Origin of the sequence: Paenibacillus sp. UMB4589-SE434 (assembly GCF_030226685.1) — a bacterium.
Taxonomy (GTDB): domain Bacteria; phylum Bacillota; class Bacilli; order Paenibacillales; family Paenibacillaceae; genus Paenibacillus_B.
This window is the reverse complement of record NZ_JASOYK010000008.1, coordinates 115,344-230,686: the sequence shown is the minus strand read 5'-3', so window position 1 is coordinate 230,686 and position 115,343 is coordinate 115,344. Positions and strand designations below refer to the sequence as shown.

General features: G+C 44.3%; 96 protein-coding genes, 1 tRNA gene, 1 other RNA gene, 1 pseudogene and 1 riboswitch (2 of these 100 cut by a window edge). Of the genes and pseudogenes, 81 read left to right on the top strand and 18 right to left on the bottom strand.

Annotated elements, in window-relative coordinates:
- From QP775_RS22385 to QP775_RS22295, 19 genes are all read left to right on the top strand, one after another.
- Nucleotides 1-135, top strand: the 3' end of a protein-coding gene (locus tag QP775_RS22385; protein ID WP_285109026.1) for a polysaccharide deacetylase family protein. The gene continues 1,119 nt to the left of window position 1, outside the view; only the last 135 of its 1,254 coding nucleotides appear in the window; its start codon lies beyond the left edge, outside the window; it ends in the stop codon at nt 133-135.
- 99 nt (nt 136-234) lie between these two features.
- A complete protein-coding gene (locus QP775_RS22380; protein WP_285109025.1) occupies nt 235-1,407 on the top strand; it encodes an acyltransferase in 1,173 nt (390 codons plus the stop codon).
- 126 nt (nt 1,408-1,533) lie between these two features.
- Nucleotides 1,534-2,712 carry an acyltransferase gene (locus QP775_RS22375; RefSeq protein WP_285109024.1) on the top strand — a complete coding sequence of 393 codons (1,179 nt, stop codon included), beginning with the start codon at nt 1,534-1,536 and terminating at the stop codon, nt 2,710-2,712.
- 358 nt (nt 2,713-3,070) lie between these two features.
- Nucleotides 3,071-4,291, top strand: coding sequence for an ATP phosphoribosyltransferase regulatory subunit (locus QP775_RS22370; RefSeq protein ID WP_285109023.1), 1,221 nt, complete (start codon nt 3,071-3,073; stop codon nt 4,289-4,291).
- Nucleotides 4,292-4,307: 16 nt separating this feature from the next.
- The gene (gene hisG, locus QP775_RS22365; protein ID WP_239329860.1) at nt 4,308-4,949 is read left to right on the top strand and encodes an ATP phosphoribosyltransferase; all 642 of its coding nucleotides are present in this window, start codon (nt 4,308-4,310) and stop codon (nt 4,947-4,949) included.
- Nucleotides 4,950-5,015: 66 nt separating this feature from the next.
- Nucleotides 5,016-6,302 carry a histidinol dehydrogenase gene (hisD, locus tag QP775_RS22360; protein WP_285109022.1) on the top strand — a complete coding sequence of 429 codons (1,287 nt, stop codon included), beginning with the start codon at nt 5,016-5,018 and terminating at the stop codon, nt 6,300-6,302.
- 97 nt (nt 6,303-6,399) lie between these two features.
- A complete protein-coding gene (gene hisB / locus QP775_RS22355; RefSeq protein WP_285109021.1) occupies nt 6,400-7,011 on the top strand; it encodes an imidazoleglycerol-phosphate dehydratase HisB in 612 nt (203 codons plus the stop codon).
- Nucleotides 7,012-7,014: 3 nt separating this feature from the next.
- Nucleotides 7,015-7,644 (top strand): imidazole glycerol phosphate synthase subunit HisH, encoded by a 630-nt coding sequence (gene hisH, locus QP775_RS22350; RefSeq protein ID WP_285109020.1) that lies wholly within the window; start codon nt 7,015-7,017, stop codon nt 7,642-7,644.
- 176 nt (nt 7,645-7,820) lie between these two features.
- Nucleotides 7,821-8,561 carry a 1-(5-phosphoribosyl)-5-[(5-phosphoribosylamino)methylideneamino]imidazole-4-carboxamide isomerase gene (hisA, locus tag QP775_RS22345; RefSeq protein ID WP_285109019.1) on the top strand — a complete coding sequence of 247 codons (741 nt, stop codon included), beginning with the start codon at nt 7,821-7,823 and terminating at the stop codon, nt 8,559-8,561.
- Between the two features lie 111 nt (nt 8,562-8,672).
- The gene (gene hisF, locus QP775_RS22340) at nt 8,673-9,431 is read left to right on the top strand and encodes an imidazole glycerol phosphate synthase subunit HisF (protein ID WP_239329791.1); all 759 of its coding nucleotides are present in this window, start codon (nt 8,673-8,675) and stop codon (nt 9,429-9,431) included.
- Nucleotides 9,428-10,150 carry a bifunctional phosphoribosyl-AMP cyclohydrolase/phosphoribosyl-ATP diphosphatase HisIE gene (hisIE, locus tag QP775_RS22335; protein ID WP_285109018.1) on the top strand — a complete coding sequence of 241 codons (723 nt, stop codon included), beginning with the start codon at nt 9,428-9,430 and terminating at the stop codon, nt 10,148-10,150. The genes hisF and hisIE overlap by 4 nt, the downstream gene beginning before the upstream one ends.
- A 426-nt stretch (nt 10,151-10,576) precedes the next feature.
- Nucleotides 10,577-11,527, top strand: coding sequence for a ribose-phosphate diphosphokinase (locus tag QP775_RS22330; protein WP_239329787.1), 951 nt, complete (start codon nt 10,577-10,579; stop codon nt 11,525-11,527).
- 141 nt (nt 11,528-11,668) lie between these two features.
- Nucleotides 11,669-13,702 (top strand): tetratricopeptide repeat protein, encoded by a 2,034-nt coding sequence (locus QP775_RS22325; RefSeq protein WP_285109017.1) that lies wholly within the window; start codon nt 11,669-11,671, stop codon nt 13,700-13,702.
- A gap of 102 nt (nt 13,703-13,804) precedes the next feature.
- Entirely contained in the window at nt 13,805-14,761 is a 957-nt protein-coding gene (gene trxB / locus QP775_RS22320; protein ID WP_239329783.1) for a thioredoxin-disulfide reductase, read from the top strand.
- A 234-nt stretch (nt 14,762-14,995) separates the two neighbouring features.
- On the top strand, nt 14,996-15,949 hold the full coding sequence (locus tag QP775_RS22315) for an ROK family glucokinase (RefSeq protein WP_239329781.1): 954 nt from the start codon (nt 14,996-14,998) through the stop codon (nt 15,947-15,949).
- A 28-nt stretch (nt 15,950-15,977) separates the two neighbouring features.
- On the top strand, nt 15,978-16,874 hold the full coding sequence (gene rapZ, locus QP775_RS22310) for an RNase adapter RapZ (protein WP_239329779.1): 897 nt from the start codon (nt 15,978-15,980) through the stop codon (nt 16,872-16,874).
- Nucleotides 16,875-16,886: 12 nt separating this feature from the next.
- Nucleotides 16,887-17,873 (top strand): gluconeogenesis factor YvcK family protein, encoded by a 987-nt coding sequence (locus tag QP775_RS22305; protein ID WP_239329777.1) that lies wholly within the window; start codon nt 16,887-16,889, stop codon nt 17,871-17,873.
- 7 nt (nt 17,874-17,880) lie between these two features.
- Nucleotides 17,881-18,813, top strand: coding sequence for a DNA-binding protein WhiA (whiA, locus tag QP775_RS22300; protein WP_239329775.1), 933 nt, complete (start codon nt 17,881-17,883; stop codon nt 18,811-18,813).
- Between the two features lie 263 nt (nt 18,814-19,076).
- Nucleotides 19,077-19,343, top strand: coding sequence for an HPr family phosphocarrier protein (locus tag QP775_RS22295; protein WP_239329773.1), 267 nt, complete (start codon nt 19,077-19,079; stop codon nt 19,341-19,343).
- 89 nt (nt 19,344-19,432) lie between these two features.
- Here QP775_RS22295 and cls read toward each other — a convergent pair whose 3' ends face one another.
- Nucleotides 19,433-21,010 carry a cardiolipin synthase gene (cls, locus tag QP775_RS22290; RefSeq protein WP_285109016.1) on the bottom strand — a complete coding sequence of 526 codons (1,578 nt, stop codon included), beginning with the start codon at nt 21,008-21,010 and terminating at the stop codon, nt 19,433-19,435.
- Between the two features lie 640 nt (nt 21,011-21,650).
- Between cls and QP775_RS22285 the strand changes: the two genes are divergently transcribed.
- The 9 genes from QP775_RS22285 to QP775_RS22245 all read left to right on the top strand — a co-directional run bounded on the left by QP775_RS22285 (nt 21,651) and on the right by QP775_RS22245 (nt 33,529).
- Complete coding sequence (locus tag QP775_RS22285; RefSeq protein WP_285109015.1) at nt 21,651-24,482, top strand: endo-beta-N-acetylglucosaminidase; 2,832 nt, start codon at nt 21,651-21,653, stop codon at nt 24,480-24,482.
- A gap of 150 nt (nt 24,483-24,632) precedes the next feature.
- On the top strand, nt 24,633-25,415 hold the full coding sequence (locus tag QP775_RS22280; RefSeq protein WP_285109014.1) for a hypothetical protein: 783 nt from the start codon (nt 24,633-24,635) through the stop codon (nt 25,413-25,415).
- A 729-nt stretch (nt 25,416-26,144) separates the two neighbouring features.
- Nucleotides 26,145-26,888: an SIMPL domain-containing protein gene (locus QP775_RS22275; protein ID WP_285109013.1), complete on the top strand. Its 744-nt coding sequence runs from the start codon at nt 26,145-26,147 to the stop codon at nt 26,886-26,888.
- 414 nt (nt 26,889-27,302) lie between these two features.
- A complete protein-coding gene (locus tag QP775_RS22270; protein WP_285109035.1) occupies nt 27,303-28,274 on the top strand; it encodes an ABC transporter ATP-binding protein in 972 nt (323 codons plus the stop codon).
- Nucleotides 28,271-29,125, top strand: coding sequence for an ABC transporter permease (locus tag QP775_RS22265; protein ID WP_239329762.1), 855 nt, complete (start codon nt 28,271-28,273; stop codon nt 29,123-29,125). The genes QP775_RS22270 and QP775_RS22265 overlap by 4 nt, the downstream gene beginning before the upstream one ends.
- A complete protein-coding gene (locus QP775_RS22260) occupies nt 29,122-29,946 on the top strand; it encodes an ABC transporter permease (RefSeq protein ID WP_239329760.1) in 825 nt (274 codons plus the stop codon). The genes QP775_RS22265 and QP775_RS22260 overlap by 4 nt, the downstream gene beginning before the upstream one ends.
- A gap of 36 nt (nt 29,947-29,982) precedes the next feature.
- The gene (locus tag QP775_RS22255; protein WP_275444652.1) at nt 29,983-31,029 is read left to right on the top strand and encodes an ABC transporter substrate-binding protein; all 1,047 of its coding nucleotides are present in this window, start codon (nt 29,983-29,985) and stop codon (nt 31,027-31,029) included.
- A 358-nt stretch (nt 31,030-31,387) separates the two neighbouring features.
- Nucleotides 31,388-32,782 (top strand): MFS transporter, encoded by a 1,395-nt coding sequence (locus QP775_RS22250; RefSeq protein WP_285109012.1) that lies wholly within the window; start codon nt 31,388-31,390, stop codon nt 32,780-32,782.
- A 210-nt stretch (nt 32,783-32,992) separates the two neighbouring features.
- Complete coding sequence (locus QP775_RS22245; RefSeq protein ID WP_239329756.1) at nt 32,993-33,529, top strand: NADPH-dependent FMN reductase; 537 nt, start codon at nt 32,993-32,995, stop codon at nt 33,527-33,529.
- A gap of 446 nt (nt 33,530-33,975) precedes the next feature.
- Here the strand turns inward: QP775_RS22245 and clpP are convergent, their stop codons facing one another.
- Both clpP and QP775_RS22235 read right to left on the bottom strand, forming a co-directional pair.
- Entirely contained in the window at nt 33,976-34,569 is a 594-nt protein-coding gene (clpP, locus tag QP775_RS22240) for an ATP-dependent Clp endopeptidase proteolytic subunit ClpP (protein WP_285109011.1), read from the bottom strand.
- A gap of 428 nt (nt 34,570-34,997) precedes the next feature.
- Nucleotides 34,998-35,072: transfer RNA gene (locus tag QP775_RS22235), tRNA-Arg, on the bottom strand.
- A gap of 533 nt (nt 35,073-35,605) precedes the next feature.
- Here QP775_RS22235 and QP775_RS22230 point away from each other — a divergent pair.
- The 8 genes from QP775_RS22230 (at nt 35,606) to QP775_RS22195 (ending at nt 46,174) form a co-directional block, all read left to right on the top strand.
- The gene (locus tag QP775_RS22230) at nt 35,606-36,661 is read left to right on the top strand and encodes a sugar-binding transcriptional regulator (RefSeq protein ID WP_285109010.1); all 1,056 of its coding nucleotides are present in this window, start codon (nt 35,606-35,608) and stop codon (nt 36,659-36,661) included.
- A gap of 41 nt (nt 36,662-36,702) precedes the next feature.
- Nucleotides 36,703-37,707: a type I glyceraldehyde-3-phosphate dehydrogenase gene (gene gap / locus QP775_RS22225; protein WP_239329752.1), complete on the top strand. Its 1,005-nt coding sequence runs from the start codon at nt 36,703-36,705 to the stop codon at nt 37,705-37,707.
- Between the two features lie 359 nt (nt 37,708-38,066).
- Nucleotides 38,067-39,248: a phosphoglycerate kinase gene (locus QP775_RS22220; protein ID WP_239329750.1), complete on the top strand. Its 1,182-nt coding sequence runs from the start codon at nt 38,067-38,069 to the stop codon at nt 39,246-39,248.
- Between the two features lie 43 nt (nt 39,249-39,291).
- On the top strand, nt 39,292-40,044 hold the full coding sequence (gene tpiA, locus QP775_RS22215) for a triose-phosphate isomerase (RefSeq protein WP_285109009.1): 753 nt from the start codon (nt 39,292-39,294) through the stop codon (nt 40,042-40,044).
- Nucleotide 40,045: 1 nt separating this feature from the next.
- Nucleotides 40,046-41,584 (top strand): 2,3-bisphosphoglycerate-independent phosphoglycerate mutase, encoded by a 1,539-nt coding sequence (gene gpmI / locus QP775_RS22210; RefSeq protein WP_285109008.1) that lies wholly within the window; start codon nt 40,046-40,048, stop codon nt 41,582-41,584.
- A 64-nt stretch (nt 41,585-41,648) separates the two neighbouring features.
- Nucleotides 41,649-42,935: a phosphopyruvate hydratase gene (gene eno, locus QP775_RS22205; RefSeq protein ID WP_285109007.1), complete on the top strand. Its 1,287-nt coding sequence runs from the start codon at nt 41,649-41,651 to the stop codon at nt 42,933-42,935.
- 254 nt (nt 42,936-43,189) lie between these two features.
- Nucleotides 43,190-43,480, top strand: a complete 291-nt coding sequence (locus QP775_RS22200; RefSeq protein ID WP_285109006.1) for a hypothetical protein — start codon at nt 43,190-43,192, stop codon at nt 43,478-43,480.
- A 408-nt stretch (nt 43,481-43,888) separates the two neighbouring features.
- Nucleotides 43,889-46,174: a bifunctional 2',3'-cyclic-nucleotide 2'-phosphodiesterase/3'-nucleotidase gene (locus QP775_RS22195; RefSeq protein WP_285109005.1), complete on the top strand. Its 2,286-nt coding sequence runs from the start codon at nt 43,889-43,891 to the stop codon at nt 46,172-46,174.
- A 173-nt stretch (nt 46,175-46,347) separates the two neighbouring features.
- Here the strand turns inward: QP775_RS22195 and odhB are convergent, their stop codons facing one another.
- Both odhB and QP775_RS22185 read right to left on the bottom strand, forming a co-directional pair.
- Nucleotides 46,348-47,628, bottom strand: coding sequence for a 2-oxoglutarate dehydrogenase complex dihydrolipoyllysine-residue succinyltransferase (gene odhB, locus QP775_RS22190; protein ID WP_239329738.1), 1,281 nt, complete (start codon nt 47,626-47,628; stop codon nt 46,348-46,350).
- Nucleotides 47,629-47,662: 34 nt separating this feature from the next.
- The gene (locus QP775_RS22185) at nt 47,663-50,524 is read right to left on the bottom strand and encodes a 2-oxoglutarate dehydrogenase E1 component (protein WP_285109004.1); all 2,862 of its coding nucleotides are present in this window, start codon (nt 50,522-50,524) and stop codon (nt 47,663-47,665) included.
- Nucleotides 50,525-51,067: 543 nt separating this feature from the next.
- On the opposite strand from QP775_RS22185, the gene QP775_RS22180 reads away from it, so the two are divergent.
- The 9 genes from QP775_RS22180 (at nt 51,068) to QP775_RS22140 (ending at nt 60,495) form a co-directional block, all read left to right on the top strand.
- Complete coding sequence (locus QP775_RS22180) at nt 51,068-51,439, top strand: PadR family transcriptional regulator (RefSeq protein ID WP_285109003.1); 372 nt, start codon at nt 51,068-51,070, stop codon at nt 51,437-51,439.
- Between the two features lie 93 nt (nt 51,440-51,532).
- Nucleotides 51,533-52,177 carry a DUF1700 domain-containing protein gene (locus tag QP775_RS22175; RefSeq protein WP_239329733.1) on the top strand — a complete coding sequence of 215 codons (645 nt, stop codon included), beginning with the start codon at nt 51,533-51,535 and terminating at the stop codon, nt 52,175-52,177.
- Nucleotides 52,178-53,035 (top strand): DUF4097 family beta strand repeat-containing protein, encoded by an 858-nt coding sequence (locus QP775_RS22170; protein WP_239329732.1) that lies wholly within the window; start codon nt 52,178-52,180, stop codon nt 53,033-53,035.
- Nucleotides 53,036-53,109: 74 nt separating this feature from the next.
- Complete coding sequence (gene pdxK / locus QP775_RS22165) at nt 53,110-53,934, top strand: pyridoxine/pyridoxal/pyridoxamine kinase (RefSeq protein ID WP_285109002.1); 825 nt, start codon at nt 53,110-53,112, stop codon at nt 53,932-53,934.
- A 237-nt stretch (nt 53,935-54,171) separates the two neighbouring features.
- A complete protein-coding gene (secG, locus tag QP775_RS22160) occupies nt 54,172-54,408 on the top strand; it encodes a preprotein translocase subunit SecG (protein WP_239329730.1) in 237 nt (78 codons plus the stop codon).
- Nucleotides 54,409-54,662: 254 nt separating this feature from the next.
- Nucleotides 54,663-57,878 carry a ribonuclease R gene (rnr, locus tag QP775_RS22155; RefSeq protein ID WP_285109001.1) on the top strand — a complete coding sequence of 1,072 codons (3,216 nt, stop codon included), beginning with the start codon at nt 54,663-54,665 and terminating at the stop codon, nt 57,876-57,878.
- Between the two features lie 625 nt (nt 57,879-58,503).
- Nucleotides 58,504-58,977, top strand: coding sequence for an SsrA-binding protein SmpB (smpB, locus tag QP775_RS22150; protein ID WP_028547116.1), 474 nt, complete (start codon nt 58,504-58,506; stop codon nt 58,975-58,977).
- Nucleotides 58,978-59,349: 372 nt separating this feature from the next.
- Nucleotides 59,350-59,714, top strand: a transfer-messenger RNA (tmRNA) gene (ssrA, locus tag QP775_RS22145).
- Nucleotides 59,715-59,931: 217 nt separating this feature from the next.
- Nucleotides 59,932-60,495: a tyrosine-type recombinase/integrase gene (locus QP775_RS22140; protein ID WP_239329728.1), complete on the top strand. Its 564-nt coding sequence runs from the start codon at nt 59,932-59,934 to the stop codon at nt 60,493-60,495.
- A 60-nt stretch (nt 60,496-60,555) separates the two neighbouring features.
- Here QP775_RS22140 and QP775_RS22135 read toward each other — a convergent pair whose 3' ends face one another.
- Complete coding sequence (locus tag QP775_RS22135) at nt 60,556-61,239, bottom strand: universal stress protein (protein ID WP_239329727.1); 684 nt, start codon at nt 61,237-61,239, stop codon at nt 60,556-60,558.
- A 130-nt stretch (nt 61,240-61,369) separates the two neighbouring features.
- On the opposite strand from QP775_RS22135, the gene QP775_RS22130 reads away from it, so the two are divergent.
- The 7 genes from QP775_RS22130 to QP775_RS22100 are packed head-to-tail and all read left to right on the top strand — an operon-like array spanning nt 61,370 to nt 67,147.
- Nucleotides 61,370-63,775 carry a Na+/H+ antiporter subunit A gene (locus QP775_RS22130; RefSeq protein WP_285109034.1) on the top strand — a complete coding sequence of 802 codons (2,406 nt, stop codon included), beginning with the start codon at nt 61,370-61,372 and terminating at the stop codon, nt 63,773-63,775.
- Nucleotides 63,762-64,184 carry a Na(+)/H(+) antiporter subunit B gene (locus QP775_RS22125; RefSeq protein WP_239329726.1) on the top strand — a complete coding sequence of 141 codons (423 nt, stop codon included), beginning with the start codon at nt 63,762-63,764 and terminating at the stop codon, nt 64,182-64,184. The genes QP775_RS22130 and QP775_RS22125 overlap by 14 nt, the downstream gene beginning before the upstream one ends.
- Before the next feature lies 1 nt (nt 64,185).
- On the top strand, nt 64,186-64,521 hold the full coding sequence (locus QP775_RS22120; RefSeq protein WP_285109000.1) for a Na(+)/H(+) antiporter subunit C: 336 nt from the start codon (nt 64,186-64,188) through the stop codon (nt 64,519-64,521).
- A complete protein-coding gene (locus QP775_RS22115) occupies nt 64,518-65,993 on the top strand; it encodes a Na+/H+ antiporter subunit D (RefSeq protein WP_285108999.1) in 1,476 nt (491 codons plus the stop codon). The genes QP775_RS22120 and QP775_RS22115 overlap by 4 nt, the downstream gene beginning before the upstream one ends.
- A gap of 14 nt (nt 65,994-66,007) precedes the next feature.
- Nucleotides 66,008-66,487, top strand: a complete 480-nt coding sequence (locus tag QP775_RS22110) for a Na+/H+ antiporter subunit E (protein WP_239329719.1) — start codon at nt 66,008-66,010, stop codon at nt 66,485-66,487.
- Nucleotides 66,484-66,765, top strand: coding sequence for a Na(+)/H(+) antiporter subunit F1 (locus QP775_RS22105; RefSeq protein WP_239329717.1), 282 nt, complete (start codon nt 66,484-66,486; stop codon nt 66,763-66,765). Before QP775_RS22110 ends, QP775_RS22105 begins: the two co-directional genes overlap by 4 nt.
- The gene (locus QP775_RS22100; protein WP_285108998.1) at nt 66,749-67,147 is read left to right on the top strand and encodes a Na+/H+ antiporter subunit G; all 399 of its coding nucleotides are present in this window, start codon (nt 66,749-66,751) and stop codon (nt 67,145-67,147) included. The genes QP775_RS22105 and QP775_RS22100 overlap by 17 nt, the downstream gene beginning before the upstream one ends.
- 771 nt (nt 67,148-67,918) lie before the next feature.
- Here QP775_RS22100 and QP775_RS22095 read toward each other — a convergent pair.
- Nucleotides 67,919-68,371, bottom strand: a complete 453-nt coding sequence (locus QP775_RS22095) for a hypothetical protein (RefSeq protein ID WP_239329713.1) — start codon at nt 68,369-68,371, stop codon at nt 67,919-67,921.
- Between the two features lie 671 nt (nt 68,372-69,042).
- Between QP775_RS22095 and QP775_RS22090 the strand changes: the two genes are divergently transcribed.
- The 4 genes from QP775_RS22090 (at nt 69,043) to QP775_RS22075 (ending at nt 73,856) form a co-directional block, all read left to right on the top strand.
- The gene (locus QP775_RS22090) at nt 69,043-69,678 is read left to right on the top strand and encodes a TetR/AcrR family transcriptional regulator (RefSeq protein WP_239329711.1); all 636 of its coding nucleotides are present in this window, start codon (nt 69,043-69,045) and stop codon (nt 69,676-69,678) included.
- Between the two features lie 225 nt (nt 69,679-69,903).
- A complete protein-coding gene (locus QP775_RS22085) occupies nt 69,904-72,222 on the top strand; it encodes an ABC transporter permease (protein ID WP_285108997.1) in 2,319 nt (772 codons plus the stop codon).
- A 4-nt stretch (nt 72,223-72,226) separates the two neighbouring features.
- On the top strand, nt 72,227-72,985 hold the full coding sequence (locus QP775_RS22080) for an ABC transporter ATP-binding protein (protein ID WP_239329708.1): 759 nt from the start codon (nt 72,227-72,229) through the stop codon (nt 72,983-72,985).
- 508 nt (nt 72,986-73,493) lie between these two features.
- Entirely contained in the window at nt 73,494-73,856 is a 363-nt protein-coding gene (locus QP775_RS22075) for a hypothetical protein (RefSeq protein ID WP_239329706.1), read from the top strand.
- Nucleotides 73,857-73,990: 134 nt separating this feature from the next.
- Here the strand turns inward: QP775_RS22075 and QP775_RS22070 are convergent, their stop codons facing one another.
- Together QP775_RS22070 and QP775_RS22065 are read right to left on the bottom strand one after the other, a co-directional pair.
- Nucleotides 73,991-74,281 (bottom strand): transporter, encoded by a 291-nt coding sequence (locus QP775_RS22070; protein ID WP_239329703.1) that lies wholly within the window; start codon nt 74,279-74,281, stop codon nt 73,991-73,993.
- Nucleotides 74,282-74,322: 41 nt separating this feature from the next.
- Nucleotides 74,323-74,628, bottom strand: coding sequence for a hypothetical protein (locus tag QP775_RS22065; protein ID WP_239329701.1), 306 nt, complete (start codon nt 74,626-74,628; stop codon nt 74,323-74,325).
- A gap of 516 nt (nt 74,629-75,144) precedes the next feature.
- Between QP775_RS22065 and QP775_RS22060 the strand changes: the two genes are divergently transcribed.
- A complete protein-coding gene (locus QP775_RS22060) occupies nt 75,145-75,591 on the top strand; it encodes a hypothetical protein (protein WP_285108996.1) in 447 nt (148 codons plus the stop codon).
- A gap of 194 nt (nt 75,592-75,785) precedes the next feature.
- On the opposite strand, the gene QP775_RS22055 is transcribed toward QP775_RS22060, so the two are convergent.
- The gene (locus QP775_RS22055) at nt 75,786-76,181 is read right to left on the bottom strand and encodes a VOC family protein (protein WP_239329696.1); all 396 of its coding nucleotides are present in this window, start codon (nt 76,179-76,181) and stop codon (nt 75,786-75,788) included.
- A 216-nt stretch (nt 76,182-76,397) separates the two neighbouring features.
- Between QP775_RS22055 and QP775_RS22050 the strand changes: the two genes are divergently transcribed.
- The 3 genes from QP775_RS22050 (at nt 76,398) to QP775_RS22040 (ending at nt 78,763) form a co-directional block, all read left to right on the top strand.
- Nucleotides 76,398-76,859 (top strand): LytTR family DNA-binding domain-containing protein, encoded by a 462-nt coding sequence (locus QP775_RS22050; protein WP_285108995.1) that lies wholly within the window; start codon nt 76,398-76,400, stop codon nt 76,857-76,859.
- Nucleotides 76,860-76,873: 14 nt separating this feature from the next.
- Nucleotides 76,874-77,302: a DUF3021 family protein gene (locus QP775_RS22045; protein ID WP_285108994.1), complete on the top strand. Its 429-nt coding sequence runs from the start codon at nt 76,874-76,876 to the stop codon at nt 77,300-77,302.
- Nucleotides 77,303-77,443: 141 nt separating this feature from the next.
- Entirely contained in the window at nt 77,444-78,763 is a 1,320-nt protein-coding gene (locus QP775_RS22040; protein WP_285108993.1) for an alpha/beta hydrolase family protein, read from the top strand.
- Between the two features lie 273 nt (nt 78,764-79,036).
- Here the strand turns inward: QP775_RS22040 and QP775_RS22035 are convergent, their stop codons facing one another.
- Together QP775_RS22035 and QP775_RS22030 are read right to left on the bottom strand one after the other, a co-directional pair.
- Nucleotides 79,037-80,227 carry an MFS transporter gene (locus tag QP775_RS22035; RefSeq protein ID WP_285108992.1) on the bottom strand — a complete coding sequence of 397 codons (1,191 nt, stop codon included), beginning with the start codon at nt 80,225-80,227 and terminating at the stop codon, nt 79,037-79,039.
- A 28-nt stretch (nt 80,228-80,255) separates the two neighbouring features.
- Nucleotides 80,256-81,071: a MerR family transcriptional regulator gene (locus QP775_RS22030; RefSeq protein WP_285108991.1), complete on the bottom strand. Its 816-nt coding sequence runs from the start codon at nt 81,069-81,071 to the stop codon at nt 80,256-80,258.
- 509 nt (nt 81,072-81,580) lie between these two features.
- Between QP775_RS22030 and QP775_RS22025 the strand changes: the two genes are divergently transcribed.
- From QP775_RS22025 to QP775_RS22015, 3 genes and pseudogenes are all read left to right on the top strand, one after another.
- Nucleotides 81,581-82,435, top strand: coding sequence for a helix-turn-helix transcriptional regulator (locus QP775_RS22025; RefSeq protein WP_285108990.1), 855 nt, complete (start codon nt 81,581-81,583; stop codon nt 82,433-82,435).
- A gap of 58 nt (nt 82,436-82,493) precedes the next feature.
- The gene (locus QP775_RS22020) at nt 82,494-83,477 is read left to right on the top strand and encodes an ABC transporter substrate-binding protein (protein ID WP_239329681.1); all 984 of its coding nucleotides are present in this window, start codon (nt 82,494-82,496) and stop codon (nt 83,475-83,477) included.
- 20 nt (nt 83,478-83,497) lie between these two features.
- A pseudogene (locus tag QP775_RS22015) lies at nt 83,498-83,835 on the top strand (cupin domain-containing protein).
- Between the two features lie 317 nt (nt 83,836-84,152).
- On the opposite strand, the gene pdxR reads toward QP775_RS22015, so the two are convergent.
- Entirely contained in the window at nt 84,153-85,577 is a 1,425-nt protein-coding gene (gene pdxR, locus QP775_RS22010) for a MocR-like pyridoxine biosynthesis transcription factor PdxR (protein WP_239329679.1), read from the bottom strand.
- 265 nt (nt 85,578-85,842) lie between these two features.
- On the opposite strand from pdxR, the gene QP775_RS22005 reads away from it, so the two are divergent.
- The 5 genes from QP775_RS22005 (at nt 85,843) to QP775_RS21985 (ending at nt 90,140) form a co-directional block, all read left to right on the top strand.
- Entirely contained in the window at nt 85,843-86,298 is a 456-nt protein-coding gene (locus QP775_RS22005) for a GNAT family N-acetyltransferase (protein ID WP_285108989.1), read from the top strand.
- 296 nt (nt 86,299-86,594) lie between these two features.
- Nucleotides 86,595-87,269: a PspA/IM30 family protein gene (locus tag QP775_RS22000; protein WP_285108988.1), complete on the top strand. Its 675-nt coding sequence runs from the start codon at nt 86,595-86,597 to the stop codon at nt 87,267-87,269.
- 27 nt (nt 87,270-87,296) lie between these two features.
- Complete coding sequence (locus QP775_RS21995; protein ID WP_285108987.1) at nt 87,297-88,331, top strand: TFIIB-type zinc ribbon-containing protein; 1,035 nt, start codon at nt 87,297-87,299, stop codon at nt 88,329-88,331.
- Nucleotides 88,331-89,125, top strand: a complete 795-nt coding sequence (locus QP775_RS21990) for a TPM domain-containing protein (RefSeq protein WP_285108986.1) — start codon at nt 88,331-88,333, stop codon at nt 89,123-89,125. Before QP775_RS21995 ends, QP775_RS21990 begins: the two co-directional genes overlap by 1 nt.
- A gap of 25 nt (nt 89,126-89,150) precedes the next feature.
- Nucleotides 89,151-90,140 (top strand): SPFH domain-containing protein, encoded by a 990-nt coding sequence (locus tag QP775_RS21985; protein WP_285108985.1) that lies wholly within the window; start codon nt 89,151-89,153, stop codon nt 90,138-90,140.
- 82 nt (nt 90,141-90,222) lie between these two features.
- Here QP775_RS21985 and QP775_RS21980 read toward each other — a convergent pair whose 3' ends face one another.
- Both QP775_RS21980 and QP775_RS21975 read right to left on the bottom strand, forming a co-directional pair.
- Nucleotides 90,223-92,058 carry an alpha/beta fold hydrolase gene (locus QP775_RS21980; RefSeq protein WP_285108984.1) on the bottom strand — a complete coding sequence of 612 codons (1,836 nt, stop codon included), beginning with the start codon at nt 92,056-92,058 and terminating at the stop codon, nt 90,223-90,225.
- Nucleotides 92,059-92,124: 66 nt separating this feature from the next.
- Complete coding sequence (locus QP775_RS21975; protein ID WP_285108983.1) at nt 92,125-92,706, bottom strand: TetR/AcrR family transcriptional regulator; 582 nt, start codon at nt 92,704-92,706, stop codon at nt 92,125-92,127.
- A 678-nt stretch (nt 92,707-93,384) separates the two neighbouring features.
- Here QP775_RS21975 and rfbF point away from each other — a divergent pair.
- From rfbF to rfbG, 7 genes are all read left to right on the top strand, one after another.
- Entirely contained in the window at nt 93,385-94,167 is a 783-nt protein-coding gene (rfbF, locus tag QP775_RS21970) for a glucose-1-phosphate cytidylyltransferase (RefSeq protein ID WP_285108982.1), read from the top strand.
- A gap of 54 nt (nt 94,168-94,221) precedes the next feature.
- The gene (locus QP775_RS21965) at nt 94,222-94,920 is read left to right on the top strand and encodes an LbetaH domain-containing protein (RefSeq protein WP_285108981.1); all 699 of its coding nucleotides are present in this window, start codon (nt 94,222-94,224) and stop codon (nt 94,918-94,920) included.
- Complete coding sequence (locus tag QP775_RS21960; RefSeq protein WP_285108980.1) at nt 94,917-95,822, top strand: NAD-dependent epimerase/dehydratase family protein; 906 nt, start codon at nt 94,917-94,919, stop codon at nt 95,820-95,822. Before QP775_RS21965 ends, QP775_RS21960 begins: the two co-directional genes overlap by 4 nt.
- A 207-nt stretch (nt 95,823-96,029) precedes the next feature.
- Nucleotides 96,030-96,914 (top strand): class I SAM-dependent methyltransferase, encoded by an 885-nt coding sequence (locus tag QP775_RS21955; RefSeq protein ID WP_285108979.1) that lies wholly within the window; start codon nt 96,030-96,032, stop codon nt 96,912-96,914.
- Nucleotides 96,915-96,973: 59 nt separating this feature from the next.
- Entirely contained in the window at nt 96,974-97,549 is a 576-nt protein-coding gene (gene rfbC / locus QP775_RS21950) for a dTDP-4-dehydrorhamnose 3,5-epimerase (protein ID WP_285108978.1), read from the top strand.
- Nucleotides 97,542-99,356 (top strand): glycosyltransferase family 2 protein, encoded by a 1,815-nt coding sequence (locus QP775_RS21945; RefSeq protein ID WP_285108977.1) that lies wholly within the window; start codon nt 97,542-97,544, stop codon nt 99,354-99,356. The genes rfbC and QP775_RS21945 overlap by 8 nt, the downstream gene beginning before the upstream one ends.
- A 36-nt stretch (nt 99,357-99,392) precedes the next feature.
- Complete coding sequence (gene rfbG / locus QP775_RS21940; protein WP_483312041.1) at nt 99,393-100,481, top strand: CDP-glucose 4,6-dehydratase; 1,089 nt, start codon at nt 99,393-99,395, stop codon at nt 100,479-100,481.
- 486 nt (nt 100,482-100,967) lie between these two features.
- Here rfbG and QP775_RS21935 read toward each other — a convergent pair whose 3' ends face one another.
- Entirely contained in the window at nt 100,968-105,689 is a 4,722-nt protein-coding gene (locus tag QP775_RS21935) for a SpaA isopeptide-forming pilin-related protein (RefSeq protein ID WP_285108976.1), read from the bottom strand.
- A 266-nt stretch (nt 105,690-105,955) separates the two neighbouring features.
- Nucleotides 105,956-106,045: riboswitch (cyclic di-GMP riboswitch) on the top strand.
- A 116-nt stretch (nt 106,046-106,161) separates the two neighbouring features.
- Between QP775_RS21935 and QP775_RS21930 the strand changes: the two genes are divergently transcribed.
- The 3 genes from QP775_RS21930 to QP775_RS21920 all read left to right on the top strand — a co-directional run bounded on the left by QP775_RS21930 (nt 106,162) and on the right by QP775_RS21920 (nt 109,388).
- Complete coding sequence (locus QP775_RS21930; RefSeq protein WP_285108975.1) at nt 106,162-107,145, top strand: CAP domain-containing protein; 984 nt, start codon at nt 106,162-106,164, stop codon at nt 107,143-107,145.
- Between the two features lie 416 nt (nt 107,146-107,561).
- Nucleotides 107,562-108,281, top strand: a complete 720-nt coding sequence (locus QP775_RS21925) for a YebC/PmpR family DNA-binding transcriptional regulator (RefSeq protein ID WP_239329649.1) — start codon at nt 107,562-107,564, stop codon at nt 108,279-108,281.
- A 285-nt stretch (nt 108,282-108,566) separates the two neighbouring features.
- Nucleotides 108,567-109,388, top strand: coding sequence for a protein-glutamine gamma-glutamyltransferase (locus QP775_RS21920; protein ID WP_285108974.1), 822 nt, complete (start codon nt 108,567-108,569; stop codon nt 109,386-109,388).
- A 73-nt stretch (nt 109,389-109,461) separates the two neighbouring features.
- On the opposite strand, the gene udk is transcribed toward QP775_RS21920, so the two are convergent.
- Both udk and QP775_RS21910 read right to left on the bottom strand, forming a co-directional pair.
- Nucleotides 109,462-110,088, bottom strand: coding sequence for a uridine kinase (gene udk, locus QP775_RS21915; RefSeq protein ID WP_239329645.1), 627 nt, complete (start codon nt 110,086-110,088; stop codon nt 109,462-109,464).
- Nucleotides 110,089-110,332: 244 nt separating this feature from the next.
- Nucleotides 110,333-110,926, bottom strand: a complete 594-nt coding sequence (locus tag QP775_RS21910) for a TetR/AcrR family transcriptional regulator (RefSeq protein ID WP_285108973.1) — start codon at nt 110,924-110,926, stop codon at nt 110,333-110,335.
- 353 nt (nt 110,927-111,279) lie between these two features.
- On the opposite strand from QP775_RS21910, the gene QP775_RS21905 reads away from it, so the two are divergent.
- The 3 genes from QP775_RS21905 to QP775_RS21895 all read left to right on the top strand — a co-directional run.
- Entirely contained in the window at nt 111,280-112,488 is a 1,209-nt protein-coding gene (locus QP775_RS21905) for an MFS transporter (RefSeq protein ID WP_285108972.1), read from the top strand.
- A 381-nt stretch (nt 112,489-112,869) separates the two neighbouring features.
- The gene (locus tag QP775_RS21900) at nt 112,870-114,234 is read left to right on the top strand and encodes an MFS transporter (RefSeq protein WP_285108971.1); all 1,365 of its coding nucleotides are present in this window, start codon (nt 112,870-112,872) and stop codon (nt 114,232-114,234) included.
- 32 nt (nt 114,235-114,266) lie between these two features.
- Nucleotides 114,267-115,343, top strand: partial view of a macrolide family glycosyltransferase gene (locus tag QP775_RS21895; protein ID WP_239329637.1) — the 5' portion only. It continues 165 nt past the right edge of the window; only the first 1,077 of its 1,242 coding nucleotides appear in the window; it begins with the start codon at nt 114,267-114,269; its stop codon lies off the right edge, out of view.

The following is a 115,343-nucleotide window of genomic DNA, read 5'->3' as shown; positions in this document are numbered from 1 at the left end:
TCAGGGAGATGGTATTTGCCATTGAGGGATCTGCAACAAACATTTGGTGTGCATTATCAGGTTGATAATGTAAAACGTACCGTCCAACTGTTTCCCGGGAAATATGATACTGCTCATAAAATAGAACCACATTAAACCCATGACCAATGATAGTGATTCCAATCTTATAATCAGATTCCGAGTTTACAGCCTAGAATCGACATCCAGTAGTCCTCGGACCAGGGGGGCTTCACATTGAGTAAGAAAGAGACAATTACATCGTTGTCTATCTATCGCGCACTAGCAATGTTAGCGGTATTGTTTATTCATAGTACATCAGAGGCTGTTGCCAAAGCGCAGCAGTCTGATTTGTATTATGTGTACACCTTCTTCAATATTTTCAGTAAATTTGCCGTCCCTGCCTTTATTGCTCTAACCAGCTTTGTATTGTTCTATAACTATGCTTCTGATCATATCAATTGGGCTAGAATAGGAACCTTCTATCGCAAGCGGCTCAAACTAATTTTGCTCCCTTATTTAGTTAGCTCCATTTGTTACTTTGCTGTTGTGCATATGATGGCTTACCGAGGAAGAGGACTTTGGGATACATTGGAATCTTTTGTCCTGAAGTTAGCGACAGGCTCGGCATATACGCATTTATATTATGTATTCCTACTTCTTCAATTTTATTTGCTGTTTCCGCTGCTGTTAGTTGCATTTCGTTCCAAGCTGGTTGTGAAATATGCCATACTGATTGGTCTACTCCTCCAGTGGGGATTTGTCATTTGGAACAAATACGATTTGATGCTTCCTCAAAAGGGAAGTGTCATGTTCTCTTATATGAGTTATTGGATGCTTGGCGCTTACTTAGGGTTAAAAGCGGAGGTACTTAAAGGGTGGTTTAATTCTCTGGGCAATAAGGGGAATCCAACCTCTCATCATTGGTGGAATCGCTTGTTGTGGTTAAGCTGGTTCCTTATGGCCATGCTGCAAGTTCAGATTTGGTACTGGACCAATCTGGGTGAATGGAGGATGAACACACTGTGGTATGAGGCGATATGGAATGTGCATGCGCTCTTATCATGTTTGGTGCTGATTCAGGCCGCTTCTTATATTGAGCGGAAGTGGAAGTCAGGTGTCGTAACGGTTATTCATCGCTTTGGTGAAGTTACATTTGGTGTGTACCTGCTGCATCCTTTCATTCTATTGTTATATCGAAAGTGGCCCTGGCATCATGGGCAAGCTTGGGCATATCCTCTATATATAGGAGGAGGCTTTGTGCTGGCACTTGGGCTTTCATGGTACATTGTCGCATTTGCTTTTCGCAGGTTCGGTTGGTCATGGATCTTATTTGGATCACTACCGAAGCCATTGACTGCTCAGGTATCTCAGAATAAGAAGTCTTCTTCCCATCCTATACAAGGTTAACATTTTTAAAAGTGTTGGAAGAGAAGACACAGGTTTATAATGTGATGTTATTATTTTAATACTTATGTAGCTGAGGCTGTGCATCTTGTACATGCTGTTGACTTGCCTTGGTGTTAGGAGGCCCCATTGGATACCAAATGGATTGCTGCACTCCCAATTGTAAGGGCTATGGCTATATTAGGGGTTATTTTGGTTCATGCCACTTCCTTTGCATCTATTGAAATGACACAATCGCCTTTCTTTTACGGTTATACGTGGTTTAATATCTTCTTTAAGTTCGGTACTCCTGTTTTTATTATGTTGAGCAGCCTTGTTCTCTTCTATAACTATGGGAAGAAGGAGATGGGGGCAGGCAAGCTTATTGTCTTTTACCGCAATCGATTAAAATATATATTGTTACCCTATGCGGTTGCTTCTGTCTGTTATTTCTTGCTTGTGCAAGTAACGGTCAGACACGACCGTGATTGGACGGAGGCATGGGGGTCTTTTGGCAAAGAGCTGATAACCGGTTCTGCCTATACACATTTGTATTTTGTGTTTATCAGCTTGCAATTTTATGTGTTGTTTCCGCTGCTGCTGAAAATATGTCAAAGGCCAGCTGTAAGCCCTTGGATCATACCAGCAGGTTTCCTGATTCAATGGGTATTTGTACTAGGGAATAAATATGAATTCCATATTGTAGAAAAGGGGAGCATTTCTCTGTCCTACATGGGGATGTATGCGCTCGGGGCTTATATCGGCTTACATTATGGGCGGATCCAGCCGTGGCTAGATTCAGTATGCAACCCTGGTATTGATCGTTATAGAGTCTATCGTCGCTGGAATGCTCTGCTCTGGTCAGGCTGGGTGCTGGCTAGTTTATCCCACGTTCAGATCTGGTACATCACACGCTCAACAGGGTATGAATTTAATTCGCTCGGTTACGAAGCGTTGTGGTGTGTGCACACAGCCTTGTCGGCTGTCGTACTGTTGCAGACTGGACATTTGTTCGTTCGCAAGCTGCCTCAACGAAGTCTCAATGTCTTGAATCGATTAGGACAGTTGTCCTTTGGGATCTATTTGCTCCACCCGTTATGGCTTGCGGGCTATCGTAAGCTGGCATGGCATCAGGGGAATGAGCTTTTGTATGCACTATATATTGCAAGCGGTTACGTATTAGCATTAGCTCTGTCTTGGGTTGTCGTGTCCTGGTCCTTCAAGCACATTTCATGGGCTTGGATAGCACTTGGCTCGCCTCCAACTAATAGCAAGAAGACTGAGAAAGCACACCAGACAGGGTCAAGTAAGCAAACATTGGAACGGTAGAGGATATGGCGGTATACGTTTAACTATGATCGAGCTATAGTCCGTTCATCAAGGGAATAACTCTGTTCATGAGCTAAACATATATGACCCATCTTATAGTGAGGCACGGACAAGAGTATAGAAGCTGTAGACACCTGTGTAAACAGGTGTCTTTTTTACATTAGTTTGGATAGTTATAAGCATACACAGCATGGCAATAAGGGTACTTCATAGGTGAAGCGATAAAGAAAGAATGAGGATTGACGGCAATTGTTGGTCGTGGTAAGATAACTTCTAATTTCTTTCATTTGCTAATAAGGTAATTTGGTAGTACGTTAATATAATAAAGAATGATGGACGTATATAAGGAGAGAGCGGCATGTCTAAACCCAAAATGTTCGAGAAGCCCTCGGGTGTACGAGATTACTTGCCGGAGGCGGTCAGCAAATTGCGATATATCGAGCGGCAAGCGCTGAATTGTATGTCGCGATGGGGCTATGAGCAGATTGTGACACCAACTATGGAGTTTTATGATACCGTCGGAATGGCCAGCTCCACCTCCGATCATAAATTATTCAAGCTGTTGAACCAACGGGGCACCGCGATGGTGCTGCGTTCGGACATGACAGCTCCGATAGCTCGTGTCGTGTCATCACTGCTTTATGAAGAACCGCTTCCGATACGTTTGTCCTACCATGCAAATGTATTTCGTTCGATGGAAGAGGAGGCTGGTCGTGAGGCCGAATTTTATCAGACAGGCGCTGAGCTTGTCGGTGATGCTTCTCCAGAGGCCGATGCTGAAGTGATTGCTTTATCGATAGCTTGTTTACAATCAACGGGCATAGAGCGGTTCAAGGTAGCTGTAGGCCACCATGGCTTTTTGCAAGGCCTTTTTGGATACACGCTGCCGGATCGTGAAGCGGATCAGCAGCGTTTAATGCAGCTGCTCGTAGCACGGGATGTTGTGGGCTACCGTGAGATGATACGTACTCTGCCCATAGAGCAGGAGCAGATCGAACGCCTTGAGGCCGTTCTTCAGCTGCAAGGTGGACGACGTATCGTTGAAGAGGCAAGAGGGATTGTTGATGAGCCGCACGCTCGAATGTCATTGTTCCATTTGGAGCGGGTGTGGGAGGTGCTTGAAGCTTACGGTGTATCCGAGCATTTGATGCTCGACTTGACATTGGTCGGTGATTTTTCTTATTACACAGGGACGATATTTGAAGGGTACTCGGCGGAACTTGGCTTCCCTGTCATGAGTGGCGGCCGATATGATAATCTCCTGCAGCAATTCGGCAGGCCAGCACCAGCGACAGGCTTTGCCTTAAAAACAACAAGGATGCTGGATGCGATTCGCGTGCACGAACAAGTGGGCGTGCAGCCATCCATTCTGATCCAGTATGATGCTGTACGGAGGCGAGAAGCACTGGCAGAGGCTACAAGGCTCCGTGCTGCGGGTGAGCGGGTTGTAACACGGCGGGTGGATGATGTGTCGCAGCTTGTTGAAGTCCATAGGTTGGAGGACGAAATGATGTTAAGGAGCGGTCAAGTGTTCAAAGATGTACTTACATTTGTACAGTTTGTAACGGAACATGGATGAGGAGAAGGTGACATCAATGCAGGATTGGCACAATTATCTGAAAGTAGCCATGCCTAAAGGGCGAATCTATAAGCAGGCGTCGGCGTTGTTCCGCGCGGCGGGTCTTTCTGTTCCTGAAGATGAGGATCAATCCCGAAAGCTGATTATCGATATTCCGGAGGCACGAATGCAGTTTATTATGGCTAAGCCAGTGGATGTACCTACCTATGTGGAGTATGGAGTAGCTGACATTGGCATTGTTGGTAAGGACGTACTAATGGAAGAGAATAAAGATGTATACGAGCTCCTGGATCTTGGCATCGCTCGCTGCCGAATGTCCGTTATTGGCTTGCCTGAATGGAAACCGGCAACGCACCCTCGGGTAGCGACCAAATATCCGAATGTGGCGTCACAATACTTTCGTGAACGTGGTCAGCAGGTAGAGGTAATCAAGCTGAATGGTTCTATTGAGCTTGCTCCACTAATCGGATTAGCTGATCGTATTGTAGATATGGTAGAGACCGGAACGACGCTAAGGGAGAACGGTTTGGTGGAGCTGCAAGAGATGTTTGGTATCACAAGCCGACTTATTGCGAACCGTGTCAGCTATCGGATGAAAAACGATACCATTCAGCAGCTCTGCGATCAACTGCAAACTTATATTGCAATCAAGCAATGAAATTGAAATAAGAGCGGTCCAACCATATATATAGATAACTCAAATGGCGAAGAGGAGGAGAGCATGATGCGAATCGTAAGGGCGGTGGACTTCAAGCTGCATCGTGAAGTGGATTACGGATCACCTGATCAAATTGCAACCGTGAAGCGTATTTTGAATGCTGTACGCAATGAAGGAGACGAAGCCCTGCTTCGTTATACATTGGAATTTGATCGAGTCTCGCTTGCTGCTAACGTTCTGCGGGTAGAAGAGCGTGAAATGACGGCAGCATATGAAGAGGTGGAGCCATCTTTTGTGACCGCGATCCGTGAAGCTGCTGCCAATATTCGCGCTTTCCACGAAAAGCAGAAACGTAGCTCGTGGATGGATGTGCAGCCTGACGGAACCCTGCTTGGTCAGCTTATTCGCCCGTTGAAGCGAGTTGGCGTGTATGTTCCGGGAGGCAAGGCAGCCTACCCTTCTTCGGTGTTAATGAATGTGATTCCGGCGCAGGTGGCGGGCGTGGACGAGATTGTGATGGTAACTCCTCCGGCCACTAGCGGTCGTGCCGGTATTGATCCTTACATACGGGTTGCGGCAGCGGAGGCTGGAGTAAAGGAAATGTACCGTGTCGGGGGAGCACAGGCGATTGCGGCGCTGGCCTACGGGACGGACAGTATAAAGCCGGTGGATAAAATATGCGGGCCGGGCAACATTTACGTGGCGCTAGCAAAACGTGAAGTGTACGGGGTGGTCGATATTGACAGTATAGCCGGACCTTCCGAGATCGTAGTGTTAGCTGATGAGACCGCCAACCCTGCATATGTGGCAGCCGATTTGCTCTCTCAAGCTGAACACGATGAGATGGCTTCAGCTGTACTAATCACCAATTCGAGCGAGCTTGCTTTTCAGGTGCAGGCGGAGGTAGAGCAGCAGCTTGCGAGTCTGCCGCGGCGAGAGATTGCTCAGCAATCTCTCGAGCAATATGGAGCTATTATTATCGTAGAGCACATGGCAGAAGGTATTGCCTTAGTGAATCGTATGGCACCGGAGCATTTGGAGATTGTTACTACGGAGCCAATGAACGAGTTGGCAGGTATTGAAAACGCAGGGGCGATCTTCCTAGGAAGCTACAGTTCAGAACCTGTAGGCGATTATTTTGCGGGACCGAACCATATTATTCCTACAAACGGTACGGCGCGGTTTTCCTCGCCGGTGGATGTCGATATGTTTACGAAGAAATCAAGCCTGATTCGTTACAGCAAGGAGGCGCTGCTGAGGCATGGCGATACGATTATTGCGCTTGCCCGTCATGAGGGGCTTGAGGCCCATGCCAGAGCCATCGAGATAAGATTGGATCAGGAGCGAATGTAGGGGATGAACAGCTTTCACAGCTGCAAGTACTGAGATTTGACATATGAGCACGAACGTAATTGGAATTCAACTGACTAGAACGAGAGGTGGCAGGACGATGGCAGCGACAACCGACGGTAAGATAGTACGCGAGGCAGCAATCACGCGCAAGACAAATGAAACAGATATTCAGCTTTCCTTTGTGGTAGATGGACAAGGAAAGAGCAATTTGGATACAGGAGTTCCTTTCCTGAACCATATGCTGGATCTGTTTACGAAGCACGGTCATTTTAATCTAGCGGTGGAAGCGGATGGAGATATCGATATTGATGACCACCACACCGTTGAGGATATCGGCATTTGTCTTGGGCATGCTTTGCGCGAGGCGCTGGGTGACAAAGCCGGAATTAAGAGATACGCCTCCGTGTTTGTTCCAATGGATGAAGCGCTTGCTCAAGTCGTCATTGATATTAGCAATCGTCCGCATTTTGAGCATAAGGCGCAGTATCCGTCTACGCAGGTTGGTGCTTTTCAAACGGAGCTTGTGCATGAATTTCTATGGAAGCTGGCGTTAGAGGCTAGAATGACGCTGCATGTCATTGTCCATTATGGTCAAAATACGCACCACATGATTGAGGCAGTGTTTAAGGCACTTGGCCGAGCGTTAGATGAGGCCACTTCCATTGATCCACGTGTACAAGGGGTCCCTTCAACGAAGGGAGTGCTGTAACTTATGATAGCGATCGTTGATTACGGAATGGGAAATCTGCATAGCGTGTCCAAGGCGGTAGAACGACTCGGATCAACTGCTGTCATTACAGCCGATCGCGATGTACTGGGTGCGGCGGATGCTATCTTGTTACCAGGTGTCGGAGCTTTTGGCGATGCCATGGATGCGTTGCGTATGACAGGCCTTGATGTTGTATTAAAGGAATTAGTGTCGTCGGGCAAGCCTTTGCTGGGAATATGCTTAGGAATGCAGTTGTTATTTGACCGCAGTGAAGAGCACGGAGATCACGAGGGACTAGGGCTTCTAAAGGGAACGGTAGTACGTTTTGAAGAGGGAATTGCTAAAGTGCCTCATATGGGATGGAATGAGCTGAAATGGAAGCAGTCCCAGCATGCATTGGTTAATAGACTCACAGCAGGACATGTGTATTTTGTTCATTCTTATCATGTACTGCCAAGTGATCCTGCGGACCTCATAGCTGTATGTGACTATGCTGATCGTGAAGTGACAGCTATTGTAGCGCGCGAATCTATATATGGCATGCAGTTTCATCCTGAGAAAAGCGGGGAACTGGGACTTCAATTGCTGCAGCAATTTCTGAGAATGGTAACACATCGTTTATCTAATAGTTAGACAAGAACGTCAATCACAATAGTTCCATATGGCTGCAAACCATGCAAACAGATCGCCAATATACGTTGTATGGAATAGTGGGTTTCACATATACAGAGTCAGGAATCGGGAACGACGAATGAAAAAAGGACAAAATATGAGCTGCAAACTCATCGCTCACAAGGGGGAAGGAAGCAATGACGGCATCATTTATCGTATATCCAGCCATCGATATACGCGGTGGAAAGTGTGTCCGCCTTATTCAAGGTGACTATGATCAGGAGACGGTATACCATGACAGCCCGGTTGAAGCCGCTCAACAATGGGAGGCAGGCGGTGCCGATTGGATCCATTTGGTTGACCTTGACGGAGCAAAAGAAGGTCGTCCTGTAAATGATCAGGTCATTGGTCAAATTGCTGCCAGCGTTAAGGTGCCAGTTCAAGTCGGAGGCGGCTTACGCTCGGAGGCTGATGTAGATAGATTGCTTGAGCTTGGCGTGGCCCGTGTTATTTTGGGGACCGCTGCGATTGAAGATCGTGCCTTCGTAGAGCGTGTGTTGGCTCGCTATGGGTCTAGGATTGCCATAGGCATTGATGCCCGTGATGGTTATGTGGCTACTCGCGGGTGGCTGGAGACGTCAACAGTTCAGGCAGATGTAGTAGTCCGTGAACTGGCGGATAAAGGAGCAGAGACGTTTATATTTACCGATATTTCTCGTGATGGCATGATGAAAGGGCCTAATGTGGAAGCCATTGTACAGCTTGCTGCTGCATCGGGACGTACAGTCATTGCTTCGGGCGGTGTGAGTACTTTGGATGATTTGGCGGCATTGTCTGCTTACGTTAGCTCAGGTGTTGGCGGTGCAATTGTGGGTAAGGCACTTTATACGGGGGCTATTGACTTAGTGGAAGCGCTGCAGTTGGCTGAAAGCATTTAAGACCACACGGTTCACCATATATTATTCGGGGACATTTATGCAGACGACAGAATAGTGTAAGCGGCACGGACGGCAACTCATTTGCAGCGAGCAAGGATTGGGGAGTGACTTATGTTAGCCAAACGGATTATTCCTTGCCTTGATGTCAAGGACGGTCGGGTTGTAAAGGGTGTTAACTTTGTTCAATTGCGGGATGCGGGTGATCCTGTAGAACTCGCGGCGCTATATGATCGTGAAGGCGCAGATGAGCTTGTTTTTCTTGATATATCTGCTTCTATTGAAGGAAGAGCTACAATGGTGGAAGTTGTACGTGAAACAGCAGGAAATATTTCGATTCCCTTTACTGTGGGCGGAGGAATTAGTCATGTTGATGATATGCGTCATTTGCTTCGAGCAGGGGCTGACAAGATTGGTATCAATACAGCAGCTGTCAGACAGCCGGAGTTGATTGTAGAGGGAGCAAGACGATTTGGAAGCCAGTGTATCGTGGTAGCGATTGATGCCAGATACAATGCAGATTGGCAGACATGGGAAGTATACACCCACGGTGGGCGTACATCGACAGGCATAAAGGCAGTGGAGTGGGCTGAACGAGCTGCAGCTTTGGGTGCAGGCGAGATCCTGCTTACAAGTATGGATGCTGATGGAACAAAGGATGGGTTTGATGTAGCTTTAACACGTGCGGTTACAGATGCGGTGTCAATTCCGGTCATTGCATCCGGTGGAGCGGGTAAGGTAGAGCATTTCGCAGAAGCGTTTTTTGAAGGAAATGCAGATGCAGCGCTCGCAGCTTCGATATTCCATTACAAAGAAATATCCATAGATGAGGTGAAGCAAGACCTGCGTTTGAAAGGAGTTGCGATACGATGAGTGAAAGGGCAACACAGTCTGCTCCATGGGGGAATTGGCCAGATACAAAGGTGCAGCAAATAGCAGATTCATTAAATTGGAATAATCAAGGACTTATTCCGACTATAGTGCAGGATGCGTCTAATCAAAAGGTATTGATGATGGCTTATATGAATCGAGAGTCACTGAAGCTCACTTGTGAGTTGGGCGAGACCGTATTCTGGAGCCGCTCTCGTCAGTCGATATGGCATAAAGGAGCGACCTCAGGGCATACGCAGCGTGTCGTTGCAATGACCACGGACTGTGACAAGGATACGCTGCTTGTTCAGGTGGTTCCGAACGGTCCAGCTTGCCATACAGGGAGCGAGACGTGCTTCTTTGAGAACATCGCTGGGGAACAACCAGAGCATGGAGGGCGCTTTGATGTGTTGGCTGCGCTTGAGTTCACGATTGCCGAACGCGAACGGGAGCGACCTGCTGATGCGTATACGACTTATCTATTTGATAAAGGAATAGATAAAATATTAAAAAAAATAGGCGAAGAATCAGCCGAAGTTATCATTGCGGCTAAGAACAATGATCTTCAAGAGCTTACAGGCGAGCTCGGCGATTTGCTGTTCCATATGCTTGTACTGATGCGGGCTAGCGGATTGCCATTTGATCAAGTGCTAGGAGAGCTGCAGCGTCGTCACCAATCAGCTCGTCGCGATAGGTATACAGAGGTTGGAAAAATAAAATAACAGCACAAAAAGAGGCAGGATGCTTTGAAGCTGTTGCGCAGGGTAGAGCAGCGCGCAGCAGCGAAGTACTGCTTTTTTTGCTATAAGTGCCAGCGATAAGATTTATATGTCATATTTGTGCCTTAGGCAGCATTCTATCATTACTTCTGCATATGCTATTTAGGGGCTGGTCCTGCTGTAGTAGCTAATGGGAGGACTGCTTAACTCTTTAATTTTTATGCGAAATCGGGATTTAATAGATGAAAAGGTCTGGAGAATTGCCTGCAAGGATACGTAGTGGCATGCACCTATTCATCAAGATTGAAGGATTGCTAGAATTGAATGCACGAGTTATAATAATATAAGAATTATTATTATTTGAAAACATTTTTCATTGCGTTAAGCTTCACTATCGATTGTCTCATTGATAAGGGGGAACCGTAACGTATGCAGAGCAGTAGATTACGCATGTTCTCGGGTTCATCGAATCCAAGACTGGCTCTTCAGATTTGCCAGGAGTTAGGCGTGCCTCTCGGTCATGTCACACTGTCTAAATTCAAGAGCGGCGAAATTTATGTGCATTACGAGGAGACGCTTCGCAATTGCGACGTCTTTATCGTCCAATCGTTCTCACATCCGATCAACGAGCATTTTGTTGAACTGCTTGTGATGATTGACGCGGCCAAACGAGCCTCAGCCCGCACCGTTAATATCATTGTTCCATATTACGGATACGCCCGCCAAGAACGCAAAGCCGCGCCACGAGAGCCAATCTCGGCTAAAATGGTAGCGGATGTACTCACTACAGCTGGGGCCAGCCGTGTCATTACGATTGATTTGCATGCGCCTGCTATTCAAGGTTTTTTTAATATCCCGGTAGATCACTTGACTGCTTTAGACCTCATTAGCGAGTATTTGAGTGCAAAGCGAATCGTGAACCCTGTTATCGTATCCCCAGACGCTGGAAGGGCCTCAACGGCGGAGAAGCTGGCCAATCAATTGGACTCTCCATTTGCCATTATGATTAAGAAGCGTCCAGCGCACAATGAATCTGTCATTACACACGTTATCGGTGACGTTGAAGGGTGTACGCCAATCATTATTGAGGATTTGATCGATACAGGCACTACCATTGTGAATGTGGTGGACAGTTTAAAGGAACGTGGAACGAAGGATGTGTACGTCTGCGCGACGCATCCCTTGTTCAGTGCGGATGCCTTGATCAAGCTGGATCACGCTCATATCAAAGAAGTGGTCGTAACTGACTCCATTCTTCTTCCAGAGGATTGTCCGCAGCACCTCAGAGTGTTATCCGTTGCGCCAATGCTGGCAGAGGCTACCCGAATTATTACGAATGGCGGGTCTATCAGCACGTTGTTTAAGTATAAAGGTGTATAGGCGAGTGTTCTGAGTGGTCTGCTGCAGAGGGACATTGTCCCTTTAACAGCGCTTTGTGGAAAGGGTTGAGGGATTTGCACGTCATTATGTTATACTTGAGGGTATGTGTATAACGAAGATGTGTAAGGAGGTGCCTTGGCGATGGCAGAACAGAAGTCTGAATCAGCCGGACCTATACTGAATACTCAATCTGCAATCATTGCATTTCCGGTGGATGCTGCAGCCTATGCCGATCGCGCCATGAAGGCTTTGGAGCGGTTGCATTACGACAAGGCATTAAAATATTTCCGGAGAGCGGCAGACAGTGAGCCCGCAAACCCCGTACACCAATGTAATTTGGCCGGTGCGCTTGCCGAGACCGGGCAATTCGAACAATCGAATCGCATTCTGGAGCATGTGATCGAACAACTGGATCCTGACATGACCGAATGCTACTACTATATGGCGAACAACTGGGCCTATCTGGACAACTTTAACACCGCAGAGGTACTGCTGGAGCGATACTTGACGCTTGAGCCTTATGGAATGTATGCGGAAGAAGCAGAAGAGATGCTGGAAATGCTCCGTTTTGAAATGAGAAGTTCTCATTCATTCCCTCGAGGTCGTACCGGCTCTGCGCACAAAGCGGGTATGAATCTCGGAGACAATGCGGAGAGCCCGACAGAGGACCTCAAGCAAGCTGACCCAAGTTCGATAACGCAGGTTGGCAATTGGAATTCACTTCAAGGGAACCAAGCAGAGGGCCTGATGTCGGCATCAGCACATACGACTGAGCAGGAACAGACGGACTTGAATGGGGAGTCCCCTTTGTCAGAAGAAGACAACGATATGGATGAACAAGAACGAGACCACTCTATGGCACGTGTGCTGTTGGAGGAAGGACGGTTTGCAGAGGCTGAGCAGTTGCTGCTTCATATTTTGCAAGGCGACCCGGAGTTCCTTGCGGCACGCAACAACTTGGCATTAGCGTATTATTATATGGGACGTTTTGATGAAGCACGCAGCGAACTTGAAGGGGTACTGGATCGCGACGGCGGCAACCTGCACGCCTTATGTAACTTGGCCATATTCGAACGCCATGCAGGGCATGAAGATAAAGTACAGCTGTTAATAGGTATGCTGACAAAGACAGAGCCTTTCCATCGTGAACATGCGTTTAAGCTGGCGACTACGATGGGAATACTCGGTGAACACGCAGAAGCATACCGTCACTTAAAGCGTATCGTGACGAAGAGCAGTATGCGCGAGCCGAGCGTATATCATTATGCGGCAGTTGCTGCGTGTCATGTGGAACGTTATGATGAGGCTGCGAGATGGTGGGCTTCATGTCGACGATTGGATCCTCAATCTGGAATTGCAACGTATTATCTGGAACAGCTCCAGCAAGCTCGTCCTGGGGAGGCTTGGCAAGTCATGCCAAGCTATCATTATCGACTACCTTACGATGAAGCGAGTCGGAGACACCGGCACGCTGCTCAAGTATCCGACACAACCTCAACATGGAATGAGGATACGGAAGGTGGTACAGAAGCAGGATGGGAACAGCAAGTGAAGACTGATCCGCTTGTTCGTTCTTCCTTGTTCTGGGCGCTGCGCTTCGGAGAACTGGAGATTAAGCTGCAAGCACTGGAAGCCATGAGTCTCCTTGGGGATGATGAGGCAAAGGGCGCACTGCGAGCGCTCTTGACCGATCGCGAACAGGAGACATACGTGAAGCAGTTATGCTTGTATGTATTGCGACGAATGGGTGTGCAGGAAAGTCTAGACGTGCTGATCGGTGATGAAACAATTCATGTGAGCTCAGCTTATCTGTCGCAAGGACCACCAGAATGGCAGCCAGAATGGCAATTAGTCATTAATATGCTGCGAGATCAGATGGGCGATCATTACGAATTATTTATCATACATGATGCTGAAGTGTTATGGGTCCAATTTATTGATGCAATGTATCCCGATACACCTCGAATGTTGAAGCCAGATGCTTGGGCTGCTGCAATTGAATATGTGACAGGCAAGCTTCATGACAAAAAGGTTTCGTTCCAGGATGTGGCGAATCGTTATGGAGTAACGGCCGCTACCGTAAGCAAGTATGTAAAGCGTATTGAAGAGCTGTGCCCTGCACATCATAATTGGAAAAAGATACATTCATTAAGTGGTCACAAGCCATTGCAATAAAGCAGATTAACAGGGGTCATTCTTGGTTATTTAACGCTTAGAATTGAATAGACGAAGCAGTGCATACATCACGGTTACAGGAACCGTCAAGGAGGCGTATATATGGAACATAAAGTTTATAAATCAGTTGTCATCGGAACTGGACCTGCCGGATATACAGCAGCTATTTACTTGGCACGTGCCAATCTGAATCCGCTCGTTATTGAAGGACCACAACCAGGCGGCCAACTGACAACTACAACGGACGTAGAGAACTTCCCAGGCTTCCCAGAGGGCATCACAGGTCCTGAATTGATGGATAGCATGCGTAAGCAAGCGGAACGTTTTGGCACCACATTTAAGACAGGAATGGTGCAAAGCGTGGACTTGTCGGAGCGTCCATTTAAGCTGCAAGTGGATGGTCTTGGTGAAGTGGTTACAGAGACGCTGATTATTGCAACGGGTGCATCTGCCAGATACTTGAACATTCCTGGCGAGCAAGACAACTTGGGCAAAGGAGTAAGTGCTTGCGCAACATGTGACGGCTTCTTCTTCCGCAATAAGAAGATCGTTGTTGTTGGTGGCGGGGATTCGGCCCTTGAAGAAGCTAACTTCTTAACACGCTTTGCTTCTGAGCTGACATTGGTTCACCGTCGCGACGAGCTGCGGGCTTCCAAGATTATGCAGGACCGTGCGAAGTCCAATGAGAAAATCAAGTGGGCGTTGAATCGTACGCCAATTAACGTAGAATCTACAGGTATGGGTGTTACAGGCCTGAAAGTGTTGAATAACGAGACGGGCGAAGAAGAAGTCATCACAACAGACGGCCTGTTTGTAGCTATCGGTCATACGCCTAACACAGGCTTCCTTGGTGGACAAGTGACCTTAACCGATAACGGTTATATTCAAGTGAAGCCAGGAACGACGGAAACGAACGTGCCAGGTGTATTTGCAGCAGGCGATGTACAAGACCAGAAGTACCGCCAAGCCATTACGGCAGCAGGTTCTGGTTGCCAAGCAGCGCTCGATGCGGAGAAATTCCTTGAGGGTAGCGCAGTACATGACTGGAGCGGCAATTAAATTCATATGGAATTGCACTAGCCCCTGTTGGCGTTACCGAATTCATATAAGTTTCACAGTATATTAATAACGTTTAAGACACGTCAGAAACGGAGCCCTGGGGCTCCGTTTCTGCTTAAAGAGTAGGCAAAAACGCTGTATTTAGGCAGTGACCACTTCTCTTGACCTGACTAGTGGGTTCGCGTATAGTGGGTACTGAAGTACCATACGATTATGAATAAAGGTGGATGACGCATGTCTGAGCAAATCTACGTAGGTGTCGATTTGGGAGGTACGGCTATTAAAGTCGGTATAGTGGATGCAGCAGGGAATTTGGTGCAAACCTATGAAGGACCGACAGAAGTGCCCAAAGGTCCCGAAACGGTAATCGATAACATCGAGAAGTACGTTCGTCATATCGTAGAGGAATCTCCTTATGATTGGAGTCAGGTGGCTGGAGTCGGCACTGGTGTAGCTGGATTCACGAATGTAAAGGAAGGCGTTATCGTTCTTGCCCCTAACGTAGGGTTTAAGGATGTGCCGATTCGTTCCATATTAGAAGAACGACTAGGCAAGCCAATCAAAATAGACAATGACGCCAACGTTGCTGCACTAGGAGAAGCTTGGAGCGGAGCAGGTAAAGGAATAGATCATTGTGTATGTTATACGCTCGGTACGGGTGTCGGAGGCGGCATCATTATCGGAGGTAGAATTGTGCAAGGATTCTCGGGATTAGCAGGGGAACTTGGACATATGGCGGTCATTCCTGACCTCGAAGCTATTCAATGTGGCTGCGGCAAAATGGGATGCCTGGAGACGGTGTCTTCGGCAACCGGTATTATCCGCATGGCGAATGATGCGGTAGAACGTGGAGATCGTACATCTCTTTCTTTGCTGGAGAGCGGAATTACGGCAAAAGATGTTATCGATGCAGCTAAGTCTGGTGACGAGGTGGCTATTCGTATCGTCAGCCGTGCCGCTTTTTATTTGGGTAAGTCGATGGCAGCAGTTGCTGTGTCGCTTAATCCAGAACGCTTTATTATCGGAGGCGGCGTATCGAAGGCGGGCGAATTTTTATTTGAGCAAATTCGAGAGACGTTCTTGAAATTAACACCAGAACCGGTTACGCGCGGCGTATCAATTGTTGCGGCGGAACTTGGCAATGATGCCGGCATGATCGGAGCGGCAGGCTTGTTCTTGCGTTCGTAATCGGCTCGTATAAGGAGAGGACGAATCGATGATGGAATCGACGGAAACGGCAGCAGTCTCGAAGCTGGTTATTATTACGGGAATGTCTGGCGCTGGGAAGACGATTGCTGTACAGAGCTTGGAGGACCTTGGGTTTTTCTGTGTAGATAATCTGCCTCCTGTTCTTATCCCTAAGTTTGCGGAATTGATAGAGCAGTCCAAAGGGAAGATCGCTAAAGTTGCACTTGTGATTGACTTGCGCGGCCGTGAATTTTTCACGGCGCTGTCCGAGTCTCTTAATTATATTCGGGAACATTTTACTATTAGTTATGAAATCTTGTTTTTAGATGCAACGGATGGCGTGCTGGTGCAGCGCTATAAGGAAAGCAGACGCCGCCATCCCTTGGCTCCTGACGGAATGCCGCTGGACGGAATCGGAATGGAGCGCAAACTGCTAGAGGACTTAAAGGGATGGGCGACACAAGTGATCGACACGAGCAATTTGAAGCCTGCACAGTTAAAGGAACGTATTATTTCCCGGTTTATGCATGCCAATCAGCATCTGATGTCAGTCAACGTCACTTCCTTTGGTTTTAAATATGGTGTGCCAATTGATGCAGATTTAATCTTTGATGTACGCTTTTTGCCGAACCCACATTATGTGGAACAACTTCGTCCGCGGACGGGGCAGGATGCAGATGTGTACGATTATGTGATGAAGTGGCCGGAGACACAACAATTTCTGACCAAGCTGCTTGATATGCTGAACTTTCTCCTTCCTCAGTATTATAAGGAAGGCAAGAGTCAGGTTGTCATTGGTATCGGATGTACGGGCGGCAAGCATCGATCAGTGGCAGTAGCTGAGTATATAGGTCGTATGATTGGCGCAAGCGATACGGAAAATGTGCGTGTCAGTCACCGCGATGCGGAGAGAGATCGACACTAGCGGGAGGTCGCTATGGGGCATAAGTTAAAAGAGCGGGAGCGTCCGCGTATCGTAGTTATGGGAGGCGGCACCGGGCTGTCTGTCATGCTGCGCGGGCTAAAAGAGAAACCGCTTGATATTACGGCTATTGTGACGGTTGCAGATGATGGCGGTAGCTCAGGTATTCTACGCAGTGAGCTGAATATGCCGCCGCCAGGAGACATCCGCAGTGTACTGACAGCTTTGGCAGATGTAGAACCTTCTCTGTCCGAGATGTTGAAGTATCGTTTTAACGCGGGCACCGGGCTTGCTGGCCATAGTCTAGGTAATCTAATTTTGGCAGCGATGACCGATATTACAGGTGACTTCGTGGCAGGTGTCCGAGAATTAAGTCGAGTACTTGCCGTACGAGGCAAAGTGCTCCCTGCCGCTGAGCAGGCGGTAGTGCTGAAGGCGGAGATGGTGGACGGCACGATTGTAGAGGGTGAGTCCAACATTCCGAAGTACGGTCAACGCATTAAGCGCGTGTTCCTGGAGCCTGAAGATGTAGAGGCCTTGCCAGAAGCGGTGGAAGCACTCCGTGAGGCTGATGCGATTCTGATCGGACCAGGCAGCTTATATACTAGTATTATCCCCAATCTGCTTGTGCCTGATTTAGCCAAGGCAGTTGTAGAGTCGAATGCGGTGAAGCTTTTCGTATGTAATGTAATGACCCAGCCAGGAGAAACAGACGATTATACAGTGGGTGATCACCTTCAGGCTGTTCAAGAGCACGTTGGACATCAGTTATTTGATTATGTCATCGTCAATGATGGTGAGATCCCTCCACAAGTACAGGATAAGTACGCTGAGATGGGGGCCAAAGCGGTCCAACTTGATTTGGACGAAGTAACACGACACGGTTACAAGGTCATTGCGGATTCATTGGTGTTGTTCCGTACCTATTTAAGACACGATGCGGACAAATTAAGCTATCATATTTATCAATTAGTTGAAGATTGGATGTTACGAAAGAGGTGAATGACCCATGTCTTTTGCGGCACAGACCAAGAAGGAATTAACGCTGATTGAATCGGATACGTGCTGTGAAAAGGCAGAATTGTCTGCGCTTATGCGTATGAACGGTTCGGTTCAGATCTCCTCTAATCGCAAAGTCATATTGGATATCTCGACGGAGAACGCGGCTATCGCCCGTCGTATTTATACACTCGTCAAGAAGCATTTTCAGGTGCATACGGAACTGCTTGTACGTAAGAAGATGCGCCTAAAGAAGAATAATGTATATATTGTACGGATTCCAACTCAGGTACAGGAGATGCTCTCGGAGCTTCACATCGTATCTGAGGGCTTTTTGTTCACTGAAGGAATAGATAAAGGCTCAGTAGCAAACAATTGCTGTAAGCGGGCTTATTTGCGTGGTGCTTTTATGGCGGGTGGTTCAGTGAACAACCCTGAGGGGTCCTCTTATCATTTGGAGATTTCCTCGATGTATGAGGAGCATTGCAAGGCGTTAGCGGATCTTGCCAATGAATTTGCCTTAAACGCGCGCTGTATTGAACGCAAAAAAGGCTTTGTGTTCTACATTAAAGAGGGCGAGAAAATTATTGAGTTTCTCAATATTATCGGAGCCCATCAGGCATTATTTAAGTTCGAAGACGTACGAATTATGCGTGATATGCGGAATTCGGTCAACCGAATCGTGAACTGTGAGACGGCTAACTTAAATAAAACGATTGGTGCTGCTGTTCGCCAGATCGATAACATTAGGCTCATTCAGAAGGAGATAGGTCTGGATACACTTCCTGACAAATTAAAGGAGGTTGCCGAGGTCAGACTGGCACATCCAGATATCAATCTGAAAGAAGTTGGCGAGCTCTTAAAGGGTAAAGTGAGCAAGTCTGGTGTTAACCATCGCTTGCGCAAATTGGATGAGATGGCGGAACGAATTCGTAACAGCTAGTACTTTTTTGCTAGTTTAATATCGGTTATAATGCTATAATATGATGAGAAAAAGCTGGATCGAAGTCGTTCGTTGTAGATTAGGCCGGAAGTAGGAAGACAGTTGGGTCTTGTGTAATTTCGGTTAGGATGGTTAGATCTTATTTTTTCATTCATAAGCAGATGAATTTGTTATTCTCATATCGTAAATTGCACTGCACTCACGTAAAATGGATGTAAGCACAACTAATGAAACAAGGATTAAATATAGGGGGTATGATTCGCATGGCTCAACAACCAGTTGTCGTACGTTTGAAGACAGGACTGCATGCACGTCCAGCAGCGCTGTTCGTTCAAGAGGCAAATAAATATTCCTCGGATATCTTCGTGGAGAAGGAAGATAAGAAAGTAAACGCGAAGAGCATCATGGGAATCATGAGTCTCGCAATCAGCTCTGGAACTACAATTAGCATTACGGCTGAAGGCGCAGACGCAGAACAGGCTGTAAGCGCTTTAGTGACGCTTGTCAGCAAAGAAGAGTTAGAGAACTAAGACGCGGTTTATTACCGCGCTACATAGCACTGCATGATGTAAAAAGGAACCGTTCTCCGGTTCCTTTTTTCTATATAGGGGCGTTGGGTCTAGAGCAATGGTGATAATAATCGTGTGAGCGACTCGACGATTCGTTTACTTACTTTGCGATGGACGAATTCACGCGGATTAATCGGGGTTGAGCATTTGAAGTCTTCGTAGAAGCTGTAAAGAATATCGTCTATGACAGGCATGTCGTATAGGATCGCGGTTACTTCATAGTTCAGACGGAAGCTGCGTATATCCATGTTCGCAGTGCCAACGGAGGAAATTTTGCCGTCTATAAGCATCATTTTTGCATGCGTAAAGTTCTCTTTGTATCGATAGATCTGCACACCATGCGCCAACAGCACAGCGAAGTAAGACTGGGATGCCTGGTCGCTGAGCAGGCTGTCGCTCTTGCCTGGGTACAAGATGCGGACATCAATGCCCGAGGAAGCTGCTAATTGCAGGAATGTTAGTGTTTCCTGATCGGGTACGAAGTAAGGCGTCGTGATCCAGATCGACTCTTTGGCACCAGCCATTAAGGACAGAAAGACGTCACGCATTTTGGCGTCTTTATAATTAGGCCCACCAGGAATGATCTGAATGCCTCCTTTGCTTCCCTTGTAATCTGCAAGGTGATTGGGGAAGTAATCTTCATTGTGCATAAACTGCTTCCACGTTTCCTTGTAGGTCCGACTTGCAGCATAGATCCAGTCCTGAAGAAATATGCGATGGAGATCATGCACAGCATAGCCTTCGATACGAAGGTGGCTGTCTCTCCAGAAGCCCATTTTGGACTGCCCCATATATTCATCCCCAACGTTAAGACCACCCGTAAAGGCAACCTGTCCGTCCACAACGACGATTTTGCGGTGATTCCGATAATTGGCCGACTGGGTCAGCGAATACGCAAATATCGGATCAAATGCCGCTACTTTAATACCGGCTTCCTTCATTGGTACTAAAAATCTGTCTCTTAAGGCGTGACTGCCAAGTCCGTCATACATAAAGCGAACTTGAACGCCTTGTTTTGCCTTCTCTATAAGCAAATCGCGTAGTTCTGTTCCGAGACGATCGGAACGATAAATATAATATTGAACATGGATGTGATGAGCAGCTTCAGCGATGGCTGTTCGAATCGCATTAAATGTCTCATCCCCGTTCGTCAGCAAGTCAGCCGAGCTGCCTCCTACACAGTTATCGCCGCCAATTAGACGTATCCGATCAGCTACAACTTCCGAATGCGAAACGAGTTCCGGTTTCTCAGGAGTCTGCGTTCCTATATGATCCATATGTATCAGAGATGCGGCCTTCTTCACTTCAGTGTCCACTCCAGCATCCAGTCTAGCCTGCTTGGCGATGTTGATATAGGTCTGAACATGCTTGCGCTTCCGGCTATTACGCCCGAACAGCAGGTACAGGATAATGCCTAAAGTGGGGTACGAGAATAAAACAAACAACCAAGACAGCGTTGTCTGGGGAGAACGATTCTCCATGAGAACAACAACAACAATTGTGGCCATTATCCCGTATACGCTCCATTTTAGTACGGTGTAGAGTGAGCCTACCGTTGAATTTAAAAGTAACGTGAGTGCTATGGCAATGGCAGTCCCTAGCAGGAATCGTGCAAATTTATTTTTCATATCGTCTCCTCATGCTGCTATTTAACAGCTAGCTGTTATCATGGTTCCCACGATTCCAGCCAGCATCATCATTCATCCCACAACTGTAAATCGAGCTGTAGTTAACCTCGACTCAACAGGATGCCTTTGTACTTCATCATAACGAATGGAAGTGACAGTGAGAAGGCGAACAGCGAAAATTGTGCAAAAGTAATTTCCAAGAATGGCGGGCAGATGAGCCTTCTGCTTGTGGAGTCGGATCGTTGCGTTTCGTTTGATAATCTGTTCATTCCAGTGCTGAATACATACTGTAAATCAGTGTGTCAAATGGACAGGTTGCTTCTTTGGTAATCTGCCCAACAAGTAGGGAGACCATTTAAAAAGAGAAATAAAAAAAGTGTCGAAAGTCACGTTCAATAGGCCTAATGGCATTCAAATCGTATGAACCTTGCTAGTGTAATGTATGAGTCTTAAGGAGGGATGCATGAACATTTCTAAAATGTATGCGGTTACATTTATGTGTTTTATACACCATTTCTTTAATTAGTACACTATGATGTTGATCATAATGGAGTTACGTTAAAGGTATAGACGCGTCTAGCATTAAATTTTTCCAAATTCACGATTATCATTATACGAACCCCACTAGAGAGGTGTTAACATGACCACACACACGTTACAGAAAAAATCCCTCGTTCGTAAAGCATCCAAAGCGGTATCTTTGTGTACAATAACCGCACTATTAGCCACCATGATGATCTGGCCAAATCCTGCTTCAGCGCAGGAGACGCCGCGCGGGCCGCAGCAGCCTTTTTTGCATGGCTACAATGCTAAGCAGATGAAGGAGTGGACACCGGAAAGTGATCCATATGCAAAATATATGCGCTCCCGTGTTCCGTTGGCTCAACGGATTCAGCCATTCCAGCCCACTCAGGCACATCCGGAATTGACGACTACAGCGCAAGTGATGAATTTGTCCGCTGATTATGATAAAGAAGAATGGTTCGAAGGCTATCGCTATAATGACAGCTTCAGCCGCAACGTATTAAAGAATTGGCAGTACCAGGATATATATGCTTCCTGGCATGGTCTTCCGATAGCAGGATCACCTACTGAGGAAGGCAGACGAGACTACGGCGTCGTTAACATCCCGAACCCGGCCTATACGGATGCAGCTCACCGTAACGGTGTCATTAGCCTCGGCGGCTGGTTCTGGCCCCGTAATATTAATTTTGCCGAGCTAGTGGAGAAGACGCCGGACGGCAAGTTCCCTGTCGCCGACAAGATGATCGAGATGGCGAAGTATTTTGGCTTTGACGGTTATTTTATTAACCAAGAGGCAACCATTAGCAAGGCCCATGCGGATTTACTGATGGAGATGCTTAAATATATGCGCGCACAGGGCATGTACTTAAGCTGGTACGACAGCTTGACGATTGACGGCAAAATTTCTTATGTTAATGGATTTAACGAGAAGAATTCGCCGTGGCTAAAGGATGAACGCGATGGCAAGCGCGCCAATGACAGCATCTTTATGAACTATGCTTACACGCCGGAAGGTCTGGAAAGCAGCGCTGATCATGCCCGCAAGCTGGGCATTGACCCTTATGCGTCGGTATTTGCCGGCATTGAGAACGACAAGTTCCGTTTTGACCGCGGACTGGAGCTAGAGGCGATCTTCCGTAATGACGCAGCGCGTAGTGCGCGCACAAGTGTTGCGTTGTTTGGAACGGATATGGTGTGGAACAAAGGCCCGAATCCATTTGACCTGAATACACAGTCTTATGTAGAACAGCGGGAGCAGGCGTACTGGTCTGGGCCTCTTGGCAATCCAGCAGAGAGCGGCAGAGCAGTAGGTACGGAATACGAGAGCTGGCCAGGCATTGCGCACTACATATCGGAACGGTCCGTTGTGGGATCGTATCCTTTTGTGACACGATTTAATAACGGTCATGGTCTTGATTTCTTTATGAACGGTCAGAAGTCGAGTGATGCCGAGTGGAACAACATGGCTGCGCAGGATATACTGCCAACTTGGCAGTGGTGGACGAAATCTGCTGGTAAGGCACTTGCTGCAGGTTATGATTACACGACCGCATGGAACGGAGGATCTTCACTTAAAATTGAAGGTACGTTAAATAAAAATAATGCTACCGACATTCATTTATACAAGACGGATCTGCCTGTCACCAAAGACGTTCAGTTGTCTGTGACGTATAAAGCGAACGGCAATGTGCAGCAAGGTGCTGCTATTCAAGCGCTGTTATCCTTTAAAGATGATCCGAAACATCCAGTGGCAGTGAACCTGAACGGTGGGTTAAGCGAGCAATGGAGCACTGCAACAGCAGATCTGAAGTCGTTCGAGGGCAGAACAATTGCGGCAATCAGCCTTCGTGTATCGTCACAATCAAACGAAGATGCATTGTTTAAGGCTAATATTGGCGAGTTAAAGCTGACGAACAAGAAGACCGCGCAAGCTCCGGCGGCCCCAACAGGATTCCAGGTTGAAAAAGCGATGTTTGATGATCAGCAAGCGGCGATGTATGTGAAATGGGCCTTTAACGATAAGCAGCAGGATGTATGGTATTACGATCTTATGCGTGTTGTGAACGGCAAACGGGAATCGATTGGCCGTATCTATGACGAAGTGTACTACTTGAAATCATTGCCTCGCAGCAACGAGACCGATGTGAAGTTGGAGTTGTCTGCTGTTGGCAAGGATGGTACAGCAAGTGCACCACAAACTATTAGCTGGAAGTGGGGAAGTGGAGAGCGTGTTAACTTCACGCAGGGTCCGATTGCTGCTACTTCCATTGAAGCTATGCATTTGACTGGCGACAAGCTGAATATGGAGACAGGCTGGACGGATACCATTAATATCCGTGTCATGCCTTCGACAGCGGCTAATGTGAATGTAACGTGGACATCAAGCAATGAAGCAGTAGCTAAAGTGGATGCTCGCGGCAAGGTTACTGCCGTTGGCGCGGGTGATGCGATCTTGACCGCTCAGACGGGGGCAGTTAATGGCCAGCCGGGAATTAAGCGTAATATTACGGTCAAAGTCGTAGAGTCTGTTAAGGCGCAGGGCGGTGTTGTGCTAGAAGCTGAGAAGTACAATGATTCTAACGGGCTCTTTAAAAAGAGCGGTTATGTGAATGTTCGCGACTTAAACTTTGCGGATTGGATGTCATTTAAGGACGTTGACTTCGGTGACAAAGGCGCTACGAAATTAACAGTCCGTGCAGCTGTGTTAGCGAAGGACACCCGGATGGAAGTCCGCCTAGGCGGCGCAACGGGCCAACTAGTAGCAGATGTGGCTTTGCCTGTAAGTACACGCCAATTGGCGCCGTTCTACAAAAATTATACGGTTGATCTGTCTGCGGCAGTAAGTGGCCAGCAGCAAGTGCATATTACGTTCAAGAACCCTAACTATCGTAGTTGGACTGTGCGTGATACAGGAATAGTAGATGTAGATTGGTTGCAGTTTCAATAATTAAAATTAAAGACCCTTTACAATTAGAAAGAGTGCCGATCAGTTCTGAGAACTTTTCGGTGCTCTTTTTTTGTTTTTATTTATCAAAGTGGCATTAAAATCGCTACATTTTTTGGTAAATGACGTAATCAAGTAAAGGGGGTTAGGTGAATGAATCAAAAGGGATATCGAATTGCGCTGTTAGCATTTGTATTGCTGCTAACGGGTACAACTGTTAATGCATCAAATGCATGGCAACTCAAGCTATATTCAGGCAAAGTATTTTGGATGGGAAAAGAACTTGAACAAAATCCAAGTATGCCATTTCTGCAAAAAGAAGAGGTTACGTATATACCTGTGCGCTCGCTTGAAAAATCAGGTATCGGCTTCACGAGATATGATGCAAAAACTAAAAATATTTATATCGATCCTTATGATACGTTCAAGCCTACATCTGTTTCTAAGGCATACGCTCAAAAGGAAGATGATTTCTTTAAATTACGAATCAATAGTAGTAAAACAAACTACAAGGGGGGAGAGAATCTTGACATTTGGTCATCATTGGATGTAAAAAGCACAGCAAGTATCACAATAAAGCATGGAAATCCTTTAGTTAGTTATTTTCTTATAGATGAGGATGGCTTGTTTGTTTCGGAAACTAGAGCCGCATCGCTCCATACAAGTACCTTGCATTTTGACGATCAAATGATTTCAGTCTGGCGAGGTATGCTGGCTCACCATTATATAGGGGATAAATATGGATATTTTGACAAGCCAAATGGAGAACAATTATTCCATCAGGAGGTTGCCAGACCTTTGCGCCTGCCAGCTGGTGATTATACGATTGGCGCTTTTGCTGAGTATAGTGTCTCTAATGAAATACAGAAACATATAGAGAACAACGAAGTTAAAAGAAAGCGTTTAGAAGCAACAATTAAAATTAAAATTGAGTAGGGATTCATATTGAAGCTTACAACGATTTCATCTGATCTTGTTTACCCGATAATTATTTGCGGTTATCCTTATCCCGTTCTAAAGCTTCTTTTGCAAGATCACGGGGTGGAATCTTATAGTTAATATTCAATAACAATCCTATAATTATTAATAAAAGAATAATTATCAGTATTGTCACATTACATCAACTCCAGTTTGAATAGCTTCATCTTTTGAGACACTTGCAGATATAGAGAAGCTATTGGATTTATTGAGGTATACTTATCAGTGCTAACTTTAAGATACTCACTATTTTGCACAGGTGTCAAGCTGGTATGATGAGCAACCCCCATAGCATCAGTATAAGTATAGTAAGGTTCTTTTAACCATTTGAAGCTTGATCGCGTCAGCAATGCCCCTTAAGCCATCTGAAATGAAAAAAATAGATCAATATAACAATATATGATTGTATTTTTTTGAATTAAATATAAGCATTATTCCCCGTAATTATTTTAGGAAGCATATCCTATTAACAGAGGTTGAAAGAAGAACAGCCACAATTGCAGAATTAACAAACAATTCTTTTGCTGTGATCAAGATAGTGTTAGTGATAGGTATTATCTTGACGCAATACAAATGGCTTCTGAACTAAAAATAAAAAAGTTATCCCTACCTGCAACAATAATTGTCCAGCTACCGTTTAGAAGAGAAGATAATAACCAAACTATAACTTAAACGGAGGTATGGATGATGCATAATTGGTTAAAACGTACGGGAGTGGCGATGGTAGTTAGTGGCGCTTTAGTATTTGGAGTGTTAGGAGTTGGTAATGTGACACAATCATCTATCGCTTATGCAGCGAGTGAACAACAGCGTGATCTGATTTCGGTAACTGGTGTTGGCAAGCTGGAGGTGGAGCCTGATATTGCTTACGTAAACTTAGGTGTTGTGACGAAAGCGGTAGAAGCTAGCGCGGCGCAAGAACTGAATGCAACTGCATTTGACAAGGTGAAGAAGGCTTTGGAGTCGTACGGTGTGCAGGCTAAAGATCTAAAGACAGTTGAATTTTCTGTTCAGCCGCAATATCAATATAAAGACAACGAAGAACCTAAGATCGTGAGCTATCAAGCTACACATAACGTATTAGTTAATTACCGCGATCTGACAAAGCTTGGAAAGATGGTGGACGCTGCTTCTAAGGCTGGTGCTAACCGAATCAATCAAATTAGCTTTGACGTGGAGAACAAAGATAGTGTTGAAACAACGGTGTTGGAGAAAGCTGTAGCACATGCGAAGAAGAAAGCCGAAGCGCTTGCCAAAGCTTCAGGTCGGACGCTTGATGTTGTCGTAAATATTACGGAGTCAGGTTACGATTATTCACCAATTCGCTATCAGGCAGAGATGATGAAGATGGATTCTGCACCATCATCGGCGCCGCAAGGTGGGCAAGTGAAGCTGCAATCGACAGTACAAGTCGTATATGCTTTAAAATAAAACACTCGTATTGAATACTGAATATGGAAGTGACATAAGAGGTTCCCGGATGTCAAATTCGGGGACCTTTAATTTTGCTGATAATTGCGTTAAAATAGTGGATAGTGATCCTTTACATGGAACAAATGCGTTGATTCCGTGAATTAGCAGGTATGTATCTGTCGAAATTACGCAAAACTAGTTGTATCGCCTCGCAAAACAATGTATATTGAATATGCAAAATTAATCTACGAATGATCAGGCCATACCAATGGATATGGCTTTTTTTAATGACAATATCGGAGGTTCTCTCATATCACTCCGCTAGTCGTCAATAATATGCCTCTATACGCGGTCGCTCTCGTTGATTAACGGACCTCGATAGAGGTTTATCTCATTATAATGACGTTGTCCACGGATAACGGGAAGGGGTTGATGCTTATGATTCGTCTGGAGAATGTAGAAAAGCATTTCGCTGGACAACCCGTAGTGCATCCCTTGTCTCTGACAATCGATGAGGGGGAGTTTCTAACACTGCTCGGACCGAGTGGTTGCGGAAAGACTACCATACTGCGTATGATCGCAGGATTTGAACAACCGACGACCGGAATCATTCGTCTTGATGGCGAAGATGTTACACAATTGCCGCCAAACAAGCGGAATTTGAATCTTGTATTCCAACACTATGCTTTGTTCCCCCATATGACGGTGGAGCAGAACATTCAATTCGGCTTAAAAATGAAAAAAATACCGGTCAAGGAGCAGCGGGAACGCATTGATGAAGCGATCCGACTGACGCAGCTCACGGCACTCGCCAAGCGTTATCCGCATCAATTGTCAGGCGGACAACAGCAGCGTGTCGCAATCGCAAGGGCGATTGCAAATAAACCTAAGGTACTGCTGCTGGACGAGCCGCTTGGTGCATTGGATCTGCAGCTTCGCAAGAACTTGCAGGCTGAGCTGAAGCAGCTTCAACGCAGCCTAGGCATTACATTTGTATATGTTACTCATGATCAGGAAGAAGCTATGATGATGTCTGATCGGATTGTCATTATGAACACGGGTAAAGTCGAACAAATTGGATCTCCGCGGGATGTGTACGAACGCCCGGAGACGTTGTTTGCAGCGACGTTTATCGGCGAAAATAACATTTTCCATGATGAGCGATTGTTTACGGTACGTCCTGAGAAGGTTCGAGTAACACCAGAGCTGGCAGACACACGCAAAACCGGAATTATACAGGATATCGTTTATCTCGGGAATGTGCATAAGCTGATCATTCATCTTGAAGATGAGCCGACGTCAGTTACCAGTGTGCTGGACTTTACAGACCAGAGGGACTGGAGTATCGGGCAAAAGGTTGGTGTTCATTGGAACTTGCAGGATGAGGTGACGGTCGGACGATGAATAAACGTTTCTTCGGTGTCTTGACACCTGTCGTCTTGTGGCTGTCATTCTTTATGGTTATCCCGATGCTTGCGGTTATATTTGTATCCTTTATGCAGCGAGATAACTTGGGTAACATCGTGTGGGCGTTTAGCTTGGACAATTATGCGCGTTTTTTTGAGCCGTTATACTTGGGCATTTATTGGGATACGATCTGGCTATCTGTATTGACTACCGTGTTCTGTCTTTTGTTGAGCTATCCGCTCGCTTATTATATGACGACGTTGGGACCGAAAGCGCAGAAGTTCTGGTTAATCGGGATTACCGTCCCATTCTGGATTAATTTCTTAATTCGGACCTATGCTTGGATTATTTTACTGCGGACGCAAGGTGTAGTGAATTCACTGTTGATGGATATCGGGCTAATCTCAGAGCCGCTTCAAATGCTGTATACGCAGGGAGCTGTATTGCTAGGAATGGTATATACGTTCATCCCGTATATGGTGCTGCCGATCTATGTATCGTTAGAGCAGATGGATAAGCGACTGCTTGAGGCTTCCAGCGATCTTGGTGCTTCTCGTTGGCGTTCATTCTGGCACATTACGCTGCCGCAGACCAAATCAGGCATGATGACGGGAAGCGTGCTTGTATTTGTGACAACGACGGGGATGTTTGTAGTTGCAGATATATTGGGTGGGGCCAAGTCACAGATGATTAGCAACATCATCCAGAATCAGTTTCTGGGAGCAAGGGATTGGCCGTTCGGTTCTGCATTGTCAGTTATTTTTGTTATCAGCTCGCTTGTGATTATCGGATTGTTCAACCGTGCACTTCGCTCGAATTACGATTCATCTAAGGAGGCGAAAGCATGAAGACAGTACAAGCAAGCAAGCGACATCCATGGCTTTCTATACACTCCTTTTTGTTGATGGCGTTTATTTATATCCCGGTACTGCTTATTATCGTGTTCTCGTTTAACGATTCACGAATGAGTACCAGTTGGAGCGGGTTTACATGGAGATGGTATAGCTCCTTATTTGATAATCGTACGGTTATGGAGGCGCTCAGCAACAGCTTAACGATTGCCTTTACTTCTACGATTATTTCTACCGTGCTAGGAACAATGGCTGCACTTGCGATTCGCAAGATGCAGAATCGAGGCAAGCAGGGTGTGATTGGGCTGCTGTATATGCCAATCGTAGTGCCAGACATTATTATGGGCTTGTCCTTACTTATTTTGTTCAGTCAGTTGAAGATTGACTTGGGCAAAATGACGGTAATTATTGCACATATTACGTTTAGTATCTCGTATGTTTACGTTATCGTATCGTCTAGGCTTGCCAACATGGGCAAGCAGTTGGAAGAAGCGGCTAACGATCTGGGAGCGAATCCGTGGCAAACCTTCCGCTTTGTCACGCTGCCATCGATCTGGCCGGGCGTAATTGCAGGTGCCTTGATTGCGTTTACGTTATCGATAGACGACTTTATGATTAGTTTCTTTGTATCGGGTCCGAGCTCGACAACGTTGCCTATCTACATTTACGGGTCTGTCAAACGTGGCATCTCGCCAGAAATTAATGCACTTTGTACCATTATGATCGTGGTCAGCGTTATGCTTATTATCTTGGCACAGTGGCTGCTCGGACGTGGTAAGTCAGACAAGGAAAAGGGCGGCTCGCTGCTGCCATTCTAATATTTTATTGAAGAAGGATCAGAGAGGGGTAGGAAATTGAAAAAAATGAAATGGTACGCGGTCGTATTGGCCGGTTTGTTGGCAGTAACAGCACTTGCAGGTTGTTCTTCTAAGTCACAGGAGACGCTTAACTTATATAGCTGGGCGGATAACTTTGACATGGATGTCATCAAGAAGTTTGAAGATGAGAACAATGTAAAAGTGAACTATGCCATATTTGCCAACAACGAGGAGTTGCTGGCCAAGATTAAAGCTGGCGGTTCGGAATATGATTTGATTCAGCCATCCGACTATATGATTGCAAGTATGATTAAGCAAGACTTATTGGCGGAGTTGGATCTGAAAAATATACCGAATTTCAAAAACGTAGCGGACCGTTTCAAGAACCCTGAGTTTGATCCAGGCAATAAGCATTCTATTATTTATACGTCGGGAGTTACCGGCATTGCTTACAACACGAAGTATGTCAAAGAGCCAATTACAAGCTGGGCAGACTTGTGGAGTGAGAAATATAAAGGCAAGGTCCTATTGCTTGAAGATAACCGTGAAGTAATTGGGATGGCTTTAAAGAAAGCTGGCAAATCCAACAGCACAACCAGTGAAGCGGATATTAAAGCGGCTGTAGACGACTTGCGTAAGCTTGTACCTAATGTGCTTGCATTTGACACGGACAGTATCAAACAGAAAATGATGCAAGAAGAAGGTTGGATCGGTGCATTATGGTCTGGGGATGCAGCTTATGTCAAAGCTGAAAATCCTGACGTGGAGTACGTTGTACCTAAAGAAGGTGGTACGATTTGGTCTGATAACTACGCCATTCCTAAAGATGCGAAGAACAAGGCGCTGGCTGAGAAATTTATTAACTTTATGCTGGACCCTGAGAACAGCGCAAAGAACTATGAATCGATCGGTTACAGCGATCCAAATACGGCTGCTAAATCATTTCACAGTAAAGAGTATAACGATAACAAGATGATTAACTTGTCTGAAGATGAATTAAGCCGCACGGAATGGCTGCTTGACGTAGGTGACAAGATTCAATTATACGACCGTCTCTGGACCGAGTTGAAGAGCGGCCGATAAGCCAATAGATAACATGCACGCATAAGATCCCTTACCAAAGGTCCTCATGTTCATGGAGGATGGGTAAGGGATTTTTGTATAGTTGTAGCATGATGTATTCAGTGCAGGCTGATTAACCACGTATTTCGCCATATTAATGATGTTGAACTGATACCGAATACTTTTTGATAGCGGAAGGGCAAGATTGTAGATAAGGTGTGAGAATGGTGTAGGTTCAGCACGTGGAGGCGGGCTGAGTTGTGTAAGCTTTTGTACAGACGCATAGCTGGCAAACGCGTAAACTGGCAAATAAATATGAGAGCGTGGAATTTGCGCATAATTTTACAGGATTGTCTGGAGAGGAAGTGACTTCAAGAGGATGTATACGTATAAAGGAGACAATCGACTAATATTAGGTATTTGCTTAGCGGTATCAACATTCTGGCTCTTTACAATGTCCATGATGGTCGTGACTCCGGTAATGAATCAGACGTTAGCACTGCCGATGGCGACATTAAATATGGCGGTAAGCATGGCGGCCTTAATTGCAGGTGTATCCATCGTTGTAGCTGGAGGAATAGCCGATAAGATCGGACGCGTAAAAATGACAAAAATCGGTATCATACTGAGCATTGTTGGATGTGTGTGTTGTGCGTTGACTACAACAGATACTTCGTCGCTGCTTATGTTCGGTCGTGTGCTGCAAGGACTGTCGGCAGCTTTTATCATGCCTTCGTCGTTGGCACTTATCAACGAGTACTATGAAGGGGCTGAGCGCCAGCGCGCACTTAGCTTTTGGTCAATTTCCTCATGGGGCGGCGGTGGAATTGCCAGCTTTTTCGGAGGTGCTGTTGCTTCTCTGTTAGGCTGGCAGTGGATTTTCTGGTTGAGCATCCCAGTGGCGATCGCAGCCATATTCCTCATTCAAGGCACACCTGAGAGCAAGGTGGCGGTTAGTAATGGGAAGCAGCGGGTGGATTATGTCGGGCTTGTCATCTTTATAGCAGGCCTGCTGATGTTAAATTTGTTTATTACAAGAGGTGCGGAATGGGGTTGGACAAGCCTGTTAACGTTAGGAATGGCAGCGGGATTTGTTATTCTCTTCATCCTATTTTTATTGGTTGAAAAAAGAGTCAGTCAGCCGCTTATTGATTTGAGCCTTTTTAAAAATTCAGCCTATAACGGTGCGGCAATATCCAATTTTATGTTAAATTTTTGTGCAGTGGGTGCTATTTTTGTCATGTCGTCCTTTGTGCAGGAGTCAAAAGGGATCTCATCTTTTCATGCGGGTCTGCTTACAATGGGGTACTTGGTCACAACGTTGATCATGATTCGTGTAGGTGAGCTTATTCTTAAGAAAAAAGGACCGCGACCACCGATGGCGTTAGGCTGCTTCCTAACGACGATAGGCATTGCGCTGCCGATGTTAACCTTTTTACCGGATGTACTTTATCTTGTGCTGACGGTGGTTGGGTTTGCTATTATGGGCTTGGGGCTTGGTGTTTCAGCCACTCCATCCACAGATACGGCCGTATCCGGTGCACCAAAAGATAAGGTAGGTGTGGCATCAGGCTTGTATAAGATGGCCAGTTCCTTAGGGGGCAGCTTCGGAACAGCAGTGTCGGGTGCTATCTACTCCGCTATATTGTTGGCCGATCCATCAGCATACACGCAAGCTGGGTTCTGGGGCATATTTGCCAATGTGTTAATTGCGTTCTTGGCGCTAATCATCGTGTTGATCTGTGTGCCTCAACAAGTCGCAAGAGCTTCATGAGCAGGCGTGCTCGATCAGAAGTGTGAAGGTACGGCGGCAGGCGCTAGATACAGTACGATAGAGATGGCTGCATCTGAAGTAGATTAGTGTCTGCTGAGGGTGCAGTCTTTTTTATGATCGTTTCAAATTCGTGGTATAATCATCCAAAGCGGGAATGATCCATTTTATATGCTTGCTGTTCATACGAAGCAAATTAAGGAGTGAATTATGATGAATAATATCTTATTAATTTCGGGAAGCCCCCGTGCTAACTCTAATTCCAAACGTGTCATTGCATATTTGAAGCAGCAGTTAGAAGCATCAGGAGCGGATTGTCACGTATTTGATTTGCGAGAAGACTTGCTCCCTCTTTATCTGAATGAAGGCAGTCAATATGAAGATGTAAACGTGAGCAAGCTTGTTCAGCTAGTAGAGCAAGCCGACGGTTACATGGTCTGTACGCCCGAATATCATGGTGCAATGAGCGGTGCTTTGAAAAATGCACTTGATTTCTTGAACAGCAAAAACTTCAATGGCAAACCGTGCGGCATAGCGGCGACTGCTGGAGGCGGAAAAGGAGGCATTAATGCGCTCAACAACTTGCGGACGGTAATGCGCTCCTTGTATGTCAATGTGGTACCTATGCAAGTAATTGCCGATCCGCATATCTTTAACGACGAAGGACAAATTATCGATGAACGTGTGAAGACGAATCTATCCTTGTTAAGTGATAGTTTGCTAGATTCGGTCAAACGACTGAAGAGCTAAACTAAATAACTAGGACATTTTATGTTATTTTAAGGTTGTGCTCAGTTTCGCTTAATGTAGGGGCCTTATTCTGATTATGGACCGAATGACAGATGACTATTTCGAGGAGGGTTGCCACACAACTTCATGACCTTGGACAGCCGGAATCATCCGAATGCACAAGGGATCCGTTTCATCTTTCTCATGGTTTACAGTTTACCCCTAGAACATATATAGACCACATCGTCTCGTGAAACGATGTGGTCCTTTTTTTGTGCTTAGCTCTATGTGCGCTTAGTTGGATTCTAACATACCAACAGGATTGATTACCCCGAATGGTTGTCAGTTCGATCACGTCAGCATCTTCCTAAGGATTATACCAGCTACATTCTGATATAGTGTCAAAATAAAAAAGGCTCTTGATGAGATCAAGAGAGCCTTCTTCTTAGCTAATTTCTTTGCGCTGCTTAAGGGATAAGCGGCGATTTTTCCAATACTTTATCGACAAGTCCGTAAGCTTGTGCTTCATGCGCTGTCATAAAGTTGTCGCGGTCTGTATCTTTCTCGATCTGTTCGAGCGGTTGACCTGTACGTTCTGATAAGATCAGATTCAGCTTGTCGCGCATTTTCAAAATACGACGAGCACGAATCTCGATGTCGCTTGCTTGACCTTCAGCGCCGCCTAGCGGCTGGTGAATCATTACTTCGCTGTTAGGCAGAGCAAATCGTTTTCCCTTTGCTCCTGCGTTCAAGAGGAACGCACCCATCGAAGCTGCCATACCAACACAGATAGTGGATACGTCAGGCTTAATGTGCTGCATCGTATCAAATATAGCCATACCCGCCGTAATCGATCCGCCTGGGCTGTTAATGTATAAATGGATATCTTTGTCCGGGTCATCCGCAGCCAAGAACAGCAGCTGAGCGATAATGGAATTTGCTACAATGTCATTAACTCCTGAACCTAAGAAAATAATTCGATCCTTTAACAGACGAGAATAAATATCATAAGCACGTTCGCCGCGATTCGTCTGCTCGACAACCATAGGTACATAACTCACGTATAACCCCTCCTAATCCTCAATAGCTAAAATATAAACCAAATGATGTATCCTTAAACGTGTAAACGTCATAAGGCGCTTGAAGTTGTAGCCATATCATATCTAATTTTTCGCCAAAAGTCAAAGATGGTCAAACAAGCTGATCAACGCATAATAATGTGCTTGTTTATAGTTGTATATGCGGCATAAATAGTAAAAGGAGTCAAATGTAATATAGAAAATAAATGAACAGCGGGCTGATCGATATCGAGTATATTAGGTACTGAAGTACTGCTGCGCAGGACAGGCAGGGTGGAGATGGGGTGATATAGAAAAAACACCCGTCTTCAACTCCCTATGCGAGAAGGAGAGAACTCGGATGTCTTTGAATTCAAGTAGCCTATTCATATGTACGTAAACTTCATTATCAGGCATCATCAAGGTATTTATGGCGCGCCCGCAAGGAATCGAACCTTGATCTCAGGCTCCGGAGGCCTACGTCATATCCATTGGACCACGGGCGCATTAAAAAAATGATGCAAGATGTATTATAAAGTATTTTGACACAAAGTGCAACAAAAAGTGGGATTTCATTAATGGATTAGAAACGCTAGGCTTGAGACACCACATTGTTAAGATGTTGGTGTCTTTGTTCTATCAATGATGCAAGTTGTTTATGAAGAGGAAAGAAAGGGTAAGTGGTTGGGACTAGTTAGTACTTATTTGTACAACTAATGGGATAACAAAAAATAGGTACACAAACCTTTATGCAGGAGTTTATATGCTGCAAAACAAGTCCTTAACGAATTTTTCAAAAATTTAAAATCTTTTATTTGTTCTAAATAAGAACAATTATATGTACAGAATACGCTTTCATTGTTGATATAGAGCCAAATGAATAAGATATGCGACAATTGCCCATTATAGATGCGGGATACTTGCAACTTTACGGAAATTTCGGTAGAATGATGGTGGGACATAAAATGTGTCATTGGGACACATTGAGTCCAGCGTTATATTCGAATACAGTTTCTGAGGAGTGCAGGAGTGGAGAGAAATGCGTGAATGGCTAGAGATAAATAAGCGTCTTCTGCCCGACCTCTTGGAACTGTTAAAGAAGCGCTATACGATCCTGCATGAGATTATGGTGTCCGATATTATCGGCCGGAGAACGCTGGCATCATCATTACAGATGACAGAGCGTGTACTGAGAGCCGAGACCGATCTGTTGAAAGCACAAGGTCTTATCGAGACAGAAACAGCAGGCATGCGGATCAGTGAAGAGGGACGGAAGCTTGTCACGCAATTGGAACCGCTGATGCGGGAACTGCTCGGCATGCGTCACCTCGAGGATGCAATTCGCGAAGAGTTCAGCTTGAAGCAAGTGATCGTCGTACCTGGCGATTCGGAGCTCTCAAGTGCCGTGAAGCAGGAGTTGGGCAAGGCAGCATGCGAAGTGCTGGATCGCGTGATGGGCAAGGATGACGTCATTGCGGTTACCGGCGGATCTACGTTGGCTGCGGTTGCCGATCAATTAACAAGCTCCGTATCACGCAAGGGCAACTGGTTCGTTCCCGCAAGGGGAGGACTGGGTGAGAGTCTCGAATATCAGGCCAATACGATAGCCTCGATGATGGCGAAGCGCGTTGGCGCCCAGTATCGATTGCTCCATGTGCCTGATCTTATTAGTGAAGATGCGTACCAGTCACTGAAGCAAGAGCCGAACATCAAGGATATTCTGCGAGTGATTCGGCAGGCACGTATTGTCGTGCATGGCATCGGAGATGCACTTGTGATGGCAAGACGTCGTCATGTGGATCAGGCGACCGTGCAGCAGCTTCGGGACGTTGAGGCAATAGCCGAAGCTTACAGTTATTACTTTGACCGCCAGGGTCAAGTCGTACATACGATGCTTACTTTAGGTTTACGTATGGAAGACATCTCCCAAGCGGAGGCTGTCATCGCCGTTGCTGGTGGTAAGGGCAAGGGTGAAGCGATTACGGCAGTACTTCGATTCGGTCATGAGGATATTCTTGTGACGGATGAAGTAGCAGCGTATGAGATCGTACAAATCTGTGGTCTAGATGTGCCTATGGGCCGTCTTGAGCAATAAATTAAAAAAATTCTCTATTTAGGAAATGGGAGGAATCATCAATGGTTAAAGTTGGTATTAACGGTTTTGGACGTATTGGACGTAACGTATTCCGTGCAGCTTTGAGCAACTCTGAGGTTGAAATCGTAGCAATCAACGACTTGACTGACGTTAAAACGCTCGCTCACCTGTTGAAATATGACACAACTCACGGCGTTTTGGACGCTACTGTAGAAGCTAAAGAAGGCGCGCTTATCGTTAACGGCAAAGAAGTTAAAGTATTTGCAGAGCGTAACCCTGAGAACTTGCCATGGGGCGCTAACGGCGTAGAAATCGTTGTTGAGTCCACTGGTATCTTCACAGCTAAAGACAAAGCTGAAATGCACTTGAAAGGCGGCGCGAAGAAAGTTATTATCTCCGCACCAGCTACTAACGAAGACATCACAATCGTTATGGGCGTTAACGAAGATAAGTATGATGCAGCTAGCCATACAATCATCTCCAACGCTTCTTGCACAACGAACTGCTTGGCGCCATTCGCTAAAGTATTGAACGACAAATTCGGTATCGTTAAAGGTATGATGAACACAATTCACTCCTACACTAACGACCAAAACGTTCTTGACTTGCCGCACAAAGACCTTCGTCGTGCTCGTGCAGCAGCTCAAAACATCATTCCTACAACGACTGGTGCTGCTAAAGCAGTATCTCTTGTATTGCCTGAATTGAATGGCAAATTGAATGGTATGTCCATGCGTGTTCCTACTCCTAACGTGTCTGTTACAGACTTGGTAGTAGAACTTGAGAAAAACGTTACTGTTGAAGAAGTTAACGCAGCTTTGAAAGAAGCAGCTGAAGGTCCTTTGAAAGGCATCTTGAACTACTCCGAAGAGCCATTGGTATCCAGTGACTACAACGGCGACCCAGCTTCCTCTACAATCGACGCTTTGACGACGATGGTAATCGGTGGCAACATGGTTAAAGTTGTTTCCTGGTACGATAACGAGTGGGGCTACTCCAACCGTGTTGTTGACTTGGCAGCTTTCATCGCTAAAAAAGGTCTGTAATTATATAGCATGACAATCAAAGAGGAGAAACCGCAAGGGTCTCCTCTTTGCCTGATTGCAGACGATAAATGGACGGATGAGTTATAGATATAGAGAACCATACAACCAATAGAGAACAAGACAATGTTGATTCCATCACCATTTCATATATAGAATATCTATAGAACCTAGAGCGTTATTTTTTGCTATATGAGTCTTATTCGGATTCATATATACAGAGATATAAATAAAGCGGCGCAACAGCGCTGTAGAACCCGACAGAACATCGAACAGACACAGAATGACACAGAATGTTAACCGATTACATCAGAATTCAACGGAACTGAATGGTTTCCATATTCGATAGGAGGAACATGGGGATGAACAAGAAGAGTGTACGAGACATTGAGGTTAACGGAAAACGCGTATTTGTGCGTGTAGATTTTAACGTGCCATTGGAAAATGGTCAAATTACAGATGACACGCGTATTCAAGAAACGCTGCCAACTATCAAGTTTTTGATGGAAAAGGGCGCTAAAGTGATTTTGGCGAGCCATATGGGACGTCCTAAAGGTGAAGTGGTTGATTCCATGCGCCTTACACCAGCTGCGGCACGCCTTGGTGAATTGCTTGGCAAGCCAGTTAAGAAGCTTGACGAGTCCATCGGCGAAAGCGTGCAAGCGGAAATTGCCAACATGAACAACGGTGACGTTGTCGTTTTGGAAAATGTACGTTTCCACAAAGGCGAAGAGAAAAACGATGCAGAACTTGCGAAGCAATTTGCAGCGCTTGCTGACGTATTTGTTAACGACGCATTCGGTGCAGCTCACCGTGCACATGCTTCTACAGAAGGCATCGCTCATCACTTGCCAGCAGTTGCAGGCTTGTTGATGGAGAAAGAGCTGGATGTATTGGGCAGAGCCCTTTCCAACCCAGAGCGTCCATTCACTGCCATCGTTGGTGGCTCCAAAGTTAAGGACAAGATCGATGTTATTAACAAAATGCTTGAGATCGCAGACAACGTAATTATTGGCGGCGGCTTGGCATACACGTTCTTCAAGGCACAAGGCCACGAGATTGGTCAATCTTTGTTGGACGAGAGCAAATTGCAAGAATCCCTTGGCTTTATTGAGAAAGCGAAGGAACTTGGCAAAAATCTTTATCTTCCAGTGGACATCGTAGTATCTGATGATTTCAGTGCTACAGCTAACACACAGAACGTGGATATTGACGGCATTCCTGCTGACTGGGAAGGTATCGACATCGGACCGAAAACACGTGAGATTTATGCTGATGTTATTAAGAACTCGAAGCTTGTTGTATGGAACGGACCTATGGGCGTATTCGAGATCGAGCCTTTCTCCCACGGAACTCGTGCGGTAGCTAATGCTTGTGCGGAAACAGCAGCTTACACGATCATCGGCGGCGGCGACTCTGCAGCAGCAGTTGAGAAGTTTAACTTGAAAGACAAAATGGACCACATCTCTACAGGCGGCGGCGCTTCCCTTGAGTTCATGGAAGGCAAAGTATTGCCAGGCGTAGTGGCATTAAACGATAAGTAAGGTCGACAGCATGAAGCTGTCCCCATGCTAAGGAGTGAATCAGGTGAGACAACCGATCATCGCAGGTAACTGGAAAATGTTCAAAACTGTGCCGGAAGCACTTGAGTTCGCAGCAGCAATCAAAGGTAATGCGGAAGTGGAAGGCGTAGAAAGTGTAATCTGCGCACCTTTCACAAACCTGCCTGCACTTGTTGAAGCGTTCAAAGGCACATCCATTAAAGTTGGCGCACAAAACTTGCACTTTGAAGATAACGGTGCCTTCACTGGTGAGATTAGCGGCGTTATGTTAAAAGACTTGGGCGTTCATTACGTGATCATTGGTCACTCAGAGCGCCGCGCTTACTTCGCAGAGTCGGATGAGATTGTGAACAAGAAAGTTCACGCTGCATTCCGTCACGGCATTACGCCGATCGTCTGCGTAGGCGAATCGCTCGAAGAGCGTGAGTCCGGCAAGACAAATGATGTATGCAAAGTTCAGACAGAAGGCGCATTCCAAGGCGTTTCCGCTGAGCAAGCACGCGAAGTTGTTATTGCTTATGAGCCAATCTGGGCTATCGGAACAGGCAAATCTTCTACAGCTAAGGATGCAAATGAGACCATCAGCTACATCCGCAGCGTAGTAGCTGGCCTTTACAACGAAGAAGTTGCACAAGCTGTTCGCATTCAATACGGCGGCAGTGTTAAACCTGAAAATGTGCGTGAATATATGTCAGAAAGTGATATTGACGGCGCATTGGTAGGCGGCGCAAGCTTGCAACCGGCTTCCTACATCTCCTTGGTGGAAGGAGCGAAGTAAGATGTCCGCACCTAGACCTGTAGCACTTATCATCATGGACGGATTCGGACTTCGCGATACTGTGGTCGGCAATGCTGTTGCACAGGCGAATAAGCCAAACTACGACCGTTATATGAGCACGTTTCCTCATACAACTTTAACTGCTTGCGGTGAAGCAGTAGGTTTGCCGCAAGGGCAAATGGGGAACTCTGAGGTTGGACACTTAAATATTGGTGCCGGCCGCATTGTATACCAAGACTTGACTCGGATTACCAAGTCGATTCGCGAAGGGGATTTCTTCTCTAACGAAACGCTTCTTGGTGCCGTTAAGTATGCAAAAGAAAACAACAAGGCGCTGCACATTTACGGCTTGTTGTCTGATGGCGGGGTTCACAGCCATATTGATCATGCGCTCGCAATGTTGGATCTGTGTGCGCGCGAAGAGCTGAAAGAAGTATACATTCACGCCTTCCTAGATGGCCGTGACGTTGCACCTGATAGCTCCCGCGGTTACATTGAGAAATTGCAAGCGAAGATCGCTGAAGTTGGCGTGGGTCAGATTGCAACGGTTCAAGGCCGTTATTATGCAATGGACCGCGACAAACGATGGGAACGCGTCGAGAAATCTTATCGTGCCATGGTGTACGGTGATGGACCTAAATACCGCGATCCAATCGCAGCGGTAGAAGAATCCTATCAACGCTCGGTATACGATGAATTCGTAATGCCGACTGTTATTGTTGGTGAGGATGATCAACCGGTTGGTTTGGTGCAAGACGGCGACTCCGTCGTGTTCTTGAACTTCCGCCCGGACCGCGCAATTCAATTGGGGCAAGTATTTACGAACGAAGACTTCCGCGGATTCGACCGTGGACCTAAGTTCCCTAGAAACTTGCACTTTGTAGCCTTGACCCTCTTCTCGGAGACAGTTGGCGGATATGTAGCATATTCTCCGAAAGAACTCGATAATACGCTTGGCGAAGTCCTTGTCCAACATGGCAAGAAACAACTGCGTATTGCTGAGACTGAGAAGTACCCGCACGTTACATTCTTCTTCAGCGGCGGTCGTGATGTGGAGCTTCCAGGAGAGAAACGTGTCTTGATTAACTCGCCTAAAGTGGCTACTTATGATCTGCAGCCCGAAATGAGTGCATATGAAGTTGCGGAAGCAGCAGTGAACGAGATCAACTCTGACCAGTTCGATACGATTATCCTGAACTTTGCGAACCCTGATATGGTGGGTCATTCCGGCATGCTGGAACCAACCATTAAGGCGGTTGAAGCGACGGATGAATGTATGGGCAAAGTTGTTGAAGCGGTATTGGCGAAAGGTGGCGTCTGCTTGATTACGGCGGACCACGGCAACGCTGATATGGTATTCGACGAGCAAGGTCGCCCGTTCACGGCACATACGACGAACCCTGTACCATTTATCGTAACTTCGAATGACTTCGAGTTGCGTGAAGATGGCATTCTGGCTGACATTGCACCAACGATTCTAGATCTGATGCAATTGCCGCAGCCAACTGAGATGACAGGTAAGTCGATGTTGAAAAAGTAACAGACATGTCCACCCGACATGTGGGATAATAGATTACATTAGCATAAAAGGAGATGTATCGATCATGACAATGATTATGGACGTATACGCTCGCGAAGTCCTGGACTCTCGCGGCAACCCTACAGTAGAAGTTGAAGTTAAATTGGAATCCGGCGGCTTTGGCCGTGCAATCGTACCTTCCGGCGCATCCACTGGCGCTCATGAAGCTGTAGAGCTTCGTGATGGCGACAAAGGCCGTTACGTGGGCAAAGGTGTTGAGAACGCAGTTAAAAACGTTAACGACATCATTGCACCAGAAGTAATCGGTATGGACGCTTTGGATCAAGTAGCAATTGACCGTCTGATGATCGAATTGGATGGCACACATAACAAAGGCAAATTGGGTGCTAACGCAATTCTTGCGGTATCCATGGCTGTAGCTCGTGCTGCTGCACATGCATTGGATGTACCTTTGTACACTTACCTGGGTGGATTCAACGCAAAACAATTGCCAGTTCCAATGATGAACATCATCAACGGTGGCGAACATGCCGACAACAACATCGACGTACAAGAGTTCATGGTACTTCCTGTAGGTGCTCCTAACTTCAAAGAAGCACTGCGTATGGGCGCTGAAATCTTCCATAACTTGAAATCTGTATTGCAATCCAAAGGCTTGAACACAGCTGTAGGTGACGAAGGCGGCTTCGCTCCGAACTTGAACTCTAACGAAGAAGCGATCACTACGATCATCGAAGCGATCGAAAAAGCTGGTTACAAACCAGGTGTAGACGTATTCTTGGGTATGGACGTTGCGTCCACTGAGTTCTACAAAGACGGTAAATACACACTTGCTGGTGAAGGCAAATCCTACACTTCCGCTGAGTATGTTGACCTTCTTGCTTCTTGGGTTGATAAATATCCAATCATCACAATCGAAGACGGTATGTCCGAAGATGACTGGGATGGTTGGAAATTGCTCACTGAGAAATTGGGCGACAAAGTTCAATTGGTTGGTGACGACTTGTTCGTTACAAACACAGAACGTCTTGCTACAGGTATCGAAAAAGGAATCGGTAACTCCATCTTGGTTAAAGTTAACCAAATCGGTACACTTACTGAAACATTCGATGCTATCGAAATGGCTAAGCGCGCTGGTTACACAGCAGTTATCTCCCACCGCTCTGGTGAGTCCGAAGATAGCACAATTGCTGACATCGCAGTTGCAACAAATGCAGGCCAAATCAAAACAGGTGCTCCGTCCCGTACGGACCGTGTTGCGAAATACAACCAATTGCTTCGTATCGAAGACGAGTTGGGTAAAGTTGCTCGCTATGACGGCTTGAAATCTTTCTACAACTTGAGAAAGTAATTCGCTGAACAAGCGAGTGTTATACACAGCAAGGGATATCCTTAAGTAGTTATTTACTTAGGGGTATCCCTTTTTTTATTTTAAAGGATAAGAATACGATACGAAGATGGATTAGCACAAGGCAGTTTTAGCCTTCAGCTGTTTAATATACACAGTTATCTAAGCAAGCCGATTAAATTAAGCCACATGGTAGTCAGGATACTTTAAAGCGGGTACATACGATTCACATTGAAATAACAGATACAAAAGTTTTTATGGTATACATAACGGGAATCATTTCAAATCATGAAAAAAGAACGATTTGGGAAGGTCAATCCTATACCCAGCAATTTATAGGTTACCAAGACGAAACACAATCTTGGATCGTGTATGAAAAGGATGCTTTTACTTCAGCTATCAAGAACAAAGAGATGCTCTTTCATCCTGTTGTGAAACAAGTAGATAAGCATGGAACCATTAGATACGTAGGTATGATCGACAACAAGCTTTTCTTAGAGAAAACCGAATTTTCAACAGGGCAGCAACAACTGGTATGTTACGTATAAAAAAATTGTGTGGCAGTCGGATTATTTTTGCAAATGATGAGATCGTAATTACGGAAGGCGAGGAAATTTCGTCGGGTACTGCCATAAGAACTACAAAAATCTACGATTATCAGTCCTTAGAGGAGGTATTCACTTTTGTAAATAGGATTTTAATATATGAACCATATTATCGACTTTGTCTATTAGTTTAATGCTTAGTTTTTTAAATGGGATAAAATGGATGATCTATTTCTTTGATGTGTTCTAAAGACTGTAATTTTATAAAAAACATTCTCATTTTTACCCATACATTAGAGAAAAAACCCAAATTTTAGCGCTTTATTCATTTAGTTATCTACCAATTATAAGTTGCAGGTGCTACACTATTTCTGCTTGGCATTTGTATACATATAGGAGGTCAATTCACACATGAAAAAAACACGCAAGCAAATGCTGACTGCTTTTCTGCTCAGTACCTCTTTGGTGATTGGGGCCTTGTCTTTCCCCCTTACATCGGTAAAAGCCGAGGACAGTTCGATCCTGAAGCTCCGTCTGCTTGAAACGACAGATCTTCACACCAACATCGTTAACTATGACTACTACCAGGACAAAGTGACCGACGAATTCGGCCTAGCGAAAACCGCTACATTAATTAAGAAAGCAAGAGATGAAGCAACAAACAGCATCCTTATTGATAACGGAGACTTGCTACAAGGCAACCCACTTGGTGATTATGTTGCCAAGATCGATCCGTTAAAAGATGGTGAGACTCACCCTGTCTATAAAGCGATGAACCTGCTGAACTATGATGTGGGGAATATCGGTAACCACGAATTTAACTTTGGTCTGGACCATCTGAACCGCAGCCTGAAAGGTGCTAAGTTCCCTTATATTAACGCAAACGTCTATGCAGACGATAAGGATAAAAATCCGGACAATGACAAAAACCTGTTTACACCTTATCAAATCCTTGAACGCAAATTTAAAGATGAGAGTGGTAAAGAGGTTACTTTGAAAGTAGGCGTCATCGGCTTTGTTCCTCCGCAAATTATGATGTGGGACAAGTCTAATCTGGAAGGCAAGGTTATAGCTAAAGACATTCTAGAAACCGCTAACAAATTCATTCCTGAAATGAAACAAAAGGGTGCCGATATTATCGTTGCGGTTCCTCACTCCGGTCTAGGCCCTGTAGAGACGGCTGCAAACTTGGAAAATGCTAGTTACCAGTTGAGTAAGATTGATGGCATCGATGCTATCCTGTTTGGACATTCCCATCTTGTGTTCCCGGGACCTGGTTTTGATAGTATCCCAGGTGTTGATGCAAGCAAGGGAACCATTAACGGTAAACCTGCGGTTATGCCTGGTTACTGGGGCAACAATCTGGGCGTAATTGACCTGACATTAACACAAGTGAATGGAAAATGGAAAGTGGCTGAGTCCGCTACCAAAGCAGTTCCTATTTATGATAAAGCGAAGAAAGCGTCGCTTGCTGATGCAGACCCATCTATTTTGGATGCGGTAAAAGATGAACACGATCATACTGTAAAATGGGTGCGTTCTGCGGTAGGGAAAACAACTTCTCCTATTTACAGCTACTTTGCACTTGTTCAAGATGACCCATCTATTCAAATCGTAACCAATGCACAAACATGGTTTGTAGAGAAAAATATTAAAGGTACGGAATATGACGGAATTCCTGTGCTGTCTGCAGGCGCGCCATTCAAAGCAGGCGGTCGTAATGGTGTAAGCTACTACTCCAACATCCCTGCAGGAACGATTGCTATCAAGAACGTGTCTGATCTTTACATTTATCCGAACACGCTCAAAGCGGTGCTGATCAACGGGTCCCAGGTAAAAGAGTGGCTGGAGCGTTCTGCTGGCCAGTTCAACCAGATCGATGTGAAGAAAAAAGAAGAACAGCCGCTTGTAAACGAAATGTTCCCTACTTATAACTTTGACGTGATCGATGGTGTTACTTATCAAATCGATGTTACACAACCGAATAAATATGCCATTGATGGTACAGTAGCCAACAAAAATGCCAATCGTATTAAAAACTTGGCGTATAAAGGCAAGCCTGTTAAAGCGACAGACAAGTATATTGTCGTAACAAATAACTATCGTGCAAGCGGTGGCGGTGCTTTCCCTGGTCTGGATGGCAAAAACATTATCATCGATTCCCCAGATGAAAACCGTCAAGTAGTGATTGATTACATTCTAAGCCAAAAAAATATCAATCCAGCAGCAGATAACAACTGGACATTTGCACCTATAAATGGAAAAGCTAATGTCACCTTTACTTCTGCTCCGGAAGCTAAGCAGTTTGTTAAGAACACATCAAAAATCAAATTTATTAACGTGCTTGAAAGTGGCTTTGCTAAATATTCCATAGATTTGTCCAAGCCAGTACAAGCTGAGAAGCCAGTTAAGCCAACAACGCCTGCTAAACCAGCAATACCAGCTAAGCCAACAACACCAGGTAAATCAGATAAACCAGGCAAACCAGCAACACCAGCTAAGCCAGCAACGCCAGGTAAATCAGATAAATCGGGTAAACCAGCAACACCAGCTAAGCCAGCAGCGCCAGGTAAATCAGATAAATCGGGTAAACCAGCAACACCAGCTAAGCCAGCAGCACCAGGCAAATCAGATAAATCAGATAAATCAGGTAAACCAGCAACACCGGCTAAGCCTGTGAAGCCAGCTACGAAATAAGCTGCTTTAGCATAAGAAGCCATTCTCTATGTCATCGAAGACTAGGGAATGGCTTCTTTTTGCTATACAAAAAAGCTGTCCACTAAGCTATATTTCTGCTTAGTGGACAGCCATTTATGTGCACATAGAGAATGCTCTAAGATCAAGGTTAAGTAATTCTCCTATTATGCTGCCTAGCCTTCCAGCAGCAATGATTCAGGATCTTCAAGCAATTCTTTAACTTTGACTAGGAAGCTGACCGCTTCCGCACCATCTACGATGCGGTGATCGTAAGAGAGTGCAATGTACATCATCGGACGGTTCTCCATACGCTCTTGATCAATAGCAACTGGACGCAATTGGATTTTGTGCATACCCAGAATACCAACTTGAGGAGCGTTTAGGATTGGTGTCGACAGCAGGGAGCCGAATACGCCTCCGTTGGTGATGGTGAACGTGCCGCCTTGCAGATCAGAGATCGCTAGCGTGTTGGCGCGTGCTTTGCCGGCCAGATCGATAATCTGCTTCTCGATATCAGCGAAGCCTAGGCGATCTGCATCACGAACGACAGGGACAACCAAGCCTTCCTTCGCGGATACAGCAATGCCGATATCATAATATTTCTTCACGAGCAGTTCGTCGCCAGCAATCTCGGCATTAAGGAGCGGATATGCCTTTAACGCACCAATTACCGCTTTGGTGAAGAAGGACATAAAGCCTAAGTTCACATCATGTTTTTCTTTGAACTTATCTTTGCGGCGCTTGCGCACATCCATAATTGCTGTCATATCGACTTCGTTAAATGTTGTCAGCATCGCAGCGGACTGCTGCGCTTCTACGAGCCGCTTGGCAATTGTTTGGCGGCGACGCGACATTTTGCGAACTTCGACCGGTTTGCCCGCTTGTGCAGCCGCTTCCGATGCGGAGCTAGCTGCTTGTGGAACTGCAGCCGGACGAGGTGCTGCCACTGCACTTGCAGGTACGCTGTTCAAGCGAGCTTGTGCCTGAACATCCTCCTGCTTGATCCGTCCGAGCGGATCGCGTGTTTGCACTTCTCGCAAGTCAATGCCCTGTTCACGAGCGAGCTTGCGTGCATGCGGAGTCGCGTAAGTGTCACTATTGTCAGCAGCAGGTACCACCGGTGTCGGTACTGCAGCAGGGACAGCAGCACTTGGTGCAGAGGCTTCGGTTGGTTGTGGAGCCACAGCTGCAGCCGCCTCAACTGGTGCGCTTGCACTACCTCCAGCACGGATAACCCCAATGACTTCACCAACTTGAACATTTTCGCCGTCTGGACGAAGAATTTGCTCTAGAACGCCGTCTTCCTCTGCGCTAATCTCCAAATTGACCTTATCGGTTTCAAGTTCGGCAAGTACATCGCCTTGTTTCACGGCCTCACCTTGCTTCACGTGCCATTTATGCAAAGTTCCTTCTGTTATGGACTCGCCTAGTTCAGGTACTTTAATTTCTGCCACGATGGCTACCCCCTTGAGTTCAATGCGCGTATGATTAAGCTTGCTGCAGCTTTAATGCTTTATGGACGATCTGACGTTGTTCGTGGCTGTGCACATCCGCGTAGCCGCTAGCAGGGCTAGAACGCTCGCCTCGTCCGATATAATCAAGTGATGCTGCTTTAGGCAGCAGTGCACGCAGTCTAGATTCCATAAACGTCCAAGCGCCCATGTTTTGAGGCTCCTCTTGTACCCACATCACTTCTTTTAAAGACTTGAGACGGCCAATAACTTCCGTGATTTCTTCTTCTGGGAACGGATAGAGCTGCTCTACACGAATGATATGAAGCCAGCTCCAGTCTTGGTCTGGGTAATTCTCCAATTCAGCTTCAAGATCGAGCGCCACTTTACCTGAGCATAGGAGCAGACGCTGCACCTTAGCAGGCTTGCTGCCGAGCAGCGGTTCTTCCAGAATCGGACGGAAGGTTCCTTCCGTCAAAGCGGCAACAGGTGTCGCGCTGCGAGCGTTACGCAGCAGGCTCTTCGGTGACATGACAACAAGCGGACGTGCTTGCAGGGTTCCACCGATCGCAGCTTGGCGACGAAGCAGGTGGAAGTACTGCGCTGCACTCGTCAAGTTGGCAACCATCCAGTTGCCATTAGCGGACAACTGCAAGTAACGTTCCAGTCTTGCGCTGGAGTGTTCTGGTCCCTGACCCTCATAGCCGTGCGGGAGCAGCATGACCAGATTGGAATACTGGTGCCACTTCGCTTGGCCAGCGGCAATGAATTGATCGAATATGACCTGCGCTACGTTGGCAAAGTCCCCATATTGAGCTTCCCAGATCACAAGTGTCTCAGGTGCAAAGACGTTATAACCATATTCAAAGCCGAGTACTGCCGCTTCAGTCAGCGGGCTGTTGTGTATAGCAAATGAAGCTTTTGTCTGCGGAATGGAGTGCAGCGGGCAATACTTGCTGCCATTCGTTGGATCGTGCAGCATCAGGTGGCGCTGCGCGAATGTTCCGCGTTCCACATCTTGGCCGCTCAGGCGAATTGGCTGGCCTTCTGCAAGGATGGAAGCGAAGGCGAGTGTTTCCGCCAAAGCCCAGTCTACCTTGTCTTCTTCCACAAAGGCTGCCGCGCGGCGCTTCAAGATACGGTCAAGCTTTGGATAAGGCGTAAATGACTCGGGATGCTGAATCAAAGCCTCATTTAGCTCACGTAATTGCTCTACGGCTATGCCCGTATCTGTCGGAATTGGAGCATTTGCACGTGGAAGCTTATCGCTCTGATTGCGATATTCTGTTGCTGTCCGTTCCCGCATCTTCTCATATGCTTGCTGAAATGTAGCTTCAACGTCGTCCTTCATCTGTTGAACGTCTGCTTCTGTTAGAACGCCCGATTGCTTCAGCTTCTCCGCATATATTTGATGAGCGATCAGGTGCTTGTTGACTTTCTCATATACAAGCGGCTGCGTTGAGCTTGGGTCATCCATCTCATTATGACCATGACGGCGATAGCCGATCAGGTCTATCAAGAAGTCTTTCTTAAACGTATCACGATATTCAAATGCCATTCTCACGGCTGCAATACAAGCTTCAGGATCATCTGCGTTCACATGCAGAATCGGAATTTCATATCCTTTGGCTAGGTCGCTTGCATATAGGGTGGAACGTGAATCCGAGCTTTCCGTCGTAAAGCCAATCCGGTTGTTGACAATAAAATGGATGGTGCCTCCATTCTGGAATCCACGCAACTTATCAAAGTTCAGTGTCTCGGCAACGATACCTTCGCCAGGGAATGCTGCATCGCCGTGCATAAGGACAGCTAATGCTCGATCGGTATCTTGAACCGGATATCCTTGGCTGCTGCGTTCTTCCTGTGCAGCACGGGCAAAGCCTTCAACTACCGAGTTTACATATTCGAGATGGCTCGGGTTATTCGCAAGTGTTATGGTAGTTCGCAATTGATCTTGCTCGAAATCGTGATCTGCACCGAGATGATACTTAACGTCGCCCGTCCAGCCGAAGTTAATGCCTGTGGAACCCTCAGATGGGTACAAGTCTTTGTTCGGTGAATGGTGGAATTCCGAGAAGATGGCGCCGTAAGGCTTGCCAAGCACGTGAGCCAGTACGTTCAAGCGTCCGCGGTGCGCCATTCCCATCAAGATGTGCTTTCCGCCGTCTTTAGCGAAGGACAGTACAATCTCGTCAAGCATTGGCACAAGCGCATCGTTTCCTTCAATGGAAAAGCGCTTCTGGCCAACGAAGGTCTTGTGCATATACTTTTCAAACAGATCGACTTGAATCATACGTTTGAGCAGCTTCTTCTTCTCATCAATTGTCAGCTCAATCGAATCGGTTTCCGCTTGTGCACGCAGCCAGCGTTTCTCATTAACGTCATGAACATGGCCAAAATCGTAAGCAATTGTACGCGTGTAGCACTTCTTTAACTGCTCGATGGCGTCCCATGCGGTACGGACGTTTGCCGGAGGCTCATTCCAGACCAATGATGCCGGGAGCGACTGCAGCTGTTCGCGTGTCAGACCGTAGGACTCGGGCTCGAAACGCTGCAGCAACGGCATTGAATCAGCACCAAGTGGATCAATGTCTGCAGCCAAATGGCCAAAATGACGAATATGATCAGCAAGCTTTGAGACGGCTACTGCTTGCTGAAGCTGGGCCTCCCCGATAGGAGACGTGCTGCTATTTACAGCTGCAGTCGATGCAGCTGAATGAGCTGGCTCACTATACGAATCCATTGGAGGCGGACCATACTGTTCAAACAGCTCCCGATATTGTGCGTCTACCGCCTCAGGATTGATTACATACTCTTCGTATTGTTCTTGCACGTATCCAAGGTTCGGGCCATAATACTGCTCCCAAGCCCACCCCCGGTTAGACGTTCCAACCGACATGGATCATGACCTCCTCATGTTATCTATCCTGTTGTTAGGGATAAAATTGTAGTTCCCTATATGTTCATCCATCCAATTATTGTGCTTTCATGTGTTTGTTAGTGAATACTGGAAACGGCTCTATTATACTAAACATTTGAACGAATTTATCAAAAAGTTCGATTTATTTAAGATAGCTTTTTCAGATGATAACCATATCAAAAGGAGATAGGTGTAGAAAGAGACTAGCGCAATATGAGAAGGAATAAGATTATATGGAGTAAAGTGTTCAATTACACTGCGGTAATATGATGTCAGGAACAATAACAAATGACGAGACTGAAGTCGCAAATACACTGGACCTGAGGCTAGTTTTGTGGAAAACCACTTGTTGGAAAAGTGAAGTCCCGATATAATCAATATTAGCTACTGTACAATATACAATACTGAATGATAAATACAACATTCGATTACTTTTTTTGGACGCATATCTTGTTACAACGACAGCTTAACAGGTGCGAAATGTCATTGTCATTGTGCTGAAAGTAAAGGAGGGGAAGCTAATTGAAGGAGATCATTCAATTTAAGAAAGGCGTGCTTGGTCTGTGTGTAATGGTACTAATTAACCAACGAGATCGTTACGGCTTTGAACTAGCCCAACAAATATCCAAACATGTGGAAGTAGCAGAAGGGGCGCTGTATCCGGTTCTGCGGCGGATGGTCGCAGATGGCCATTGTACGACCTATCTGCAAGAATCTACGGAAGGCCCGCCACGTAAATATTATACATTGACTCCTGAGGGCAAGGCCTATATGAATGAGCTTGTGACGGAGTGGCAGAGCTTTGTCAGTGGAGTGACAACTTTGTTAGAGAAATCGGGCAGCGAGAATGAACAAGAACAAGAACGAAGTGAAGAATCCAGTGGAATAGGATAAGGATTTAGATTATGGAAGTACACGAGAATATCGAGCACATATCTGTTCTGAACGTAATGATGTTCAATTTAATAGATTTAGGGGTGAAGTCAGGTGCATAAAGAATACTTTATGTTAAAGCTCAAGCTTGGACTGATATCCATGCCGGAGAAGGATAGAAATGAAATATTGGATGAATACGATGCACACTTTGAATTTGGCAAACAACAAGGCAGAACAGATGAGGAGATTGCCAAGGAACTAGGTGACCCCGAGGAATTGGCCGTTGAGCTTATGGGAGAATCAGATATAAAGCCGTTCAACCAGCAAGCACACAATCAGGCACCACCGTTTTATGGGGATTCTAATTATGGCCCGCCGCATGCTGCGCCTCCGATGCATGAAATGCCTCCTTACTACCCACAGAAAGAACGATCAGGCGTGGTTTCACGTCGAGTGTTTGGCGTAATCGGAGCATTTTTTGTGAGTATTATTGTTATTCCGTTGTTAATCAGCGGTTGGGGTGTATGTATTGGATTGATCGGAGCTTCGTTAGGGTTTTTGCTAGCGCCGTTTGCCTATATATTAAAGCTTAGCTTTGGTGCTACTTTCTTTGGAGCGGAATTAAGCATGTATATAGTTGGATTTGGTATCGGTATTCTATTAGCTCAGGCAATAGCCGCGATATGCCGCTTATATGGAAAGCTGAATCTCGCTTATTTACATTGGATCGCAAACGTGGGAAGGGAGAGAAGATAAGTGAAGAGAGTACTGCTTAATATTTTTGCAATAGGCTGCATCGTGGTTGGCATGGGCGGCATGTTATTTTTCGGCATGGATAAGATATTTAAGTCTCAGCTACCAAGCTATCAGCACAGTATAGAGATCGGAGCTGACCTTAAGCGAATAGAGATTATGGCGAACGAGGGAGCAGTTGACGTCACTTGGAAGCTGGACGGTCAGAACAAGATTGAGTTATCAGGTCAAGCTCCTGAAGAGACGATCAAGAAGATCACTCATACGTCGGTACAGAATCAGACACTTGAACTTAATTATAAGCATAATGATGACTTGCAATGGATACGATTGATGAATCTGGGGACGTATGATCGCAAGCATAGTATTGTGATACATGCTTCTAAGGAGTTTATATTGGAACAAATGAACGGCAAAGTATCGGCTGGAACGTTTACCATGCAGGGCGGGAAAATTAATGACCTTACGGTGAAAAGCGAACTGGGAAGTGTGATTGTTAAAGAAGTGCAGGGTCAACAAGCTACATTAAGCTCAGATGCAGGAAAAGTAGTTGCAGATAACGTAGATGCCAAGCTGGATGCCAGCTCTGCATTTGGGACTATCGATCTGATTGATACGACGCAGCCGGTTACGGTAAAGGCCGATGCGGGCAGCATTTTTATGGAGCAGAAACTGCCACATTCCGCTAAAGTGAGCAGCAATTTCGGAAGTATCGAGATTATAGTTTCACCACAGTATGAAGGTTCTTATATTGCAAGCTCTAATTTTGGCAGCGTGGAAGTCCCCCTTTCGAAAGGGAAAAGCGATCAAGTGATTCAGGTGCGTGCAGATGCGGGAAGCATCAACATTGTAGAAAAATAATTGGTTACTGCAGGAATTGGCATTATAATCGGTTATAATGGGAAGATATGATGCAATAAAGGGGTATCGATCAAATGAAACCGATTAATAAAGTACTCACACTTGCAGGCTCGGATTCCAGCGGCGGCGCAGGTATTCAAGCCGATCTGAAGACTTTTCAGGAGCGCGGCGTATACGGGATGACTGCGCTTACGACCATTGTTGCGATGGATCCAGACGATCAGTGGGCACATCGCGTGTTCCCGATCGCGTTGTCTACTGTGGAAGAGCAATTAAAGACGATCTTGTCTGTTGGCATTCAAGGGATGAAGACGGGGATGCTGGGTTCGATTGACATTATTGAACTGGCAGCACGTACAATTGAGAAGCATAAGATAACAAACGTTGTCGTAGATCCGGTGATGATCTGTAAAGGCGCCGATGAAGCTTTGCACCCAGAGACAAATGAGGCGCTTCGTGACGTGCTTGTGCCAAAGGCAACGGTAGTGACACCGAATCTGTTTGAGGCAGCGCAATTGGCTGGTACTGCTCCGATTCATACGTTAGAGGATATGAAGCAGGCAGCTGTTCGCATTCATGAACAAGGCGCTAAGTATGTGCTTGTGAAAGGCGGTTCCAAGATCGGCCTCCCGACTTCAATTGACGTACTGTACGACGGTCGTGTATTTGAGATTCTGGAAGCGGACCTTATTGATACAACGTATACACATGGGGCAGGCTGCACGTATTCCGCAGCGATTGCGGCAGAACTGGCTAAGGGCTATGATGTGGTAGCAAGCATCCGCACAGCTAAGCGCTTTATTACAGAGGCGATTCGTTATTCGTTCCCTCTGAATCAATACGTAGGCCCATTGCGCCACAATGGACTTCGTCTCGTGGAATCAGGTTCCGAAGAGTAAGCTTCAATCTGAGGATAAAATATAGGGTTACTGCACATAGGTGAAGTTTCATGTTGTGGCTTGGATAAGGACTTGAACAAGCACAGCAATAGGCTGTGGATCATCTAAATTGTGTTCGTTTGCTATCATGTTCAATACTTGTGTGACAGGCGTTCCTATGTTACAATAATAATGCTGTTTTTAAGCTTATAGCTTTTCGTGAACGTTCTTATGAGGCAACCATTAGGAGGTGGAATCGTGGTAATTTTCTTCAAAATATTGCTCATTATTTTTTCGGTCGGCTTGATTAGCGTGGTACTTCTGCAAAAGGGTAAAAGTGCTGGTCTTTCAGGCGCCATCTCCGGCGGTGCGGAACATTTATTTGGAAAGCAAAAAGCACGCGGTATGGATTTGGTATTACAACGATTAACAGTTGGATTGGCATCTGGATTCTTTATCGTAGCTTTGATCGTGGCTTATTTCGTTAAAGCATAGTTGCGAATAGAATAATTATGGATAACAAGAAGCGGGAACCACAGGTTTCCGTTTTTTTTGTGTTTTTAAGATGTGGAATAGCGGATGTTTTTATTTACAGCAATGTGGGGAATTAGACTAAGGGGAATGTGGTATGAGCCCTTTTACGGTAAGCTGTTCATTCGCACGGATGTCAGCAAATAATTTCGTGTATACTAAGATATATATTGGTATACTGTGCAGGTGGGTGAAGAGGCAGGGTGCGAGGTGAAGGAATGATAACAGAACAGCAGATACTGGACTTTATGCGAGAAACGGCTTACAAGCCGATGACTTATCGGGAATTAGAGCAGCATTTTGACATATCGGATGCGGCGGCGTTTAAGGAACTGCTGAAAACATTAACAGGGCTTGAAGAGTCCGGTCATATTATTAGAAACCGTTCAGACCGCTACGGGGTACCTGAACGGATGAATTTATTGCGCGGCAGGCTGCAGGCGCATGCGAAGGGATTTGCCTTCCTAATCCCGGATGAGGAAGGGCATCCTGATGTGTACATTCACGCGAATGATTTGAAGACGGGGATGCATGGGGATATCGTGTTGGTGCGAGTTACAAGCAAGGCAGCCGACAGTAACCGCATGGAGGGCGAAGTGATTCGTGTCGTCAAGCGGGCCATTGAGCAGGTTGTTGGCGTATTTCAAAATCTAGACTCTTATGGATTCGTTATTCCTGATGATCGTCGAATTAATCGGGACGTGTTTATTCCGAAGGATAAATTTCTAGGTGCGGTTACGGGGCAGAAAGTTGTTGTTCGAATCGTCAATTATCCGGAAGGACGTGCAGCGGCAGAAGGGGAAGTAACCGAGATTCTCGGGCATAAGGATGACCCAGGCGTTGATATATTGTCCATTATCCGCAAGCACCAACTCCCGGAAGCGTTTCCCGGTGAAGTGATGGAGGCAGCGGAGTCGGTGCCGGATGCCATTAGTGAAGAAGAAATTATTAGCCAGGGCAGACGCGACCTGCGGGGATTAACAATCGTAACGATTGATGGCGAGGATGCAAAAGATTTAGATGATGCCGTAAACGTTGAGAAGCTTCCTAACGGTAACTACAAGCTAGGGGTTCATATCGCAGATGTCGGCTATTATGTACCGGATGGTTCAGTACTGGATCGAGAGGCTTATGCTCGCGGATGCAGTGTTTATTTGGTTGACAGAGTTATCCCAATGCTGCCGCATCGTCTATCTAATGGGATATGTTCCTTAAATCCGCGAGTGGACCGGTTGACGCTGTCTTGTGAGATGGAATTTGATGAAAAGGCCAAGCTGGTAAAGCACGATATTTTCCCAAGTGTGATTCGTACGGTAGAGCGGATGACATATACCAATGTCCGCAAGATCGTGGAGGACGAAGACCCGGATGTTCGCGCGCAGTACGCTTATTTGGTCGACAACTTTATGTTGATGAAAGAGCTTGCCATAAAGCTGCGTGATAAGCGGATGCACCGCGGTGCAATTGACTTTGACTTCGAAGAATCGAAAGTTATTGTAGATGAAGAGGGCAAAGCTGTTGATATCGTGAAGCGTGAACGTTCAATTGCAGAGAAGATGATTGAGGAATTCATGCTGGCCGCCAATGAAACGGTGGCAGAGCACTTCCATTGGCTGCGCGTACCTTTCATTTATCGTATTCATGAAGAGCCGGACAGCGAGAAGTTGTTTAGCTTTATGACCTTTACTGCCAATTTTGGTTATGTTGTAAAGGGCAAAGGGAATTCGGTTCATCCGCGGGCTCTGCAATCTCTATTGGAAGAGATTGAGGGAACACGGGAGCAGACTGTCATTAGCACGATGATGCTGCGTTCGATGCGACAAGCGAAATATGATGCAGAGAGCACAGGCCATTTCGGATTGGCTGCGGAGTACTATACGCACTTCACATCGCCGATCCGCCGTTACCCTGACTTAGTCATTCACCGAGTCATGCGTGAGGTAATCGACAACGGTGGTGCACTGCCTGAGAAGCGGCATGAGCAGCTGCAGGCACGTATGGCAGATATAGCCAAGCAATCATCGGAGCGTGAACGTGTCGCGGTAGACGCCGAACGTGATGTGGAGCAGATGAAGAAAGCAGAATACATGCTGGATAAAGTCGGAGAAGAATTTGACGGCATTATTAGCAGTGTGACCAGCTTTGGAATGTTTATTGAGCTTGAGAATACGGTAGAGGGTCTAATCCGGTTGAGCGAAATGTCGGATGACTACTATCATTTCCATGAGCAGCATATGATGCTCCTTGGCGAGCGTACGTCCAATATGTTCAGGATTGGCGACGCTGTTCGGATTCGTGTGGCACGTGTAAGCATGGATGACCATACGATTGACTTTGAGCTTGCTGACAGTTCGCCGCGCAATCGGGGCGCAGGACGCGAATTCGGCTTTGAGCGCCGTAAGCGTGGCCGGAGTGAGTCCCGTGACGGTGGTCGAGATGGACGCAATCAAAGCGGCGCAGGTCGTGGACGTGATGGCCACAACAGCGGCGGCCAGTCCGGTCGTGTAGGTCGAGGTGGCGGAAATGGCGGGCCGGGCGGACGACCAGCCCGAGGCGGCAGTGCAGCTGGCCAAGGGGGCCGCGGTGCTCGTGACGGCCAAGGCAGTGCAGGCGGTCGCGGACGTGATAGCCGCGGTCAAGGCAGCGGAGGCCAGTTTGGCCAAGGTAACCGTGGGACCGGCAATGGTGGGCCAGGCGGACGTTCAGGCCGAGGCGGGCAAAGCGATGCTGGATTCCGTCGCGACCACAGCGGACAAGGGCGACAAGCCGAAGGTATACGCGCTGATCGCAGAGGTCGAGATGGCCGTGAGCTTCAGGGTGAGGACGCAAGCCTACCGTCCCAGTTTCCTGCAGATGCATATCCAGAGCGACACCAGGACAATGCAGGCGAGGAATGGTTGAATAGATCCGGTCACCGTGAACGTCAGGGCAGCGGCCGTACAGGCGGCAGACACCGGGATCATCAAGGATCCGTTAATCCTTATGAGAAGCGTTCCGGAGGCCATAAACCTGCTAAGGGCAAGAACGGCATTCAATTTGGCCAAGGTGGAGGTCAACGGGATGAATCATCCCGTTCAGCTTCCCCATCTGATGATGCCAATTGGGTGGATAACTTGATCGACAACGCGGAGCGAGAAGCTAAACGTGCGCAGGGCGCTTTTGATTTTGGTTCCGGTCGCGGAGGTTATGGCCGAAGAGGCGGACCAGGCGGCTTTGGCGGTGCGTCAGATAACAGTCGAGGCGGCGATTATCGCTCAGGTCGTGGTAAGATGACGGGCGGCAAGAAGGGACGCAAGACCACTTCGGAGAGCGGCATCTTTATCGGCGAGCCGAACGCGCAAGCGCGTAAGCAGGCTAAATCCGCAGATAAAGCGGCGCGGAAGAAGGGCAAGTCCAACAGCGGAACGGCTAAATTTGTACGTAAAAATCGCTAAATGCAAGAGACTGTTTCATGAATAAGTGAGTGCCAAAGCTTACTTAGGGGTGTCTTACATTGGTGGATTTACTATAATTCAATTGTTTGTGAGCCTTCAGAGCCGCGTTTTACAGCGGCTTTGGAGGCTCTTTTGCATACGAGAAGACACTGTCTACTTGATTAGCCCAATAGCAAGAAGAACTTTGTCGTGCGTTATACTTTTTTATGAATTAGATGTGATGAAGAGATGAGATACTGGGAAATGTATATTCTTTAAAAAAGGACGAGAGATGGAAAGATGAATCAAGTCACATCACGATCAGTACGAATTGAAATGAAGGTGATGGCAGACAGTATGACATCTTTATAGGCTTGCTGCCTAGTCACTGTTGAAAATGGAAGGTGTACGCGATGTGCATATTGTGGCCTAGATAAGCTGGTTGTTTAAATAACTATGTCCAACTGCGGGAATAGCTTGAGTGAGTAGTGCTTTATTTGGTACAATATAAGTCTAGTCGTTGTTCTGAGGTGTGTAATGTTTAGATGCACTATATGATTCATTTTCATCATATGAAAGAACAATGGTTAGAACGAATTACTTTTTTTAAAAGTATGGATAGGTCGTAACGTTGGAGGGTACAATCATGGGTAAGAAAAGTGAAAATAAAGTGCTGGCCCAGAATAAAAAAGCGTCCCATGATTATTTTATCGAGGACACATATGAAGCGGGTATGGTGCTGACAGGTACGGAGATCAAGTCTTTGCGTCTGGGTAAAGCCAACATTGGAGACTCATTTGCGACGATCCGTAAAGGTGAAGTGTTCATTCACAACATGCATATCAGTCCGTTTGAGCAGGGGAATCGATTTAATCCGACGGACCCGACACGTGCACGCAAGCTGCTGCTTCACAAATCGCAGATTAGCAAGCTGATAGGTCAGACCAAGCAAGAGGGGTACACGCTTGTACCGCTTAAGATATATGTTCGCAATGGCTTTGCTAAGCTGTTGATCGGACTTGGTCGAGGTAAGAAAAATTACGACAAGCGCGAGACGGCTGCGAAACGTGACGCGGATCGCCAGATTCAGCGAGCGCTGCGGGAGAAGCAGAAGTATTAATGTTAGTTCATGGAGCATAAGGCGAGCCAAGTGCGAGCAGTGCAGCTAATAGCTAATACACGGTCTAAGTCATACTTTTAGGGACAGAGAGGCCTCGTGGCATGCTAGAGCATGATGTGGCAGCACTCTCAAATGGTTCCAAGGAAAAGGAATGTAGCGCTGGCAACAAGTTGGCTAACACCATTACCGGATCTGTGTTATAATAAGTTTGTCGGTAACGATAACAAGCTTTACTGTTGAACGCTGCTGACATTCATGATATACACTTTGACAATTGCATAGTGTGGAAGGAAATACACTATCGTGTCTTACTTTTCTCTTTAATTCAAGACCCAACTCCCCAGATGGGCGAGATGTGTCGCTTATCATTATGGGGGCGTTCTTGGATTCGACGGGGATAGTTCGGGCGCGGGTAGCGGGTAGTGGGGCTGCGTCCACTTCAACAACGCGAACGCCTATTTAAACGGCAAACAACAAACAAACTACGCTTTAGCAGCTTAATAACCTGTTAGCGTGCTTCTACTCTCCATCGCCCATGTGGCGGGATAGGGGCTCAACTTTAGTGGGATACGCTGTCACATCTCCGCCTGGGGTGTGCTGAAGAAGACAATCAGGCTGACCCAAAGCATAGCCGGTTACGGGGCGCTGCTCGGGTGACATCAAAACTGTAGCTACACCCGTAGAAGCCTGTGTTGCGTTATCTTCGGACAGGGGTTCGACTCCCCTCGCCTCCACCATGTAAAACCACATCCGCATGAGGATGTGGTTTTTGCTGTTTTCTCTTAATAAAAACGTAGAGAACTCTAGATTATTACATATAGATTTTTGAAAAACAAATAATATCTTATGTGGTGTTTTTATTTTATGACAGACTAACTGTCAGATTTTTTATTTGTTATGTTACTTAATAACTGTTAATATTAAATTAAGTAACATTATTCGGAGGGATTTTCTGTGGAATTTGTTAATCCGATTCGGGACGTCAAAACTATACAAGCGATGAAAGAGGAGTTGAGAAAACACTCTGTAAGGGATCTACTGCTTTTTGTATTAGGAATTAACACCGGGATTAGTCTTCTGGATTTGCTCAATCTAACTGTACAGGACGTTTGGGATGGCGAGCATGCTAAACAGTTTCTTTATATTAAGGATGAAAAGACAGGAGAAGAAAAGGATTATTACTTAAACAACAAGGTCGGGGAGATACTAAGCGAGTATTTATCGAACGCCGATTGGAAATTTGAGGATTACTTGTTTAAATCCAAGAAGGATAGTCGCCCGATTACCCGTCAGCAGGCGTACCGAATTATTAACCACTCAGCAAGGGAGGTAGGAATATCTGAGAAAATCGGGACGCATACGCTTAGAAAGACTTTTGGTTACCATGCGTACTATAGGGGAGTTTCCATCTCCATCTTAAAGTCGATCCTGCATCATCATTCCACCGCAGAAACGTTAAAGTATCTGGGAATCGACAGGACTGAGAAGCGTACAATTAAAGTGGATGTTAATTTATAAATGACCTGTGTTTTGAAAAAAATCTCCGCATGTTCCATGCGGAGAAGGTTAGTTAAACTTTTATTTAACAGAGTCGTCCAGACCCAATGCTGTATTAATATCTACGTTTGTTAGTTCATTGACAATCCCGTCAGTTACGAGGACATGTAAAGTTGAAGCATCTTTCATAAAACGGAAAATTCCGTTATCGAAATCGGTATCCACTTCTTTAAAGAAAATGCCTTCATATACTGTTTCTTTTCCGTGACTGAAGCTTAGCTGGTATCGTTCCCCATCTTTGATCAAATAAGCACGAATTCCCTTTTGATAATTGCCTTCTTCATCCCGAATGTAACGGGCAACGGAAACGATATGCAGGTCGACAAAGGGGATCTCGCGGACCAAAGAATTAATGATAGATCCCTTCGTAATTTGTTCCCAGCGGCTGTGCGCTGTCTGACCAAGAATGATCTGTGTAATGTTGTTATCTCTGGCTACTTCTGCAATGACCTTGTAGACAGGACGGCTTTCATTATCCTTCATGATAAATTGGGCCGTAGCGTGAGCGTGGGCATATTCTTTCCATTGTTCGATATAGAGTAATTTTTCGGCATCCAATTCGTCGAATGGCTTCGGATCAATGGTCAATATATACAGTGGAGCTTTCATTATATTAGCGATTGCACAGCCACGTTTGATTAGTCTTTCGCTATTGGGACCATAATAAACGCAAACAAGAATGCTCTCATTATATACGCTAATCATTTTCAGTATTTCACCTCAATGCTAGTATTAGGACTCGATAAACTATGTAAGACTATAGTTGATGTTGCGACAAGAGTCAACATGTAGATACGGAAGCAGAAGTCATGAATAAGGAGGAGTACGCTTGGCTATGTTCTATACCTGTATTTTTCTCCCGTTGATCAGTGCAATGCTTGTTCCCTTGCTATATAAGTATTTCAATCGCTTAGTGCATACGGGATGGTTCGTTTTACTTGTACCTATGTCTATTTTTGTCTATTTGCTACAGTATATACCTGGTGTAGCGGCGGGTGACACCTATAAATACACATTATCTTGGATTCCGTCCCTTGATGTGAATTTGATCTCCTATGTGGATGGGCTTAGTCTGTTATTTGGTTTGCTTATCAGTGGTGTTGGTAGCTTGGTCATTATTTATTCTATATTTTATATGTCTAAGGCCAGAGAGGCTCTTCATAATTTCTATATTTATTTGCTCATGTTCATGGGTGCTATGCTGGGGGTAGTATTCTCTGATAACCTCTTAGTCCTGTATGGATTCTGGGAGTTAACCAGCGTGTCTTCCTTCTTATTGATCTCCTATTGGTACGAGCGCAAGAGCTCCCGCCAGGGTGCCTTAAAGGCGCTATTGATTACGGTTCTTGGAGGATTCGGCATGTTAGCCGGGTTCATTATGCTGATCATGATGGGAGATACGTACAGCATTCGGGAATTGTTCGCTAACCTGGAAGCCATACAAAGCCATGTATTGTTTATTCCTGCGATGCTATGCATTTTGCTCGGGGCATTTACGAAATCCGCGCAATTTCCGTTCGGTATTTGGTTACCGGATGCGATGGAGGCACCAACTCCCGTGAGTAGTTACCTCCACTCGGCAACAATGGTCAAGGCTGGCATTTATTTAGTGGCGCGTATGACTCCGCTTTTTGGGGGTAGCTCCGTGTGGTTCTGGCTTGTGGCCGGCATTGGTATCATTACGCTGCTGTATGGTTCTTTGACGGCGCTGAGACAGACCGATCTTAAGGCGATGTTAGCGTATTCTACGATTAGCCAATTGGGGTTGATCATGTGTCTGCTTGGGGTCGGTTCTTTAGCCGTCTATTTTGGACCTAGCGAGAGCGGCACGATCTTTACAGTAGCTACATTTGCTGCCCTATTCCATTTGTTTAATCATTCGACCTTTAAAGGCAGCTTGTTTATGGTTGTTGGTATTATTGACCATGAGACTGGCCGGCGGGATATTCGCTATTTAGGCGGTTTGATGCAAGTCATGCCGGTTACGTTCACAATCGCTTTGATTGGCGGCTTATCCATGGCGGGATTACCGCCGTTTAACGGCTTTTTGAGTAAGGAGATGTTTTTTGCAGCGGTGAATGATGTATCCGGGGCCGGTATTTTCGGTTTGGGCAGCATAGGTCTCCTGTTTCCGGTCATTGCTTGGATAGCCAGCATATTTACTTTTGTTTATTGCATGATATTTGTATTCAAGACCTTTGGCGGACAATATCGTCCTGAAAAACTGACACGAAAAGTGCATGAAGCGCCTTGGGGGATGCTGTTTTCACCGGCCATTTTGGCATTACTCGTGATATTCATTTTCTTCTTCCCCAATGTATTGGGTAAGTATATTCTCACCCCGGCGTTAACCGCGATTTTGCCGATGATGCCGCTATCTCCATACGACCTGAAAATCAGTGCATGGCATGGGCTCAATATGGAGCTCGTGATGACGATCGGTGTCATTGTTGTCGGTCTCCTTCTCTTCAGAACAAAGAAGCGGTGGATCCAGGTCATGCGAAATTATCCGCAGGGATTAACATTGAATCATTGGTACAATCAGGGCTTATCCGGTACGGAGAGGCTCTCGGCATCCCTGACCAACCGGTATATGACAGGCTCGCTGAGACAGTATCTGATCTACGTTTTTTCTTTCTTTGTCATTGTATTGATAAGTTCGCTTCTGCTGCTCCATGGTCTCCAGTTCGATTTCACAAGTAATGCAGCTATCAGCATTTTTGATGTGGGACTTGTGCTTGGCATGATCATCTCCGCATGTACTGTCTTATTTGCCGGCAATCGGATCCTGGCTATTGTTGCATTAGGCGCTTTAGGTTATATGGTATCTATGTTCTTTGTTATCTTTAGGGCTCCTGACCTGGCATTGACGCAGATGGTGGTGGAGACGGTGACAACGGTTCTGTTCTTGCTGTGCTTCTATCATTTACCGAAGCTTACGAAAAGCATCGAGCGGATTCCTTTCAAACTGACGAATTTGGTCATATCCATCGCGATGGGTCTAACGGTGGCACTGCTCGCCTTGTCCGCGAATGGGCATAAATTATTTGAACCCATATCCTCATTTTTTGAAAATGCCTTTGAACTGGCGGGCGCCAAAAATATTGTCAATGCTATATTAGTGGACTTCCGCGGATTTGATACGATGCTGGAAATATCCGTGCTGGTCATTGCCGGGCTAGGTGTATATATATTCGTTCATCAGCGTTCCAAAAGGAGGGAACAGAATGAAATCGAATGATGTGATATTGCAAAGTGTAACCCGAGTGGCTGCCGTGATCATATTGACCTTTTCGATCTATTTATTTATGAACGGTCACCATGATCCGGGAGGAGGATTCATTGGGGGGCTGAGTATGGCATCCTCCATTGTCCTGCTGTATCTTTCTTTTGGAGTCGAGAAGGTAAGGGAAAATATTCGGGTTGATTTCAAAAAGCTTTCAGCGGTAGGTGTGTTGATTGCCGTTGCGACCGGAATGGCGAGCACCGTATTTGGTAAGCCTTTTTTAACCCAGACCTTCGGTCATGTGGACTTACCGATCTTTGGAGATACTGAGCTCGCGTCCGCTTTGATTTTTGATACCGGAGTCGCTTTGGCTGTCATAGGTACCGCAGTCAATATTATTCTAAGCATAAGTGAGGATCGTTAATATGGAGACACTAATGGTCATACTGGTCGGTATTTTAATATCCATTGGAACCTATTTGATTCTATCTAAGCAACTACTGCGAATTGTGCTCGGGTCATCGATTGTGGGCCATGCGGTTAATTTGTTGCTTATCACTTCTGGTGGGCTGAAGACGGGGAGTGCTCCTCTGCTGGAAGAGAAAGCTGCGGGTTTTACGGACTCTATTCCTCAAGCATTAATTCTAACTGCGATCGTCATTAATTTTGCCGTGACAGCGCTAGTATTAGTTTTGTGTTACCGCGCCTATCAAAGCTTCGGGACGGATGACATGGAGCAATTAAGGGGAAATGAGCAATGAATAATTTGTTGATCGCGCCGGTTATCATTCCTCTATTGACGGGGATGCTCCTCATTATATTCCAGAAAAATATTAAGCTTCAGCGGATTCTTAGTCTGGCTGCATTGTTAGCCACCAGTGTCATTTCAGTTCTATTGATGAACCAGATCAGAGATGGCGGGATTCAAAGCTTACAGTTGGGTGGCTGGCAAGCGCCTTACGGCATTAGTTTCGTGGGTGATATGTTCAGTGCTTTGCTGCTATTGGCTACCTCTATTGTCTCGGCGTGCTGCTTGATTTATGCTTTTTCATCGATTGGCCGCAAGCAAGAAAAACTTTATTTTTATCCTCTATTTTTGTTTTTGATTACAGGTGTCAATGGTTCGTTCTTGACAGGGGATTTATTCAATTTATATGTCTTTTTTGAACTGTTTCTGGTGGCTTCCTATGTACTGATCACATTGGGGGGAGCCCAGAGGCAGCTTCGCGAATCGCTCAAATATATTTTTACGAACATTATTGCATCGGCGTTCTTTTTGATCGGAGTTGCCTATTTATATTCTATAACCGGCACATTGAACCTCGCCCATTTATCGATCCGGATTGCAGAGGTTGGCCAGGATGGGCTAATTACCACCGTCGCCTTATTATTCCTGATCGTATTCGCTATGAAGGCGGGATTATTGCTCTTTTTCTGGCTACCCGGGTCCTATAGTGTACCTCCAACGGCCATCGCTGCCATATTCGCAGCGTTGCTTACTAAGGTAGGGATATACGCCATTTTCAGAATGTTTACGCTCATCTTTTATCATGAACCGCAAATTACCCATCTGTTTATCGGAATATTAGCCGCTATTACAATGGTGCTAGGCGGACTTGGAGCGATCGGCTTTTGGGATTTGAGAAAAATATTAACCTACAATGTGGTCATCAGCGTTGGATTTATTATGGCTGGACTTGTCTCTTTAACATCCACCGGCATAGCAGGCTCTATTTATTATTTGATTCACGACATGCTGATTAAGGGGCTTATATTTATGATTGGGGGAACGATTGTTCATCTCACGGGGACAAGTGACTTGAAGAAAATTAGCGGCTTGATTCGTCTTCACCCCGGGTTAGGCTGGATGTTCTTCATCGCTGCTTTGTCTATGGTTGGAATTCCTCCGCTCAGCGGATTTCTTGGTAAAGTATTTACGACGCAAGGTGTCTTTGAAGCCGGTTACTATTGGCTTGGAGGAATCGGGCTGCTGGCCAGCTTGTTCATTCTGTTTTCTATGATCAAATTGTTTATGAACGCTTTTTGGGGTGAGACGATTCTGAGTGTTGAGGAAGAGAAAGGGACAACGAAAGGCTTATTGCTTCCGATCGCTCTTTTGACGCTGGCTAGTGTTGCTATGGGAATCGGTGCTGAGGCGATTACGGGTTATGTTGCCCAAGCTGCCGAGGAATTGCTCAATCCAAGTCTATATATTCAGGCGGTGTTTGATTAAAGGGGGGAACAGCCATGCCCGTTCAGGTGCTACTCAACATATTCATTGCCTACTTGTGGATGTTTCTGCAAGAGGATATGAGCATATTAAACTTTATCAGCGGTTACTTTGTGGGTCTGTTTATTTTAATGTGCATCCACCGATTCTTTAAAAAGCCGTTTTATCTATACACGCTAGCCGCAATCGGTAAGCTGTTCGTTCTCTTTATCCATGAGCTGAATACTTCTGCGATGATGGTCATGAAGCATGTGCTCCGTCCTAAAATTGATGTTAAGCCAGGGATTTTCAAGGTGGAAACAGATTTGGAGGGGGATTTGGAAATTACGCTCCTATCCTTATTAATTTGCTTGACGCCAGGCTCAGTCATCATGGAGGTAACCCCTGATTCGAAGGAGCTGTACATCCACGGTCTGAACATGCCAGAATCCCGGGATTCTGTATTAAAATCAAAATCTGTTTTTGAAAAAGCGATAAAGGATGTGACGAGAAAATGATATTTGAGACGGTGTTGATCACTGCATTATGTATATTAATGCTGGCCATACTAGCCAATTTATATCGGATTGTAAAAGGACCGTCCAGTGCAGACCGTGTTCAGGCGCTAGATTCCGTCGGTATTAATCTGATCGCCAGTACTGCCGTATTCTCCGTGCTGCTGCACACGCATGCCTTTTTTGATCTCATACTATTGATCGGAATCCTTTCATTTATCGGAACGGTTGCCTTTGCCAGATTTATTGAAAGAGGTGTTGTTATTGAACGCAAGCGGTGAAGTGATCGGGGCCATCCTCATTCTCATCGGAGCCATTTTTAGCTTGATCAGCGCGATTGGAAATGTGCGTTTGCCCGATGTGTACACAAGGTCCCATGCTGCATCTAAAAGTTCTACGCTTGGCGTGCTGTGCGCGCTCGTTGGAACATTACTGTATTTCTTGATTTCCGACGGTTTCTTCAGCATCCGCCTCATCTTAGGCATCTTCTTTGTATTTTTAACAGCCCCAGTGGCCGCCCATGTCATCTGCCGGGCCGCATACCGCAGCCAGGTGCCGTTAGCCGAGCAGAGCGTCCAAGATGAATTGAAGGACTACTACATGGAGAATGAGATCTTCGAGGTAGAAGATAAGGTCGAATTAGTTAATGATCAGGCGAAATGAAAAAGCAGTTCACCCTCAACGGTGCAGTTTTTTGTTTAGGTTCAGTTAAGAATCGGTTGCATAAAATATTTGTCTAACTTTAAGGGGCACTTCACAACTGAGGATGAACTGCTTTTTAAGTCATAACTTCACCATGCGCTTGTCGGACATACGTAGTATCAGTGAAGACACCTTAGATGGTGTCTTTTTTCGTGGATTCAACAGTTCGTTATCATGAGCGGAAGCTGCAACAATTATTTACCGTTTGCGTAAAGCATCGAATTTGATTTAGAGCGTACATTGATCGTAAATGGTTTTGCAGGAAGTAATTGTGGTTTTGCAAAGCCACGGCTCGCCTCCACCAAACCTGAAAGAGCCGACCGCGCGCAGGAAGCGGAAGAGAAGCTGCGAAGGAAAGCCCCAGCGAACGAGCACGGAGGGCGATGGAAAACGCAATGTTCTGGGCGGCCCCGCCGCAAAAATCACGGGAAAAGCAAGAGCGCCTATGAACAGCCCGAAAAATATCTTCTACGATGAACCTAACAGATCCGATCAACTCCAATTCGGTGTAGGAGATTATGGACATTCTTTCCGAAATCAAAGCGGTGGGTATTGCGATTATGATCGTCACCTATGACGCCAAGGTTCGAAGCTTTCGGTATCCGCCTTGGTTATAGAAAAAACTAAGCAGCCTTAACCCGATGGAAATACGAGCTAAGGCTGCTTAATCATTTTATTTTACTGTCTACTTGATGGGTTCAGTTCAGATCTAGTGGCTCTTTTGCTACTTAACTACTTAGCTGTTTTAAATGAACTACGTATGTCTTGGAACGAATCCTCAGCGTTCCCGGATGGAGCTAAACCCATGTAAACTTTATTATCGTTAATCATCACGATTATTTCTTTATCGTTTGCCGATTGAATGAGTACTAATGTTCCTTTTAAGTCTTCGTCTTCATATGGCACAGATTCTGCGACCTTCGGATCCTTCAGCTTCTGATCTTCCAAAGCCCCTGACTTAGCCCAGACGCGTAATCTTCCTTGCACATCGGGATGCACATTCTCATCAACAAACTTCAATCTGTCCTCTTTCTTTGTTCCATTGTAGTAGTCTGTGACATAGGATAATGCCAGCTTCTCATCCGCAGATCGATCCTGCGAATCTGCAGCATTATTACTTGAGCATCCAGATAAAATAATTACTGCGGCGAATAAAATAGATAGGAATTTTGTGAAGTTCTTCATGTTGTCCCCCTTGGAAAATAATATCATTTGTCAGTTTATCAGGTATAGAGGGGATTTGGTAGTAAAATTAAGGAATTATTAATTTATTATGTATTAAGAAGTAAAATATGATAGATTATTTTGCGAATACACTAATGAGGAGGCAAGCTTTTATCGATGTGAAAAAGTCACTTACACTATACAAGATACTGATGAGGGGATAAACTTCAATGAAGATGATTTTGAGTGATATTAAGGTATCTCATGGGGTGAAGCTCAAATCATCTAATCAGTGACTACACCTGCAGAAGCCTGTGTTACGTTATCTTCGGACAGGGATTCGACTCCCCTCACCTCCACCATGTAAAACCCCATACCTCATAACGGTGGGGGTTTCTTTTAAATTGTAGACATCAGGTATGTTTTATAAATTAAACGGCTATCTTGAAGATAATTTGTCGGAAATTTAATAGAAAACAAATGATTTCTGCTACATATTCGATACACGTTGAGACAGTAATGTTGATAAAACAGATACGTTTTAATAGAGTACATCGGGGCAAAAGCTCTTTTTTATTGGTGTGTTTTAGGTGACCATTTTTTGACGTAATTTAGAATGCCCTTGACATCACAAAATAGCATGCTACTATTTAACCGACAGGCAGTCGGTCGGTAACGAAGGAGGTATTAAAATGAGAGTTGTCAAAGAAGCCGAGGAACGCAGGAACGAAATACTTGACGCGGCGGATAAGCTTTTTGGGCAGAAAGGCTTTGACGGCACGAGTACAAACGATATTCTCGAAAAGGTCGGAATTGCGCGAGGAACGCTGTATCATCACTTCAAGTCGAAGGAGGATATTATGAACGCTCTTATTGAGCGGTATAGTGTTCGTCTCTTAAGTGCGGCACAGAAAATTGGCGTAGACAAGAGTATTCCCTTAAACGAGCGCATTATTGGAGTTGTAATGGCCCTGAACATAAGTGACGGAAGTAGTAAAGAAATTTTGGAGCACATGCACAAGCCGCAGAACGCGCTTATGCATCAGAAAATACAAAAGGTCATCATAAACGGCGTTCCCCCGATACTGACGGGAGTAATCCGCGAGGGCATTGAGCAAGGCTTGTTCAGCACGCCGTTCCCGTATGAATGCATGGAAATGGTTGTGGTATATATGAATACCGTTTTTGATGATGATATGGTTGAAATGACGAACGAGGAGCGCGCTTCACGCATGCATGCGTTTGTTTTCAACGTAGAAAGGCTGCTTGGTGCCGAAAGTGGAAGTCTAATGTCCGTCGTTATGCAGATGTTTGGCAGCAATGAATAATTCGCGAAAATTTCTTCTTCTGTGGTCAGTACAGCTTACTTCAGCGATAGGAAGCGGGCTTACAGCGTTCGGGCTCGGGGTTTATGTTTTGAGCAGACGGAAAGGCATTGGCATTGGCAGAGGTATGGGATTGCTCATTATTATCGCTGGGATTTTGTTATGTGTTACTTCAGTAATTCTGTACAACTTGAAATCGGTTAAAAAGCTTGAATACAGAGGTGAATTATGTATAACAGAATAATCCGTAATGACATTTTAAAGAGCAAGGCAATTACGCTGACAACAATCATATTTGTCGCTGCCTCGGCTATGCTTGTTTCGCTCGCGGCTATACTCGTCGTCAATCTTTCGGGTGCGCTAGATACGCTTATGAAACAAGCTAAAACTCCGCATTTTATGCAGATGCATTCGGGTGAAATTGATATTGCGCGGCTTACATCTTTTGCGAAGCAAAATAACAATGTCGATGATTTTCAGGTGATTGAATTTCTCAACATGGACGGTGCTCAGATTATTTTTGGCGATAGTTCGCTTGCAAATAGTGCTCAGGATAACGGTTTCAGCATACAGAGCGAAAAATTCGATTATCTTCTTGATCTTGACGGAAACATCATAAACGTAACCGACGGCGAACTTTATGTTCCAATAAGCTATATGAGGGACAAGACCACAAAGGTCGGTGATAGGGCAGTAATAAGCGGAAAGGAATTTACCGTTGCGGGATTTCTCCGAGATTCGCAGATGAATTCCACGCTCTCCGCCTCAAAAAGATTTCTTGTCAGTAAAAATGATTACACGAAAATAAAAAACCTTGGAAGTACGGAGCATCTGATTGAGTTCAGATTAAAGGATTTGTCGGCGCTTGGCGCATTTGAGACTGCTTATGCTTCCGCAGGACTTGAGGCGAACGGACCAACGGTTACATATCGACTTTTCAAAATGATGAACGCACTTTCAGACGGGATCATGATTGCGGTTATACTTCTTGTAAGCGCACTTGTCGTTGCAATCGCATTTATGTGCATACGCTTTACGCTTCTTGCGAAGATTGAAGAAGACTACTGCCAAATTGGCGTTATGAAGGCAATAGGGTTGCGTGTTTCCGACATAAAGAAGATTTATCTTGCGAAGTATGCAGCGATTGCGGCGGTAGGCAGTATTCTCGGTTTTGCACTTTCGATTATGTTCAAAGGTATGCTTCTTGAAAATATACGGCTTTACATGGGCGAAAGCGAAAACTCTTCTTTTGCCTTGCTTTTCGGAATAATCGGCATACTGCTTGTGTTCCTTGCAATTACTGCCTATGTAAGTGGAGTGCTAAGACGCTTTCGGAAAATATCCGCTGCGGAAGCAATACGTTTTGGGACTTCACAGGAGAAAAACGCGGGAGCAAAGCGTTTTTGCCTGAGCGGAAACAGGCTGCTGCACACAAATATTTTTCTCGGTATCAAAGATGTTCTCGCAAGGAAAAGACTTTACTCCACAATGCTTGCGGTGTTGGTGATTTCGGCATTTATCATTATTGTTCCGCAGAACCTGTACAACACGATTTCCTCAAAAAGCTTTATCAAATATATGGGGATTGGGAACTACGATATGCGCATGGATATTCAGCAGACCGACAATATCTCTGAAAAAGCCGCTGAAATTATTAAAAAGTTGAACAGTGACAGTGCCATTTCAAAGTATGCCATCCTTACAACAAAAGCATTCAAAGCAAAAACGGAAAACGGATCGGAGGAAAATATAAAAGTTGAACTCGGCGACCATTCGATATTTCCTATAGCATATTCCGGGGGTAGAGCACCCTCTGAAGAAAATGAAATTGCACTTTCGGCTTTAAACGCTAATGAGCTGAGCAAAAAGGTCGGTGATATCATTACGCTAGTGATTGAGGGGAAAGAGAATAATCTCAAGATAAGCGGAATTTATTCTGACATTACCAACGGCGGCAAAACCGCAAAGGCGGTTTTTACCGATAATTCGGCAGACATTATGTGGAGTATTATCTGCGCAGAGCTTTCGGATAAATCTCTTGTCAAAGAAAGAACTTCGGAATATGCGGGCAGGTTTGTTTTTGCAAAGATTTCAGATATTGATGAATTTGTTACACAGACATTCGATTCGATAATAAATTCCGTCAGAGAGGCCTCCAGTGCCGCAATTGCCGTTGCCCTCATTATCACGGTACTGGTTACACTGTTGTTTATGAAGATGCTTGTCACAAAAGACAGATATTCCATTGTCGTCATGAAAGCGTTTGGTTTTACAAACTCGGATATTAAGGCACAGTATGTTTCGCGTTCGGTATTCGTTCTGATTGTCGGAATTATTCTCGGCACGCTTCTGGCTAACACTCTCGGAGAGATACTTGCGGGCACGGTGATCTCCTCCTTTGGAGCGTCTACGTTTAAGTTTGCGATCAATCCGCTTTCGGCGTATCTGTTTAGTCCATTAATGATGATATGCTCGGTACTTATCGCAACAATGATCGGCACATCAGGCGCGGGACAAATAAAAATTCCTGAAAATATAAAGGAGTAGGCATATGAAGAAGATTATTATCGGTGATCAAATTGTAAAATCTTTCGGCCAGGGCGATGAAAAGCGCAATATTCTCGATGGAGTGTCTGCCTACATAAACGAGGGCGAATTCGTTGCGGTTATGGGCCCTTCGGGGTCGGGAAAATCAACACTAATGTTTGCACTAAGCGGAATGGATGGCGTTAATGACGGAAAGGTCGTTTTTGACGGCAGGGATTTATCGGCGGTCGGGGAGAATGAGCTTTCAGATATACGCAGACTAAAAATGGGATTTGTATTTCAACAGCCGACTATGCTGAAAAATCTGAATATCCTCGATAACATCATTCTTCCGTCAATGCGCGACAACAGAAAAAACGCTGCAAAAATTTCGGAGAAGGCAAGAGTGCTTATGAAAAAGGTAGGCATTACGGAGCTTGAAAAGCGCGACATTACACAGGTCTCTGGAGGTCAGCTTCAGCGCGCGGGAATATGCCGAGCGCTTATGAATAGCCCAAAAATAATCTTCGGTGACGAGCCGACGGGTTCGCTCAACTCAAAATCTGCGCAGGACATTATGGACATATTTTCCGAAATCAATGCGGAAGGTACTGCGGTTATGCTTGTAACTCATGACGCCAAGGTTGCGGCGCGGACGGAGCGTATTATGTTTATGCGCGACGGATCAATCGTAAGTGAACTAAAGCTTCCGAAGTTTGATGGAGCGGATATGGATGGCAGGATCGAGAAAGTAATGGTGAAAATGAGGGAAATAGGAATATAATATCAATTGAAGATTTTGCCTCAAAAAGTAAAGGGGAAAGAAGATGGAAGTGCCTGTTTACCTTGCGGCTAGTTTAGGAAACTCAATAATACGAAATCACAAGTGACCGAACTCTGCTCTGAATCCTGTCCACTTCTTGTAGTCATCCGCGGACTGAAGTGCACCCCTTAGAATAGACATTGGAAAAAGCCCCTGGGTAGTTCAATGGGACTGCCCCCCGTTCATGAGGTCTGGGTGTTCTTTAATGTGGAGTAGAAAATGGGAGTAGCCCCTGTCAGGGGTTCAGTCCCGCACGCAAAGAAATAGTGGGAAGCGTCAGAAGATTGCATCTGTGAACGAGCACGGCATGGATATCCAACCGCTAAGAACGTTATCGAGAAATAAGCATCCTCTAATACAAAGTGTCTTTGTTATAATTATTAATATGAAATTATTCATTGGTAACTCTGAGTCTTCGCTCACGGGATAGGATGAAATATATAAACTGTAGATTGGCTGGTAAATCTGAATGAGTGAAAAATTCTGGTTAGTGGTACAATATCCACTTAAAAGTGCCAAGGGTAGTCAACGTGACCACTGGTTAAGAGATAAAGTAATGGAATACTTGGAGATATCTCTAGCAGATGCTAACCTAGGCTATGTTGATGGCTCAGATATGGGGAAATGCATTTCCGACCCGAAAAAGTATGCTCTTAATGTATTTTGTGTTGTTACGGAAGAAGAACGGAGTATTACCTTGGTGAAAAGAGTTTTAAGAGATAGCAGGCTTGATTATACTCGTATAAAAATCGCTACAATGCCTTATGGCAATGAAGAAATATATACTCTGAAATATGCATATAAGAAGGGCGTTACCGATTTTTCACTATAGTATGGTATTGTGTTTAGCTCCGCATGAAATGATACGGTTAATTGTCCCCCAATATGCAATAAAAGTAGTCAACTCGCTTTTTTATTATACAAATAACCCAGCACCGAAAAGGTACTGGGTTACTATTTCCTTCTCTATAGACATGTAAATGACACAATGCTTCTTAGATCGACCCCAGTAAACATCCATCTTCGACCGGTCCATCTAAAGCCCGCAACGGATGTACGTCCTACAAAGGTTGGGAAGAACCAGAACGCGTTCCCATTTCTCAACCACACAAATGTGTTGCGGAATAAACAACCGGAAATTGCTCCAGGGTCGATGGCGAACGCAGCAGCAGCGGGTTGCTGTGGTGTGAATTGTGGAGGAGGGGAGGATGGTGGCTGCTGTGTTCCTTGTGGTCCTTGAGGCGGTGTAAATGCCATAAGATTTCACTCCTTAATTAGAGGATTAAGCTTGATCATGCTTATATTAATGAAATGGCGAGTAAATTGAACAGCACTAGGGGCAAAATGAAATCATTGTGGAAATTTGGGACTAATCCGCGACTAGGCCCATGGCTAGGGAGTCTTAAGTATAAAATTCCTCTTTCGCAGTGGATAAGTAACCCTTCAAAAACATCGCCATCCACTGTCTCTACTCGGACAAGTTTATTAACATGGTTATTGCAAATATCCCCTATGTGATCTTGTATGGATTTTAAGTTGTGCATAGTAGTTGGATCCATTTGATACAGTGCTTGTTCTTGATGCCCCTGTTGTTGCAAACTCATGGTCATGACCTCCATTTTAGATTCGTTCATTTTCTCCATCATATGCAGAAGCCTATAAGGGGGTGAAGATCTGAGTGCTCGATGAAGAACGCGGGTCTCCATTCTTTTAACAGAATGACACGAGGGAGATCCGGTAAAAAGGGAGAAGCAACTGTTTATGATGGCCGGTCGTTCAAATTTAAGGTGGCCTCATAACTGTAACTATATCGTAGATGCCTGTGCTGCGTTATCTTCGGACAGCGGTTCGCCCGCGTGCAGGAAGTGTGAGATGAGCTATGAAGTGATCTTACAAGATCGCCTTTTTTGCTTATTCGGACTCGAATGGGTTGGGTAAACCGATCAGGCTCTAGCAGAGGTCAGACAGCTTATCCCATTAAGTAAGTCATGCTTTGATAGGGCTTAATATTACAAAATAATGGGGGAAGTATCATTGCGAAAATATATTTTTTGTGGCAGAGTGAAGTTGTTTTCATAGGTTGAGGCTACTTATATTTTGCTCGAAAGGAGCAAGTTTGCATGGATTTTTATTGGGGGTTTTCTTGGAAAGGCTTTTTGGTTGTCTTGTTACCCATGATCCCTAACATACTTTATTTTACTATTCCAAATTTAATATCAATAGGAGGGGCCAAAGGAAGTCATAAAGTATTAGATTTCATAGAGCATGGAAGCCAATTTGTTTACATGGCTCTTCTTGTGATGGTTGTATCAACACAAACGATACCTTTCAAAAGTAATGACCTAATTGGTATGGCAATATTTTTGATTGCTTATTATGTGTTATGGATTCTATTATTTACTGGACATAAAAATATACTTGTACTTTTATGTATGGCGATATTCCCAGTTATTTATTTCATATTAGCGGAAATATGGCTCTATAATTATTTTGCCATAGTACCAACTGTTATTTTTGGTATAGTTCATATGATAATTACATATAAAGATTTTATTTCTACAAGATAAGATCAGGAGTAACACCTGTATGAGATTTAAAATGGAGCTGCAATTTGTAGTCGGGTGACCAAAGGGATGGCATAGAGGCCGATTACGGCATCGACATCCGGCCACTATAAACGTCATCGCCTATTAAACATCGTAAAACCCAGTCCGCATGGGGCTGGGTTTTACGATGTTTAATAAGATATATAGCGTAAAGTCTATTTTGCGTCCTCATCTGGTTGATGAATACCAAAAATATTGCCTTCAGTGTCTAGATAATAACCTTGCCACGCCATACCAGGAAGAGCATATTTAGGCAATGCGACCTTGCCTCCATGATTAAGAATTTTGGCTTCAGAAGAATCATAGTCCGCTACGCCCATTGTACATGCATAGCCATTTACAGGCTGGCATGGTTCCGGGGAAGGACCTTGGCGCTGCATCAAAGCTCCGTTGATTCCAAGTTCATTTTCATTGCCCGTCACAGCTCCGAAATAAGGCATGCCAGCATAACTGCTCCAATCCTGGAATGTCCATCCGAATACCTCTCCATAAAACTTCTTGGCACGCTCCATGTCATCGACATGAATCTCAAAATGAACTAATCTGCTCATAATTACCTCCTAGATTTGAACTATCGTTTCTCTTAATTATGTTTTTCCATTGGATTCTCCTGCTTTAGTATTAAAAATTTGTGATAAATTATACATTTTCAAAATAAAGCCTATTGTTGCGGTTTAAGTTAGGAGGATAGTATGCTATAGAGAATCTTCATCCCGAAGTTTTAGATGCTTTCTTTGCGGTGTACAAGACCGTGGCAAAAATCATATATGACGATGCGAGCGAGTGAGTTCATGAAAGTTTCAATCCAAGAGATCGGCAAAGACCTAGAAGAGGAAATTCTTATCCGATGTCATGAGGTAAATGATAAAGTCCACGAAATCGTAGACAAGTTAAAAATGGAAAGTTTGACCCTGCTGGGATATCATGACGATAGAGTTCACCGTATTAAACTGACCGATATCTATTATTTTGAGGCCGTCGACGGAAAGGTTTTTATTTACTGCAAGGATAACGTTTTTGAAGTCAAACAAAAGCTTTACGAGTTAGAGGAATTGTGTAAAGAAAAGAAATGTTTCCGTGCATCCAAATCTACAATTTTGAATATCATCCATATTTCATACATTCGTCCATCATTAAGCGGCAGATTTGAAGCCGTACTCAATAATGGGGAACGTATTGTTATCTCTAGGCAGTATGTCCCTGTTCTTAAACATATGCTTGGAATATGAGTGGAGGAACAAATGTGAAACTGCAGGAATTTATTAAAAAGGGGATCCAGAATTTCTTAATCATCTTTGCATCCATCATCATTATGATTACGATGTTGCGACAGTTGTATTACCCGGACATGTCCTTTGATTTGGGGTCAATCTATATCATCATGTTTTTTTCACTTTTAAGTGTATTGGTTGGATTTATTTTGTCTCCACTTCACAATATAAGCGAGATGAACATGTACATAAGAGTGGCCATTCATTTCGTGGCTTTAGAGACGATATTGATCTCTCTTGCAGCTATTTTGGGTATTATCCACCGCGCATCTGAAGCCCTCATTTTAGCATTACAAATCGTCGTAATCTATGTCATTCTTCGTCTGCTCTCATGGAGCAATGATAAAAAGATAGCCAAAGAAATAAACGAAGGATTAAAGTTTTTGAAGAAAGAAAACTAGGTGGTGAGTCTAGGGCTTTTCGCCGTTTTTGCAACTTAGTGGCCTGTAGATACAGCTTACTTCGATTCAATATACATCCTTTCGGCAGTTTTGTATGCTGGGTTTACTAAAAACTAGCTAGAACCCGAAAGGAGCAACACGATGGGCAACTTATTATTTTTTATCATTTTGATTTTCGAGATTGCTTTCGCCATGTACTGTATTGTATCGAAGAAAAGCCACCAGAAGCTAAGGAGTGGGGTCAGAATTGCCGCATTCTTCGTATTCGTAATTCTTATACTTTCATCAGTGATCGTTTGGAGCTTCCGCTGGGTACTGCTTGCCATATTCCTGTTCATACTAGCAGGAATTGGAACGATTTCCCTGATTCGCAATAACCTTAACAACCGGGAGTATAAGACTTCCCGCATAATTGGAAAAGGCGTCTTTATGACACTAATGCTAGTATTTACGCTTATTCCTATACTTGTGTTTCCGCAGTATAAATCACCGCAAGTTACTGGCTCTTATGATGTGGCGACAGCAACTTACACCTATACAGATAAGAGCCGCATGGAAGAATTCAAGGATACCGGTAAAAACAGATTTTTAAATGTTAAATTCTGGTATCCTAAAAATGCTGATGAATCCTATCCGCTCTTAGTATTTTCCCATGGTGCCAACGGTATTAAGGAAAGCAACACCTCTACCTATATGGAGCTTGCGAGCCACGGTTATGTCGTATGCTCGATCGATCATTCCTATCATTCTTTTTATACAGTCGCGGACAACGGGTCAATTGCTCTTATTAGTTCAGAATATATGAAGGAATTCCGGGATTCCAATAAAGAAGGCATTTACACGAAGGCTGAACTCTATCAACTCATTCAAAAGTGGATGAAATTGCGAACGGACGACATGAATTTTGTCATTAATACTATTATTGAAAAATCCAAGAATGACAAAGACCCTGTGTATCAGCAAATCAATCAAGATAAAATAGGGGTGTTCGGACACTCCATGGGTGGAGCGGCAAGTGTCTGGGTAGGTAGAGAGCGTAAAGATGTAAGCGCGGTTGTCAATATTGACGCCCCGTTTTTTAGCGAGCTTGCTTACAATCAAAAGAGGGATGATTTTGAGGCAAAAGATGAAGCGTATACGATTCCGTTGCTAAACATTTATTCCGATGATGTATGGAAACAACTCGATACTAACTCTGTGTATGCGGCAAACCGATTGACAAATAATTATTTCAAAGAGGCCTATACTGTTCACTTTCAAGGCGCAAAGCATTTAAGTTTGACGGATTTACCGCTTGTCTCCCCTCTACTTGCTAATATGCTGCAAGGCGGTAAAGCAGATATCGATTCATATTACTGTATCGAAACAGAGAATGAGCTTATTCTTCAATTCTTTGATGCTACCCTGAAAGGTATAGGCCGCTTCACATCCGAGGGAACCTATGGGCCAAGCCCGAGTTAAAGGTAGATAGTAAGGAATCACTGGATGAGAAATGGTAGTTTTGAACGTATTGAAATGGTGTTTTTACTAAAATATTGACGAATTAGAAATTATTATGCTTTTAAAAAAACAAGGGTAACATTATACATCATAATTTCGGCAGTTTTCACAAAGAAAGTTTTAGAGTAGTCCAGTGTAAGAACCAACGGTGGACTAATACAAGAAGAATATAGTCTTAGACTGCCGTTGGTTTATTAAATTAACAATACAACCTTTATTCCATATTTTTTCCCGTTAAGCGGACAACCTGCTATCAACAAGAGTCTTTTTGTCTAAGTTATAGCTGACAAAGGTCAGTATTGAGGCAGCTATAGCAATTATCCCTCCGATCCAGGAAACATCGATTAGTTCCATGCTTGTTGTGACTACTCCACCAAGGGAGGACCCAATCGCAATTCCGACATTGACTGATACAGGCGTTAATGATGAAGCCAGGTCTTTTGCTGATGGAAAATGCTGATCTGCCAAATCTAAAAAATACAATTGCATAGTGGAATTGATTGTATAAACGACCAGGGCAATCAATGATATGCTAATTAATCCCCCTACAATCGAATTGGATGAAAAGTAAAGCGAAATGAGAATGGCCGCTTGAACAAGAAACACATACCGGAGCTTAGCTATCCCATTGCTAGCTGCTAATTTACCACCAATTAACGTACTAAAGACAGATACAACTCCGTAAAGTAAAAATACAAGACTAATATATTGATCTGGAACAGAGATCACTTTTTGCAGCAGAGGAGTTAGATACGTATATACAGTGTAGGTCGCTCCGATGCTCAATGCCGGTATTAAGAATGCGATTATGATTCGAGAATGAGTCAATAGGCCAATCTGTTTTTTTAAGGAGCTTTTTGATCCTTTCAGTCCTTTGGGGATGGACGCTGAACTTGCGATTAGTGAAGCGATTCCTAATAGGCTAGTAAACCAAAAGGCCATATGCCAACCGCCCCATTGGCCGATATAGGTGCCAAGGGGCACCCCGATTACACTTGCAATTGTAAAGCCCGCAAAGATGATTGAAATCACCGTGCCCCTCCTTTCAGAAGACACGGCTTCACTTGCAACTGCCATTGCCAGTGAAATTAACACTCCAGTTGCAACAGCTGTGATAATTCTAGAAAAAAGAAGAAGCTCATATGAACTAGATACTGCGGTTATCAGATTACCTACAATAAATACCCCTATTAAAGCAAGCATTAGTGGGTACTTTGAGAACCGGCTAAATATGGCCGTAAAAATAGGTGTACCTATTGCAAATGAAATGGCAAACACCGAAACTAAAGCTCCTGCTGTTGAAATCGTGATATTTAAATCGGATGAAACTTCAGTTAGGAGACCAACAATGACAAATTCACTCGTTCCCAGAACAAAGGTCAATAAAAATAAATTCATAGTCAAAAGCATTTGTTGTCTAGTCAAATTCTTATCTCCTTCTCATGATCTTCAGTCAAGCTCGCTCGACGACAATTTGAACCTCTGCAACGTAAGCTTCTGGATCACTTAAGTTCTCATGAGGAATACAAATCTCGCGTCGCGGCTCGTTCTCCTTCATTCGATAACCGTTTCGCTCAATCCATAACGCCAACTCCGTACTTGCGGTGCAACGCCTTGTTGTCCAGCAATGATGGATCAGCGTGGCCATCATTGGAACTTCAGGCAATTGTTTGACTATAAAAGGAGAATTACTAGGAATTGGATGTGTGATCAGACGTGCTACTTCAATATCAATCTCTTCATCATCTTCCTCACAATCATGCCAAAGAACCATTTTGGATCGAGCTGACGGTTGATAACATTCTAAATGACTATCTAACTCTTGGAAAATATCAGGAATTTGGCAAAGTGCGGCTTTTTTTCGGTAAGATATCACAAGTTGCGATTTCACTTCTTTTAGCACAACTTCGTGCGGAGTTTGGCTATTCTCCTCCTTTTCAATGGAACAAATACGATCTTTTATTCGATCGAGCCTGGCTTGTTCTTTATCCAGATTTGTTTGGATCTCACTCTGCTTGATTCTAAACATCCCTCTAATTTGTTCGAGCGAAATATCCTCACCCAGCAGCTGTCGAATTTGATCCAGTGAGAAGCCCAATTCCTTAAATGCCATAATACGATGGAGCTGAAACATTTGGTCAGCCGAGTAATATCTATACCCTGTAAATTTGTCAGTGTGAGCGGGTTTGAGCAAATTCAATTGATCATAATAACGAAGAGTTTTGACGGAAACTTGGCTAATTTTCGAAAATTCACTTATTTTAAACATGGACACTTCCCCTTGTTACATTTAATATGGCTATTCTCTCTTCCCTTTAGCGAGTATAACGTTCCAGTCAAGGGGAGAGTCAAGTGGCTGGATCTAATCGCTTAACGTATGGATATGGAGGTTAATCCCTCCTTATTTTTTCTACCTTGGGTATGTCGTTACCCTGTTGTTTGAATATTAGCCGAGTTCGGCATTTTTATTGCCCGTATAACTTGACAACGATAATCATTATCAATAATGTGAAAATTAAGGAGTATCATCATGCTCACCCTCTCGCACACAGGCGGCAACCTTTAATTGATTCCGAGTTTATACAGCCCAGTTGAAGGAAGTGATCCGGAATATTACGGCTATTAGATGGGATATGTGGGGAGGGGAACCGACCTGAAAGCGGTTTTCAACAGCAGCTTGTTGAATCGTATGTACTGCTTGTAATCAAGAGCTTCACAGGAGTACACAATCGATTTCAGGGTTGCCCAACAAACGACTATTAAAATGAGGTATGCAATGTGAAAATCGACGTTAATCAATTAGCAGCGCATTTTGCGCACATTCCTTTTCAAGTAGAAGGAATATATCGATATGCTAGAAATCCAGGTGTGCCTCACGCTGATTATACAGACTCTCTGCCTGGATTTGTGTTTCCACTTACGGGGAAGACACAATTTCAATTTAATGGCACACCATATATCTTTTCGCCAGGAAAAGTGGTGCATGGGGGTCCAAAAATGAAACTAGCCCACAAAATGTTTGGCAACACGGACTGGGAGTACATTCTTGTTTTATACCGGATATGCAGCTCAGAACTAGAAGAGTCAAGCTTTTCCCATCAGCATTTTGAGTTATTAACGGGACAATCTCCTCGTCTTATCGAGTTAATTATGCGTCTTTGGCATGTGTATAATCAGCGCGGAGGTATTTCGATGTTTCAGACCGAAATGCTGTTTCGCGATGTACTGAATGAAGCCTTATTATGTGTCGATAATAGGCAAAATAGCTATGAATCACATATTTTATTCGAACGAGTGTCTAATTATATTCATGAATACTATGATCAAAGCCTTACAATAGCATCGCTTGCTGAACAAAATAACGTAAATCGAAATCGACTTTCTTATGTATTTAGGAGACATGCAGGTATGGGACCAGCAGAATATTTATTAAAATATCGTATAAACATGGCGCAAGAAATGCTATTTGCAAGTGATGCACCTGTACAACAAATTGCACAAACTGTTGGAATTGCTGATCCTTTTTATTTTAGTAGAGTGTTCAAGAAACAACTTGGTATTTCTCCTACTCAATATCGTGAGAAATTCATTAATAATCCATGCCAATTTCAACAGGCATCCATTCTAATCTAAAAACGACTTTACTATACTTATGGCAAACGGAATAAACATCATGTTGGAGGAATCCTGTATGCAAAAGGTTAAAGGCCTGCTAATCCCAATGTTATTATTAGCAGGCATATTAGCAGGTTGTAATGAAGCACCTGTTGAAAACAAAGGATCAACAACAGAAGGTGCATCTGCATCATCAGTCAATGCAGCTGCAACTGATTGGCCAAGAACGTTTAAGGATGCCTTAGGTAAAGAATTTGTGATCAAGAAAAAACCAGAAAAAATAGCATCTTTATGGTATTTTTATCCTGAAATTTTAGTTGCATTAGGTGAGCCGCCTGCTGCTTCTACTGATAAAGAGTTTCTGTCCTCTTTATCTTACTTAAAGGGAAAGCTGGATTCAGCTGAGGAATTAGGAGATAAATTGTCTCCCAGTATTGAAAAAATTTTATCTATTGAGCCTGATTATATTTTAGCCACAGAACATCATGAAAAAAATTATGACTCATTAGAAAAAGTTGCGCCAGTCATTACGTTGAACTCTAAAGACATCTATGACAACTGGCAATATGGGCTCCGTACAGTAGCTAAGATTATTGGAAAAGAAGCCGAAGCGGAAAAAGTAATTGATAAAATGATGAACGAAATCACAACTGGACGTGAAGCCTTAAAGTCGATTCAAGGAGAGTCAGTAGCCCTTATATTGTCTTGGGATGGAAAAACTTATAATGTTCTAGGTGAAGGTAATCCTGTCTATATACTTGCGTTTGATAAAGAAAAGGGACTGGGGCTTACACCAGATGATACCTTTAAAGGTACTAATAATGAATTTACTGCGTTTGAAGGAATGTCAACTGTTCAAGCAGACCATATTTTCCTGATAGGTGACATTACAAAAAAGGAAACATTAATGAATGAATTAAAACAAAGTAAAGTATGGAACAATCTGGATGCCGTAAAGAAAGGCAATATCTATTTAATGGATACTTCCGCTATAACTGGCGGCCCATTAGCTATCGAATATGCTTTACAAAATATAAAGAATGCTTTGCTTAAACTTTAAAAGGCTGAGGGGGAATTGTTATGGATTATCAAGCTATTAATCTGAATGAGAAGCTATCTAAAATCAACGATCTTTGGTCTCCAAAAGTCATTGGTGAAATGAATGACTATCAATGTAAACTCGTTAAGATTGCTGGGGATTTTGAATGGCATGTTCATGAAGATACAGATAAGATATTTATCGCGCTCGAAGGGGAGATGATCCTTGATTTTCGTGATGGTCAGGTGAAAATTTCCAAGGGTGAGATGTTTATTGTTCCGAAGGGAATTGAGATGAAGCCTTCCGCCGAAAAGGAATGCCATATCATGTTGGTGGAGCAAAAAGGCGTGTGAACACTGGAGGTACAGAATCCGACTAAACAGCAGCCAATGAAAATTAGATCTAGTCCACGATTTATTACTTGATATTACACTAAGTTCTTTTTAGTGACATCAAAACTGTAACTAGACCCGCAGTATCTTGGTGAAGTTTTCTTCAGAGAGGACTATTGCTCCTCTCCTTTATTATGCAAATCCGCAGCCATATCAGGTTGTGGATTTTTGCTGTACTCGGTTATCGAGGCATCAAGAAATTCATATCTCAATCAGCAGCATATGATCAACTTTCTAATCCTTTGGGCACTCACGCATACAGTACCTATCAAAGCAGCCAGCTTGCAAAATAGGAGCATGTTCATTACAACAAATACTTACTAATCCAAGCACGTTGCAGAGCATGGACTCCCTTTACGATATCCTCAATGCTCAACCCGCCAAAGCCGATTTGAACCATCGATGTATCGGCTTGCTGTGGACAAATCCAAAAAGGGGACACAGCATAAACCTTAACGCCTACCTTTGCTGCGGCATGGATTAGCTCTGACTCGTTCATGCCGTTATGTACACGCAATAAAATATGCAGGCCAGCATCTTGTCCGATCACTGTAGTGTGTTGACCCATCACCTCATGAATAGTCGCAATCAACGTGGAATGCTTCTTATGGTATACAGTACGCATCTTTCGAATATGGGCTTCCCAATGACCACGCCTCATAAACAACTCCAGCGTTTTTTGGTGAAACCTGGACACGGTCTGGTCATACAATTGGTAGTCTTGTTTATGATAAAGCTCCAGCAAAGTTGGAGGCAGCACCATGTACGCTATGCGCAGAGAGGGAAGAAGACATTTTGAGAAGGTTCCCAAATAAACGGTGCGCTGATGAGGATCCAAACTCTGTAAAGAAGGAATTGGTTTGCCAACGTAACGAAATTCGCTGTCATAATCATCCTCAATAATAATACCGTTCTGCTCTTTTGCCCACTTCAACAATTGCATTCGCTTGGCGAATGGCATGACCATTCCATATGGGAACTGGTGGGATGGGGTAATGTAGACGGATTTAGATTTACTCTCATATAACTTGCAAATGTTAAGCCCGTCTTGATCCAGTGGAATGGGGTGTACGTTGAATCCATAATGTTGAAAAATGGCTCTAACCCCATTATAGCCGGGTTCTTCCATTCCAATGCTGCGCCCATTAGCTCCAACTAACTGGGATAACATGCCCAGTAGATACTGAGTGCCTGCTCCAATTATAATTTGATCAGGCGAGCAGTTTACCCCCCTTGAATGGTATAGGTACTTCGTAATTTCAAAGCGAAGTTCATATTCGCCTTGAGAATCCCCGTAAGAGAAAAGCTCCACTTCTTCGGGTTGTAAGCACTGGTTGGACAGCTTGCGCCAAGTGGAAACCGGAAAGTGCGAAACGTCCACATCGCCATATCGAAAATCATATTGTACTACAGGCCGGTCATGCTTGCTTAATTCAAAGGATTTACTACGCACTGGAGAGGGAGCAGGCAGCTTCTCATGCTCTAATTGAATGACAAACAGCCCGCTTCTCGGCCTGCTTTGAACATAGCCTTCGGCTATCAATTGGTGATAGGCGAGTTCTACCGTATTACGGCTAATATGGAGATGGGATGAAAGCGCACGGATGGAAGGCAATCGTGTCTTAGCGGCCAGCTTGCCGCTTATAATATCATTTTTGATGTGTTGATACAGTTGGCAGTATAACGGTTCTCTAGCGTTTACATCCAGCAGCAGTGTGATATCGACCATGATAACCCTCCTGATCATTCAATCTGACCCTATAATATTATTAGGAGTTGACACTACAAATGGGGTCAGTAAGATATTACAATTATATCACTTCCAGTTAAAATCACGTCAAAATTTGTTGTCCTATCGTAAGGGGAGAATTGGAATGGGGCACAAGTTCAACTCGACTCGGCGTGCGCTACGACAGAGCATGTAGCGGTTATTATTAGCCTGCGCATCCCCTTGCTGCTAGTACTTGAAATACACCAGAATGAGGAGGCGAAGTATGGATAATTATGTGGTTCGAAAAGCGGGTCAGCAGGATATCCACCCGCTCAGCTTGCTTATGCAGGCGTATATCGTTGACTTTTACAAATGTCCCCGCCCTGCGGAGGAGAGCCTATTCGGTCTAATCCAGATGCTGTATCGAGAAGAGGAAGGCATTCAATTTGTTGCCGAGCAGAATGGGGAACTTGTAGGCTTTGCAACACTCTATTTCACATACAGTACAATCAAAGCACACAAGATTGCGATCATGAACGACTTGTATGTTGTGGAAGGCAAGCGTGGTGAAGGAGTAGGGGCCGGTTTGTTCCAAGCATGCAATTCATATCGAATGTCACATGATTACGCTTCTATGGTATGGGACACGGCAAGCAGTAACAAACGTGCACAAGCATTCTATAAGAAGATGGGTGGTATGCCAGAAGATTGGATTACCTACAGTTTAGAAGACGAGTAAATAGGGGATGAATCCTACCCATGCCGGACCCCATCCTCTGTTTAACGGGTGGTAGAAGATGATCATCGAGGAAAGCACCGTATAGGTGCTTTTTTTGCATACTTGGAGAAAACCAGATAAGGTTGGATTGTGGCACGTCACTTGTAAGCATGATGATGAGACAATGGCAGTGGTTCGACAAGGGAATTGACAGCGGCTGTTTTCAACTCGCGGCACGAAAATCTCTTCAAATGAATCCTTTCTGGCTTAATTGAGGTATGATATGAAGATGAAATCTTTTCAAGGGGGGACTCATCATGGGAATTTTGTCGAGGTTCAGAGAGGTTATGAAAGTTAACGTTAACTCTTTGTTGGATAAGTCAGAAGATCCGATTAAAGTTGTCGATGAATATATGCGGAACTTGAACGATGAACTAAGAAAAGTGAAAGCGGAAACAGCCTCTGTATTGGCGGATGAGAGAAGGTCGAAAAAAGCATTAGATGAATGCCAAACGGAGATAGACAAGCTGCAGCGTTATGCTGAGAAGTCAGTAGCTGACGGGAATGAGGGGGATGCGAAAAAGTTCCTGGAGAGAAAGAGAGTACAGGCAGAGAAACAACATCAATTACAAGTTTCTTATGATTTGATATCTTCAAACGCAGCAAGCATAAAACAAATACAAGATAAACTCGAATCGTTCCGTAATCAATTGGAAGCCCGGCGTGTCGAGTTAAATGGGAAGTGGACGGCTGCCCAAGCTCAAGAGCTGATGAACTCTATTAGTTCTCCCTCAGGAGATGGAGACTCCATTTTCGGGAAAATGGAAGCAGAGGTTAATAAAGCCTACGATGAAGCGATGGCAATAGCGGAGCTTAGAGCAGAAGCCAATGACAATTTGGACGACCTATTCACACAATTTGAGAAGAGCACACATATGCAAACAGAAGATGAATTGGCTGCAATCAAAGAGAAAATTAAAAATAAGGACTAACAGTTCCCTAGTCATAGAGGTGAGCAGATGCCAGTTATCGAGTACAAATGTCCAAACTGTGGCAGTGGGATGACTTTTGACGTTAAAACAGGGATGTTGTCCTGTCACAGCTGTGGAAGAAAAGACAACATTGAGCAAATTCCGGATCCTCTCACAAAACATGTGTTTTCAGAAGAAGATGAAGCACGCGAGTATCATTGTACGAGTTGTGGTGCGGTCATTATGACTGAGGCGGAGACGAGCGCAACGAGCTGCAGCTTTTGCGGTTCGGCAGTTGTTCTCGGCGACCGTTTGATCGGGAAGCTGGCCCCAGCGAAGATCATTCCATTTACAATTAGTAAAGAACAGGCGATGATGGCTTTTCGAAAATGGTGCAGGAGAGGTACTTTGACACCAAGGGGATTTATGTCAGCGAATCGAATCAAGGAGATAACTGGAATGTACGTCCCGTTTTGGCTCTATGATCTGCATAATGATGTCGAGGTACATGGAAGTGGGACAAAAGTCAGTACCTACACGAGCGGTGACTACGAGTATACGAAGACGGATTATTTTCAGATATATCGGAGACTCTGCCTGGATTATGTAAAAGTGCCGATTGATGCTGCCGAGAAAATGAATGATGAACTCATGGATAAATTAGAGCCTTTTGCTTACGATCAGCTAGAAAGCTTTAAAACCCCCTATCTTGCCGGCTACATTGCCGAAAGATACAGTTATAACGATGAGGAGCTTTTTCCGCGGGCTAAAGATAAAATATACGGCTACATCGATGCTTACATTGACTCTACAACGAATGCATATACCAGCGTAAGTTATGCTGACGTGCAAATCGATACAACAATAGAGCGTGCTGATTATGTGCTGCTTCCCGTATGGGTGATCCACTATGATTACAATCAATCAAAATACACCTTTGCTATGAATGGCCAAACGGGAAAGGTAGTTGGCAAGCCTCCGATTAGTAAGGCAAAAGTGGCTGCTTGGTTTGCAGGTATTTCCGGTATCTCTTTCCTGGTACTGCAGTTGCTGACCTTTTGGATAATAGGGGGTAGAACTTAGTGAGACGAAAGCATACACTCTTTGCAGTTCTGTTCTTGATCGCCATGATGCTGATTGTTCCGATGCATTTGGCAGCGGGAGAAGCGAGTACAACAAATATTAAGCAGTTAATCTATGATGAAGCGGTATTGCTCAGTCAGGAAGAATACAACGAGATTAATGCGCTGGCCAATCAATACGGAGTCGAAAGAGAAACAGACATTATAATTGTTACCGTCAATAACGAATCCTCTACCGATGTAAAAAGAATGACACAAGAGTTTTACGATGAACATGCACCTGGTTACGATAAGCCTCACGGCAATGCCGTGATTTTGACGTTGGACATGAATTCTCGCGAGTTGTATTTGGCTGGATTCTACAAAGCAAAGCTTTACTTGGATGACGAGAGGCTTGATCATATACGTGACAAGATCGCTCCGGATTTAACAAACGGTGATTACAAGCTGGCATTTGAAAAATACATCCAAACTGCGCATAAATATATGGGGTTCAAGCCAGAGGTAAATCCGGACAACATATTTTATAATGTTTGGATTCAATTGGGTATTTCAGTGATACTCGGAGGAATTATTGTTACGGTGATGGTTCTTCGTTCGGGTGGCCGTATAACCGTAAATTCACGAACCTACGAGGATGCAGCTACCTCAGGCCTTGTAGATTGCGAGGACAGGTATCTGCGTTCAAACACTATAAAAAGAAAAATTGAAAAGAGCAGTAATGGTGGCTCAAGTGGCGGAGGAGGGACCACCTCAGGAGGTCACTCACATAGCGGCAGCAGGGGATCATTTTAACTGAATCGGAAGGGATGGGTACAGAATGAGTTTTTTTAGAAATCAATTTGCGAATGTTGTAGAATGGGAAGAATTTAGAGATGACATGATTTTTTGGAAGTGGAGCAATGAAGAAGTTAAAAAAGGAAGTAAGTTAATCATTCGCCCAGGTCAGGACGCTATTTTCATAAATAACGGCAAGATTGAAGGGGTTTTTGAGGATGAAGGAGAGTATAAGATTGATTCTGATATCATTCCTTTCCTATCCACATTAAAAGGTTTTAAATTTGGATTTAACAGTGGGATGAGGGTGGAAGTTCTTTTTGTGAACACAAAGGAATTTACCGTCAAATGGGGAACGCAGAATCCGATTCTGATCCCGACCCCACAACTACCAGGCGGTATGCCTATTCGTGCTAACGGCACATTCCACTTTAAAGTCAACGATTACGTTGCGCTTATTGATAAAGTTGCTGGCATTAAAGAGAGTTACTTGGTTGAGGATGTTAAAATCCGATTGACGTCTGTGCTGGATCAACTGTTAATGAAGTGGATCAGTAGAGAAGGGAAGGATATGTTTAATTTACAGGCGAATGCTTCTGATATAGCCAATGGGATCCGTGAAGATCTTGATATGCAAGTGATAGACAATGGGATGACGATTACAGGCTTCCAGATCATGAGCTTTAATTATCCTCAAGAGATTCAAGATATGATTACGAAGACAGCCTCCCATGAAATGATCGGCAATCTGCAAAAGTATCAGCAGGTTAGTATGACGGACGGTATTGCGTCCGGCAAAGTAACAGGGGGTGGGGCTGCTTCGGATATGGCAAGCATGATGATGGGAATGAATATAGCAAACGAAATGATGAAAAATATGAATCAAGGCCAGAAAGGGCCACTTGCGTCTGAATCTACTCCTACGGTACCTTCTTCTGAGGGCGGTAAAAAAGTCAACTTCTGCCCTAACTGCGGTGCAAAAAACGAAGGGGCTAATTTCTGTCCGAATTGCGGTTATAAACTGAGCATGTAGCTTGCGGCAGCACATCACCTTGCCCCCATGTAAAGCCCCCGACCTATAAGATCGGGGGCTTTTGCTCACGCAAAAGTGATTACTAATTGTTTATCAACTTGCTTATCCAGCGGGCGGTATCCTCCGGATGTGAAATGGGGAACTGGTGGGCATGGGGCAAGTGTGTAATACGAAAATCACGATAAGGGTTCGGAATTTCGAATTTATGATCTTTTGTGCCCCATAGAATGGAAACCTTGTTATAGTCCCAACTGTTGGGGTTGAGGGTGATATGACCTGGCTGGGCAAGCGCGGACATCACCTCTGTTGTTGTTTTTCGCACACGAGCAGATTTCAGTTCATCATGTATATAAGGGATGTAGTCTGCTGGAATTTCTTCAATATGCTCAAAGCCTTGAGCATGTAATAATTGTTTCGTTAATGCGGCTTTAGACATGAGCCGCAGCATAGTGTGGGTCAAAAATGAAGATTTGTAGTTTGAACCTATAGCATGTAGTACAGGCTGCAGCAAAAGGACCCTTTGAACACGATCTTGCAGTTTTTCCATCACTTTGCCCGCAAGATATCCCCCAAATGAATGCCCCACGATGATCACTTCTGATGGTATGTTGAGTATCAACTCCATGATAGCTTGTTCAAACCCTTCTATAATTGAGGGGTTATGGTGAAAGGGAGATCGGCCGAATCCAGGGAGATCAATCAAATATATGGGATTGCCTGCTGTCGATAATTGCTCTGCCAGCGGCAATAAATTATATGCGGTGCTGAATGTACCGTGCAGAATTAGAATAGGTGTTCCTTCCCCTGCCCTTTCGATAGTGGCTAGATTTGCTCTTCTATTAAGACGAAATGGAGGAGGTACATGAATCGTTCCATGCGAAATTCGGTAATCTAAATCCGAAATGACAAAAGGCAAGGTCGATGGTGATACCGACAGATCAAGGTTGTTTTTTTCTGCCAAGGCAAGCTTGGGTGAGACGGGAAAATCAGTATTAACAATAAAATCTATAGACTCCTTGGGCATGTTCACGAGTTTGCCTGCACCAAGGTTCAGGATGGCTTTTAAGAAGCGATGGGGAATAGCACCAAACGGACCGTTTACACGCACTTCTTTTGAAACTAGCCGAGTAAGTTCTATCATGTCGGGGCTATTTGATTTCTGGTCCAATAAATAATATGTATGATCAACAGGGCGCTCCTCTGCGCTTAAAGCGGCGATAAATGCCGCAACGTGATCGACATGCACCAGTGGAAGCCAGTAATCCTTCCCACCAGGGACCAGAGCCATCAAGTTTCGACGTACGGTATCCACTAGAATGCCTAATCCTCCGACTTGTTCGGTAATGCCAGTGTAGGAATCACCGATGACTACACTGGGGTTAACGACAGAAAGAGGAATTCCCCATGGACGTAGCGCCTGCCGAATGAAGAGATCGGCTTCAAACTTCATTTTTTCATATGGAGGTTCTTTAGAGTCTTGATCGTTATGCCGTTGGCTCTCGTGATCCTGCTCCGAATAAGGCGATTTGAATCCGACAACGTGGATAAAGTGCTTTAATGGGTTAGAATCATGAATCATTTTGGCAATATTGGTTATTTCTCGAGCGCCATCTAGAAATACCTGCTGTGCTTCCTCTGCTGTTAAAAGAATATCCATTGGGCCACCAGCGTGAATAATGATATCTACATGGTGTAAAAGCTGCAGATCGGCAGGGTTTAAGCCAAGAGAAGGCTTGGTGAGATCGCCTTGTACAGGTGTTATGAATGAGAAGTCGTTCCATCCGATTCCTCTCATCGCCTCAATCAGCTTTTCCTTGGAACGAACGAGGACATAGAGCTTATGATTAGCCTTTGCTAATGCCACCAGTACATGCCGTCCAATAAACCCGCTGCCACCTGTCATAAAAATAGTACTCATCGTCTAATTTCCTCCTTATTTTTTGTATTATATAGTACTATACAGTACTAATTGTGGGTAAAAAAATTACTTCAGCATAAAAGCCAAAGTTTGAAGGATGTTAGGCAGTAATAAAGGATCTTTTCTAGTATGTTGTAAAAATAGGGCCCCCTCAATAGTAGACAGGATAAGAGCAGCAAGCTGCGAAGGGGGAAGCTGACTGCTGAACTCTTTGCGTGTAATACCTTCTTGCAGTAGATTTTCTATCGTGTGCATTTGGTTTTGGAAAAATGAACCTATCGTCTCCCTCACAAACTCAAATTCATGGGATGTTTGGACGTAAATCGTAAGAAAGGGACATCCGCCTAAACTGTTAGATTGATGCTCAGACAGCAGCATCGTAATTTCGCCAATTCGTTCTACTACAGGAAGATGTGTTTTTTGCACAATATCAACAATAATGTGGTTGTAATGATCGACCATTTGGTCGACAATGGCGGCTAAAAGCTCCTCCTTGCTTTTGAAGTGGTAATAAATATTGGTTTTAGATACTTTGCTGACGGCAACGATTTCATCCATACTGGTGACTTGGTATCCTTTTTCTAGGAAAAGGGTTGTAGCTACTCGCATGACGATGCTGCGATTTGAGGTCTTTGTTTTTTTGATCATATTAGCACTATATAGTACTAGTTTATAGTTTGTCAAACTATTTTCAAACACATATTAGATAATGTTGGATTATGTTCGATTTGGTCTTCCTCCTATTAAATAGATTTGAAAAGGCATTTTATGCAACAACCGCTTCCGGGACCCTCTGGGAGTGGCTATTTGGTTTTCCATGTGTACACTCTTGTGGGTGACGTGAAGCTTTTCATGGCTCAAATTCACAAACACAAGCAGGTAGCTATAGTGGATGGAGGAGGTGAATGGCCCTATTATGCTCTTCTAGTTGCTACTCCTACTGCAGGAGTAGGATCATTTTAGTAGTTTACCGAATCCACTTGTAATAACCGACGCGTGAAACTTTCATCAGCTGCAGAGTTTATTTCGAGGGATATTCCTGACACATCTCTTCGGTGACTTCGCGGCGGTGGGGAAGTAGACGTTCACGGGATTTAATACGTTTTTATTGGTATAATAACGTGTTCAATATTTTGTTGCATTTTTGTGTCAAATAAAATGAAGTACATGCTTCCATTTGTCTTGGCGGATGGATATGAACGCTATTAATATTTTGTACTATTTGTCGATAAAGTATATAAGGAAGTCCCTATTCTAATAGATATAAGTCAATACACTTAATAGAATATATGCTCCATCTACTACAAGACAGGGAAGTGGGAAGTCATGAAGGTTGTTATTTTGGCGGGCGGTAGAGGTACTCGAATCAGTGAAGAATCACATTTAAAGCCAAAACCAATGGTTGAAATCGGTGACAAGCCTGTTTTATGGCATATTATGAAGATATACTCTCAATATGGCTATAATGAATTTATCATTTGTCTAGGATATAAAGGTTATGTCATAAAGGAGTATTTCGCCAACTATTATCGTCACATGTCTGAAGCGATAACTTATGATTTCACTTCGGGTAATGGTGTGGAGGTTCATCAGAATAAAGTTGAGCCATGGAAGGTTACTTTAGTAGATACTGGTTTGAATACAATGACAGGTAGCCGTATCAAACGAATTGAGCCATATGTCGGAAATAATCCATTTATGTTGACTTATGGTGATGGTCTTGCCAACATAAATATCGACCAACTTGTACGGAATCATAAAGAAAACAATCGACTTGCTACGATTACAGCTGTGCAGCCCGATGGTAGATTCGGGCGTTTAGAGTTAGAGGGAAACAACGTCACAGGCTTTGCAGAAAAGGTTAAGGGAGATGGTAGCTGGATTAATGGTGGTTTTATGGTCTGCCAACCAGAAGTATTCGGCTACATCCATGATCGCGATACTACGATCTTGGAGCAGGGGCCGCTACAGCAGTTAGCGCAGGATGGTCAGCTGAACGCTTATCATCATGAAGGATTTTGGCAACCTATGGATACGTTACGTGAGAAAATTGTACTTGATGAGCTTTGGGAAAATAAGAAAGCACCATGGAAGGTTTGGACGGAATAATTGCTGTCAGCTCAACAAGGAGCAATTAAAGTCTTTTTATAGAGGAGTTATATTTTGTTTAAATTAACTTTATCGAGCGATGATTTACAGGCGTATGTTTTTAAGCAACTGAATAACTATTTTCCAGATAATGATCTTCCACGCAAAGAGTTGCTGTTTGAAAAGGCTCTGGGCCAAGCATTAGAACGCACGGAATATTGTTTTAAGCATATTGCGATCAAATCTTTTCATCATGAGGGAACTACCTTTTTTTCACATCTCCATTCTGATCAATACACGTTATTCTTATGGTTTTTATCTAACTCGGTATGGAAGGAGTATGAGGATACTCAGCTCGCATCCAAGATTTTTTACCTAAATAAAACCCTGAACGGAGTCGTTTGTATGTATGACGCTGACATGCCCAATATTTTTCTGGTTGTGCATGGTGGCGGTGTAGTATTAGGTAAGGCATCTTACAGTGATTTTTTTGTTTGCTATCAGGGTTGTACAGTTGGAGCCATAAATGGTGTATATCCGAAACTTGGAACAGGGGTAGCACTTGCCCCTCATTCGATGATTGTTGGTGATTGTATTGTTGGTGATCATGTAACGATAGGCAATCAAGCTTTGTTAAGGAATAAACATCTTAGCAGCGGCTCACTTTATTATCGTCATGCAGACACGGGGCAACATGAGATTGGACAAACGACACAGCCATGGGCGCAGTCATTTTTTAATGTTACAATTCCCTACAGTGGTGAAACATTATGAATCGGAATACAGTTCTGGTTAGTGGTGGCAATGGTTATATAGCGCTTCATTTGAAAAAAATACTAAAAAATAACAATTATAATATTATATCGGCTACAAGAGATATGACGGGTGATCTACAAATGGATTTTTCAAATCCAAATGAGATCACAGCTCTTAAAGTTAGCGGAATTGACACGATGATACATACAGTTACTCCAAATGAAGGATTGTACAAGTCAGATCCTTATCGTGCACTTTCGGAAAATGTGATGGGGATTCGTGCCGCGCTTCATTTTTGTGTGAATAATAATATTCGCAATTTTATTTATTTTTCCAGTTTTCATGTTTTTGGAGAATCAGAAGGGAAGTTGGTAGAAAGCACACCAATTTCCCCTCGCAACGATTATGGTCTAGCACATAGTACAGCAGAGCAGACTGTTCAAATGTTTGATCGTACTCATAGGGTAAATGCATGGATTATTAGACCTTCTAATCTTTTTGGAGTTCCTGAAAGCTGCGAAAAGTTTAAACGTTGGAATCTCATACCGTTCTTATTCTGCAAGGAAGCGGCGGAGCAACATAAGATAACACTTATGACTCCAGGCACTCAACTGCGCAATTTTGTAGGCGTATCTGATGTGTGCAAGAAGGTCATGTGGGTATTAGAACATCGCCCCGTGGATCGGATTGTTCATGCATATGGGAATGAGACTTTGAGCGTACTACAGTACGCTCTTCTTGTGCAGAAAATAGCAATACAAGAGTATGGTCATCTCGTTGATATCATCCGACCAGAAGGCAACGATCCAGTATTAGAATTTGAATTTACTAGTCAATATCATAATATGTCTGAATTAGAACCAATAGAGGAACTATCTGTGTTTGTTAGAAGGATGCTCAAGGTTCTGCTTTTCAGATGATAGAGAGGATGATCTCCTATTTTATGCTGCATTTGTGGGGAAAAATGCGAGCTTATTGAAAGATATAATAGAGCTCCGCATAGTTTAATGAGTGAGTATAATTCGGATCAATTAAATTTGAGGGATCTAGAAATTTATTGCTGTAATTCATGTGGACACACCCAAATTCCAACCCATATTAGTGAGGATTATTATGAGGATTACTCTATGGGTTCTTTTTGGGGTGCAAGTTTTAAGCGTACTCGAGAACAGCAACTAGAGCGACTGGCAAGATGGGCTCCGGCACGGAAACGATTTTTGGATATAGGCTGTGGAGTAGGACACTATCTTGAAATGGCAAAAGAACACTTTGAGGAGTTATATGGAGTGGAACCATCTTTGACTAGCACATTAAGTGCAAGACAGAAAGGTTTTTCTGTTGTACATGATTATTTTCATGCTGGTCTTAGCTTTGAAGCTGGATTCGATGCTATCAGTATAATTGAAGTACTCGAGCATCTTGAACAACCTTCGGAAGTGTTTGCTCAAGCAGCTCAATTGCTGAATGATAATGGTATCCTCCTGATCGAAGTCCCAAATGGACAGCGTATAGTTCAAGAACGACTATACTACAATCTGTGCACCGATCACATTCAGTATTTTTCAGTTGCGAGTTTGACTGAGATGGCACGCCGTGCAGGGCTGACTATTGTGTGTGCACAAGAAGCGCTGGATCCAAATTTACTTGAGTTATATGCCAAGAAAGTACCTGCTTCAAGAGATACTTTTGATAGCAAGCGCCAAGTTGCGCTAGAAAAGTTAAAGTCAAAGTGTTCAACAAAAGCTAAGATAGCTGCGTGGGGAGCGGGGGCAGAGTCGGCTTGTTTCCTTGCAATGATTGAAGGGAGTATTCAACTGGAGTGCATTTTTGATAGCGACCAAGCTAAACATGGCCATCATATTGTACGTATTCCTATTGTCAAGCCAACTGCAGAGAGCGTTCAACAATTTGATCAGATTATTCTTTTTGCTAATTCACATAAACAACAAATACAGGAGCAACTCAATGAGCTTGGATTTTCAGGTAGGCTATTAACGGTTGAAACAGGATAAGCGATCAACACATATGCCTATAGATTATGAATGTATTATTAGCCATGAGGAGAGTAAATATGTTAGTTCAGCCTTCGCCTTTACATCGTGCGGCAGTCCTTGAGATGGAACCTATTCAAGACAGCCGTGGTTTTTTTGCTAGGAGTTTTTGTAAGAAAACGTTATTAAAACATGGAATAGAGTTTGATGTAGTTCAGACGAATGTCGCATTCAATCGACATTCGCTTACACTTAGAGGCATGCACTTCCAGCTACCTCCCTTTTGTGAAGATAAGATTGTTACTTGTCTTCAAGGAGCGATTTACGATGTGATTATCGATTTGAACCAAGATAGTCCGACTTTTGGAAAATGGTTTGGCATAACTTTATCTGCTGAGAATCGATTATCATTATATGTCCCAAAAGGGTTTGCTCATGGCTACCTCACACTTATGGATAATACAAGTATTCATTATATGGTCAGTGAATACTACACTCCGACTTGTGAATCTGGCGTTCGTTGGAATGACGCAGCATTTGGCATTAACTGGCCTCATAAAGAAGGAATTACTATTTCGTCGAAGGATGAACAATGGAAAGACTTTAATAAGAGTACTGATGGAATGATTGTGAGTGAAGGGGATAGCCGTGGATAATTTGATAGCTACACAAATTCTGGAGATGTTACAGACAGGATACGAAGGAATACAATACTTGGAGGACTGTATACAACAAGGTGAATTGAACTTGTCGAATATTACAGTATTCAATAATATAGTTGAACTAGTGGATATTCTGGAAAGTGTCACAGCTGATGTATCTGTACCTCATCGAGTAAAAGAGATTAATGCTAATATTCGATATTATATTGAAAAGATGAAACAAGATATAACAGACGATAATGTAAACTTGTTCTTGTATGATTTTAAATTTCACTTTTGTTCCTTGTTCCGGGTGCTAGAGTTTGAGATTGCGTATATTGTTGAAAATCTAGTTGATAAGCACACTTATCCACGTTTTTTCCCTGAAGTAGGAACTATAGATAATGATGATATTGCTTCACAGGGAGAAAAGGCTCTCTGTAAAGTGAGTGTTATTCTACTTGCTTATAATAATCTGGAATACACACAACAGTGTGTGGAAAGTATTCTGTTAAACACGGATAATGTGGAGTATGAATTAATTCTGGTCAATAATGGGTCTACGGATGGCACGAAACAGTATTTTGATTCTATTTCGGGTGCAAAGGTTATTCACTTAGAGTATAATATTCACCTTGTTAAAGGATTTAATATGGGATTAATGGCGGCAGAAGGAAAATATTGCGCTGCTGTATGTAATGACTTTATTTTCACCCCTAATTGGCTAAGTAACTTAATGATTTGCATTGAGTCCGATTCAAGGATTGGGTTTGTATCTCCAGGTGCAACCTCTATCACTAACATGCAGCAAATTTCGATTCCATTTAACTCTATCGAGGAATTTCAAGAAGAGGCAAGGGAATATAATGTAAGTGATCCGTCAAAGTGGGAAGAGCGCGTTGTGTTATTGCCAAATGTGTTATGTTGTCCTACAGCCCTTCTTGATCGTATTGGTTATTACGACACACGCTATTACCGTGGTGAGTTTCTAGACGACGATATTAGTTTTAGAATCAGACGAGCGGGATACAAACTCGTCTATTGTGCTGATACAGTAACACATCATTATGGTAGTATTACAACTGCGAGTGATCACCAAACTAACTCCATGGAGGAAGGCAGAAAAACATTTGTAGATAGATACGGTCTCGACGCATGGTTAGATGCAAGAATGAATCTGGCTTATTTGAATCTAGATTTTAGCAAATTGTCAGATGTAAAGACCATATTAGGTATAGATGTTAAATGTGGAGCTACGCTATTGCAGATTAGTAATGAAATATGGTCTCGTTTCGGTATAAGACCCGAGTTATCTATTTGTACGACAGAGGACAAATATGTAACGGATATAAAATCTATTGCTGGTAGTGCATCTGTGATTGATAGTTTTAAGCATATACCAGAGGAATTTAACGGTAAAATGGATTTGGTCTTTGTAGAAAAACCGTTGGATTGTTATGAGGATGATTTGGAAATCATGTTCAGCAGGCTCGCTCAGGTGATGAGTGCTACTGGTAAAATAATATTCATGGTTAATAATAGTATCAGTATAGAGGCCTTGTTTGAAATGTTAAATGCCTCTCCTTCGCTCCACAATCGAAAAATATATATAAGAGATTTAATCTGCTCACACTCTCGACTGCATGGATTTGAGCCATCTTCAATTATCAATATTGTGCCAACAAGAAGCGCTGAGAGTAATCAGACGATTAAAGATATTGCACAGTTCCTTGCAGGTGGGAAAGAGTCAGAAACAAAATATGTAGAGTCATTATTATATACAAACTTTGTTCTATATCAAATGAGTTACAAACAATACTAGTGAAATGAATTAATAGGAAGGTCAGGAGTGTCTATGATGAAGTCAGGCAGGGTGGATCGTAGCTTTTGGCGGGGTAAAAACGTATTTCTTACTGGACACACAGGCTTTAAAGGAGGCTGGCTCAGCTTATGGCTCCATAGTATGGGGGCAAATGTTACGGGTTACTCGTTGTCAGCTCCTACCACTCCGTCTTTGTTTGAACTGAGTAAGTTAGAAAATGTTTTGATACGTTCAATTATCGGTGATGTGACGGATTTAGGTTTATTACAGGAGTCCTTAATAGAGTCAAATCCTGATATCATCATTCATATGGCTGCCCAGCCCCTAGTTCGAAAATCTTATGAGGAACCGGTTCAGACTTATATGACGAACGTGATGGGAACAGTAAATATTATGGAGGCAGCCCGTAGCTGTAGTTCATTACGTGTTATTTTAAATGTGACCACCGACAAGTGCTACGAAAATCAAGAATGGCACTGGGGATATCGCGAAAATGAGCCACTTGGTGGTTACGATCCTTATTCTAGTAGCAAAGCATGCTCAGAACTGATTACATCTGCTTATCGCCGTTCATTTTTACAAACGACTGATGTTAGAGTGGCAACAGCAAGGGCAGGCAATGTGATCGGAGGTGGCGACTGGGCTGAAGATCGATTGATACCTGACTTAATAAGAGCACTTATCAATGGGGACCAGATTGAGATTCGTAATCCTAAGGCCGTGCGCCCATGGCAACACGTATTGGAGCCCTTATCGGGATACTTGCTTCTTTGTCAACGTCTTTATCTACAGGGCAAAGAATATGCACAAGCTTGGAATTTTGGTCCACAAGAGAGTGATGCTAAGCCAGTAGAATGGATCGTTAATCAGATGCTTAAAAAATGGCCTCACCAGCACCCAGGCTATCTGGTTAATAAGCAGGAACAATGTCACGAGGCGAATATGCTGAAATTGGACTGCTCTAAAGCATTTCTTGAACTTGGTTGGACCCCGAGATGGTCACTAGATCAGGCGTTAGATGCTACCATACAGTGGGTTGATGGTTATCTGAGAGGTATGAATATAAAGGAACTTTGTGAGCAGCAAATCCGAGAGTTTGAGATGTATGAAGATGCAATACAATAGAATGTACGTACTAAGATAATTTGATAGAGAGAATACCGTTCAGGTATTCTCTCTTATTGTGTTAAATTATAATTCCATCTATCGAGTCGACTAATTATTCTGGACATTGCTCTCAGTATAAGCCCGGGACCATCTAATATTCCAATGCGGATGATAGTGGCCTAATTTGAATCGATCAGATCACATATTACTAATTATCAGCAACATACGCGACCTTATATGTACTGCTAGCTTTTCTACTAATAAATGACCTATAAGATATACAGAAACATGATGATGATCTCTACTAATTCAGTTTTAATATATGCGGCGCCGTTACTATCTTTAATAGTATTTTTTAATTACAGATGAACAAGCGTGGGCAAGATTTTACATGTGTATTTGAGCAAGAATGATGTGATTTAAAGTGTTAAAAGCTTTTTGGGAAAATAAAGACGCCTGTTGAATACTTCAACAGGCGTTTCTTTTATTTTGTTTATAAGGAAGTTATGCTCTAAACCATTTTCTACGAATCCCGATAAGAGCTGCTCCCAGCAAAATCAAGGCTGCACCTATTAGCTGCATAGGCAATGAGCTATCTTCACCCGTCTTCGGCAGAACGTTACCAGAGTTGTTGTCACGGTCTGGTTCACGATTGCTTGTCTTATCGTTTACACTCGTATCCTTGACTTCATCCGTTGTACCGGTGTTGGTATTATCCCCAGAGTTATTATTGCTATTGCCTCCTGGCTTAACGGTCGGTTTGTCCGTGCTACCGTCAGGCTTAACGGTTGGCTTGTCCGTGCTACCGTCAGGCTTAACGGTTGGCTTGTCCGTGTTACCGTCAGGCTTGTCGGTTGGCTTGTCCGTGTTACCGTCAGGCTTGTCGGTTGGCTTGTCCGTGTTACCGTCAGGCTTGTCGGTTGGTTTGTCCGTGTTACCGTCAGGCTTGTCGGTTGGTTTGTCCGTGTTACCGTCAGGCTTATCGGTTGGCTTGTCCGTGTTACCGTCAGGTTTGTCGGTCGGCTTGTCCGTCTCACCGCCCGGCTGATCTGGAGTCTTACCTCCATTATCAGGAGGAGTCGTTGGATCAACTGGTGGCTGCGGTGTGACCGGTTGACGCGTATTCGCTACCGTTACAACCGCCTCCTTCTCGCTGATCACATCGAATCCAGTCATCTTCTGGTCAATCATATAGCCAGAAGGTGATTTAATCTCTTCGACAAAGTATTTACCTGGCTTGAGGACAGGGATAAGTGCCTGTCCGTCTTTATCAGTAGTTAGAAGCGGAAGCTCCTTGCCAGATGCATCAACTACTGGTTTTTGATTCTCGTCCATTAGTCGGAACTGAGCCCCAGCAAGTTTCACGTCTGGATGGCTTGTTTCAATCTTGATCAGCTTAACGGAACCTGAAAGCGGCTCGCGATTGTTTTCTACCGTTATTACCGTATCTTGTTCGCTGATCACAACGAATCCAGTTAACTTCTGGTCAATCATATAGCCAGAAGGTGCTTTAACTTCTTCGACGAAGTATTTACCTGGCTTAAGAGCAGGGATAAGTGCTTGCCCGTCTTTATCAGTAGTCATAAGCGTACGCTCTTTGCCAGATGCATCAACTATCGGTTTCTGATTCTCGTCCAATAGACGGAACTGAGCTCCAGCCAGCTTGATATCAGGGCGACTCGCTTCGATTTTAACGAGCTTAGCGCTGCCTGGAAGCAGTTCATTTGTAAAAGTAACTTCCAGCTTCTTCTCATCCACGATTTCAAATGTTAACGGCCGCGTACTTAACTTGTAACCTTTAGGTGCGGCTGTCTCCACAAATTTATAAGTTCCTGCTGACAAATTGTTAACCAGCAGTTTGCCGTATTGGTCAGTTGTTCCAACCTGCACAATTTTGCCTGCAGCATCTAGTAGTTGGAACTTTGCTCTGGCAAGAGGCAAGGCAGCTTTGCTGTCATCTACTTTCGTCAACTCGACGGTTCCTTTGATCAACTTATTTTTAGCGATCAGTGTCTTCAGCGTAGATTGGTTTGTCACAATGGTAAAGCCAAGTGGGGTTGTATCCACCTTGTATCCCTGTGGGGCCGTGACTTCAATAAGTTGATAGCTTCCTGGCTTCAGTGCAGACAGTCGAATCTTACCGTCTAGAGCTGTCTTTAAGCTTGTATAACCATCTACATCCTTGAACTCTGCTCCTGTTTTTACTTGCAATTTAAACACAGCATTAGGAAGAACCTTCGTAGGTGTATCGATATCTACCTTCGTCAGCTCGACATCCCATTCGTCCTTCACATTACCGATTGAGATTGGCGCCATGTCCTTACGAAGTGTGATAAGCTTTCCGTTCTGATATTCACTTGCAATCACATAACCCGTAGGAGCAGCTAATTCCTTAAGTTTATAATCTTTTAATCTGTAATTCTCAAAAGTGGCTGCTCCGTTGACGTCAGTAACAAGCTCTTTCAACAAAGTATTGCCCGACTTGTCATATAGTCCAAATTTGGCGCCAGCTAATGGAAGTTTTGTGCTGGCATCCACTTTAATGATAGTGAGATTCCCTTTGCCAGGGGTAGTTGCTCCACCGCCAGCTCCTGAGAATTGAACCTGAAACTGATTGCTCGTATTTTTGTCAACGCTGCCCGCAGATTGACCTTTAAAGGATACCTTATTGCTAATATTCTCGCCGTTATCGGCATTAATAAATGATTTATACTCCAGAATATAAGCAGCACGGAGTTCATTGATAAACGTTACGGACAGTGTATTTCCTACAATATTTACGGTATACTGATCTGAATTTACGAGTCCTGCTTTACTTAAATTCCCGTTCTTATCTACTGTGGTATGGTATAACTTCACCGCATCTGGTATCAGAAGCTGATTTGGCGATAACGTATCTGTTAAAATCGAGCCAGCTTGAATGTAGGATTGGCTGCGATTAACGTTTACTTGCCAGAATGCAAATTCTGCGTCAGCCCCAGTCCCCTGTCTACCCAGTTTATTTACAAACTCACCGCCATGCTTTGGTGCAACCGTAGCACTCTTCTCAAATAATGTTGTCATAGAGCCTGCGCCGTCTCGCAGCGAAGCTTCGTTGGAATAGGAAGCTGTAACCGGATGCCCATCCAGACTCGTCTTGTACGTGATCCGATAAGCAGAATTAATTGGCTTGTTAAAGCTTAACTCAAAGCCGTCTTTCCCGTCTTTTTTGACCGTGCTATCAAACGAATAGTCTGCCTCTGGAACAAGGCTACCCACACTGACTTTATTATCAGCGCCCAATAGGTTCAGTTGATGAACGGTGAGCGAGTTGGCTACAAGCGTTTGTTCACCGGTATAAAAGTCTCGGATGACGGCATTTGTAATACCATGGAGATTGTAGTTGAAATCAATCATCCACGTAATTTGTTTTGTGATTGCGTCATAGACACCTATTTTATTCCCGTTGTCCCGCGTATAGCTATCTGGCACGACGGTTGCTGTTTTTGAGATGGACGGTTGTGAAATATTATTCTCTTTCCAATCCAATACAGCTGTATTCACATATTTCGATTTATTAGCAGTTGGGTCGAATTTAGTCTTGTATGTGAAAACATATTGTTGAGAGATCGGATTCTTGAATGTAATCTTAAATCCTTCATTATAGGTTGCGTCAGGTTGTACTGTATAATCGACACCTTTTTTAAGGCCTTGAATATCCAAGCTGTCTTCAATGAAAGTTAATTTTTGGCTTGCAAAATTATCTTTAATGATAACATCCTGCATTATTTTATGATCAAGGTTAAGGTAAATCTTCCATTCAATTGTCTTGCTAGCATAATCAACTGTACCTGGGTACTTGTTAAAAATTACTTGGGAAATCGTTTGCGCAGCATTCACGCCTGTAGGGTTATCTACGATCTTAACATTGTTCTCAACAGTGGTGGCATCTGCATGCACCCGATTAATCGCCTTTGTCGCATACTTGATCTCATAAGCGTCGTGAATATCGTTTAGAAACTCTAATTTAAATCCATATCCAACGGAATCATTAACCGTATAATCAGTGCCTTCAGTTAGTGGAGTTCCTGTTGCTTGTGTAGCATTTCCATTGGCATCAATCGTCATTTCAAACACTTCAAACGGTCTTACCAATTCCTGCTGACTCTTGTTAAACGTATCTTGAAGCCAAGCTTTAGACTGTTCAATGGCTTGTTCATTATAGTTGTACTGTACGGCCCAATGAATCGTTTGTGTGTAGGGATCATAGTTGACAGCCTTCTTATCAAGCGGCTTACTGAATCTTACAGTTACTTGAGCTGACTTATCCATGGGAGCAGCAAGGTTACTTCCACTTACTGTGGCTGTATTCTTGTAGGTTTGATCCGAAGTTGATGTAACCTTGGTCGTATACTTCACTCTGTAAGCATTTTGGATATCACCTAAATTAAGTCCAAATCCGTCTGTGGTGATTTGTGGTGTACTACCAGCAACGAGTTCTTTTTCAACAAGGCTACCATTTAAATGTACGTCTAACTTGAACACTTTAACGGAGTTCAGATCAATATTCAGACCAATAGGGAGTTTATCTGCAAATACAGCCTGCTCAATTTTCTGCTCGCCTTTGTTGATATCGACTTCCCAATTAATTTCACTTGGGTTCATGCCTTTATTGGGATTTCCTCTTTTGTCCATAAGACTGCTTATGTTCGTATTAAAATGGACAGGAATAATGGTGGAGTCACCCTGAAAAACAAACGTAATGGGCTGCTCGCTGCTACCAGAGAACTTGTCTTTGTTAAATTGTCTCCATACGAAGAAGTCACCCTTTAATTCTTGTCCGTCTTGAATTTCTTCGTTAAAGGTTAGGGTCACTTGCCCTTCTGGAGTTACGACGTATGTACCATAATCACCAGTTAAATTCCCAGTCAAAATACGATCTACATTAAATTTGTCGGGAAGCTGGAATGTAAAGGTTGAACCAGAGCCATAGGTATGGCCCGCTGGCAGTCCCCACGTAAAATCAATCTGTACACGTGAGCCCGGTGTAGGCCTAACGTCTGTAATATTACGTCCTGTTTCATCTTTCATCGTGACCGAAGTAATGATATTCTGCGTGATCGGCCCATAAGTTGCATTGGTGACACTGTTATTCCCCTGACCATAGGTCGAGTTGGTTACGCTTTGCGAGGAATTGCTCCCTACGATGGACAATGCATTCAGTAATCCTTCACTGGCAAGTACCATGGAAGGAGGAAGTACAAGGTTCATCAATAGGGTGATAACTAAGAGGCCATATAGTATTTTTCTAGAATAATGCATACTTAAAATCTACCACTCCTTTTCTTTTTACAACTGGTCTATTGTCCCCTATATAATAGCTACTTGTCAAATTAGATAGAGGCAAAGGTATATAGATTCATAAGCGTGAATTTATATTTGTTCAATATAAATTAGTAGAGATGTACAAGCCTTTTATTCCCGTGGTATCATAATAGTATCAAAACGCTAAATATGGATAATGGCAAACCTTAGCGAAAGCAGGGGACGCAAAGCCACGGGTCTAATGCACTGCAAGGTGCGATGATAGCCGGGTTGCCCTAATTGCGAGAAGTCGTATATTTTCGCGCTACCATTAGGGTGGCGCTTTTTTTGTTGAAAAAGCGCCCCTATTGTTCATCGTCCAAGCGTAAATCGTTAAGAATGGGGATGATAGTTGATGCGAAAACAGTTGATAGTATTAGTCGCAGGTCTTGCACTTGTAACAGGTAGTGTGATCCAGGCAATACCTGCCTCGGCAGCGCCAATCAAGTCGAACGCTGCAGTACGCATGTTGTCTAATGAGCAGGCTGCCGCAATCAAGTTCCAAGGTGTATCCATTGGATTAAACGAGGATCAGCTTATCAAGCTCGTGGGAGAGCCGAGTCGGAAAGATAGCAGCGAATATGGTTTTGAATGGTACATTTACAACAAAGATTATGAGCGCTATTTGCAGGTTGGAGTGCGTAACCATAAGGTAGTTGCATTGTATACCAATGCAAAAGAGTGGAAGGCTGGCGGAGTTGGCTTTGGATCTACCAAAAATGAGATCACTGCTGTATTTGGACCTGCCTTGAACCAAATCAAGAAAGGGAACACAATCTATCAATATAAAGATAATGGTGGCAAGTATAGCCTTCATAAAGTTGGAAGCCTTTACGCTACGGTGTTCTACGATACGAAGCTGCAATCCAAAGCTTCTTCCATTCAATTGATCCAACAAGAGACTGAGTTGGCGTTCCAAGGTTATTACGGAACTCCGAGCGAGAGTCTGCGCAGTAGCTTTGAGCAAGAGGTGTTTGACCTGACCAATACGATGCGTGTTCGTCACGGCAAGAAGCCCTTACAATGGAATGATCAGATTGCAACTACAGCCCGTAAGCATAGTGCGGATATGGGCAAGAGAAACTTCTTTAACCACAGCAATCCAGATGGTGAAACTCCATTTGACCGGATGAAAGAGGACGGGGTTGCATACAAGCAAGCTGGGGAGAATATCGCAGCAGGTCAAACAAGTGCTATTTTTGCGCATGAAAATTGGATGAACTCCGAAGGTCACCGCAACAATATTTTAGGTGATTTTACTAGATTAGGAGTTGGCGTATCCTTTGGCGGTTCCTATAAAGTGTATTACACGCAAAATTTCTATACACCAAGTCTTTAATCGGCATATATCATATAGAATCTTCAGCGGTTAAGCAGGAATGAAATCCGGCTTAGCCGCTTTTTATGCAGGTTGAGGTAGAGGGAAGTGGTTTAAAGTAGAAATTCAGAAAAGTTAATTGCTGAAGAGGAAGAGGAGTTCTTAGTACGAGGCCAGGATACGTAATGACATGGATAGAAAAAGACAAAAAAGCAATTTACACTTTAGAATAACACGGCAGCGCCCCTGTTTATTGTGAAATCTGCTCCCATTATCGTTGGATAATAAATACGGTTCTTGGATTATTGGATTCGCCCATACTTGTCATTGGCCTATTTCCACCTTCACAAATCACAATCTAATTTGCTCAGGTTCCTTATACGAGATATAATAATTACGATTGTACACATTCAATGTGGAAAGAGAGCGAGAACAGTATGGGACGTAAATGGAATAATATCAAAGAGAAGAAAGCATCGAAGGACACGAATACAAGTCGTATATATGCTAGGTTCGGAAGAGAAATTTACGTGGTGGCGAAGCAAGGCGAACCGAATCCCGAGTCTAATCAGGCTCTAAAGTTTGTTGTTGAGCGTGCCAAGACATACAACGTACCAAAAGCGATCATTGACCGTGCGATTGAGAAGGCAAAGGGCGGTTCAGATGAGAATTATGACGAACTCCGTTATGAAGGCTTCGGACCTAACGGTTCGATGGTCATTGTAGATGCATTAACGAATAATGTGAACCGTACAGCTTCGGAGGTACGATCTGCATTTAACAAAAACGGCGGCAGCCTCGGTGTTACGGGCTCTGTTAACTATATGTTTGATCAGACGGCTGTTATCGGTCTGGAAGGCAAGACGGCAGATGAGGCGCTTGAGATCCTGATGGAAGCGGAATTAGACGTACGAGACATCCTCGAGGAAGAGGAGACAGTAATTATCTACGCTGAACCAGACCAGTTCCATGCTGTCCAAGGAGCCTTTAAGCAAGCAGGTGTGACCGAGTTTACGATTGCAGAACTAACGATGCTGCCACAGAACTATGTGACACTCCCAGAAGATGTACAAGCCCAATTTGAGAAAATGATTGATGCGTTGGAAGATCTGGATGATGTGCAGCAGGTGTACCATAATGTCGAGGGTGACGAGTAAGTATTAATGGAGATGAGGAGTTCGCTCTAGCTGTTTCTTGTCGGTATGGGTCCGATATCATTTAGCTCCATCTCATCTCTGTTTTTATCGATAAGGTTGTGAAAATGTTCGCTTGATGTATCTCAAAAGGCAGTCGCTATTTTAAGCGATTGTCTTTTTTATATAGTAGGACTGGCTAGCTTCACGTTGCATCTTAAACATCTCTCATGCGCTCAGTGGCACCAACTTCGAACAAGGTACATACATGTATACAGTAGCCTATTGACCAGAAGGTTGGGATAAGTAATGATTCAGATCTCGGAGTTACATTCGAAACCGATAAGTACGCTAAAGCTATCTGAATTCGAACAAGGAATACTGGCACAGAAGGAACGAAGTCCAGAGACCTATTATTATAATTCGCTCGAAGCTTTGGACTTTGAATTAAAGATGCGTACGAGTATAGTAGAAGCTGCCACAGCTTTAAACTTTAGTGGTGTTGATTTTGCAGTATTTGAACGTTCGCGATGCAACGAGCAGTTTTGGGTGCGAGCAGAGAACGGCGGGTTTCAACTTAGACCGGATGTATTGCCCTCAGACGCAATCAATGATATTTTTCAGCAGGGCAAGCTTTATGCATTTGAATGTTCAGCGGCGATCGTAATTATTCTCTATAAGGCCACTCTTGATATGATTAAGAAGGAGGCCTTTAATGCCTACTTTCAGGATCTGTTCATTTGGGATTGGAATTATGATAGCGACTTAAAGCTTGTGGCTAAACGTACTAATCGAGAAGTATATCCAGGAGATATTCTCTATTTCAAGAATCCTGATCATGACCCACAATTTCCGGAATGGCAGGGAGAGAACGTCATTTTATTGGCTAATGATCTCTATTACGGGCATGGTATCGGAATTAGATCAAAACAGGCGATCATTGACGCCTTAAACAAAGCCAGGGCACCGGGAAGCAGCACATCGGCGTTTTTGACAGAGGATGTCATTCATCCGGACTTTGAGTATTTACGAGGGTTAGCGATCAAAGATCATTTTCCAATGTGGGGTAACCGCGAGGGGGGAACGGTGGTGGTTGCTAAAATAGGGAATAAAGTTTATGTTGCAAAATGAAGGTGCTCATACGGCTTCACTGCATTCATAAAAAGGCAAGCGCGATAAAATGCGGTTGCCTTTTTATATTGTTCTATGTGGATTTCCAGTCGCAAGTCAAATATTTCTCCGTCATCGAGGTTAGCATTTGAATACCAACCTCGTTCTGGCCACCTTCCGGGATAATGATATCTGCATATTTCTTAGAAGGCTCAATAAAGGCTTCATGCATAGGCTTGACTGAATTTAAATATTGATTATGAATCGATTGAATCGTCCGACCACGTTCCTCAATATCTCGCAGGACACGGCGAAGTATACGCACGTCAGGATCGGTATCTACGAACACCTTGATGTCGAGGCACTGACGCAGCTGCTCGTCCGATAGGACATGCAGCCCTTCCAGAATGACAATGTTGTAGGGCTTCAGCTCTATAACTTCGCTAGAACGCGCATGCAAGGTAAAGTCATATACGGGTGCTAAAGCAGTCTGGCCTTCTTTAAGTATTTGAAGGTGTTCCATCAGCAACGTGTTATCAAACACGAGTGGATGGTCGTAATTAAGCGACTCACGCTCGGCAAAGCTGAGATTTGGATATTCCTTATAGTAGTTATCTTGAGAGATAAACGTTACTTTGTCTGTCCCCAGACGGTCAATGACGGCTTTGGCGACCGTTGATTTCCCCGATCCGGTGCCGCCGGCGATACCGATAATTAGCATGGTAATGAAATAAACCTCCCTAAGATGACAGATGCAATTATGTATTTTAGCACAGCTTTCACAATTTTTCATCTTAATCAAGCAGTGATTTGCCCAATCACGAGTGATTTGTGGTTATAAATGAAGAGATATTGATTGAGTAAGGCTATCGTACAGACCAGATTATTAAGCTATCCCCTAAAGAGGTGGAAGATATACGCCATACGATGATTGTTAAATTAGAATCGATGACAGATCAAATGAATTACTTATCCAGCAGCAGCCCGCTTAATACAATGGAAAGGCTGTGTAAACTTGTTGCCAAGCCTGCCTCTGCATCCTTGCAGCTTGCAATCCAGAAAGCGGTATCCACCAGTCCTCCGTTCAGGAGCCTTGCTAATGACTCGCTGTCCGTCCTTACAATAACCTTCTCGTCCATCAACTGTTGAAGCATATGGGCCATGGAAGCTAGGCAGTGTGATTGGGATGATTGAGAATATGCGTTACCCAGCACCGAGGGTGCATCCCTAAGCACGATTCGTTGAATTTCTGGTTCGAGCGCCATGGCAAGGTAAGCGCGGCAGCGACCGACAAAGCCCTCCCAATGCCCAACTGCTGCATTTGAAATTTGTTCCAATCTCACATCCATTTCAACATCCAATTCTTTGACTACAGCTTGCAGCAGACCTTTTTTGTCGCCAAAGTGATGATAAAGCGCACCGCGTGTCAGCCCCACGGAAGCAGTAAGGTCATCCATAGATGTGTCTGCATAACCGATCGTGCCAAATGCTTGTCTGCCCGCACTCAATAATTTGGTGCGTGTTTCTTCAATCATTTCTGCTCTTGCTTTTCGAGCCATTCAGATTCCTGCTTCCATACGTATTTGTTGTATAGTGTTATCTTCTCTGCTATATCCGCTGATCGTGCACAAGGAGGTAACGAGAAAAGGTTATCAGGTATGTTGATTAGTCGCATTATAATACCTCACAGAAAAGTATGAACGCAAATGTTGATCAAGAAATAGTAATTGACATACGAATCGTATGTATATATAGTATTTCACATACGGCGTGTATGTCAATGTGGATGATCTCGACGCCAGGCGCAGAAATTCTCTTAGTTCTAGTACTGTTCTGCGCGCAGTGAGTTAGTATGAAGTAACCAAGGCAGGGACAGTTGTGTGCTGGTTTAACTTTTGAATGGAGGTATCGTATGTTTAAATTATACCGTGAGATATTTAATGCTCCTGGTGCAAAGGGATTCTCTGCAGCAGGCTTTATTGCCAGAATGCCAATCTCGATGATGGGGATTGGCATCGTTACGATGCTGTCGCAGGTACGCGGTGAATACGGGCTTGCTGGTGCTGTTGCAGCTACGTTTGCGTTGTCGTCAGCTTTGATCGCTCCTCATATCTCACGTATGGTAGACCGATTGGGGCAATCCCGAGTGCTGCTCCCATCCGCGGGAATTAGCGTGGTATCGATTATTTCCTTGCTCTTATGTACAAGATACGAAGCACCCGTCTGGACGCTGTTCCTATTTGCATTGCTAGCAGGGTGTATGCCTAGTATGTCGGCCATGGTTCGTGCACGTTGGACGGAGTTGTATCGTGGTTCTCCTATGCTGCATACTGCTTTTTCTTTTGAGTCAGTTGTAGATGAGCTTTGTTTTATTATAGGTCCTGTCATTTCTGTTGGACTAAGTATTATGTTCTTTCCTGAAGCGGGTCCGCTATTGTCGTGTATTTTCTTATTGATAGGGGTAGTCTTATTTACGCTGCAAAGGAGTACAGAGCCTACTGTTCGTCCCCTTAGCTTGAAGAGTGCAGGTACTGTAATTAAGATTGGTTCATTACGGCTGTTGGCATTCACGCTTGTTGCTGTGGGTACCATATTTGGCACAATAGACGTCGTTAGTGTAGCCTTTGCAGAAAGTCAGGGGAACACAGTGGCGGCTAGTTATGTGCTGTCCATCTATGCGATCGGCTCCTGTTTGGCAGGCTTGGTGTTCGGTACGCTTAAATTAAGGACACCGCTATACCTTCAATTTCTAATAACGGTTGCGGTGGCGATGGTAACGATGATCCCGCTGATCTTCGTAGACAGCATAGTCAAGCTTGCATTCGTTGTATTTTTCGCCGGTATGTCTGTGGCTCCTACTATGATTGTTACGATGGGACTAGTGGAGAAAATCGTCCCCGAGTCGCAATTAACGGAAGGTATGACTTGGGCCATTACAGGACTCGGTGTCGGGGTTGCTCTAGGATCAGCAGCGGGGGGATGGGTTGTCGATGGTTTTGGCGAACGAATGGGGTTTAGCGTTGCAATAGCAGCAGGCGTGATTGCTTTAGCAATTGTAGGAATAGGATACAAATCCCTTCAGTCAGCCTATTACCACGCGATCAGCAGTTCCAATAAATAACGTTCTACCCATTTTTAATTGAGACGAGCTTTCTCTAATCATCTTACGCTCGATTTCATAACAGGTTGACGAACTGTTTTGTTAAGGCAAGCAATAGACGATGATGTTCTTTTTAAGGAAGAGGTATTATCCAATTTCAGGAGATTAATGGTGTTGACACTGTTAATGGTCATGGATATAATAGTCATAGCAACTAATAGGAGTTAACGGGCAGCGTAACCAATTTATTGAGAATAAGTTTGGGGAGTTGCCTTTATTACGCTCGATAGTTGTTATGACTAGTATTGTTATAACAAATAATAATTTTTTAGGAGGTGGTTAGAGACAAACTCAACAATAAGCATTTTCAGCCCGCCTTACAGGTCACTAACGATTGGCATCATGTTGATTTTGACGACTGTAGCGTTTGAAGGATTGGCTATTACAACCATTGCACCTGCATTGGCGCAGAGCTTGCAAGGTATTCATTTGTATGGCTGGATATTTAGCGCGTTTCTGCTGTCACAAATCATTGGCACGATGGTTATAGGCCAACAGCTCGACAAGCATGGTGTATTACGTTCTATTTTATTATCATTCACGATTTTTATTATTGGTATTGTGATCGCTGCAACTGCCTTCCATATGTACATGATGATTGCAGGCAGAGCTTTGCAAGGATTTGGGGCAGGTGCCCTCAGTACATGTGTGTACTACAGCGTAACACTGCGATATCCTGATGCCCTTCGCACAAAGATATTAGCTGCGTTTTCAATGGCCTTTGTTATCCCCGCATTAATCGGACCCTATGTAGCAGGACTTATTGCTGCTTATGTATCATGGAGATGGGTGTTCTGGATTGTGCTGCCGCTAATTGCTCTCGCTCTAAGCTTGACGCTCCCTTCATTTCGTAATTTATCTGGTAATGGATCAACAACTCCTCGAGGGAGTAAAAAAGAAATATATGCGATCTTACTCGCCCTTGGCACAGGTTTGCTGTTAACTGGCTTAGGCGGGATTATCAATTGGTGGGGCATTGTACTCACGGTGGCTGGTGTATTTATGATGATTCAGCCATTGCGGATGCTGCTTCCGGAAGGCACGTTTAAGGTGAAGCAGGGCTTGCCAGCAACGATGGTTACGAGAGCATTTTATGTGGCTTGTTACTTTGCGACGGAAAGTTACGTTGTTTTGGCCCTTACACAAGTGAAGGGATTATCAGAGGAAGTGGCGGGTCTCATTGTTGCTGCGGGAGCTTTAAGTTGGTCAACAGCTGCATGGGTACAATCCAAACTTGACGAAAGAGACCTTGGTCGCGGTCGGAGAAGCAGGGTGACGTATGGCATCGGTATTATGATCGTTGGGGTCATATTTGTGATCATGGCGGTCGGATTACCAAGCGGAGGGATTGTTCTCGCCTTGACGTCGCAGATCATTATTGGATTTGGCGTCGGGTTGGCTAACCCTACTACTGGGGCAATTGCTTTGCAGTACGCTCAGGCAGGGAAGGAAGGCGAAGTGTCTGCGACACTGCAATTTGTCGACTCTTTTAGTATTGGACTAAGCATAGGTTTAAGCGGTGCACTTATTGCTTTAAGTGAGACGTTCCAATGGGGTATCTTGGCGGGCGTCTTAATAGCTTTGTCGCTCCAGCTATGCTTTGTGCTATTAAGCTTGCTGGCATCGTTCCGTATTACGACACGAAGTGCCGAGGGTAAGCAATCCTATGAAGAGGCTCGGAGTTCGAGTACATCCAATTCTATGTAAGGAAAAGACGACATTTATCGGAGGTGGAGAAGATGGCACGTGTGTTAGTTGTAATGATGCCTGCGGAGGGACATGTTAACCCATCTTTAGGTTTGGTTAAGCAATTGGTGGATAGCGGTGAGGAAGTCATTTACGCTTGTACTGAAGAATTCCGTACTCGTGTAGAACAGACGGGTGCCAAATTCATAACGTTCCATTTTGACAGACAGGCCTTTTCAGACGACCCGGATTTAAAGCCAATTGAGTTTAAGCATCCCAACCAATTTATCTACATGATACTTAGAGGACTTGTTGAACGAATGGTTCCACATGTGCTGGACGCCGTTGAGCAGGGCGAATATGACTATATGATATACGATTCTTTAATGGGATGGGGAGGGCAGGTTGTTTCTGAAAGACTAGGTATACCAGCAGCATGCTCGATAGCTTCCTTCGCTTTTGCTGAGCCCTTAGGATTAAGTAAAGGATCTTATGAAGACACCGAGGAAATGAAGCAGCTTTATAGTGTAATCGAGGAGCTGTCTCAGCAGTTAGCTACCAAGTTTCAGGTGGCCACTCCACCAGTGGATGAAATCGTCAAGCATTTTGGGCAAATTAAGATTGTGTATACGAGCAGGTATTTCCAACCGCAGGTGGATAAGCTGGATGACAGCTTTGTATTCACAGGTCCCTCCATCGTCCCTCGTGCAGATGCTCCAACATTTTCATTCGAAACTTCCCACGAACAGTACAAGCATACCGTTTACATTTCGATGGGCACCATATTAAATAGAGACCTTAACTTTTACAAGTTATGTTTCTCGGCCTTTCAAGAGTTGCCGATTCAATTTATTTTATCTTCAGGCAAAGATACGGATTTGACATCGGTGGCTGATCTTATCCCAGACAATTTTATTGTAAGACCATACATTCCACAGTTAGAGGTGCTGCAGCAGGTAGATGCTTTTATAACCCATGCTGGCATGAACAGCACAAGTGAGGCTTTGTATTTTAATGTGCCTTTAGTAACTATTCCACTAACTTCTGACCAGCCAATGGTGGCTAGGCGAGTACAGGAACTTGGGGCCGGTGTGGTTGTGGATAAGCGGGAGCTTACACCGGAGAGCTTG

Excerpts from the sequence above, each read along its gene's own strand:
- QP775_RS22370 (WP_285109023.1), top strand. The coding sequence starts at position 3,071 with ATGTCTAAACCCAAAATGTTCGAGAAGCCCTCGGGTGTACGAGATTAC.
- hisG (WP_239329860.1), top strand. The coding sequence starts at position 4,308 with ATGCAGGATTGGCACAATTATCTGAAAGTAGCCATGCCTAAAGGGCGA.
- hisD (WP_285109022.1), top strand. The coding sequence starts at position 5,016 with ATGCGAATCGTAAGGGCGGTGGACTTCAAGCTGCATCGTGAAGTGGAT.
- hisB (WP_285109021.1), top strand. The coding sequence starts at position 6,400 with ATGGCAGCGACAACCGACGGTAAGATAGTACGCGAGGCAGCAATCACG.
- hisH (WP_285109020.1), top strand. The coding sequence starts at position 7,015 with ATGATAGCGATCGTTGATTACGGAATGGGAAATCTGCATAGCGTGTCC.
- hisA (WP_285109019.1), top strand. The coding sequence starts at position 7,821 with ATGACGGCATCATTTATCGTATATCCAGCCATCGATATACGCGGTGGA.
- hisF (WP_239329791.1), top strand. The coding sequence starts at position 8,673 with ATGTTAGCCAAACGGATTATTCCTTGCCTTGATGTCAAGGACGGTCGG.
- hisIE (WP_285109018.1), top strand. The coding sequence starts at position 9,428 with ATGAGTGAAAGGGCAACACAGTCTGCTCCATGGGGGAATTGGCCAGAT.
- QP775_RS22330 (WP_239329787.1), top strand. The coding sequence starts at position 10,577 with ATGCAGAGCAGTAGATTACGCATGTTCTCGGGTTCATCGAATCCAAGA.
- QP775_RS22325 (WP_285109017.1), top strand. The coding sequence starts at position 11,669 with ATGGCAGAACAGAAGTCTGAATCAGCCGGACCTATACTGAATACTCAA.
- trxB (WP_239329783.1), top strand. The coding sequence starts at position 13,805 with ATGGAACATAAAGTTTATAAATCAGTTGTCATCGGAACTGGACCTGCC.
- QP775_RS22315 (WP_239329781.1), top strand. The coding sequence starts at position 14,996 with ATGTCTGAGCAAATCTACGTAGGTGTCGATTTGGGAGGTACGGCTATT.
- rapZ (WP_239329779.1), top strand. The coding sequence starts at position 15,978 with ATGATGGAATCGACGGAAACGGCAGCAGTCTCGAAGCTGGTTATTATT.
- QP775_RS22305 (WP_239329777.1), top strand. The coding sequence starts at position 16,887 with ATGGGGCATAAGTTAAAAGAGCGGGAGCGTCCGCGTATCGTAGTTATG.
- whiA (WP_239329775.1), top strand. The coding sequence starts at position 17,881 with ATGTCTTTTGCGGCACAGACCAAGAAGGAATTAACGCTGATTGAATCG.
- QP775_RS22295 (WP_239329773.1), top strand. The coding sequence starts at position 19,077 with ATGGCTCAACAACCAGTTGTCGTACGTTTGAAGACAGGACTGCATGCA.
- cls (WP_285109016.1), bottom strand. The coding sequence starts at position 21,010 with ATGAAAAATAAATTTGCACGATTCCTGCTAGGGACTGCCATTGCCATA.
- QP775_RS22285 (WP_285109015.1), top strand. The coding sequence starts at position 21,651 with ATGACCACACACACGTTACAGAAAAAATCCCTCGTTCGTAAAGCATCC.
- QP775_RS22280 (WP_285109014.1), top strand. The coding sequence starts at position 24,633 with ATGAATCAAAAGGGATATCGAATTGCGCTGTTAGCATTTGTATTGCTG.
- QP775_RS22275 (WP_285109013.1), top strand. The coding sequence starts at position 26,145 with ATGCATAATTGGTTAAAACGTACGGGAGTGGCGATGGTAGTTAGTGGC.
- QP775_RS22270 (WP_285109035.1), top strand. The coding sequence starts at position 27,303 with ATGCTTATGATTCGTCTGGAGAATGTAGAAAAGCATTTCGCTGGACAA.
- QP775_RS22265 (WP_239329762.1), top strand. The coding sequence starts at position 28,271 with ATGAATAAACGTTTCTTCGGTGTCTTGACACCTGTCGTCTTGTGGCTG.
- QP775_RS22260 (WP_239329760.1), top strand. The coding sequence starts at position 29,122 with ATGAAGACAGTACAAGCAAGCAAGCGACATCCATGGCTTTCTATACAC.
- QP775_RS22250 (WP_285109012.1), top strand. The coding sequence starts at position 31,388 with ATGTATACGTATAAAGGAGACAATCGACTAATATTAGGTATTTGCTTA.
- QP775_RS22245 (WP_239329756.1), top strand. The coding sequence starts at position 32,993 with ATGAATAATATCTTATTAATTTCGGGAAGCCCCCGTGCTAACTCTAAT.
- QP775_RS22230 (WP_285109010.1), top strand. The coding sequence starts at position 35,606 with ATGCGTGAATGGCTAGAGATAAATAAGCGTCTTCTGCCCGACCTCTTG.
- gap (WP_239329752.1), top strand. The coding sequence starts at position 36,703 with ATGGTTAAAGTTGGTATTAACGGTTTTGGACGTATTGGACGTAACGTA.
- QP775_RS22220 (WP_239329750.1), top strand. The coding sequence starts at position 38,067 with ATGAACAAGAAGAGTGTACGAGACATTGAGGTTAACGGAAAACGCGTA.
- gpmI (WP_285109008.1), top strand. The coding sequence starts at position 40,046 with ATGTCCGCACCTAGACCTGTAGCACTTATCATCATGGACGGATTCGGA.
- eno (WP_285109007.1), top strand. The coding sequence starts at position 41,649 with ATGACAATGATTATGGACGTATACGCTCGCGAAGTCCTGGACTCTCGC.
- QP775_RS22200 (WP_285109006.1), top strand. The coding sequence starts at position 43,190 with ATGGTATACATAACGGGAATCATTTCAAATCATGAAAAAAGAACGATT.
- QP775_RS22195 (WP_285109005.1), top strand. The coding sequence starts at position 43,889 with ATGAAAAAAACACGCAAGCAAATGCTGACTGCTTTTCTGCTCAGTACC.
- QP775_RS22185 (WP_285109004.1), bottom strand. The coding sequence starts at position 50,524 with ATGTCGGTTGGAACGTCTAACCGGGGGTGGGCTTGGGAGCAGTATTAT.
- pdxK (WP_285109002.1), top strand. The coding sequence starts at position 53,110 with ATGAAACCGATTAATAAAGTACTCACACTTGCAGGCTCGGATTCCAGC.
- rnr (WP_285109001.1), top strand. The coding sequence starts at position 54,663 with ATGATAACAGAACAGCAGATACTGGACTTTATGCGAGAAACGGCTTAC.
- smpB (WP_028547116.1), top strand. The coding sequence starts at position 58,504 with ATGGGTAAGAAAAGTGAAAATAAAGTGCTGGCCCAGAATAAAAAAGCG.
- QP775_RS22135 (WP_239329727.1), bottom strand. The coding sequence starts at position 61,239 with ATGATTAGCGTATATAATGAGAGCATTCTTGTTTGCGTTTATTATGGT.
- QP775_RS22130 (WP_285109034.1), top strand. The coding sequence starts at position 61,370 with ATGTTCTATACCTGTATTTTTCTCCCGTTGATCAGTGCAATGCTTGTT.
- QP775_RS22125 (WP_239329726.1), top strand. The coding sequence starts at position 63,762 with ATGAAATCGAATGATGTGATATTGCAAAGTGTAACCCGAGTGGCTGCC.
- QP775_RS22120 (WP_285109000.1), top strand. The coding sequence starts at position 64,186 with ATGGAGACACTAATGGTCATACTGGTCGGTATTTTAATATCCATTGGA.
- QP775_RS22115 (WP_285108999.1), top strand. The coding sequence starts at position 64,518 with ATGAATAATTTGTTGATCGCGCCGGTTATCATTCCTCTATTGACGGGG.
- QP775_RS22110 (WP_239329719.1), top strand. The coding sequence starts at position 66,008 with ATGCCCGTTCAGGTGCTACTCAACATATTCATTGCCTACTTGTGGATG.
- QP775_RS22105 (WP_239329717.1), top strand. The coding sequence starts at position 66,484 with ATGATATTTGAGACGGTGTTGATCACTGCATTATGTATATTAATGCTG.
- QP775_RS22095 (WP_239329713.1), bottom strand. The coding sequence starts at position 68,371 with ATGAAGAACTTCACAAAATTCCTATCTATTTTATTCGCCGCAGTAATT.
- QP775_RS22090 (WP_239329711.1), top strand. The coding sequence starts at position 69,043 with ATGAGAGTTGTCAAAGAAGCCGAGGAACGCAGGAACGAAATACTTGAC.
- QP775_RS22085 (WP_285108997.1), top strand. The coding sequence starts at position 69,904 with ATGTATAACAGAATAATCCGTAATGACATTTTAAAGAGCAAGGCAATT.
- QP775_RS22080 (WP_239329708.1), top strand. The coding sequence starts at position 72,227 with ATGAAGAAGATTATTATCGGTGATCAAATTGTAAAATCTTTCGGCCAG.
- QP775_RS22075 (WP_239329706.1), top strand. The coding sequence starts at position 73,494 with ATGAGTGAAAAATTCTGGTTAGTGGTACAATATCCACTTAAAAGTGCC.
- QP775_RS22070 (WP_239329703.1), bottom strand. The coding sequence starts at position 74,281 with ATGGCATTTACACCGCCTCAAGGACCACAAGGAACACAGCAGCCACCA.
- QP775_RS22065 (WP_239329701.1), bottom strand. The coding sequence starts at position 74,628 with ATGAGTTTGCAACAACAGGGGCATCAAGAACAAGCACTGTATCAAATG.
- QP775_RS22060 (WP_285108996.1), top strand. The coding sequence starts at position 75,145 with ATGGATTTTTATTGGGGGTTTTCTTGGAAAGGCTTTTTGGTTGTCTTG.
- QP775_RS22055 (WP_239329696.1), bottom strand. The coding sequence starts at position 76,181 with ATGAGCAGATTAGTTCATTTTGAGATTCATGTCGATGACATGGAGCGT.
- QP775_RS22050 (WP_285108995.1), top strand. The coding sequence starts at position 76,398 with ATGACGATGCGAGCGAGTGAGTTCATGAAAGTTTCAATCCAAGAGATC.
- QP775_RS22040 (WP_285108993.1), top strand. The coding sequence starts at position 77,444 with ATGGGCAACTTATTATTTTTTATCATTTTGATTTTCGAGATTGCTTTC.
- QP775_RS22030 (WP_285108991.1), bottom strand. The coding sequence starts at position 81,071 with ATGTTTAAAATAAGTGAATTTTCGAAAATTAGCCAAGTTTCCGTCAAA.
- QP775_RS22020 (WP_239329681.1), top strand. The coding sequence starts at position 82,494 with ATGCAAAAGGTTAAAGGCCTGCTAATCCCAATGTTATTATTAGCAGGC.
- pdxR (WP_239329679.1), bottom strand. The coding sequence starts at position 85,577 with ATGGTCGATATCACACTGCTGCTGGATGTAAACGCTAGAGAACCGTTA.
- QP775_RS22005 (WP_285108989.1), top strand. The coding sequence starts at position 85,843 with ATGGATAATTATGTGGTTCGAAAAGCGGGTCAGCAGGATATCCACCCG.
- QP775_RS22000 (WP_285108988.1), top strand. The coding sequence starts at position 86,595 with ATGGGAATTTTGTCGAGGTTCAGAGAGGTTATGAAAGTTAACGTTAAC.
- QP775_RS21995 (WP_285108987.1), top strand. The coding sequence starts at position 87,297 with ATGCCAGTTATCGAGTACAAATGTCCAAACTGTGGCAGTGGGATGACT.
- QP775_RS21985 (WP_285108985.1), top strand. The coding sequence starts at position 89,151 with ATGAGTTTTTTTAGAAATCAATTTGCGAATGTTGTAGAATGGGAAGAA.
- QP775_RS21980 (WP_285108984.1), bottom strand. The coding sequence starts at position 92,058 with ATGAGTACTATTTTTATGACAGGTGGCAGCGGGTTTATTGGACGGCAT.
- QP775_RS21975 (WP_285108983.1), bottom strand. The coding sequence starts at position 92,706 with ATGATCAAAAAAACAAAGACCTCAAATCGCAGCATCGTCATGCGAGTA.
- rfbF (WP_285108982.1), top strand. The coding sequence starts at position 93,385 with ATGAAGGTTGTTATTTTGGCGGGCGGTAGAGGTACTCGAATCAGTGAA.
- QP775_RS21960 (WP_285108980.1), top strand. The coding sequence starts at position 94,917 with ATGAATCGGAATACAGTTCTGGTTAGTGGTGGCAATGGTTATATAGCG.
- QP775_RS21955 (WP_285108979.1), top strand. The coding sequence starts at position 96,030 with ATGGGTTCTTTTTGGGGTGCAAGTTTTAAGCGTACTCGAGAACAGCAA.
- rfbC (WP_285108978.1), top strand. The coding sequence starts at position 96,974 with ATGTTAGTTCAGCCTTCGCCTTTACATCGTGCGGCAGTCCTTGAGATG.
- rfbG (WP_483312041.1), top strand. The coding sequence starts at position 99,393 with ATGAAGTCAGGCAGGGTGGATCGTAGCTTTTGGCGGGGTAAAAACGTA.
- QP775_RS21935 (WP_285108976.1), bottom strand. The coding sequence starts at position 105,689 with ATGGTACTTGCCAGTGAAGGATTACTGAATGCATTGTCCATCGTAGGG.
- QP775_RS21930 (WP_285108975.1), top strand. The coding sequence starts at position 106,162 with ATGCGAAAACAGTTGATAGTATTAGTCGCAGGTCTTGCACTTGTAACA.
- QP775_RS21925 (WP_239329649.1), top strand. The coding sequence starts at position 107,562 with ATGGGACGTAAATGGAATAATATCAAAGAGAAGAAAGCATCGAAGGAC.
- QP775_RS21920 (WP_285108974.1), top strand. The coding sequence starts at position 108,567 with ATGATTCAGATCTCGGAGTTACATTCGAAACCGATAAGTACGCTAAAG.
- udk (WP_239329645.1), bottom strand. The coding sequence starts at position 110,088 with ATGCTAATTATCGGTATCGCCGGCGGCACCGGATCGGGGAAATCAACG.
- QP775_RS21910 (WP_285108973.1), bottom strand. The coding sequence starts at position 110,926 with ATGGCTCGAAAAGCAAGAGCAGAAATGATTGAAGAAACACGCACCAAA.
- QP775_RS21905 (WP_285108972.1), top strand. The coding sequence starts at position 111,280 with ATGTTTAAATTATACCGTGAGATATTTAATGCTCCTGGTGCAAAGGGA.
- QP775_RS21900 (WP_285108971.1), top strand. The coding sequence starts at position 112,870 with ATGTTGATTTTGACGACTGTAGCGTTTGAAGGATTGGCTATTACAACC.